At 70.4% G+C, this 107575-nt stretch carries 123 protein-coding genes (1 of these 123 cut by a window edge); 62 read left to right on the top strand and 61 right to left on the bottom strand.

All coding sequences use genetic code 11. The features are described 5' to 3' along the window. A protein-coding gene (locus tag NKG98_RS16260) for an Lrp/AsnC family transcriptional regulator (RefSeq protein ID WP_254767176.1) crosses the window boundary here: on the bottom strand, positions 1-149 show its start. It extends 265 nt beyond the left edge of the window; only the first 149 of its 414 coding nucleotides appear in the window; its start codon is at positions 147-149; its stop codon lies beyond the left edge, outside the window. Between the two features lie 102 nt (positions 150-251). On the opposite strand from NKG98_RS16260, the gene carA reads away from it, so the two are divergent. Further along, positions 252-1328, top strand: coding sequence for a glutamine-hydrolyzing carbamoyl-phosphate synthase small subunit (gene carA / locus NKG98_RS16265; protein WP_254767177.1), 1077 nt, complete (start codon positions 252-254; stop codon positions 1326-1328). A gap of 281 nt (positions 1329-1609) precedes the next feature. Here the strand turns inward: carA and NKG98_RS16270 are convergent, their stop codons facing one another. After that, complete coding sequence (locus NKG98_RS16270) at positions 1610-3328, bottom strand: formyltransferase family protein (protein WP_254767179.1); 1719 nt, start codon at positions 3326-3328, stop codon at positions 1610-1612. Between the two features lie 168 nt (positions 3329-3496). On the opposite strand from NKG98_RS16270, the gene purB reads away from it, so the two are divergent. Next, complete coding sequence (purB, locus tag NKG98_RS16275; RefSeq protein ID WP_254767180.1) at positions 3497-4882, top strand: adenylosuccinate lyase; 1386 nt, start codon at positions 3497-3499, stop codon at positions 4880-4882. 48 nt (positions 4883-4930) lie between these two features. After that, complete coding sequence (locus tag NKG98_RS16280) at positions 4931-5158, top strand: zinc ribbon domain-containing protein (protein WP_254767181.1); 228 nt, start codon at positions 4931-4933, stop codon at positions 5156-5158. Between the two features lie 18 nt (positions 5159-5176). Here NKG98_RS16280 and NKG98_RS16285 read toward each other — a convergent pair whose 3' ends face one another. From NKG98_RS16285 to dapA, 6 genes are read right to left on the bottom strand one after another with little or no spacing between them, the layout of a single operon-like run. Further along, entirely contained in the window at positions 5177-6307 is a 1131-nt protein-coding gene (locus tag NKG98_RS16285) for a M20/M25/M40 family metallo-hydrolase (protein ID WP_254767182.1), read from the bottom strand. Continuing rightward, positions 6304-7173, bottom strand: a complete 870-nt coding sequence (dapF, locus tag NKG98_RS16290; RefSeq protein ID WP_254767183.1) for a diaminopimelate epimerase — start codon at positions 7171-7173, stop codon at positions 6304-6306. Before dapF ends, NKG98_RS16285 begins: the two co-directional genes overlap by 4 nt. Further along, entirely contained in the window at positions 7170-8465 is a 1296-nt protein-coding gene (gene lysA / locus NKG98_RS16295) for a diaminopimelate decarboxylase (protein WP_254767185.1), read from the bottom strand. Before lysA ends, dapF begins: the two co-directional genes overlap by 4 nt. Further along, a complete protein-coding gene (locus tag NKG98_RS16300) occupies positions 8462-9298 on the bottom strand; it encodes a 2,3,4,5-tetrahydropyridine-2,6-dicarboxylate N-succinyltransferase (RefSeq protein ID WP_254767187.1) in 837 nt (278 codons plus the stop codon). The genes lysA and NKG98_RS16300 overlap by 4 nt, the downstream gene beginning before the upstream one ends. Next, a complete protein-coding gene (dapB, locus tag NKG98_RS16305; RefSeq protein WP_254767188.1) occupies positions 9295-10059 on the bottom strand; it encodes a 4-hydroxy-tetrahydrodipicolinate reductase in 765 nt (254 codons plus the stop codon). Before dapB ends, NKG98_RS16300 begins: the two co-directional genes overlap by 4 nt. Next, positions 10056-10973 (bottom strand): 4-hydroxy-tetrahydrodipicolinate synthase, encoded by a 918-nt coding sequence (dapA, locus tag NKG98_RS16310; protein WP_254767189.1) that lies wholly within the window; start codon positions 10971-10973, stop codon positions 10056-10058. The genes dapB and dapA overlap by 4 nt, the downstream gene beginning before the upstream one ends. Positions 10974-11286: 313 nt before the next feature. On the opposite strand from dapA, the gene NKG98_RS16315 reads away from it, so the two are divergent. After that, positions 11287-12111: a M48 family metallopeptidase gene (locus NKG98_RS16315; RefSeq protein ID WP_254767190.1), complete on the top strand. Its 825-nt coding sequence runs from the start codon at positions 11287-11289 to the stop codon at positions 12109-12111. A gap of 58 nt (positions 12112-12169) precedes the next feature. After that, positions 12170-12667 (top strand): LabA-like NYN domain-containing protein, encoded by a 498-nt coding sequence (locus tag NKG98_RS16320; protein WP_254767191.1) that lies wholly within the window; start codon positions 12170-12172, stop codon positions 12665-12667. On the opposite strand, the gene NKG98_RS16325 is transcribed toward NKG98_RS16320, so the two are convergent. After that, on the bottom strand, positions 12664-12843 hold the full coding sequence (locus NKG98_RS16325; RefSeq protein WP_254767192.1) for a hypothetical protein: 180 nt from the start codon (positions 12841-12843) through the stop codon (positions 12664-12666). The two genes, NKG98_RS16320 and NKG98_RS16325, sit on opposite strands and share 4 nt — an antisense overlap. Before the next feature lie 134 nt (positions 12844-12977). On the opposite strand from NKG98_RS16325, the gene NKG98_RS16330 reads away from it, so the two are divergent. The 3 genes from NKG98_RS16330 (at position 12978) to NKG98_RS16340 (ending at position 14657) form a co-directional block, all read left to right on the top strand. Beyond that, positions 12978-13472: a PUA domain-containing protein gene (locus NKG98_RS16330; RefSeq protein ID WP_254767194.1), complete on the top strand. Its 495-nt coding sequence runs from the start codon at positions 12978-12980 to the stop codon at positions 13470-13472. 64 nt (positions 13473-13536) lie between these two features. Beyond that, positions 13537-13917 carry a nascent polypeptide-associated complex protein gene (locus tag NKG98_RS16335; protein ID WP_254767195.1) on the top strand — a complete coding sequence of 127 codons (381 nt, stop codon included), beginning with the start codon at positions 13537-13539 and terminating at the stop codon, positions 13915-13917. A 2-nt stretch (positions 13918-13919) separates the two neighbouring features. Continuing rightward, positions 13920-14657 (top strand): methyltransferase domain-containing protein, encoded by a 738-nt coding sequence (locus NKG98_RS16340; protein ID WP_254769485.1) that lies wholly within the window; start codon positions 13920-13922, stop codon positions 14655-14657. A gap of 62 nt (positions 14658-14719) precedes the next feature. Here the strand turns inward: NKG98_RS16340 and NKG98_RS16345 are convergent, their stop codons facing one another. From NKG98_RS16345 to NKG98_RS16365, 5 genes are all read right to left on the bottom strand, one after another. Next, positions 14720-15493 carry a methyltransferase domain-containing protein gene (locus tag NKG98_RS16345; protein WP_254767196.1) on the bottom strand — a complete coding sequence of 258 codons (774 nt, stop codon included), beginning with the start codon at positions 15491-15493 and terminating at the stop codon, positions 14720-14722. A gap of 6 nt (positions 15494-15499) precedes the next feature. Then, positions 15500-16105, bottom strand: coding sequence for an OsmC family protein (locus tag NKG98_RS16350; protein WP_254767197.1), 606 nt, complete (start codon positions 16103-16105; stop codon positions 15500-15502). A gap of 194 nt (positions 16106-16299) precedes the next feature. Further along, positions 16300-17124 carry a helix-turn-helix transcriptional regulator gene (locus tag NKG98_RS16355; protein ID WP_254767198.1) on the bottom strand — a complete coding sequence of 275 codons (825 nt, stop codon included), beginning with the start codon at positions 17122-17124 and terminating at the stop codon, positions 16300-16302. Positions 17125-17383: 259 nt separating this feature from the next. Further along, complete coding sequence (locus NKG98_RS16360; protein ID WP_254767200.1) at positions 17384-17692, bottom strand: transcription factor S; 309 nt, start codon at positions 17690-17692, stop codon at positions 17384-17386. 73 nt (positions 17693-17765) lie between these two features. After that, positions 17766-18023, bottom strand: a complete 258-nt coding sequence (locus tag NKG98_RS16365) for a DUF5789 family protein (protein WP_254767201.1) — start codon at positions 18021-18023, stop codon at positions 17766-17768. 152 nt (positions 18024-18175) lie between these two features. Between NKG98_RS16365 and NKG98_RS16370 the strand changes: the two genes are divergently transcribed. Then, positions 18176-18679, top strand: coding sequence for a DUF5797 family protein (locus tag NKG98_RS16370; protein WP_254767202.1), 504 nt, complete (start codon positions 18176-18178; stop codon positions 18677-18679). A gap of 4 nt (positions 18680-18683) precedes the next feature. Here NKG98_RS16370 and NKG98_RS16375 read toward each other — a convergent pair whose 3' ends face one another. From NKG98_RS16375 to NKG98_RS16385, 3 genes are all read right to left on the bottom strand, one after another. Then, a complete protein-coding gene (locus NKG98_RS16375; RefSeq protein WP_254767203.1) occupies positions 18684-19730 on the bottom strand; it encodes a DUF5787 family protein in 1047 nt (348 codons plus the stop codon). Between the two features lie 53 nt (positions 19731-19783). Further along, entirely contained in the window at positions 19784-20470 is a 687-nt protein-coding gene (locus NKG98_RS16380; protein ID WP_254767204.1) for a DUF4013 domain-containing protein, read from the bottom strand. 108 nt (positions 20471-20578) lie between these two features. After that, positions 20579-21022 (bottom strand): bis(5'-nucleosyl)-tetraphosphatase, encoded by a 444-nt coding sequence (locus NKG98_RS16385; RefSeq protein WP_254767205.1) that lies wholly within the window; start codon positions 21020-21022, stop codon positions 20579-20581. Positions 21023-21133: 111 nt separating this feature from the next. On the opposite strand from NKG98_RS16385, the gene NKG98_RS16390 reads away from it, so the two are divergent. The 5 genes from NKG98_RS16390 to NKG98_RS16410 all read left to right on the top strand — a co-directional run bounded on the left by NKG98_RS16390 (position 21134) and on the right by NKG98_RS16410 (position 24746). Next, positions 21134-21472 (top strand): uS10/mL48 family ribosomal protein, encoded by a 339-nt coding sequence (locus tag NKG98_RS16390; RefSeq protein ID WP_254767206.1) that lies wholly within the window; start codon positions 21134-21136, stop codon positions 21470-21472. Positions 21473-21514: 42 nt separating this feature from the next. Beyond that, positions 21515-21901 carry a hypothetical protein gene (locus NKG98_RS16395; protein ID WP_254767207.1) on the top strand — a complete coding sequence of 129 codons (387 nt, stop codon included), beginning with the start codon at positions 21515-21517 and terminating at the stop codon, positions 21899-21901. 60 nt (positions 21902-21961) lie between these two features. Then, positions 21962-23236 carry an amidohydrolase gene (locus tag NKG98_RS16400; protein ID WP_254767208.1) on the top strand — a complete coding sequence of 425 codons (1275 nt, stop codon included), beginning with the start codon at positions 21962-21964 and terminating at the stop codon, positions 23234-23236. A gap of 70 nt (positions 23237-23306) precedes the next feature. Next, positions 23307-23966 carry a LemA family protein gene (locus tag NKG98_RS16405; RefSeq protein WP_254767209.1) on the top strand — a complete coding sequence of 220 codons (660 nt, stop codon included), beginning with the start codon at positions 23307-23309 and terminating at the stop codon, positions 23964-23966. Positions 23967-23975: 9 nt separating this feature from the next. Next, positions 23976-24746 carry a hypothetical protein gene (locus NKG98_RS16410; RefSeq protein WP_254767210.1) on the top strand — a complete coding sequence of 257 codons (771 nt, stop codon included), beginning with the start codon at positions 23976-23978 and terminating at the stop codon, positions 24744-24746. A 2-nt stretch (positions 24747-24748) separates the two neighbouring features. On the opposite strand, the gene NKG98_RS16415 is transcribed toward NKG98_RS16410, so the two are convergent. Next, the gene (locus NKG98_RS16415; protein ID WP_254767211.1) at positions 24749-25750 is read right to left on the bottom strand and encodes a hypothetical protein; all 1002 of its coding nucleotides are present in this window, start codon (positions 25748-25750) and stop codon (positions 24749-24751) included. 3 nt (positions 25751-25753) lie between these two features. After that, positions 25754-27160: a geranylgeranyl reductase family protein gene (locus NKG98_RS16420; RefSeq protein ID WP_254767212.1), complete on the bottom strand. Its 1407-nt coding sequence runs from the start codon at positions 27158-27160 to the stop codon at positions 25754-25756. Between the two features lie 110 nt (positions 27161-27270). On the opposite strand from NKG98_RS16420, the gene NKG98_RS16425 reads away from it, so the two are divergent. Continuing rightward, positions 27271-27606 carry a 2Fe-2S iron-sulfur cluster-binding protein gene (locus NKG98_RS16425; protein WP_254767213.1) on the top strand — a complete coding sequence of 112 codons (336 nt, stop codon included), beginning with the start codon at positions 27271-27273 and terminating at the stop codon, positions 27604-27606. 110 nt (positions 27607-27716) lie between these two features. Here NKG98_RS16425 and ftsZ read toward each other — a convergent pair whose 3' ends face one another. The 4 genes from ftsZ to NKG98_RS16445 form a co-directional block, all read right to left on the bottom strand. Further along, positions 27717-28847 carry a cell division protein FtsZ gene (gene ftsZ / locus NKG98_RS16430; protein WP_254767214.1) on the bottom strand — a complete coding sequence of 377 codons (1131 nt, stop codon included), beginning with the start codon at positions 28845-28847 and terminating at the stop codon, positions 27717-27719. Positions 28848-29005: 158 nt separating this feature from the next. Beyond that, a complete protein-coding gene (locus NKG98_RS16435; RefSeq protein WP_254767215.1) occupies positions 29006-30331 on the bottom strand; it encodes a D-aminoacyl-tRNA deacylase in 1326 nt (441 codons plus the stop codon). Further along, on the bottom strand, positions 30332-31669 hold the full coding sequence (locus NKG98_RS16440; protein WP_254767216.1) for a sodium:calcium antiporter: 1338 nt from the start codon (positions 31667-31669) through the stop codon (positions 30332-30334). Between the two features lie 95 nt (positions 31670-31764). Further along, positions 31765-32709, bottom strand: coding sequence for a calcium/sodium antiporter (locus NKG98_RS16445; RefSeq protein ID WP_254767217.1), 945 nt, complete (start codon positions 32707-32709; stop codon positions 31765-31767). 107 nt (positions 32710-32816) lie between these two features. Between NKG98_RS16445 and NKG98_RS16450 the strand changes: the two genes are divergently transcribed. The 5 genes from NKG98_RS16450 (at position 32817) to NKG98_RS16470 (ending at position 37606) form a co-directional block, all read left to right on the top strand. Beyond that, positions 32817-33617, top strand: coding sequence for a shikimate dehydrogenase (locus tag NKG98_RS16450; protein ID WP_254767218.1), 801 nt, complete (start codon positions 32817-32819; stop codon positions 33615-33617). 88 nt (positions 33618-33705) lie between these two features. Then, a complete protein-coding gene (locus NKG98_RS16455; protein ID WP_254767219.1) occupies positions 33706-34506 on the top strand; it encodes a helix-hairpin-helix domain-containing protein in 801 nt (266 codons plus the stop codon). 59 nt (positions 34507-34565) lie between these two features. Further along, a complete protein-coding gene (gene pabB / locus NKG98_RS16460; protein ID WP_254767220.1) occupies positions 34566-36089 on the top strand; it encodes an aminodeoxychorismate synthase, component I in 1524 nt (507 codons plus the stop codon). Then, the gene (locus NKG98_RS16465) at positions 36082-36732 is read left to right on the top strand and encodes an anthranilate synthase component II (protein WP_254767221.1); all 651 of its coding nucleotides are present in this window, start codon (positions 36082-36084) and stop codon (positions 36730-36732) included. The genes pabB and NKG98_RS16465 overlap by 8 nt, the downstream gene beginning before the upstream one ends. Positions 36733-36736: 4 nt before the next feature. Then, a complete protein-coding gene (locus tag NKG98_RS16470) occupies positions 36737-37606 on the top strand; it encodes an aminotransferase class IV (protein ID WP_254767222.1) in 870 nt (289 codons plus the stop codon). 18 nt (positions 37607-37624) lie between these two features. On the opposite strand, the gene NKG98_RS16475 is transcribed toward NKG98_RS16470, so the two are convergent. Then, on the bottom strand, positions 37625-39013 hold the full coding sequence (locus NKG98_RS16475) for a TIGR00341 family protein (RefSeq protein ID WP_254767223.1): 1389 nt from the start codon (positions 39011-39013) through the stop codon (positions 37625-37627). Positions 39014-39124: 111 nt separating this feature from the next. Here NKG98_RS16475 and NKG98_RS16480 point away from each other — a divergent pair, with 111 nt between their 5' ends. Further along, positions 39125-39679 (top strand): DUF2243 domain-containing protein, encoded by a 555-nt coding sequence (locus tag NKG98_RS16480; protein WP_254767224.1) that lies wholly within the window; start codon positions 39125-39127, stop codon positions 39677-39679. A gap of 9 nt (positions 39680-39688) precedes the next feature. Here the strand turns inward: NKG98_RS16480 and NKG98_RS16485 are convergent, their stop codons facing one another. The 3 genes from NKG98_RS16485 to NKG98_RS16495 form a co-directional block, all read right to left on the bottom strand. Then, a complete protein-coding gene (locus tag NKG98_RS16485) occupies positions 39689-40744 on the bottom strand; it encodes a saccharopine dehydrogenase family protein (RefSeq protein WP_254767225.1) in 1056 nt (351 codons plus the stop codon). A gap of 31 nt (positions 40745-40775) precedes the next feature. Next, positions 40776-41141 (bottom strand): DUF7344 domain-containing protein, encoded by a 366-nt coding sequence (locus tag NKG98_RS16490; RefSeq protein WP_254767226.1) that lies wholly within the window; start codon positions 41139-41141, stop codon positions 40776-40778. A 162-nt stretch (positions 41142-41303) separates the two neighbouring features. Further along, complete coding sequence (locus NKG98_RS16495; RefSeq protein WP_254767227.1) at positions 41304-41600, bottom strand: transcriptional regulator; 297 nt, start codon at positions 41598-41600, stop codon at positions 41304-41306. Positions 41601-41697: 97 nt separating this feature from the next. Here NKG98_RS16495 and NKG98_RS16500 point away from each other — a divergent pair, with 97 nt between their 5' ends. Then, positions 41698-42672, top strand: a complete 975-nt coding sequence (locus tag NKG98_RS16500; protein ID WP_254767228.1) for a nucleotidyltransferase family protein — start codon at positions 41698-41700, stop codon at positions 42670-42672. 78 nt (positions 42673-42750) lie between these two features. Then, positions 42751-43440 carry a hypothetical protein gene (locus NKG98_RS16505; RefSeq protein WP_254767229.1) on the top strand — a complete coding sequence of 230 codons (690 nt, stop codon included), beginning with the start codon at positions 42751-42753 and terminating at the stop codon, positions 43438-43440. A gap of 288 nt (positions 43441-43728) precedes the next feature. Here NKG98_RS16505 and NKG98_RS16510 read toward each other — a convergent pair whose 3' ends face one another. The 5 genes from NKG98_RS16510 to NKG98_RS16530 form a co-directional block, all read right to left on the bottom strand. Then, a complete protein-coding gene (locus NKG98_RS16510; protein WP_254767230.1) occupies positions 43729-44457 on the bottom strand; it encodes a diphthine--ammonia ligase in 729 nt (242 codons plus the stop codon). Between the two features lie 30 nt (positions 44458-44487). Further along, the gene (locus NKG98_RS16515) at positions 44488-45735 is read right to left on the bottom strand and encodes a DUF373 family protein (RefSeq protein WP_254767231.1); all 1248 of its coding nucleotides are present in this window, start codon (positions 45733-45735) and stop codon (positions 44488-44490) included. A 91-nt stretch (positions 45736-45826) separates the two neighbouring features. Continuing rightward, positions 45827-46822 carry a signal peptide peptidase SppA gene (gene sppA, locus NKG98_RS16520; protein WP_254767232.1) on the bottom strand — a complete coding sequence of 332 codons (996 nt, stop codon included), beginning with the start codon at positions 46820-46822 and terminating at the stop codon, positions 45827-45829. Positions 46823-46948: 126 nt separating this feature from the next. Further along, positions 46949-47830, bottom strand: coding sequence for a coiled-coil protein (locus NKG98_RS16525; protein ID WP_254767233.1), 882 nt, complete (start codon positions 47828-47830; stop codon positions 46949-46951). A gap of 237 nt (positions 47831-48067) precedes the next feature. Then, on the bottom strand, positions 48068-49885 hold the full coding sequence (locus tag NKG98_RS16530; protein WP_254767234.1) for a glycoside hydrolase family 2 protein: 1818 nt from the start codon (positions 49883-49885) through the stop codon (positions 48068-48070). Positions 49886-50027: 142 nt separating this feature from the next. On the opposite strand from NKG98_RS16530, the gene NKG98_RS16535 reads away from it, so the two are divergent. Beyond that, entirely contained in the window at positions 50028-50180 is a 153-nt protein-coding gene (locus NKG98_RS16535) for a hypothetical protein (RefSeq protein WP_254767235.1), read from the top strand. Here NKG98_RS16535 and NKG98_RS16540 read toward each other — a convergent pair. Further along, complete coding sequence (locus NKG98_RS16540; RefSeq protein ID WP_254767236.1) at positions 50173-51255, bottom strand: tubulin/FtsZ family protein; 1083 nt, start codon at positions 51253-51255, stop codon at positions 50173-50175. The genes NKG98_RS16535 and NKG98_RS16540 overlap by 8 nt on opposite strands. Positions 51256-51621: 366 nt before the next feature. Here NKG98_RS16540 and NKG98_RS16545 point away from each other — a divergent pair, with 366 nt between their 5' ends. The 3 genes from NKG98_RS16545 (at position 51622) to NKG98_RS16555 (ending at position 54291) form a co-directional block, all read left to right on the top strand. Beyond that, the gene (locus NKG98_RS16545; RefSeq protein ID WP_254769486.1) at positions 51622-52047 is read left to right on the top strand and encodes a DUF5791 family protein; all 426 of its coding nucleotides are present in this window, start codon (positions 51622-51624) and stop codon (positions 52045-52047) included. Between the two features lie 76 nt (positions 52048-52123). Then, positions 52124-53023 (top strand): SDR family oxidoreductase, encoded by a 900-nt coding sequence (locus tag NKG98_RS16550; protein ID WP_254767237.1) that lies wholly within the window; start codon positions 52124-52126, stop codon positions 53021-53023. A 92-nt stretch (positions 53024-53115) separates the two neighbouring features. After that, positions 53116-54291 (top strand): DHH family phosphoesterase, encoded by a 1176-nt coding sequence (locus tag NKG98_RS16555; protein WP_254767238.1) that lies wholly within the window; start codon positions 53116-53118, stop codon positions 54289-54291. A 209-nt stretch (positions 54292-54500) separates the two neighbouring features. On the opposite strand, the gene NKG98_RS16560 is transcribed toward NKG98_RS16555, so the two are convergent. After that, positions 54501-54671 carry an HVO_0758 family zinc finger protein gene (locus tag NKG98_RS16560; protein ID WP_254767239.1) on the bottom strand — a complete coding sequence of 57 codons (171 nt, stop codon included), beginning with the start codon at positions 54669-54671 and terminating at the stop codon, positions 54501-54503. Between the two features lie 120 nt (positions 54672-54791). Here NKG98_RS16560 and NKG98_RS16565 point away from each other — a divergent pair, with 120 nt between their 5' ends. The 7 genes from NKG98_RS16565 to NKG98_RS16595 all read left to right on the top strand — a co-directional run bounded on the left by NKG98_RS16565 (position 54792) and on the right by NKG98_RS16595 (position 61255). Then, positions 54792-56006 carry an MFS transporter gene (locus NKG98_RS16565; RefSeq protein ID WP_254767240.1) on the top strand — a complete coding sequence of 405 codons (1215 nt, stop codon included), beginning with the start codon at positions 54792-54794 and terminating at the stop codon, positions 56004-56006. Between the two features lie 97 nt (positions 56007-56103). Continuing rightward, a complete protein-coding gene (locus tag NKG98_RS16570) occupies positions 56104-57225 on the top strand; it encodes a glycosyltransferase family protein (protein WP_254767241.1) in 1122 nt (373 codons plus the stop codon). Between the two features lie 26 nt (positions 57226-57251). Continuing rightward, the gene (locus NKG98_RS16575) at positions 57252-57758 is read left to right on the top strand and encodes a DUF7109 family protein (protein WP_254767242.1); all 507 of its coding nucleotides are present in this window, start codon (positions 57252-57254) and stop codon (positions 57756-57758) included. Between the two features lies 1 nt (position 57759). Continuing rightward, positions 57760-58347 carry an NUDIX hydrolase gene (locus tag NKG98_RS16580; RefSeq protein ID WP_254767243.1) on the top strand — a complete coding sequence of 196 codons (588 nt, stop codon included), beginning with the start codon at positions 57760-57762 and terminating at the stop codon, positions 58345-58347. A gap of 121 nt (positions 58348-58468) precedes the next feature. Further along, positions 58469-59251: a DUF7388 family protein gene (locus NKG98_RS16585; RefSeq protein WP_254767244.1), complete on the top strand. Its 783-nt coding sequence runs from the start codon at positions 58469-58471 to the stop codon at positions 59249-59251. A gap of 49 nt (positions 59252-59300) precedes the next feature. Beyond that, positions 59301-60068 (top strand): creatininase family protein, encoded by a 768-nt coding sequence (locus NKG98_RS16590; RefSeq protein ID WP_254767245.1) that lies wholly within the window; start codon positions 59301-59303, stop codon positions 60066-60068. Beyond that, positions 60065-61255, top strand: coding sequence for an NAD(P)/FAD-dependent oxidoreductase (locus tag NKG98_RS16595; RefSeq protein ID WP_254767246.1), 1191 nt, complete (start codon positions 60065-60067; stop codon positions 61253-61255). Before NKG98_RS16590 ends, NKG98_RS16595 begins: the two co-directional genes overlap by 4 nt. Here the strand turns inward: NKG98_RS16595 and NKG98_RS16600 are convergent, their stop codons facing one another. Together NKG98_RS16600 and NKG98_RS16605 are read right to left on the bottom strand one after the other, a co-directional pair. Continuing rightward, positions 61256-61675, bottom strand: a complete 420-nt coding sequence (locus tag NKG98_RS16600) for an Hsp20/alpha crystallin family protein (protein ID WP_254767247.1) — start codon at positions 61673-61675, stop codon at positions 61256-61258. It abuts the gene before it with no gap. Positions 61676-61847: 172 nt separating this feature from the next. Beyond that, complete coding sequence (locus tag NKG98_RS16605; protein WP_254767248.1) at positions 61848-62006, bottom strand: DUF7559 family protein; 159 nt, start codon at positions 62004-62006, stop codon at positions 61848-61850. A gap of 130 nt (positions 62007-62136) precedes the next feature. Here NKG98_RS16605 and NKG98_RS16610 point away from each other — a divergent pair, with 130 nt between their 5' ends. The 3 genes from NKG98_RS16610 (at position 62137) to NKG98_RS16620 (ending at position 64980) form a co-directional block, all read left to right on the top strand. Continuing rightward, entirely contained in the window at positions 62137-63864 is a 1728-nt protein-coding gene (locus NKG98_RS16610; protein WP_254767249.1) for a radical SAM protein, read from the top strand. Between the two features lie 90 nt (positions 63865-63954). Continuing rightward, on the top strand, positions 63955-64362 hold the full coding sequence (locus NKG98_RS16615; protein WP_254767250.1) for a TRAM domain-containing protein: 408 nt from the start codon (positions 63955-63957) through the stop codon (positions 64360-64362). A 213-nt stretch (positions 64363-64575) separates the two neighbouring features. Continuing rightward, positions 64576-64980, top strand: coding sequence for an SPW repeat domain-containing protein (locus NKG98_RS16620; protein ID WP_254767251.1), 405 nt, complete (start codon positions 64576-64578; stop codon positions 64978-64980). Between the two features lie 8 nt (positions 64981-64988). Here the strand turns inward: NKG98_RS16620 and NKG98_RS16625 are convergent, their stop codons facing one another. From NKG98_RS16625 to NKG98_RS16635, 3 genes are read right to left on the bottom strand one after another with little or no spacing between them, the layout of a single operon-like run. Then, positions 64989-65711, bottom strand: a complete 723-nt coding sequence (locus tag NKG98_RS16625) for a YkgJ family cysteine cluster protein (RefSeq protein WP_254767252.1) — start codon at positions 65709-65711, stop codon at positions 64989-64991. A 29-nt stretch (positions 65712-65740) separates the two neighbouring features. Beyond that, on the bottom strand, positions 65741-66535 hold the full coding sequence (locus NKG98_RS16630; RefSeq protein ID WP_254767253.1) for an MBL fold metallo-hydrolase: 795 nt from the start codon (positions 66533-66535) through the stop codon (positions 65741-65743). Between the two features lie 59 nt (positions 66536-66594). Continuing rightward, positions 66595-66876, bottom strand: a complete 282-nt coding sequence (locus NKG98_RS16635; RefSeq protein ID WP_254767254.1) for a helix-turn-helix domain-containing protein — start codon at positions 66874-66876, stop codon at positions 66595-66597. 134 nt (positions 66877-67010) lie between these two features. On the opposite strand from NKG98_RS16635, the gene NKG98_RS16640 reads away from it, so the two are divergent. Further along, positions 67011-67415 carry a PPOX class F420-dependent oxidoreductase gene (locus tag NKG98_RS16640; RefSeq protein WP_254767255.1) on the top strand — a complete coding sequence of 135 codons (405 nt, stop codon included), beginning with the start codon at positions 67011-67013 and terminating at the stop codon, positions 67413-67415. A gap of 2 nt (positions 67416-67417) precedes the next feature. On the opposite strand, the gene NKG98_RS16645 is transcribed toward NKG98_RS16640, so the two are convergent. Next, a complete protein-coding gene (locus tag NKG98_RS16645) occupies positions 67418-67555 on the bottom strand; it encodes a hypothetical protein (protein WP_254767256.1) in 138 nt (45 codons plus the stop codon). A 140-nt stretch (positions 67556-67695) separates the two neighbouring features. Between NKG98_RS16645 and NKG98_RS16650 the strand changes: the two genes are divergently transcribed. The 3 genes from NKG98_RS16650 (at position 67696) to NKG98_RS16660 (ending at position 69584) form a co-directional block, all read left to right on the top strand. After that, entirely contained in the window at positions 67696-68403 is a 708-nt protein-coding gene (locus NKG98_RS16650) for a class I SAM-dependent methyltransferase (RefSeq protein WP_254767257.1), read from the top strand. A gap of 78 nt (positions 68404-68481) precedes the next feature. Next, positions 68482-69375 (top strand): glycosyltransferase family 2 protein, encoded by an 894-nt coding sequence (locus tag NKG98_RS16655; protein ID WP_254767258.1) that lies wholly within the window; start codon positions 68482-68484, stop codon positions 69373-69375. A 56-nt stretch (positions 69376-69431) separates the two neighbouring features. Further along, entirely contained in the window at positions 69432-69584 is a 153-nt protein-coding gene (locus NKG98_RS16660; protein ID WP_254767259.1) for a hypothetical protein, read from the top strand. 1 nt (position 69585) lies between these two features. Here NKG98_RS16660 and NKG98_RS16665 read toward each other — a convergent pair whose 3' ends face one another. Further along, entirely contained in the window at positions 69586-70407 is an 822-nt protein-coding gene (locus NKG98_RS16665; RefSeq protein WP_254769487.1) for an amidohydrolase family protein, read from the bottom strand. A gap of 184 nt (positions 70408-70591) precedes the next feature. Here NKG98_RS16665 and thsA point away from each other — a divergent pair, with 184 nt between their 5' ends. The 3 genes from thsA to NKG98_RS16680 all read left to right on the top strand — a co-directional run bounded on the left by thsA (position 70592) and on the right by NKG98_RS16680 (position 73139). Continuing rightward, positions 70592-72151: a thermosome subunit alpha gene (gene thsA / locus NKG98_RS16670; protein ID WP_254769488.1), complete on the top strand. Its 1560-nt coding sequence runs from the start codon at positions 70592-70594 to the stop codon at positions 72149-72151. A 148-nt stretch (positions 72152-72299) separates the two neighbouring features. Further along, positions 72300-72575, top strand: a complete 276-nt coding sequence (locus NKG98_RS16675) for a hypothetical protein (protein WP_425504355.1) — start codon at positions 72300-72302, stop codon at positions 72573-72575. 132 nt (positions 72576-72707) lie between these two features. Next, entirely contained in the window at positions 72708-73139 is a 432-nt protein-coding gene (locus tag NKG98_RS16680; protein WP_254767260.1) for an HIT family protein, read from the top strand. Between the two features lie 116 nt (positions 73140-73255). On the opposite strand, the gene NKG98_RS16685 is transcribed toward NKG98_RS16680, so the two are convergent. Further along, positions 73256-74032, bottom strand: a complete 777-nt coding sequence (locus tag NKG98_RS16685) for a PHP domain-containing protein (protein WP_425504356.1) — start codon at positions 74030-74032, stop codon at positions 73256-73258. Positions 74033-74351: 319 nt separating this feature from the next. Here NKG98_RS16685 and NKG98_RS16690 point away from each other — a divergent pair, with 319 nt between their 5' ends. Continuing rightward, positions 74352-74822, top strand: a complete 471-nt coding sequence (locus NKG98_RS16690) for a hypothetical protein (protein WP_254767262.1) — start codon at positions 74352-74354, stop codon at positions 74820-74822. Positions 74823-75127: 305 nt separating this feature from the next. On the opposite strand, the gene NKG98_RS16695 is transcribed toward NKG98_RS16690, so the two are convergent. Then, positions 75128-75430: a DUF8011 family protein gene (locus NKG98_RS16695; RefSeq protein WP_254767263.1), complete on the bottom strand. Its 303-nt coding sequence runs from the start codon at positions 75428-75430 to the stop codon at positions 75128-75130. A 301-nt stretch (positions 75431-75731) separates the two neighbouring features. Continuing rightward, positions 75732-76502: a hypothetical protein gene (locus NKG98_RS16700; RefSeq protein ID WP_254767264.1), complete on the bottom strand. Its 771-nt coding sequence runs from the start codon at positions 76500-76502 to the stop codon at positions 75732-75734. 97 nt (positions 76503-76599) lie between these two features. Here NKG98_RS16700 and NKG98_RS16705 point away from each other — a divergent pair, with 97 nt between their 5' ends. Further along, entirely contained in the window at positions 76600-77067 is a 468-nt protein-coding gene (locus NKG98_RS16705; protein ID WP_254767265.1) for a hypothetical protein, read from the top strand. 33 nt (positions 77068-77100) lie between these two features. On the opposite strand, the gene NKG98_RS16710 is transcribed toward NKG98_RS16705, so the two are convergent. Together NKG98_RS16710 and NKG98_RS16715 are read right to left on the bottom strand one after the other, a co-directional pair. Next, on the bottom strand, positions 77101-77856 hold the full coding sequence (locus tag NKG98_RS16710; RefSeq protein WP_254767266.1) for an SAM hydrolase/SAM-dependent halogenase family protein: 756 nt from the start codon (positions 77854-77856) through the stop codon (positions 77101-77103). A gap of 55 nt (positions 77857-77911) precedes the next feature. Further along, positions 77912-78430 (bottom strand): nicotinamide-nucleotide adenylyltransferase, encoded by a 519-nt coding sequence (locus tag NKG98_RS16715; RefSeq protein WP_254767267.1) that lies wholly within the window; start codon positions 78428-78430, stop codon positions 77912-77914. Between the two features lie 162 nt (positions 78431-78592). Between NKG98_RS16715 and lonB the strand changes: the two genes are divergently transcribed. The 3 genes from lonB to NKG98_RS16730 are packed head-to-tail and all read left to right on the top strand — an operon-like array spanning position 78593 to position 82039. Next, the gene (gene lonB / locus NKG98_RS16720; RefSeq protein WP_254767268.1) at positions 78593-80755 is read left to right on the top strand and encodes an ATP-dependent protease LonB; all 2163 of its coding nucleotides are present in this window, start codon (positions 78593-78595) and stop codon (positions 80753-80755) included. Positions 80756-80760: 5 nt separating this feature from the next. Next, entirely contained in the window at positions 80761-81660 is a 900-nt protein-coding gene (locus NKG98_RS16725) for a CPBP family intramembrane glutamic endopeptidase (RefSeq protein ID WP_254767269.1), read from the top strand. A 25-nt stretch (positions 81661-81685) separates the two neighbouring features. Next, positions 81686-82039 carry a hypothetical protein gene (locus NKG98_RS16730; RefSeq protein WP_254767270.1) on the top strand — a complete coding sequence of 118 codons (354 nt, stop codon included), beginning with the start codon at positions 81686-81688 and terminating at the stop codon, positions 82037-82039. On the opposite strand, the gene NKG98_RS16735 is transcribed toward NKG98_RS16730, so the two are convergent. Continuing rightward, a complete protein-coding gene (locus NKG98_RS16735) occupies positions 82040-82516 on the bottom strand; it encodes an MGMT family protein (RefSeq protein ID WP_254767271.1) in 477 nt (158 codons plus the stop codon). Between the two features lie 94 nt (positions 82517-82610). Here NKG98_RS16735 and trpC point away from each other — a divergent pair, with 94 nt between their 5' ends. Genes trpC through NKG98_RS16755 form a run of 4 tightly spaced genes read left to right on the top strand, consistent with a single transcriptional unit; the run spans position 82611 to position 86354 of the window. Further along, positions 82611-83384, top strand: a complete 774-nt coding sequence (gene trpC / locus NKG98_RS16740) for an indole-3-glycerol phosphate synthase (RefSeq protein ID WP_254767272.1) — start codon at positions 82611-82613, stop codon at positions 83382-83384. Between the two features lie 50 nt (positions 83385-83434). Then, positions 83435-84628 (top strand): tryptophan synthase subunit beta, encoded by a 1194-nt coding sequence (trpB, locus tag NKG98_RS16745; protein WP_254769489.1) that lies wholly within the window; start codon positions 83435-83437, stop codon positions 84626-84628. Continuing rightward, complete coding sequence (gene trpA, locus NKG98_RS16750) at positions 84625-85527, top strand: tryptophan synthase subunit alpha (RefSeq protein WP_254767273.1); 903 nt, start codon at positions 84625-84627, stop codon at positions 85525-85527. The genes trpB and trpA overlap by 4 nt, the downstream gene beginning before the upstream one ends. Positions 85528-85553: 26 nt before the next feature. Then, a complete protein-coding gene (locus NKG98_RS16755; protein ID WP_254767274.1) occupies positions 85554-86354 on the top strand; it encodes a 2-amino-3,7-dideoxy-D-threo-hept-6-ulosonate synthase in 801 nt (266 codons plus the stop codon). 1 nt (position 86355) lies between these two features. On the opposite strand, the gene NKG98_RS16760 is transcribed toward NKG98_RS16755, so the two are convergent. After that, positions 86356-86550 (bottom strand): phage terminase large subunit family protein, encoded by a 195-nt coding sequence (locus NKG98_RS16760; RefSeq protein ID WP_254767275.1) that lies wholly within the window; start codon positions 86548-86550, stop codon positions 86356-86358. A 104-nt stretch (positions 86551-86654) separates the two neighbouring features. Between NKG98_RS16760 and NKG98_RS16765 the strand changes: the two genes are divergently transcribed. Then, the gene (locus NKG98_RS16765; RefSeq protein ID WP_254767276.1) at positions 86655-87227 is read left to right on the top strand and encodes a SprT-like domain-containing protein; all 573 of its coding nucleotides are present in this window, start codon (positions 86655-86657) and stop codon (positions 87225-87227) included. A 54-nt stretch (positions 87228-87281) separates the two neighbouring features. Next, entirely contained in the window at positions 87282-87929 is a 648-nt protein-coding gene (locus NKG98_RS16770) for a hypothetical protein (protein WP_254767277.1), read from the top strand. Positions 87930-87932: 3 nt separating this feature from the next. Here NKG98_RS16770 and NKG98_RS16775 read toward each other — a convergent pair whose 3' ends face one another. Continuing rightward, positions 87933-88601, bottom strand: a complete 669-nt coding sequence (locus NKG98_RS16775) for an HAD family hydrolase (RefSeq protein WP_254767278.1) — start codon at positions 88599-88601, stop codon at positions 87933-87935. A 106-nt stretch (positions 88602-88707) separates the two neighbouring features. Here NKG98_RS16775 and NKG98_RS16780 point away from each other — a divergent pair, with 106 nt between their 5' ends. After that, a complete protein-coding gene (locus NKG98_RS16780; RefSeq protein ID WP_254767279.1) occupies positions 88708-89502 on the top strand; it encodes an HFX_2341 family transcriptional regulator domain-containing protein in 795 nt (264 codons plus the stop codon). 90 nt (positions 89503-89592) lie between these two features. Here NKG98_RS16780 and NKG98_RS16785 read toward each other — a convergent pair whose 3' ends face one another. Further along, positions 89593-90141 carry a hypothetical protein gene (locus NKG98_RS16785; protein ID WP_254767280.1) on the bottom strand — a complete coding sequence of 183 codons (549 nt, stop codon included), beginning with the start codon at positions 90139-90141 and terminating at the stop codon, positions 89593-89595. Between the two features lie 160 nt (positions 90142-90301). Here NKG98_RS16785 and NKG98_RS16790 point away from each other — a divergent pair, with 160 nt between their 5' ends. Both NKG98_RS16790 and NKG98_RS16795 read left to right on the top strand, forming a co-directional pair. Further along, positions 90302-91477, top strand: coding sequence for a 3-dehydroquinate synthase II (locus tag NKG98_RS16790; RefSeq protein WP_254767281.1), 1176 nt, complete (start codon positions 90302-90304; stop codon positions 91475-91477). Between the two features lie 179 nt (positions 91478-91656). Beyond that, entirely contained in the window at positions 91657-93522 is a 1866-nt protein-coding gene (locus NKG98_RS16795; RefSeq protein ID WP_254767282.1) for a multicopper oxidase family protein, read from the top strand. A gap of 84 nt (positions 93523-93606) precedes the next feature. Here the strand turns inward: NKG98_RS16795 and NKG98_RS16800 are convergent, their stop codons facing one another. The 3 genes from NKG98_RS16800 to NKG98_RS16810 are packed head-to-tail and all read right to left on the bottom strand — an operon-like array spanning position 93607 to position 95816. After that, a complete protein-coding gene (locus tag NKG98_RS16800) occupies positions 93607-94017 on the bottom strand; it encodes a zinc ribbon domain-containing protein (RefSeq protein WP_254767283.1) in 411 nt (136 codons plus the stop codon). A 32-nt stretch (positions 94018-94049) separates the two neighbouring features. Next, the gene (locus NKG98_RS16805; RefSeq protein WP_254767284.1) at positions 94050-94787 is read right to left on the bottom strand and encodes a type I 3-dehydroquinate dehydratase; all 738 of its coding nucleotides are present in this window, start codon (positions 94785-94787) and stop codon (positions 94050-94052) included. 54 nt (positions 94788-94841) lie between these two features. Continuing rightward, complete coding sequence (locus NKG98_RS16810; RefSeq protein WP_254767285.1) at positions 94842-95816, bottom strand: transcription initiation factor IIB; 975 nt, start codon at positions 95814-95816, stop codon at positions 94842-94844. Between the two features lie 225 nt (positions 95817-96041). On the opposite strand from NKG98_RS16810, the gene yjjX reads away from it, so the two are divergent. Together yjjX and NKG98_RS16820 are read left to right on the top strand one after the other, a co-directional pair. Beyond that, on the top strand, positions 96042-96557 hold the full coding sequence (yjjX, locus tag NKG98_RS16815; protein WP_254767286.1) for an inosine/xanthosine triphosphatase: 516 nt from the start codon (positions 96042-96044) through the stop codon (positions 96555-96557). A 260-nt stretch (positions 96558-96817) separates the two neighbouring features. Continuing rightward, positions 96818-97051: a DUF7123 family protein gene (locus tag NKG98_RS16820; protein WP_254767287.1), complete on the top strand. Its 234-nt coding sequence runs from the start codon at positions 96818-96820 to the stop codon at positions 97049-97051. Positions 97052-97112: 61 nt separating this feature from the next. Here NKG98_RS16820 and NKG98_RS16825 read toward each other — a convergent pair whose 3' ends face one another. The 5 genes from NKG98_RS16825 to pyk all read right to left on the bottom strand — a co-directional run bounded on the left by NKG98_RS16825 (position 97113) and on the right by pyk (position 101804). Beyond that, positions 97113-97730: a winged helix-turn-helix transcriptional regulator gene (locus tag NKG98_RS16825; protein ID WP_254767288.1), complete on the bottom strand. Its 618-nt coding sequence runs from the start codon at positions 97728-97730 to the stop codon at positions 97113-97115. Between the two features lie 67 nt (positions 97731-97797). After that, on the bottom strand, positions 97798-98949 hold the full coding sequence (locus tag NKG98_RS16830) for an SPFH domain-containing protein (protein ID WP_254767289.1): 1152 nt from the start codon (positions 98947-98949) through the stop codon (positions 97798-97800). 66 nt (positions 98950-99015) lie between these two features. Next, the gene (locus NKG98_RS16835; protein WP_254767290.1) at positions 99016-99627 is read right to left on the bottom strand and encodes an NfeD family protein; all 612 of its coding nucleotides are present in this window, start codon (positions 99625-99627) and stop codon (positions 99016-99018) included. A gap of 58 nt (positions 99628-99685) precedes the next feature. Beyond that, positions 99686-99994 (bottom strand): DUF7312 domain-containing protein, encoded by a 309-nt coding sequence (locus NKG98_RS16840; RefSeq protein ID WP_254767291.1) that lies wholly within the window; start codon positions 99992-99994, stop codon positions 99686-99688. A gap of 52 nt (positions 99995-100046) precedes the next feature. After that, the gene (gene pyk / locus NKG98_RS16845; protein ID WP_254767292.1) at positions 100047-101804 is read right to left on the bottom strand and encodes a pyruvate kinase; all 1758 of its coding nucleotides are present in this window, start codon (positions 101802-101804) and stop codon (positions 100047-100049) included. A gap of 142 nt (positions 101805-101946) precedes the next feature. Between pyk and NKG98_RS16850 the strand changes: the two genes are divergently transcribed. Then, complete coding sequence (locus NKG98_RS16850; RefSeq protein ID WP_254767293.1) at positions 101947-102234, top strand: GYD domain-containing protein; 288 nt, start codon at positions 101947-101949, stop codon at positions 102232-102234. A 2-nt stretch (positions 102235-102236) separates the two neighbouring features. On the opposite strand, the gene metG is transcribed toward NKG98_RS16850, so the two are convergent. Further along, positions 102237-104318, bottom strand: a complete 2082-nt coding sequence (gene metG / locus NKG98_RS16855) for a methionine--tRNA ligase (RefSeq protein WP_254767294.1) — start codon at positions 104316-104318, stop codon at positions 102237-102239. 401 nt (positions 104319-104719) lie between these two features. Here metG and NKG98_RS16860 point away from each other — a divergent pair, with 401 nt between their 5' ends. Then, positions 104720-106087, top strand: a complete 1368-nt coding sequence (locus NKG98_RS16860) for a sodium-dependent transporter (RefSeq protein WP_254767295.1) — start codon at positions 104720-104722, stop codon at positions 106085-106087. Between the two features lie 8 nt (positions 106088-106095). Here NKG98_RS16860 and NKG98_RS16865 read toward each other — a convergent pair whose 3' ends face one another. Next, complete coding sequence (locus tag NKG98_RS16865; protein ID WP_254767296.1) at positions 106096-106311, bottom strand: YgaP-like transmembrane domain; 216 nt, start codon at positions 106309-106311, stop codon at positions 106096-106098. 48 nt (positions 106312-106359) lie between these two features. Continuing rightward, entirely contained in the window at positions 106360-107445 is a 1086-nt protein-coding gene (gene mfnA, locus NKG98_RS16870) for a tyrosine decarboxylase MfnA (protein WP_254767297.1), read from the bottom strand. Positions 107446-107575: the final 130 nt, after the last annotated feature.

Raw genomic sequence — 107575 nt, forward strand, 5'->3', positions numbered from 1 at the left:
AACCGCTCGATGACCCCGTCGTCGATCATCCGCTCGACGCGGTTGCGGACGGTCCCCTCGCTGGTCTCGACTTCGTCCGCGATCTCGGTGTACGGCGTGCGGGCGTCTCGTCGGAGGACGCTGAGGATCTGTCGGTCCAGTTCGTCCATAGAGAGTCGACCGTTCGGGCGACGCGCACTTGACGATTACGAATTTCGTAACTCAGCTTCGAAGGCAACACTTATGACGGTGGGTGCGATACGCATCTCGTAATGAACCCGGCCTACGTAGCGCTGGAGAGCGGCCACGTGATCGAGGGGCGTGGTCGCGCTCCGGGCACGGCTCGTGGGGAACTGGTTTTCACGACGGCGTACACGGGCTACGAGGAGAGCCTGACCGACCCCTCCTACGAGGAGCAGGTGCTGACGTTCTCGTACCCGCTGATCGGCAACTACGGCGTCCGCGAGGAGCGCTTCGAGTCCGATCGCGTCCACCCCCGAGCCGTGCTGGCCCGCGAGCTGACCGACGAGGTCGCCGACTGGCTCGCGAGCGAGGGCGTTCCGGCCGTCGACCACCTCGACACCCGCGAGGTCGTCACCGACGTCCGCGAGGGCGGCGCGATGAAGTGCGGCGTCGCCGTCGGCGCGAACGCGACGCCCGACGACGCCGTCGCCGAACTGGAGCGCTGCGAGGCGATGAGCGACCACACCGAGATCGGCGCGCAGGTCAGCGTCGACGACCCGGTCGTCCGCGGCGCCGGCAACGACGGTCCCGAGGTCGCGCTGGTCGACTGCGGCGCGAAGGGCTCGATCGTCGACTCCCTGCTCGCCCGCGAGGCGACCGTCCACGTCCTCCCGCACGACGCCGCCCCCGGCGACGTCGCGGCCGTCGACCCCGACCTCCTGTTCGTCTCGAACGGCCCCGGCGACCCGGCCAACTACGAGGCGGCGATCGACCTCGTCCGGGAGTTCGTCGCGGACACGCCCGTCGCCGGCATCTGTCTGGGCCAGCAGATCGTCGCCGAGGCACTCGGCGGCACCACCGAGAAGATGACCTTCGGCCACCGCGGCGTCAACCAGCCCGTCCTCGACCTCGACTCGGGTCAGGTCGTCATGACCACCCAGAACCACGGCTACACCGTCGCCGACCCCGGCGACCACCTCGAAGTGACGCAGGTCAACGTCAACGACGACACTCCCGAGGGCCTCGACGGCATCGAGTACGACGTCATCACCCGCCAGTACCACCCCGAAGCCAACCCCGGCCCGGAGGACACCCTCGACTTCTTCGACGACGTGCTCGCGATGTCCAGCGCCGACGCCCCGCGAGCCGTCGTCGCCGACGACTGAGCGGCCGACCCGCGCCGACTCAGCCGGCGACTTCGTAGACGACGGTGACCGTCGCCGTCACGCTCACCGGGCCGGAGTCGACGTCGGTGCCCGAATCCGCCGCGTCGATGACCTCGCCGACGCGGTCGATGTCGTCGATTTCGACCTCGAAGGTGTGCGTTCGGTGGGTTGCCCGACAAACATCACTATTCCAAGGTAAAACGCCTCTTTGAGTTTCGGCCGGATCGGACGCCGCTCCCGCGAAGATCGAACGAAACAGCCGCTCGTGCCCCGGTTTCGGCTCAGTCGTGCCGGAACGACCGCTGGCCGGTAAACGCCATCGCCACGTCGTGTTCGTCCGCGGCCGCGATCACGTCCTCGTCGTTGACCGAGCCGCCGGGCTGGACGACCGCCTCGATGCCCGCCTTCGCGGCCTCCTCGATGCCGTCGGGGAACGGGAAGAACGCGTCCGAGGCCATCACGGCCCCCTCGGCGTCCTTGCCTTCCGCGTGCTCGTCGGCTTTCATCGCCGCCAGCCGGACGGCGTCGACGCGGGAGACCTGTCCCATGCCGATGCCGACCGTCTCGGTTCCCGTCGCGAAGAGGATGCCGTTCGACTTGACGTGCTTGAGCGTCTGCCACGCGAAGACCATCGTCTCCAGTTGCTCGTCGGTGGGTTCGCGCTCGGTGACGACTTCCAGGTCCTCGACCGAGAGCGACTGCAGGTCGCGCTCCTGGACGAGGCGGCCGCCGACGATCGGCTTCTCGGTGAATCGCTCCGTCGGTTCGCCGAGTGCTCGCGGCTGGTCGCCGTCGTCTCGCGGCTCCGCCGCTCGACTGTCCGCGGAACTCCGTTCCGCGCTACTCGCGTCCGAGGCGCTACGCGCCTCGCGACCGACGTCGAGTACCCGCAGGTTCTCCTTCTCGCACAGCACGTCCAGCGCCTCGTCGGTGTAGCCGGGCGCGACGACGACCTCCTTGAACGAGTCGGTGATCTGTGCGGCCGTCTCGGCGTCGCACTCGCGGTTCAGCGCGACGATGCCGCCGAAGGCGCTCATCGGGTCCGTCGAGAGCGCCCTCTCGTAGGCCTCGGCGACGGTGTCGGCGGTCGCACAGCCCGCGGGGTTGGTGTGCTTGATCACCGCGGCCGCGGGGTCGTCGAACTCCTTGACGAGGTTCAAGGCGCCGTCGGCGTCGTTGTAGTTGTTGTACGACAGGGCCTTCGCCCCCTCGTTCAACTGGTCGGCGTGGACGACCGAGGCCTCCTCGCAGGTGTAGTCGGCGTAGACGGCGGCGTTCTGGTGGGGGTTCTCGCCGTAGCGGAGGGCATCGAGGCGGTCGCTGGAGACCAGCCGGCGTGCAGGGAGGCCGTCGTCGGCCGCGGCGTCGGCGTCGACGGTCACCTCGCCCGCGTCCAAATCGACGTCGACGGCGCCCTCGGCGAACCACGTCACCGCACGCGGGTACGCGCGGAACTCGCCCTCGTAGAGGACCCGCTCTTTCAGCGTCTCCGTATCGTCGCCCTCGTAGACGGGCACCGGCTCCTGGGTGACGATCGGACCGGCGTCGACCTCCTCCTCGATCACGGTCCCGTCGTCGTCGGTCGCGTCCGTGACGACGTGGACCGTACAGCCGGTGACGGAGACGCCGGCCGCCAGCGCGTCGCCCCACGCGTCCGTCCCGGGGAACGCGGGCAGCAGCGACGGGTGGACGTTCAGCGTCGTCGGCGCGGCGTCGAGGAAGGTATCCGAGAGGATGCGCATGTAGCCGTCGAGGCAGACGAGGTCGAACTCGTACCCGTCGAGGGCCGCGAGCACGCGCTCCTCGTGCTCGCGGCGGTCCGCCCCGTCGCCGAGGGGGACGACCTCGGTCGGAATCCCGCGGTCGGCGGCGGCTTCGAGGACGGGGGCGTCCTCGCGGTTGGTCAGCACGACCGCGAGTTCCGCCCCGCCCGGCGCGCGGTCGGCGATGTTCAGCAGGTTGCGCCCTCGGTTGCCGGCCAGCCCGGCGATTCTCGTCATGGATGAGAGCGCGCCCGCGAGGGGCAAAGGAGTTGCGGTCTCCCGCGCCGAATTATACACGTACGTGGGTCATAATCGGCCACATTCGCCGCGATTCCGCGACGATTATGCACACACGTGGCGTCCGGATCCGACACGCTTTTGGACGGCCCCGGAGCAGGGTCGACCATGACCGACGCCGACGCGCTGTACGCCGTCTCGCCGCTCGACGGCCGGTACGGGAGCCGAACCGCGCCGCTGTCGCCGTACGCGAGCGAGGCGGCGCTGATGCGCGCCCGCGTTCGCGTCGAGGTCGAGTACCTGATCGCGCTCGCCGACCTCGAGGCGACGCCGCTCGAACTCGACCTCGAGGAGCGCGAGCGCCTGCGCGACTGCTACCGGGCGTTCGCCGAGGAGGACGCCGAACTGATCAAGAAACTCGAAACCGAGGGCCACGGGGAGTTCGAGGCGACGAATCACGACGTGAAGGCCGTCGAGTACTTCGTCCGCCACCGTCTGCCCGAGGACGGCGACGCCTCGCCGTGGATCCACTTCGGGCTGACGAGCGAGGACGTCAACAACCTCGCCCACCGACTGCTCGTCCGCGGCGCCGTCGAGGAGGTGCTCCTGCCGGCGCTGTACGAGGTGCGCGACGCGCTCGCCGACATGGCCCGCGAGCACCGCGACGTGGCGATGCTCGCGCGCACCCACGGCCAGCCCGCGACCCCGACGACGTTCGGCAAGGAGATGGCGGTCTACGCCGCCCGCCTCGGCCGCGCGACGGGCCGGATCCGCGAGGCGACCGACGGCCTGCGGGGGAAACTCGGCGGCGCCTCCGGCACCTACGCGGCCCACGTCGCGGCCTACCCCGAGGTCGACTGGCCGGCGTTCGCCCGCGAGTTCGTGGCAGGGCTGGGGCTGGGGTTCGAACCCCTCACCACGCAGGTAAACCCCTGCGACGACCTCGCGGTGCTGTTCGACGCGTTCCGCGGCGCCAACGACGTCCTGCTGGACCTCGACCGCGACGTCTGGCTCTACGTCTCCGACCGCTACCTCGGCCAGGAGGCCGTCGAGGGCGAGACGGGGTCGTCGACGATGCCCCACAAGGTCAACCCGATCGACTTCGAGAACAGCGAGGGCAACCTCTCGAAGGCCAACTCCGATCTGACCTTCCTCGCCGACTACGTCACCACCTCGCGGCTCCAGCGCGACCTCTCCGACTCGACGGTCAAACGGAACGTCGGGGCGGCGTTCGCTCACTGCCTGATCGGCTACACGAAGACCGCCGCGGGTCTCGAGACGGTCGTCCCGAACGAGGCCGTCATGCGCGACGACCTCGAGAACACCCCCGAGATCATCGGCGAGGCCGTCCAGACGATCCTTCGCCGCGAGGGCCACGAGGACGCCTACGAGCGCGTGAAGGCGCTGAGCCGCGGTCGGGACGTCACCCTCGCGGACTTCCGCGACCTGTTCGACGACCTCGACGTCCCCGAGGACGTACGCGAGGAACTGCGCGCGCTCGCCCCCGGGACGTACACCGGCGTCGCCGGCGCGCTGGTCGACGAACTGGAGTGAGCCCGCGACCACCGACACTTATTATCGTTCGCTGAAGAGTTACCGGCGATGAGCCCTGACGAGTCCCTCCACGACGAGCACGGCTGCCCGAAGTGCGGCCACGAGGAGACCGAGACCGACAGCATCGCCACCTCCGGCACCGGTCTGACGAAGTTCATGGACGTCCAGAACCGGAAGTTCACGGTCGTCACCTGCACCAACTGCGGCTACTCGGAGCTGTACCGCGAGACCGGGTCGGCCGCGAGCGACGTCGCGGACTTCTTCCTCGGCGGCTGATCGGGGTCGCCGCCGGACTCACTCCCGACCGACGAGCGCCGACAGCGACTCCGCCAGCGCCGCGGCCGCCCGTTCGACGTCCCCGGTCCGGACGTACTCCCGCGGCGCGTGGGCCACGGCGCCCTCCTCGTCGGCCAGCACGCCGGGCCCGAAGACGACCGTCGGCGCGTGTGCCGCGAAGTACGACGCCTCCGTCGCCGCGGCGAACGGCCGGATCTCGCCGCTCGACGCCGCGGCGAGGGTCCGCGCCAGCGGGTCGTCGGCGTCGGTTTCCCACGCTTCGAGGAACGGCGTCGGCCGCTCGGCGAACGAGAACGCGACGTCGACGTCCCCGGGGACCGCCTCGCGGAGGTGCTCGCGCAGCGACGCGCGGAAGCCGTCGGCGGTCTCCGGCGGGACGCTCCGGCGGTCGATCGTCAGCCGACAGTCGGCGGGCACCTGGTTCGTCGCCGTCCCGCCCTCGACGACCGTCGGCGTGAGCGTCGCCGCGCCGAGGTCGGAGTGGGCGGGCGGCGCGTCGGGGCGGTCATCGAACGTCTTCAACGCGGCGAGGACGTCCCCGAGCGCCGCGACCGCGTTCGTCCCCGACGCCGGCGCCGCGGCGTGGGCGTTCGCCCCGGTGAGGGTGATCGTCCCCTCGAACCGCCCCTTCGCGGCCGCGCAGACGTCGAGGCCGGTCGGCTCGCCGACGATCACGCCGTCGGCGTCCCGCACGGGCGAGTCGGGGTCCGAGACGAGCGCGTGGGCGCCGGTCGAGAGTAACTCCTCGTCGGGGGTGACCGCGAGCGTCAGCCGTCCCGCGCCGGGATCGACCGCGAGAAACGCCGCGAGCAACGCGGCCAGCGGCCCCTTCGCGTCGCAGGCGCCCCGGCCGCGGATCACGTCGCCGTCGCGCTCGAACGGGACGTGCGGGGAGACGGTGTCGACGTGGGTGTTCAACACGACGTGACCTCCCTCGGGATCGGCGGCGCCGCGGCTCGCGAGGACGTTCCCCGCCTCGTCCACGCGGGCCGCGACGCCGCGGGCTTCGAGCGTTTCGCGAAGGTACGCCCGCATCGGCTCGACCTCCTCGTTCGAGGCGCGGCGGACGGCCTCTTCGAGGAACGCGATCGGATCGAAGCCGTCCGGGGAGCGGGACGCACCCGTCACGGCTCCCTCGTCCCCGACCCCGCACTCGCGGGCGCCAGTTCGCCGTCGAACTCGCGCTCGACGGCGCCCGACAGCCACACCTCGCCGTCGCCCTCGCCCTCGCGCCCGCCGTCGACGAACCGGATCGCGAGGTCGCCGCCGGGCGGCCGGACCGAAATCGCGTCGGCGTCGGTCAGCCCCAGACGGCGCGCGACGGCGGCGACGGCGACCGCGCCGGTGCCGCAGGCATCGGTCTCGCCCTCGACGCCGCGCTCGAACGTCCGCTGGCGGAAGCCGTCGCCGTCGGGACTCGCGAGCGTCACGTTCGTCCCCCGCGGGAAGGCGTCGGCGCGACGCACCGGCGGCGCGACGGCTCCGAGGGCGACCGCGTCCACGTCCTCGACGAACGCGACCGCGTGCGGGACGCCCGTGTTCAGGGCCGTGACCTCCAGCCCCGCTATCTCCCGCTCGACCACCGGTTCGGCGGCGTCGACTGGCACCTCCCGCGGAGCGAACGTCGGTGCGCCCATCTCGACGGCGACCCCCTCGTCCGTCCGGCGCGCGCGTCGCGCACCGGCCTCGGTGTCGACGACGACCTCGTCGCCCCCCGTCCGCTCCATCGCCCACGCGGCGGCACAGCGCGCGCCGTTGCCGCACATCGGCGCCGTCCCGCCGTCGGGCTGGACGAGGGTCATTCCGACACGCGGCGTTCCGTCGCCCGCCGGGTCGAGGTCGAGAAACAGGATCCCGTCGGCGCCGACGCCCGACTCCGGGTCGCACTCGCGGACCGCGAGCGCCGACCGGTCGCCGACGGCCGCCGCGGCGTCGACGAGCAGGAAGTCGTTGCCGGTCCCGTGGTACTTCTCGAAGGGGACGGTCGCGGTCATCGGGGCACCTCCCCGTACGGGTCGGCCGGGTCGGCGTCGGCCTCCCGCTCGACGCGTGTCACGTCCGCGACCGTCTCGCGGCGCCGCGAGAGCCGCGCCTCGCCGCCGTCGACGACCGCTGACGCCGGCCGCGGCCGGGAGTTGTACCGGCTGGCCATCTCGTAGCCGTAGGCCCCGGCGTTGCCCAGCGCGAGGACGTCCCCGCGCTCGCTCGCCGGAAGGTCGCGGTCCTCGCAGAAGACGTCCGAACTCTCGCAGATGGGGCCCGCGACGGTCTGGGCGCGCTCGGCGCGGCCGTCGGCGTCGGCCGCGAGATTTCGAATCGGATGGTAGGCGTCGTACATCGCCGGCCGGAGCAGGGTCGTCATCCCCGCGTCGACGCCGACGACGGTCGTTCCGGACGCTTCCTTGACGGTGTTGACCCGGGTGAGGAGGACCCCCGCGTCGGCGACGAGGTAGCGGCCGGGTTCGATCGTCAGGCGGGCGTCGACCTCGCCCAGCGCCTCCCGGGTCGCCGCCCCGACCGCCGCGAGGTCGAGCGGCGCCTCGTCCTCGCGGTAGGGGACGCCGAAGCCGCCGCCGACGTCGACGAACTCGAGGGGGCCGACGGCCGCCGTCGCGCGTCCGGCGAGGTCGCCCATCCGCGCGAGGAACTCGCGGTGGGCGTCGAGGTCGTCGGCCGAGACGCCGGAGCCGACGTGGGCGTGGATCCCGACGATGTCGAAGCCACGGTCGGCGGCGGCTTCCAGGGTCGCGACGGCCCGCTCGGCGGGGACGCCGAACTTCGCGTCGGCGCCCGTGCGGACCTTCTCGTGGTGGCCCGCGCCGACGCCGGGGTTCACCCGCAGGCAGAGTCGGCCGTCGTAGCCGCGGGCCGCGAGGCGGTCGACCGTGTCGGCCGACCCCGCGGTGACGGTCAGCCCGGGGTGGTCGGCCCACGCCTCGACGATCCAGTCGAGGTCCGCCGCGGGCGGGTTGACCGGCGTGTACTGCACCCGGTCGCCGCCGGCACCGGCCGCGAGCGCGCGGCCGACCTCGCCGGCGGCGGCGCACTCGATCCCCGCGCCCTCGTCGAGCAGCGTTTCGAGGACGTCCCCCAGCGCGTTCGCCTTCGCGGCGTACGCGATTTCTGCGTCGGGGAAGGCGGCGGCGAGGCGGCGGTAGTTCTCGCGGACGCGGTCGAGGTCGAGGACGTACAGCGGCGTCCCGTACTCGGCCGCGAGGTCGCGGAGCGCGGCCGCGTCCCAGTCGGCGAGGCGGCGGACGGGCGAGTTCCCCGGGTCGACGCTCACTCCCTGAGCACCTCCTCGCGCTCGGTCGCGTCGAGGGTGCGGTCCTCGAGGGCGGTGGCGACGACGGCGGGCTTGTACGCGCCGCCGTCGAAGAGGTCGTGGTCGCCGACCGAGGACTCGACGAACCGGGTGAACGCCCGCCGCTCCGGCGGCAGGCGGCCGTAGCGCACCTCCTCGTCGACGAGGTCGTAGACGGGGATGCGCGGGGTCAGCAGGGTGTTCTCGCCGACGACGCTGTCCTCGCCGACGACGAACCCCGAGGTGACGCGACAGCCCGCGCCGAGCGAGACGCCGTCCTCGATCACGACCGGGGCGTCCTCGACGGGTTCGAGCACGCCGCCGATCAGCGTGTTGGCCCCCAGTTTGACGTTCTCGCCGATCTGGGCACAGGAGCCGACGGTGTCACAGGAGTCGACGAGCGTCCCGTCGCCGACGTGGGCGCCGACGTTGACGAACGCGGGGCTCATCAGGATGCAGTTCGCGCCGACGTGTGCGCCGCGGCGGACGACGGTGCCGTCGGGCGTGTTCCGCGTGCCGCGTTCGCCCCAGTCGCCCGTCGCCGCCAGCGGGAGCACGTCGTTGTACGCGACGCCGCCGTACTCGCGGGTCTCGGCCCGCCGGAGGCCGAAGTTCAGGAGGATGCCCCGCTTGACCCACTCGTTTGCGACCCACTCGCCGCCCTCGCGCTCGGCCGCACGGACCGCGCCGGCTTCGAGCGCGTCGAGGAACGCGTCGAGGGTCGCGCGCTCGGCCTCGCCGGCCGAGTCGGCGTCGACCTCGTCGTTCTCGTAGCGACGCCACAGTTCCGTCACGTCCCGTTCGAGCGCGGTCACGCGATCACCTCCGCGAAGTCGTACCGGCCGGGCGTCCGTCCCGCGATCCAGACCGCCGCGTCGACCGCGCCGGCGGCGAAGACGCCGCGGTCCTCGGCGCGGTGGGCGAGTCGCACCTCCTCGTGGTTGCCCGCGATGCGCACCTCGTGTTCGCCGGTGACGTCGCCCGCGCGCAGCGCGTGGACGCCGATCTCGCCGGCCTCGCGGGGCCGGTCGCCCTCGCGGCCGTGGGTCCGGCCCGCGAACTCCCCGCTGGCCTCGATCTCTTCCAGCAGGCGGTTCGCCGTCCCGCTCGGGGCGTCGCGCTTCCGGGCGTGGTGGGCCTCGACGAGTTCGACGTCGTAGCCCGGTAGCTGTCGAACCGCGTCGCCGACGACGTTCACGAGCGCCTGCACTCCGCGAGCGAAGTTCGGCGCGTGCAACACCGGCACCCGCTCGCTCGCCTCGCGGAGTCGGGCCCGCTCGTCCTCGTCGAAGCCGGTCGTCCCGGTGACGAACGCGACGCCCGCGTTCGCGCAGGCGTCGGCGTACTCGACGGCCGAGGACGGCCCCGTGAAGTCGATCACGGCGTCCGGGTCGCGCTCGTCGAGCAGCGGGCCGAACTCGGGGGCGGACTCGATCGCGACGCCCGCGACCGCCTCCTCGTCGGGGTCGCGGTTTACCGCGACGACGACCTCACAGTCCGCTCGCTCGCGTGCGGTCGCGAGGACGTCCCGGCCCATCCGGCCGGTCGCGCCGGTGACGCCGAGGCGGACCGTCATCGGTCCACCTCCGCTCCGGGTACCGAGTCGGCGTCGAGGGCGGCCAGCACCGCTTCGAGGTCCTCGCGGTAGTCCTCGGAGAGGCGGGTCAGCGGCGGGCGGAGCCGCGCCGGGCCGTAGCCGCGGATCGCCATCGCCTCCTTGACCGGGATCGGGTTGGTCTCGACGAACAGCGCCCGGAAGAGGGGGCCGAGTTCGCGGTGGATCGCGCGGGCGCGCTCGTAGTCGCCTTCGAGGGCCGCGCCGACCATGGCGACGGTGCGCTCGGGTTCGACGTTGGCGGCGACGCTGATCGTCCCCGTCCCGCCGACGGCGAGGACCGGGAGGGTGAGCGCGTCGTCGCCCGAGAGCACCGCGAACTCGCGGTCGGCGGTGCGCTCGACGATCTCGCCGATGGCGCCGAGGTCGCCCTCGGCGGCCTTGTAGCCGGCGACGTTGGGGTGGGCGGCGAGTTCGACGGCGGTGTCGGGGTCGATCGACCGGCCGGTGCGGGACGGGACGTTGTAGACGATCTGGGGCAGGTCGACGGCGTCCGCGATCGTCCGGTAGTGTTCGAGCAGGCCCCGCTGTTCGGGCTTGTTGTAGTACGGCGAGATGAGCAGCAGGCCGTCGGCGCCGGCGTCGGCCGCGCGCTCGGAGAGTTCGAGCGCCTCGCGGGTGTTGTTCGAGCCGGTGCCGGCGATCACGGGGACGTCGGAGACGGCGTCGACGACCGTCTCGACGACGCGAACGTGTTCGTCGTGGGTGAGCGTCGCGGACTCGCCGGTGGAGCCGACGGGGACGAGGCCGTCGACGCCCGCGGCTTCGAGGCGGCGGGCGTCGGCGCGGAGCGTTTCGAAGTCGATGCGTTCGTCGGCGTCGAACGGCGTACAGATCGCCGGGAAGACGCCGGTCAGGTCGATCGCTGGTGTCATGTCGTGTGGTGGGGTGGAGCCGTCGCCGGGGTCTCGGCCGGCGACTCGTCGGTAGTCGGCGCGCGTGCGGTCCGGACCGCGCCCGCGACGGGGGTGCCACTCCCGCCGCGAGCGCTCTCACGCGCGTTTTTTGGGAAAACGAGGGGTCGCGTCGCTCCCGGCGGCCCGAACCCGGACGGGAGCGACGCGGCGCATACGGTGGACACCGACCCGGGCCGACTTAGCGGTTGCGTCCGCCGCCATTCCTGCCGGTCGGTCGCCTCGCGGTACACTCCGGGCGTTTTATACTTCTCTATCGCCACCCGGCGGATACATGGCAGACCTCGGACTGCGACTCCGGATGCTGGTCGTCGGATCGATCCTGGCGGCGTTTTACCTGTTCGTCGGGATCGTCGGCCTGACGATCCTCGGCCCCGGTTCCTGGCCGCTGGTGGTGGTGCTCATGCTCACCTTCCCGGTGGTACAGTACAAGATCGGCACGTGGAGCGCCACCCGGGGGGCCGAGGAGATGCCGGAGACCGGACCGTACGGCGAGATCCACCGCGCGACCGAGTCCCTGAGCCGCGACATGGGAATCGAGAAACCCCGGCTGCTGGTCACGCGGATGGGCGTGCCGAACGCGTTCGCGACCGGCCGCCGCGGCGACGGCGTCGTCGTCGTCTCCGAGGAACTCGTCGCCCTCCTCGACCGCGACGAACTGGAGGGGGTCGTCGCCCACGAACTCGCACACATCAAGAACCGCGACGTCCTGCTGATGACCCTCGGGAGTTCCATCGGGATGATGGTCGGCTGGGCGGTCTACTTCGTGTACGCGTTCGCCGGCGACGAGAACCCCGGCGGCTTCCTCGCCGGCTACGCGCTCTCGGTCGTCGCGCAACTGCTCGTGACGGTCTTCGTGATGGCCATCTCGCGGTACCGCGAGTACGTCGCCGACGCCGACGCCCGGCGGGCGATCGGGGGCGGCGAGCCGCTGGCGCGGGCGCTCGAAAAGATCGCCCGCGGCGCCGAGGGCCGCGAGTCCCGCGTCGACGACAGCGTGAGCGCGCTCTGTATCTTCAACGCCGACCGGGGACTGTTGCAGACGCTGTTCGCGACCCACCCGCCGACCGAGAAGCGAATCGAGCGCCTGCGTCGCTGATCGGTGCGGCGAGCGCGGGAGGGAAGCGGTTTTGCCCCTCGCCCGCACACCGTTTCCTATGACGAACGTCCACCCGGGTCAGCGCGTCGCGATGCTCGTCGACGCGCAGAACCTCTATCACACCGCGCAGAGCATCTACACTCGTAACATCGACTACTCCTCGCTGCTCGAGGAGGGCGTCGGCGACCGCCAGCTAACCCGGGCGATCGCCTACGTCATCCGCGCGGACTCCCCCGAGGAGGAGAGCTTCTTCGACGCGCTGGTCGACATCGGCTTCGAGACCAAGATCAAGGACATCAAGCGCTTCTCGGACGGGACGAAGAAGGCAGACTGGGACGTCGGGATGAGCCTCGACGCGGTCACGCTCGCGAACCACGTCGACACGATCATCCTCTGCACGGGCGACGGCGACTTCTCGCGGCTGTGCTCGCACCTGCGCCACGAGGGCGTCCGCGTGGAGGTGATGGCGTTCGGGTCGTCGACCGCGGAGGAACTGATCGAGGCGGCCGACGACTTCGTCGACCTCGCCGACCGCCACGAGACGTTCCTGCTCTAGCCGGCGAGCGCCCGGTTCCGGGCGACCCCGACGAACAGCGCCGCGCCGGCGACGGCGACCGCCGCGAGCGCGAACAGCGAGACCGAGAGTGTCGAGTCGAGGACCGACGGGCTGACGAACGTCACCGCGCCGACCGCGACCAGCGCCAGCCCGAGCGAGACCTGCGTGACGTCCATACTGAGACTCACTAGCGAAGGGGATCGTATAGCTTTCCCTATTCACGCGCCGATGACACGTGGTGGCGTGTCACTATCGGCGGGCGCGAACGCCGGTCGAAGGGCTTTCGATCCGCCGCCGCCAACGCCGGCCAATGAGCGAGTCAGCCGACGGGAGCGCGGACCTCCCGACCATGCGGACCATCGCGGACTACCAGTTCGGCGCGGGCGCCGGCGCGGCGCTGTTTCCCCCCGACGAGCGCGCGGCGATCACGATCAAGCGGACGACGTCGGGCCGGCCCCAGCAGGTCCACGCCGACGACGGCCGGATCGTCTCGTTCGGCACCGACGGCCGGTTCACCCTCGGGCTGGAGGGCGGCCGGCGGCTGGCGGCGGCGCTCGACCCGCCGGCGTACCGCGTGGTCGTCGACGACGAGAGCGAACCGTTCGTCCGCGACGGCAAGAACGTCTTCGCGAAGTTCGTCCGCGGGGTCGACCCCGCGGTGCGGCCGGGCGACGAGGTGCTCGTCGTCCACGAGCGCGGCGACCTGCTCGCGGTCGGCCGCGCGGAACTCGACGCGGGCGCGATCGAGGACTTCGAGACGGGGATGGCGGTGTCGGTCCGGGAGGCCGCGCCCGCCGACGACTGACCGCCGTTACCGGATCGCGCGCGAGACCGCAGGGTAAAAGGTCGCGCGTGGCGACGTACCGGGTATGTTCGGAGGAGGCGGCGGACTCAACCCGCGCAAGATGGAACAGATGATGAAGCAGATGGGGATCGACGTCGACGAGATCGACGCCGAGGAGGTCGTCATCCGCACCGACGAGCACGACCTCGTCTTCACCGACCCCGACGTGACGAAGATGGACGCCCGGGGTCAGGAGACCTACCAGATCATCGGCACGCCCGAGGAGCGCGAACGCGGTGCCGCGAGCGCAGACGAGGGCGCGGCCGACGCCGACGCGGGCGCCGGGGTCGACGAGGGCGACGTCGAACTCGTCGCGACCCGCACCGGCGCGAGCGAGGCGGAGGCCCGCGAGGCCCTCGAACGACACGACGGCGACCTCGCGGCGGCCGTCGCGGACCTCGAGTGAGCGTGCACGCGCCGGTCTTGCTGGTCCGCGACGACCGGGAGTACCTCGTCCGGCCGGGCGAGGAACTGGGCACCGACCTCGGGGTACTCGAGGTGCCCGCGGACGTCGAACCCGGCGACGAACTCGAGACCCACCTCGGCAACGAGTTCCGCGTCCGCCGACTCCGCGGCCCGGACCTCTTTCATCACTTCGAGCGGACGGGCGCGCCGATGGTGCCCCGCGACGTCGGCCTCGTGATCGGCGAGACCGGCGTCGGCGTCGGCGACCGCGTCCTCGACGCCGGCACGGGAACGGGCGTACTCGCCGCCTCGATGGCCCGCGCCGGCGCGTCGGTCGTCACCTACGAGCGCGACCCCGAGTTCGCCGACGTCGCCCGCGAGAACATGGCGCTCGGCGGCGTCGCCGAGGACGTCGACGTCCGGACGGGCGACCTGACCGAGGAACTCGACTCGCTCGCCGCCGGCGACCCGTTCGACGTGCTCACCCTCGACACCGGCGACGCGCCGGCGGCCGTCGCCCGCGCTTCCGACCTGCTCGTCGACGGCGGCTTCGTCGCCGTCTACAGCCCGTTCGTGGAGACGAGCCGCGAGGTCGTCGAGGCCGCCCGCGAGGCCGACCTCGCGGACGTGCGCACGCGCGAGACGATCCAACGCGAGATGGACTTCGACGACCGCGGTTCCCGCCCGTCGACGGCGCCCGTCGGTCACACGGGCTACCTGACGGTCGCGCGCAACGAGTGAGCGGGTCGCGGCGATCGGTCGATTCTCGCTGGCTCCGCCGCGACCGCGCTCGCGTTCCGTTCTCAGTCGCGTTTCCGGGCGCCAAGCGAGAGGCTCTGCACGCCGTACCGCTGGCAGGCGTTCGCCGCTCGCTCGGAGACGAACTCGTAGTCGTCGTTCTCCGCGACCGCGCCCACGTCGAAGCCCGCCGCCTCGATCAGGTCGGTGTAGCTGTCCACCTGCTCGGCGCCGCCGATGCAGGCCGCCCACAGGTCCGCGTCGTTCTTGATGCGTTCCGGTAGCCGTTCGTCGCTGACGATATCCGAGAGGGCGAGTCGCCCCCCGGGCCGCAGCACCCGCGCGGCCTCCTCGAAGACCCGATCCTTCTCGGCGGAGAGGTTGATCACGCCGTTGGAGATCACCGCGTCGAACGACTCGTCCTCGAACGGGAGGTCCTCGACGTACCCCCGACGGAACTCGACGTTGTGGAAGCCGTTCTCCGCGGCGAGGTCGCGGGCCTTCTCGACTTGCGCCGCGGTCATGTCCACGCCGGCTACCGTCCCGGTCTCGGTCACGTGCAACCCCGCGACGAACGCGTCCGTCCCCGACCCGCTCCCGAGGTCGAGGACCGCCTCGCCCGGTTCGAGAGCCGCCACGTCGAAGTGATAGCCGACGCCCGCGAACGAGTCGACCGCTTCGTCCGGGACGGCGTCCAGATCGGCGGGGTCGTAGCCGAGGCGCTCGGCGAGTTCCCGGCCGGTCTCGAAGTGAAAGTCGGCGTCGGCCGACGTCGCGACGTCGCGGTAGATCGAGGTGACCTCGCGTTCGAGTTCGTCCGTGTCGAGTGATTCGTTCATCGGTGCTCAGTCGTCGCCCGCCACCTGTGCGGGCGTGTTGATGCTCATATCGACGTCCTGACCGAGCGAGACGAGCGTGTAGACCGGCGCTCGTCGGGCCCACTCGTCGATCAGTTCCTCGTCGAGGTCCGGTCCTTCGATCTCGATCTCGGCGGTCAGGTTCTCGAAGACCGAGTCGGCCTCCGCGAGTTCTGCGAGGCTAAAGAGGACCGCCGGGTCGAAATCGGTCCGCACGCGCGTCTGGAGCCGTTCGATCTCGACCCCGTTGGCGGCGGCGTTGATCGTGATGCCGACGTTGATGCAGGCGGCGAGCGCCGACAGCGCGGCTTCGACCGGCTCTATCCGGTCGGTCGCGCCGATCCACCCGCCGGCCTCCATCACCTCCTTCCAGCCGCCGTAGGGGATAGTGTACTCGCGGGTCTCGCGGGCGATCGTCTCGCCGCCGAGCTGGTAGCTGTCGATCTTCGCCAGGCTGTGTGCGGCCGTCCCCTCGTAGGTCGCGGACGCCCCGAGGCCGAGTCGGACCGCGTCGGGGTCCTCGGCCGCGTGTTCGGCAAACCCCGCGAGCGTTTCGCGGTCGATACCGTGTACGATTTGCTGGTCGTCGGTCATTGTCTGTTACCTCCCGGCCGGAGACGCTACGGAGGCGCCGATATTGTAGCTATTTTGTGACGTCTCGGCGGTTGCTGGCGCTCCTGCACTCGGTGCAAACGACGCACCGACTGCCGTCCCGCTTCCCGGTCGACGCCCCACATCACGGAGAACGCGACGGAGGCCCGCCGGCCGGCGTCTCGTCCCCGGGACCGTCACTCGGGGATCTGCCCCGGTTCGACCGGTCGAGCCTCGGGCGTGTAGCGGTCGTAGACCGACTGCGCCCACTCGCGGACCGCCGGGACGTCGGTATCGATCAGCGCCTGAACCGTTCCGCTGTCCTGCTCGTAACAGCTGATGGTGACGCGCTCGTCGAGGAGCCCGATTCCGTGTGGCGGGAGGTCCTCGTGTTCCAGCACCGTGAAGTTCTCCCGCTGGAGCATCTCCGAACTGCGCTCCGGGTACGTAGAGAAGAAGTACGTGTGGCAGTTCGGCCGGTCGATCAGCGTGACGTCTACGCCGTCGTCGACCACCCGATACAGGGCGTCGAGACAGGGCTCCATCAGCGCGACCTCGGGGCGAAGGAACCGTAACGTAGTCGTCTCCCGCAGGAGCGACTCGAATCGGTTTACCGGACGGTACGGAACGTCGGGTTCGGCGACGGTGACGGTGAGATCCGCCCACGTCTCGATCGGGAACGCGCCGACCTCGTCGGGGAGCCAGTGCCAGACGTCGCGCAACTTTCGCTCGGTTTCGACCCGTTCGAGCAGCTCCTCTACCCCGGCTGCGATCGCCTCGCCCAGCCGGGTTGCCAGGTACTGGTATCCGTCTTTGCGGATCCAGATCCGGTCTTCGAACTCGTCCAGCGTCCGTCGCATCGTGGACGGGGAGACGCCGGTCAACTCGCAGAGTTCGGGGCGGCTTCGCGGACGCTCGGTCAGTGCGACGAGTGTCGGGATTCGGTGTCTGGACCGCGCGAGATACGCGATATCACCGGTTGGCGAGTCGTCGGGGTAGTGTTCTATGTCATCCGTCCCCATGGTGGGCGTACACAAAGTAGCACGAAAACTGTGGGCCCCTCTCATGCGACGACCGAACGTTACGAGTACCCGAGACTTTCGACCCCGGTGTCTCACGACGGGGTCGCCACAGCGTTCCCGCCGAGATCGAAGCGGACTCGGCACGACCGAACTCCGAGGACTCGAAACCGGGGACGACCACGCTCACCCGGCCTCTCGACCGAGCCGTCGATCACGCCGACGGTCGCGTCGGGGCCCTAGGTGCGCGGGCGGGGACGGCTCAGTTGTCGTCCTCGCGCCACTTGTGTTCGCACTCGGTACAGATGAAAAACCGTGTCTCGGACTCGTCGGCCGAGCGGATCTGTTGCATGTACCAGTAGGCGCGGTCGTTGCCACACTCCGGGCAGTGGGCGTCGGTCTCGGGCAGCGAGGTCTCGTTCGAGGACTCGATGACCTCGCTGGTCTCCTGACCCTCGGTGACGATGTACTGGGCCGCGTCGCCTTTCGGCTTGCTGGACCCGCAACTCCCACAGACCCACTGGCCGTCGTCCGCCTTCATCATCGAACCGCATTCGTCGCAGAACTCCATCGTTGTCCGGGCTACGCCGTCCGAGCGACTTAAACGGCCCGCTTACCGCGCGCCAGGGGCGGCCCCGTCACGACTATCCCTCGCCCTCCGACTGGTAGGGCTCGCCGACGGCCTCCCGTGGCAACGCGTTGTTGAGTTCCGACTCGAGGTCCGCGGCGCTGTCGAACGCCTCGGCCGGCGTCCCCGCGACGACGTCGCCGAGGTTCACCTCGCCGTCGGCCAGCAGAACCGCGACGTCGTCGAGTTCGTCGGCGGCCGCCGCCCGCGAGAGCGGGTAGTCGAGTTCCGAGAGGACGGTTTCGACCCGGCTGAGTTTGACTTCTCGCGCCATACCGGCCGTTCGCGCGGCGGCGGCTTGAACTTCTGTCACGATCGACGCGAGTGTCCGTCGGCGGGACACGTCGACTCAGGTGCGGTCGGTTGAGACGCTTGCCGGGACCGGGGACGCAACGCAAAAGTACCGCATCCTCGAACCCTTCGACGATGACGCTCTCCGAGGAGGCCCGCGACCGACTCGCGGACGTGGTGGAGCTACAGCCGACGAAGAACGCCGAGTTGCAGGAACGCTGGGGGCTGGAGAGTGGCAGCGAGGTCCACCGCTACCTCGAAAACGAACTCGGGGAGTACTACTTCCGCGACGACAACAGTCTGATCCGCGCGACGGCGGAGGCGGCCGACCTCGTCGACGTCGAACCCGGCGTCGTCGACGACGGGGGCGGCGGCGGGCCGCCCTCCCGGATCCGGGTCCCGGAACTCCACGCGCAGGTAGTCGAGGTGCTCGCCGGCCCGGACGAGCGCTCCCAGAGCGTCGTCTCCGTGCTCCACGACCTCCGGGAGGCGTTCGACGTCGACCCCGACACCGAGGCGGTCCGGTCGGCGCTGCAGAGCCTGCGCCGCAAGGACGTCGTCGAGGTCGAGTACCGCACCGTGCCGACGTTCCGACTGGCCGTCGACCGCGCCGACATCGAGGTCGACGTCTCCGACTGATCCCTCACGGTCCCGGCCGCCGTCGCCGCCGTCGCCCGGCGAGCAACCGCTTGTACCGCTTTCCGGGCCCGCCCTCGATCGGCCAGCCGCGGGTGCGCCACGCGGGCGGTTCGGGCTCGAACTCCGGACAGGAGCCGGCACACTCTGCGGCCGTCTGGGCCCGCCCCTTCGCCGCGCAGCGGGGTAGCAACTGCTCTCGCGCGTGGAGTTCGAAGTGACGGCAGTCGGGGCGCATCGTGTCGACGAACGACCGCCAGCCCCGCTCGTAGGCGCGTTCCGCGATTTCGCGGCGGGTTGCCGCCTTCTCGGCGGGGTCGACGTACTCGAAGCGGGCCGCGGAGGCGTCGCGCTCGCCGCCCGCGGGGCGGTCGAGGATGCGGGTTCCGGGCTCGTCGACCGCGAGGCTCCGGGGGTACCACGTGACCTCGCCGTCGAGGGACTCGGGGTCGAGCGCGAGGATGCCGGCCTCGACCGGCAGGTCCTCGAACAGCGCGGGTTCGACGCGCTCGCCGGTCGCCCGGGTGGCGACCCAGACCTCGTCCGCCAGCGCCATCGCCACGTCGTGTTCCAGTTGCGAGCCGAGGGCGCGGGCGGCGCTCGCGTCGAGGTCGGGCTTGTTCTCGATGGCGACGATCCGGCGGAGCCAGTCGGGGTAGGGCCACTTCCGGCGGATCTCGATGCGGTTGCCGCGCCTGCGCCGTTCCAGGACGCCCCGGTCGGCGGCGTCGTGGATCGCCTCGCGGACGTACCGCCACGGGTAGCCGGGGTCGGGGAGCGCCTCGCGGTAGTAGGCCCACTCGGCGGGGGCGTGTCGGAGGACGTACAGCAGGTCGCCGTTCAGGCGCTCCTCGCCGAAGCGCGCCCGCTCGCGGAGGCCGTCGGGGTCGCACTCGACGACGAGGGTGTCCCACCGGCGGCGTCTCGTGCCGAGTTGTCGGGCGACGAGGACGGCCGCGTCGTCGCGGGTGGCCCTCGCGACGGGCCACTCGCGTTCGGCCCACCGGCACGTCCGCAGTTCGAAGCCGAACTCGGTTTCGGCGTCCGCGGTCACGGTCGATCGGTGGCGGTCGACGGGGAAAACGTTGGTTCTTCGGCTTTCGGGGCTCAGGCGGGGGCCGCCCGCGGCGACCGCGAGGCGTCGCTCCCGCTCGCCTCGGCGAACGCGGCGCCGAACATCCGGAAGATGACGACGTTCGCGTAGAAGCCGACGAACGGGACGAGTACGATGCCGACGATGGTCATGGACAGGATCGTGGTGGCGATCCCGACGAGGAAGACGACCGCGAGCGGGAGGATCGCCGCCATCAGGTACTCGCCGCTCACCAGGACGGGCCTGAGCGTGCCGAGGTCGAACGCCGCGCCGATCGAGTCCTCGTGGGCGTAGTTTGCGAGCGCCGCGGGGACGACGTAGTAGATCAGCAGCCCCAGCGGGACGAACGCGAGCATCGTCAGGACGCCGATGCCGGCGAGGAGACCGCCGCTCTTGCCGCCGATACCGGCGCCGACGCCGAACAGGCCGCCGACGACGAACAGGTACGCGACCGTCGGGACGACGGCGTACGCGGCGGCGACGACGGTCCCGACGAGCCCCGTCACGAGGAGGTCGCCCCAGTCGTCGAACTCCGGGGGGTCGTCGTCGCCACCCGCCGTCCGTTCGAGCACGCGCACGTAGTAGCCCGTCAGGACGAACGCGGGCAACACGACCGGCGAGAACAGTCCGAGCACGCCGCCGAGGAGTATCCGTCGGAGCCAGTCGCCGCGGGTCGGGTACGACAGCCCATCCTCTAGCATGGTGAGCGTTCAGAGAAAGTGATCGGTCATAGCCGTTACGACTTCGCAACGCCGGCGGCGCCGCTCGCGGGGTCGGGGTTCGCGCCGGCCTCCCCGAAATCGCCTCCGCTACAGTTCGTCGTCCTCCTCCGCTTCGAGTTCGTCGAGGAAATCGTGGGCCTCCTCGAGGATCTCACGCGGGCCGTCCTGCGTGACGGTGTTGACCGCCTGTTCGTAGTCGCGCCACTGGAGGTCGCGGTGCTCGCGCGACAGTTCCGCACTCGCCTCGTAGGACTTCGCGATGAACAGGTGGACGGTCTTGTGGATCGTCTTCCCGTTCGCCTCGAAGACGTAGTCGTAGTCCTCTCGAAAGCCGTCGATGAGGCGGAAATCCTCGATACCTGCCTCTTCCTTTACCTCGCGAATCGCCGTCTGCTGTAGCTCTTCGTCCCCTTCGACGCCGCCCTTCGGAAACTCCCAGTCACCCGGGCGGCTCTTGAGTAGAAGATACTCGCGCCGGCCCCGCGTATCGCGGAAGAGGATCGCGCCTGCGCTCGTAGCTTCGACTGCCATTAGCATGAGTAGCGGACGGGCGGTAAAGAGAATATCGGACTGTTCGTATTCCGTGGCGGTATCTCAGCAGGTTTTTAGGCCGCGGCCGCTGACGACTGGTACGACCCGACCATGACCTTCGTCACCCGTCTCACGCTCCAGAGCGGCGATCGAGCCGCGCTCGACGGCATCGTCGACGACATCAAGCACACGGCCGAGCGCAAGGGGGCCGCGCTGAAAGGCCCGCACTCGCACCCGCCGGAGAAACTCAGCGTCCCCCAGCACCGCCGACTCCACGCCGACGACGAGCGGATGTTCCCCTCGTGGGAGTACACCGTCTTCACGCGCGAACTCGAGATCCACGGCCACGACGAGTTCGCTCGTAGGGTCGCCGCCCGCGACTTCCCCGACTCGCTGCACGTCGAGGTCGAGGTCGAACAGATCCACGGGATGGGGCGTGGCCGGAACTGACGGGTCGAAACGGTCTTGTCAGTTCGGCGTACTTGTCGGGGTATGGTCGACGCAGACACCTCGCTCGTGCTCTCGCTGCTCGCCGTCGCGGCGCTCGCGTACTTTCTCGCCTCGCTCGTCCCGCGGGTCGACGCGATGGAGCGCAGTTACCGGAAGTTCGTCGCGCTGACGACCCTCGGCATCTCCTATCTCGTGTTGCTCGCGGTGTTGCTCACCATCCTCGGCGAGACGTCGGGCGGTGACCCGATCGGCGCCGCCCTCGCCATCGCGGTCGCCGCGTTCGCCCTGTTCGGCCTGTCGCTGCTCTACGACGTCTTCGACGACTGGGTCCGGCTGTTCGCCGACCCCGAGTACAACACGTGGGTGGAGGCCTCGCTGGTGTTCGCGGTGCTCGTCTTCCTCGTCGCCGTCTTCCTGCTCGTGCCCTGACCCGGGCCGCCGCCTCGCACGGTTCGGCAATTCTTTTAGGCCCGTGGCCGGAGGTCGGGTATGGACGACCGACTCGTCGCGCTGCGGCGGGACCTCCACCGCAGACCGGAACCCGCCTGGCGCGAGTTCTACACCACCGCGCGGATCGTCGCGGAACTCGACTCCCTCGGGATCGAGGACCTGCAACTGCACGTCGGCCCGGACGCCCTCGCCGGCGACCACCGACTCGGCGTCCCCGAGGAGGCCGAACTCGCGCCGTGGTACGAGCGGGCCCGCGAGTACGACGTCGACGACGAGGTCCTCGACGCGCTGGCGGGGGGGTACACCGGTTCCGTGGCGGTCCTCGACCGCGGCGAGGGGCCGACGGTCGGCCTCCGGGTCGACATCGACGCCCTGCCGCGCGAGGAGGCAGACGACCCCGAGCACGTCCCCGCCGCGGAGGGCTTTCGCTCCGAACACGAGGGTACGATGCACGCCTGCGGCCACGACGCCCACGCGACGATCGGGGTCGGGGTCCTCCGGCGGATCGCCGAGAGCGACTTCGAGGGCACGCTGAAGGTGTTCTTCCAGCCCGCCGAGGAGGTCGTCGGCGGCGGCAAGCCGATGGCCGAGAGCGAACACGTCGCCGACGTCGACTACCTGCTCGCGCTCCACGTCGGCCTCGACCACCCGACCGGCGAGGTCGTCGCGGGAATCGGCGGCTTCCTCGCCGTCTCTCACCTCCGGGCGACGTTCCACGGGGAGTCCGCCCACGCGGGCGGCCGCCCCGAGGAGGGACGGAACGCGATCCAGGCGCTCGCGACCGCGGTGCAGAACTGCTACGCGATCCCGCGCCACTCCGACGGCGCGACGCGGATCAACGTCGGCGTCGTCGAGGGCGGCGTCGCCCCCAACATCGTCGCCGAGGAGGCCACCCTCGTCGCCGAGGTCCGCGGCGAGACGACCGACCTCATGGAGTACATGGACGAGCGCGTCCGCCGAACCCTCCGGACGGCCGCGGAGATGCACGACTGCGAGGTCGAGATCGAGACCGGCGCGGAGGCGCCGAGCGCGACGAGCGACGCGGAACTCGCCGGGATCGTCGCCGACGTCGCGGGCGAGGTCGACGGGATCGAGACGGTCCTCGACCGCGACGACCTCGGCGGCAGCGAGGACGCCACCTACCTGATGCGGGCGGTCCAGGAGAACGGGGGCCGCGCCTGCTACGTCGGCGTCGGCACCGACCACCCCGGCGGCCACCACACCGCCACGTTCGACGTCGACGAGGCGACCATCGGGCACGGGGTCGCGGTGCTCTCCGGGGCGATCGAACGGATCGCGGCGGAGCGGCCCTGACTCGGCTCCGGCGGCGACGCCCCGTGGGACGTCTCAACATTCAAGTATCGGAGAACGAATGCGTTCGAAAATGGTCGACTACGCGACGGTGGTGCTTGGGTTCGCGACGGCCGTCGGGGGCTACAGCGCCGCGCGGTATCTCGGGCGAGTCGAGACGACGCTGCTCGAAGCCAGCGAGCGTTGCGACCGCGCCTGGGCGAACGTCGAGGTACTGCTCGAACGCCGCCACGACGAGGTCGGGTCGCTGATCGACCTCGCGGTCGAACACGTCGAGCACGAGCGGGAGGTCGTCCGGGACCTCCTCGAAGCCCGCGAGCGGGCCATCGAGGCCCAGCACCCGCCGGAGGCCGCGGCGGCGAGCGTCGAGGTGCGGGAGGCGCTGTCGGACCTCTACGCGCTCGCCGACGAGGTGCCGGAACTGCACTCGACCGACCGGTTCGACGACGTACGCGACGCCATCCGGGAGACCGAGCAGCGACTGGAGAACCGCCGCGAGTACTACAACGAGGCCGTCGCGGCGTACAACGTGCGGCTCCGGCGGTTCCCCGAGCGGCTGTTCGCCCGTCGGCACGGCCTCGAACCCCGCGAGCCGTTCCGGGCGTCGGCGGCCGCCCGCGAGGGGGTCGACGTCCGCGAGCGGTTCGCGCGGCTCGATTCCGCCGCGGTTGGGCGAGCGGACGGCGACCGAAACGACGACGCCGACGTCGGCGCCGGCCCCGCCTCGGACTGAGCCGGACCCATGGTACTCGCGCCGTTTTTCTACCTCGTCATGTTGCTCGCCTCCGTCGCCGGGGTGTTCGTGGGCCTCGACGCCGTCGCCGACGGCTTCGCCCGGTACCGACAGGCGGTGACCATCGCCGACACGCCGCTGTCGACGCTCGACGCCGTCGCGGTCGGCCCGGCGGCGGTCTCCGGAACCGTCTCGGCCGACGGCTCGCCGCTCTCGCTGCCGGCCGACGGCCGGGAGTGCGTCGCCTACGACCTGACGGTCGCCGACGACGGCTACGGTTCGACCCGGACCCCGCTGGAGGAGCGGCGGGCGACGGCGTTCACCCTCGAAACCGACCTCGGACGGGTCGGCGTCTCGCCGGCGGCCGTCGAGGGAGCCGAGTTCGACTTCACCGACGACCGCCGGGCGGAACGGACCGTCGCGAGCTACGAGGAGCCGTCCGAGCGCGTCGCCGACTTCGAGCGCTCCCGGGACCTGCCCGACCGCGGGATGCGCTACGACCGGACGTTCGAACTGGCGTGGATCGAACCGGGCGACGAGTGCTACGCGTTCGGGCGGATCGACGCCGACGCGGAGTTCGACTCGGGCGACCGCAAGGGGGCCGTCCTCCGCGACGGCGACGTCACGCCGTTCCTCTCGGACAAGCCGCCGGCGCGGCTCCTGCGCGAGCGCCGGTTCGCGCTCGGGCGGTCCGTCGGCAAGGGACTCGTCCTCGCGACCGTCTCGCTCGCCGCCTTCCTGTGGCTCTCCGGGATCGCGCAGCTGTTTCTGGGCGCCTGACGTTACGGCTCGTACGCGAACACGCGGTACGCGCCGACGACGAGGCCCCGGGCCCACCGCTGTCCGAGGTAGCCCGAGCCGAGCGCGACGACGAGCATGCCCCAGAAGAGCCGTACCCCGGGTTCGGAGCCGGCGAGTCGCTCGTAGAGCGATAGCTCGGCGAGCACGGCGAGGAGCGCGAACAGGAAGAACAGGGCGACGGCCGTCCAGAACCGGAGGTAGCGGTAGCTACCGTGGATCAGCCGGCGGACCCCCGCCGGGAGCGTCGACTCCCACGCCGACAGCCGCGCTACCCCCCGCGCCAGCGCGACCAGCGGGAGGACGGCGACGCCGACGGCCAGAAGGGGGAGCGTCCGGAGCGAGAGGTCGAGGTCGTCGTCGCTCGCGCCCCCGTTCCCGTCCGCGTCGGCGTCCGCAACCGTCGGCGAGTCCCGGACGATCCACTCCGGCGGCCGCGGGGCGGTCTCCGGGTCGACCAGCCGCTCCCGACAGTCGGTACAGAAGTCGGCCGCGCTCTCGTCGAGGCGGTGGAGAAACGGCGCCTCCTCCAGGACACAGCCCTCGTGGGTGCTCTCGAGGCCGAACAGCCGACCGAGCTGTTTGCGCACCTGCTTTGCGACGCGCTCGTCGAAGCGCTCGTCCTCGCCCTCGTCGAACCGGTAGGTCGAGACGACCGCGACGTCCCCGCCGACGTATCCCAGACCGAACAGGCTCGTCAGGTCGCGGTGTCGCACGGGGACGTCGGTCAGCCCCACCGCGAGGTCGGCCTCGCTCGCGTCCGCGACCGCTTCGAGGAGGGACCCGGCGTCGTACTGGTCGTCGGCGGCGAACTCGGCCGGCGTCGGCTCCGCTACCTCCGCCGGCGGCGGGCCGCGTCGCGTCCCGGCGACGGTGCCGACCGTCTCCTCGACCGTCGTGCGGGCGGTCGCGACCGCCCGCGAGGGGACGTCCCCGAGGGCGACGACGTCGACCGTCGGTCGGCGCTCGGGTGGGAACAGCGCCATCGCCTAGTACTTCGGCTCGGCTCCGGTCGTCTCGTAGACCCGCTCCATCAGGTCGTCGCGCTCGCGCCGCCAGGCGGCGAGGCCGTCGGGGCTCGACGGATACGCCTCGTAGTGGGCGAGGATCTCGTCGGCGCGGCGCTTCGTCCGGTAGAGGGTCCAGATCGTCCCCCAGTGGCCGCGGCTCTTCAGCAGCGACTCCAGCTTGAGCTTCCAGCCGACGTCGGTGCTGCCGGAGTACAGCGCCTCGGCGAGTTTGTCGCCGGGCAGCGCCGCCAGCAGCCCCATCAGGTCGTCGACGTCGACCGCCGTCGAGAGGACGTTGTAGACGTCGAGGGCGGCGTAGCGCGCGCCGAAGTGGTCCATCACGCGCTCGTTGTACCGCCAGAGGGTCTCCTCGCTCGGGTCGCCCGTCTCCAGGGCCTCGACGGCCTGTTCGGCGGCGTACTTCCCGGCGTAGGCGGCGCCCGCGATGCCGCCGCCCGTGGTCGGGTTGACGTGGCCGGCGGCGTCGCCGACGGCGACGAACCCGGGGTGGACCGCCGAGTCGTACGGCCGGCGCGTCGGGAGCGCCGCGCCGAGTTTGTCCTCGACGCGCGCGCCGCGGAACTCCTCGCGCTCGCGGAGGTCGCGTTTGAGGTCCTCGACGAGTTTCATCGGCTCCTCGGTCATCTGGAAGCCCAGACCGGCGTTGATCTCGGTCTCGGTGCGCGGGAAGTACCAGAGGTAGCCCGCCGCGCGCTCGGTCGGCTTGAACACGAGCGCGTCGTGCCAGTCGACCGGCTCCTCGACGTGAACGATCTCGCGGTAGGCCGAGCAGAACTGCGAGTAGTCGACGTTCGTGTCGAACGTCGACGAGGAGAAGTCGACCTTGTCCTGCAGCAGCGAGAGCGACCCGGCGGCGTCGACCACGAGGTCGGCCTCGTACTCGCGGGGCTCGCCGTTCCGGGTCGCGCGCACGCCGGTGACGCGGCCGCCGTCGCCCTGGAGTACGTCCTGGACGACGGTGTCGTAGTGGAACTCGGCGCCGGCGGCTCCGGCCCCCTCGATGATCCGCCGGCCGTACTCCCAGCGGTCGATCACTGCGAGTTCGCCCGGCACCGGAATTTCGAGGACGGTGTCCTCCTGTGGGATCTCGAAGCGGCCGTGATCGACGTCCGTGTTCGTGAACGCGGGTTCGATCTGTGACTTCGGGATCGCGTCGGGGAAGGCGTCCGCGCCCTTTAGCGCGTCGCCGCAGGCGATGTGCCCGGCTTCCTCCTCGGTCTTTCGTTCGAGGACGACCACGTCGTACCCCTCGCGGGCGACCGTCGCGGCCGCGTAACAACCTGCCGTCCCTGCGCCGACGACGACCACGTCGGGCGATCGCGTCTCGCCCGCCGCGGCGCCGGCCGACCGTTCCTGGACGCTCATGACCCGACTGTGTTGGCCGGAGTGAGAAAACGTTTTTCTTGCAATCTGTCGTCTTGCCGGGGCCAAAACGTGGATAAAAAGTAAAGTCGGGGTTGCGCGTAACGACTGCCATGACGGAGTACACGGTCGAGTTCGTCGGCACCGGGGAGAGCATCACGTGCTCGGACAAGGAGACGATCCTCAGTCGCTGCCTCGAGGAGGGGATCGCACAGGAGTACTCCTGCCGCGTCGGGATGTGTCTGGCGTGTTCGGCGGAGATCGTCGAGGGCGAGGTCACCCAGCCGGCCGCCCGCGGGCTCACCGCGGCGGAAGCCGAGAACTACGCTCTCACGTGCATGGCCCGCCCACGGTCGGACCTCAAACTCGAACGCGGGAAGTACCCACCGAGCATCGAGGCCGACCTCGAGGCCGCGGCCGACGGTGAACCGGCCGCCGCGGACGACTGAGCCGGCGGGACGCTCTCGGCTCGTTTTCGCGCCGCCGACCGTCGCGAGCGGCGCCGACGCTGGACGGCGGTGACGGACTCCGGTCGCGACCGCGAGCGGGGCCGGGAGGATCAGTTGACGAAGTCGATGTCGCTTCCCTGTGGCTGGACGGCCTCCCCCTCCGGGCGGCCGTAGATCTGGGGCGACTCGACGCCGGTGACGACGATCATCGTGCGCATGCTCCCTTCGAGGTTCTCGTTGATCGAGGTCCCCCAGATGATACGCGCGTCGGGGTCGATCCGGTCGTAGATCTCCTCGACGACGCCCTCGGCCTCCTCGATGGACATGTCGTTGCCGCCGGTGACGTTGACCAGCGCGGAGTTGGCGCCGGAGATGTCGACGTCGAGCAGCGGCGAGCGAAGCGCCGTCTTGACCGAGTCCTCGGCTTTCGCCTCGGAGTCGGACTCGCCGAGGCCGATCATGGCGACGCCGCCCCGTTCCATGACCGTGCGGACGTCGGCGAAGTCGAGGTTGACGAGGCCGGGTTTCGTGATCAGTTCCGTGATGCCTTTCACCGAGCGCATCAGCACCTCGTCGCTGACCTTGAACGCCTGCCGGACGGGGAGTTTGCCGACGGAGTCGAGCAGGCGGTCGTTCGGGACGACGATCACCGTGTCGGAGACGTCACGCAGCCGTTCGAGGCCGGCCTCGGCGTTCGTCCGGCGGACCTCGCCCTCCGCGGTAAAGGGCGTCGTGACGATCGAAATCGTCAGCGCGCCGGACTCGCGGGCGGCCTTGGCGACGACGGGCGCGGAGCCGGTGCCGGTGCCGCCGCCCAGCCCGGCGGTGACGAACACCATGTCCGAGCCCTCGATGGCGTCGTAGATGTCCTGCTGGCTCTCGAGGGCGGCCTCCTCGCCGACCTGCGGGAGCGAGCCGGCCCCCCGGCCGCCGGTCTTTTGCTCGCCCATCAGGATCTTCGTGTCGGCGTCGATCTCGACGAGGTGCTGGACGTCCGTGTTGGCGGCGACGAGTTTCGCGCCGTGGATGCCCTCCTCCTGCATCCGGTCGACGGTGTTGCCGCCGGCGCCCCCGCAGCCGACGACCGTGATGTCGGTCTGTAGCTCGTCGAGCACGTCGAGCAGTTCGTCGTCGGTCATCGTCCCCGACGGGCCGTCTCCCGCCGGTTCTCCGCCGGCGGGGAACTCCTCGGCCTCCGCGGCCTCGGCCTCGTCGATGGCGTCTTCGACAATGGAGTCCATTCTTGGCCACAGTTAGAAGATGCAGTGTAATTACCTTTCCCCCACACGTCAGACGACTGTCTGACGAGAGACGCCTTCGTTGCGCGTCGAAACCGACGAAACCGGGCGTCGTCGGGGGTCGACGGCTCCGTTACGATCGCTGTCGTGACGGCGACCGATCAGGTCGGGAACCGCCGCGTCCGCTCGACGGTCACGTCCTCGGGGCGGACGGTGTCGCCGTCGACCGTGACGGCGTCGCCCTCCGCGAGCGCGCCGAACTTCGGCCCGTGCGGGACGCCCGCCTCGCGCGCGAGGTCCGGGTCGAACGCCGTCTCCTCGGCGACCACGGCGTCGTCCTCGACCCGGACGGCGTCGTACTTCCCGTCGAGGACCGCCGCCAGCGCCTCGACGACGTCGTCCAGCGCCCCGCGGTCGGGGAGGGCCGCGCGGTCGCCGACGCGACTCGCCCCGTTGCGCGTCTCGAAGGCGATCGCGTGCGAGGCGACCGCCGCCCACGTCGCCTCGGCGTCGATCCCCTCGGCGGTCGCGACCAGTTCCTCGGGGAGGTCGACGACCGCGAACGCGTCCGCGTCCGCGCGGGCCTCGCCGAACCGCACGCCGTCGACGACGGCGCCGAGGTCGGCCTCGACGGCCGCGACGAGGTCGAGCGGCCGGTCGCCGACCTCGCGGAGCCACGTCTCGCTTGCGACCCGGTAGCCGAGGTCCTCGACGACGGCCTCGATGTCGGGGTAGTCGCCGTCGACCACCGCGAGGTCGGCCCCGCTGGCCTCGAAGGCGTACGCGACGACGTCCCGGTTCACCGCGGGGTCGCCCATCGCGTCGAGCGCCCAGTCGGCCGCGACGTGGCCGACGGTCCACGGCGTCTCGCGGACGATCCGCCCGAACCGCGGGACGTAGTGGTTGCCGCCGAAGCCGACGATCGTTCGCTCGCGGTGGGTCTCGACGCCGCGCAGGTCGAGGATCGCCCGGGCGACGGCCTCGGCGCCCGCGGGGTCGTCCCAGTGTTCGTCGTCGCTGCCGAGTTCGGCGAACAGCGACGGACAGCCGACGTCGGTGGGGCCGTGGTGGGTACACTCCATCCCCACGTCGTAGCCCGGCGGCGCGTACTCGTCGAACGCCTCGACCAGCCGGGCCAGCGCGTTCGGGGCCGGTTCGGCCAACGCGGCGTCCTCGCCGCCGAACTCCGCGGGGCCGAAGTTGCCCGTGAAGTGGCCCGTGAGCAGGGCGCCGGTGTCGCCGGCGTGCCGGGAGGCGAACACCAGCAGGTCGGGGTCGGCGTCGAACGCTTCCGCGGGCCGTTCGAGGTAGATGTGGCGCGCGTCGAACGAGCGGAGTTCGAAGCCGTCGGTGCGGTAGTAGGTGCCGCCGCCGTCGCCGTCCGGCCGGGAGGGGTCCTCGCGGCGCTCCCAGTCGGCGAGGTCGCGGAGGGACTCGCAGATGTGGCCCGACACGCGGTCGGCACGGCTTTCGACGATCGCGATCATTCAATCGGCCTCCGGCGTCGGCGCGCGGCCGATCGCCTGTTGGGCAGTTGCGCCCGCAACCGTCATCAGTTCGGCGATAGCGCGGCGGCGGTGGACGAACAGGGCCGTCCCGAGCAGGACGTACACGGCCGTGAACGCGAGCAGCGACTGGTGGCTCAGGACCTCCGGGTTCGCCACGGGCAACACGCGCAACAACAGGAACTCGATGGTGACCTGCGAGCTAAAGAGCGCGAGCAACGCGACCGCCTCGCGGCCGGAGATTTCGAAGTTGACGAGGATCGCCAGCGCGAAGAACGACTGGGCGGCGGTCAGCCAGATTTCGAGTGCCTGTTTGTACTCGAACTCGAGGACGCCGTACTGGCCGAGGCCGAGCGAGTAGACGACCGCGAGCGTCCCGATCAGCAGCGTCCACTGGTTGAGTTTCGAGGAGATGAGGGCGTTGAACCCCGCGGTCGACCGCGACTTCAGCACGAGCACCGCGACGACGATGAGTTCGGGCGACTCGCTGGCCAGCGGCGCGACCCACTGGATCATGAAGAACTTCGGGATGCCGTAGTCGACGCCGAGTCCTTCGAGGCCGTGGGCGAACGCCTCGACGGCGAGCAGCAACATCACACCGGAGTAGGCGAACAGCCCGATCACGGTCGCGACGCGCTTTGGCCGCGCGTACGTCTGGAGGTACGCCGGCACGCCGATGTGCTCCTCTTCGACCTCGACGCCCGCCTTGAGGATAATTGCGATGTAGAGGACGTAGAGGCCGACGAGGACGATCGTGTCCAGAATGTCGATCCCGCCCATCAGCGGGATGAAGAAGGCCCAGACCGTCGCCATCCCCAGAAAGAGGATCTCGATCGCGATGCCCCGGTCGAGCACCACCGAGTCGGCGAGGACGCCGTCGCGGTGGCGGACCGAGACGTCCGCGACCTTCAGCGAACGCCGGAGGGTAAAGAGGGCGATCGCCGACCAGCCGAGGCCGATCAGGATGCGGTTCGCTCCGGTCATGTTCGCGATGGCGAGGTTGCCGGCCTCGATCCCGCGCTCGGTGCCGGCCTGGGCCCCGGCGGTCCACGCGTAGAGCGCGTCGACGGCGTACTCGGGGGCGACCGCGAGCACCGCGAGCACCGCGATGGCGAACGACCGCGGGACGTCCTTCTCGGCGGTCTCGGCCGCCCAGGCGAGCAGGAACGCCGCCCCCAGGATCGCGATACCGGTGAGGAGGACGGTCACGCCCGTCGAGAGCGCCTCGGCCGTCCCGGTCGTCCAGAGGGCTAGCCACGGGACCGTCAACGAGACGGCGACGACGACGGCGAACAGCGGGTGGCGAAGGCTGCTGGCCATACGTCCCCTCAGCGCCACGGCCGGCCTATGGCTTTCGCTTGCCGACGGCCGGACTTGGGGGCCGGGTGGGACGCCGAGACCGCCGCACACGCCGGTCAGGGGAACAGCAGGTAGACGAAGACCGCGTAGCCGCCGACGAGGATCGCGCCGTCGCGCCGCGACAGTTCGCGGCCCCATCGCATCATCGCGACGAGGACGAGGGTGAACGCGACCATCGCGGGCAGTTCGAACCGGACGGTGCTCGGCGAGACGGAGATGGGGACGATCAGCGCGACGAGCCCCAGCACCGCGAGGACGTTGTAGATGTTCGAGCCGACGACGTTGCCGACGGCGAACGACGTCTCGCCGCGGAGCGCGCCGACGGCCGAGGCCGCGAGTTCGGGCAGCGAGGTGCCGAGCGCGAGGACGGTGAGGCCGACGAACAGTTCGGAGAAGCCCATCCCGAGCAACAGCCCCGTCCCCCCGCGGACGAGCCACCGGGAGCCGATCACGAGCGCGACCAGCCCCGCGAGCACGAGCGCCACGTCCCGGGCGGAGGCGCCGTCGCCCGCCTCGGGGTGGTCCGGGAGCGGTGCGGGGTTCGCGTTGAGCGAGTAGACGAGGTAGGCGGTGAACGCCGAGAGGACGAGCAGGAACACGGCCCCTTCGAGGCGGCCGATCCGGCCGTCCACGGCGAACCCGAGCAACAGCAGCGCCGCGAGCACCATGAACGGGACGTGCCGGCGCATGGCGGCGTCGCTGATCGACAGCGGCCGGATCAGCGCGGAGAGGCCGAGGACGAGCCCCACGTTCGCGACGTTCGAGCCGACGATCGCGCCGAGGCCGACGTCGGTCGAGACGTCGAGCGCGCCGATCGTCGCGACGAACAGTTCGGGGGCGGTCGTCGCGAACGCGATGACGGTCACGCCCACGGTCGCGGCCCGCAGGCCGATGCCGATCGCGAGGCGACCCGCACCGGCGACGAGCAACTCGGCGCCGCCGTAGAGCGCGACGACGCCCCCGGCCAGCAACAGGAGGTGCAGGGCGACGTCGGGGAGCATGCTGGGGGATACTCACGACCGGGGCATAAGGCGTGCGAAACGTCCGGGCGGGTGCGAAACCCTGCCGCGGTCACACTGGTTATGGTCGCGCCCTCCCGAGTGCGGGTATGCAGGTCTACGGACTCGTCGGCAACCCGGTCGGCCACTCGCTGTCGCCGCCGATGCACGAGGCGGCGTACGACGAACTGGGCCTCGACGCCCGCTACGTCACCTTCGAACCCGACCCCGACGCCCTCGCTGCCGCCCTCCGCGGCGCCGACGCGCTCGGGATTCGAGGGCTGAACGTCACCATCCCGTTCAAGCGCGACGCCCTCGAACTGGTGGAACCGGACGCCCTCGCCGCCCGCATCGGCGCGGTGAACACGGTCGACCTCTCGGGGGCCGAGGCGACCGGCCACAACACCGACGCCGCCGGCGCGATCCGCGCGCTGCGGGACCACGACGTCGCGCTCGACGGCGCGGACGCGGTCGTCGTCGGCGCCGGCGGCGCCGGGCGGGCCGTCGCGTTCGGCCTGTCCGACGCCGGGGCCTCGGTCTCGGTCGCCAACCGGACCGTCGTGACGGCCCGCGACCTCGCCGACGAGGTGCCGGGCGCGGCGGGCCACGACCTCGTGGCGCTGCCGGACCTGCTCGCGGACGCCGACGTGCTGGTCAACGCGACCAGCGTCGGGATGGAGGAGGACGCCTCGCCGGTGCCCGCCGAGGCGCTACACGGCGACCTCGCGGTGCTGGACGCGGTCTACCGGCCGCTGGAGACGCGGCTGCTCCGGGACGCCCGCGAGGCGGGCGCGCGGACGGTCGACGGCGCGTGGATGCTGCTCTACCAGGGCGTCGAGGCGTTCGAGCGGTGGACGGGCGAGCGAGCGCCGGTCGACGTGATGAACGAGACGCTCCGTTCGCGGCTGTGAGGGCCTAACACGGCCGCGAGCGTGCTCGCGGTGGGGTCTTATCCGGTATCGGACGACTTTAAGTGTAGGTGGGATCAATGATTGACCAATGGCGATCATCCAGAAACTGAAGTCGATGCTCGGACTAGACGACTCGGGTGCGAATCGCGACCGACCGCGCGACGTTGGCGTGACGGTCGAGCGAGAGCGCGAGCAGAGCCCCGACTCGTCGAACGGCGCGAGCGGCGAGACGGTCGTTCCGAGCAGCGTCACGGAAGCCGAGAGCGAGCAAGCGGACGAGACGGAAACCGAGACCGAGGAGGAGGCCGAACCCGAGACCGAGGAGGAGGCCGAACCCGAGACCGAGGAGGAGGCCGAACCCGAGACCGAGGAGGAGACGGAAACCGAGACCGAGGAGGAGGCCGAACCCGAGGTCGAGGAAGAAGCCGAAGCCGAGACGGAACCTGAGGTCGAGGAAGAGACCGAACCCGAAGTCGAGGAGGAGGCCGAACCCGAGGTCGAGGAGGAGACGGAACCTGAGGTCGAGGAAGAAGCCGAGGCCGAGGTCGAGGAGGAGACGGAAACCGAGACCGAACCCGAAGTCGAGGAAGAGACCGAACCCGAAGTCGAGGAGGAGACGGAAGCCGACGCGTCCGCGGAAGACGCGGCGGCCGACGAGGAGGCCGACGAATCCGCGACGGCCGACGACGCGGAACCCGAGGACGAACCCGAACCCGTCCCCGTCGACGAACTCAAGGGGATCGGGCCGGCCTACGCCGACCGGCTGACCGACGCCGGCATCGAGACGGTGAGCGACCTCGCGGCGGCCGACGCGGACGAACTCGCCGGGGACACGGACATCTCCGAGAAGCGCGTCCAGGGCTGGATCGACCGCGCGAAGTCCCAGTAAGCGGCCGCGCTTCTCCGGGAACCGCAAGAGCGTTAGCCCGCCGTATCTTCCGTCGCGACATGACCGACCCGCGCGTCGTCACGACCCCGTCCGCGTTCCGCCGCGTCGCCGCCGACGCCGCGGACGGCGCACGCGTCCCCGTCGAGGTTCGGGTTACCGTCCCCGACCCCTTCCTCGCCTACCGCCGGGCCCGCGACGGCCCCGGCGGCGCCTTCCTCGAGACGACCGGCGGCCAGTCGGGGTGGGGCTACTTCGGCGTCGACCCCGTCGACCGGCTGACGGTCGGCCCCGACGCGGTCGCCCGCGGCGACGAGGCGTCGCCGACGCTCGCCGCGCTGGAGGGGTTGCTCGCGGGCGAACCCCTCGCCCGCGGCGACTGCGACGTCCCCTGTCCCTGCGGCGCCGTCGGCTGGCTCTCCTACGATATCGCCCGCGAACTCGAGACCCTGCCCGGCGACGCCGCGGACGACCGCGGCCTGCCCCGTCTGGAGGTCCGCGTCTACGACCGCCTCGCGGCGTGGGAGGCGCCGGCCGACGGCGACGTCACGCTCCGGATCGCCGCGTGTCCGCGCGTCCCCGCCGACGCCGACCTCGATTCGATCTACGAGCGCGGCCGCGAGCGGGCGCTCGCGCTCGCACGGGCGGCCCTGACCGGCGACCCCGCCGTCGGCGACCCACCCGTCGCGGCGACCGAGGCGACCTTCCGGAGCGAGTGCGGCCGGGCGGCGTTCGCCGACCGCGTCCGCCGGGTCAAAGAGTACGTCCGCGCTGGCGACACCTTCCAGACGAACGTCTCCCAGCGACTGGTCGCGCCCGCGGCGGTCCACCCGGTCGACGCCTACGACGCCCTCCGGCGGGTGAACCCGGCGCCGTACTCCTGTCTGCTCGAGTTCCGCGCGGCCGACATCGTGAGCGCGAGCCCCGAACTGCTGCTCGAACGCGACGGCGCGTTCGTCCGCACCGAACCCATCGCCGGCACCCGCCCCCGCGGCGAGACGCCCGAGGAGGACGCGGATCTGGAGGCCGACCTGCGTTCCGACGGGAAGGAGCGCGCCGAGCACGCGATGCTGGTCGACCTCGAACGCAACGACCTCGGGAAGGTCTGCGAGTTCGGCTCCGTCGAGGTCGCGGAGTACCGGCGGGTCGACCGCTACTCGGCGGTGATGCACCTCGTCTCGGAGGTGACCGGCCGCCTGCGCGCGGACGCGACGCTCGCAGACGCCATCGCGGCGGTCTTCCCCGGCGGGACGATCACCGGCGCGCCCAAACCGCGGACGATGGAGATCGTCGACGAACTCGAAGCGACCCGTCGGGGGCCGTACACCGGCAGCGTCGGCCTCTTCGGCTTCGACGGCCGGGCGACGCTGAACATCGTCATCCGGACGCTCGTGCGCCACGCCGCGGAGTACCACCTCCGGGTCGGCGCGGGAATCGTCCACGACTCCGACCCCGACCGCGAGTACGACGAGACGCTCGCGAAGGGCCGCGCGCTGCTCGACGCCGTCGACGCGGCCCTCGGCGAGCGGGCGGCGATGGCGCTGGCGGCCGACGGCGGCGAGTCGGGAGGTGTCGCGGATGAGTGAGACGCGGATCCTCGTCGTGGACAACTACGACTCGTTCGCGTACAACCTCGTCCAGTACGTGGGCGAGGTCGCCGACGAGGTGGTCGTCCGACGCAACGACGAGGTCGACGTCGCGGACGTGCGCGCCCTCGACCCGACCGGCGTCGTCGTCTCGCCGGGCCCCGGCACCCCCGAGGAGGCGGGGGTCTCGATCCCGCTGTTCGCCGAGACCGCGTATCCGATCCTCGGGGTCTGCCTCGGCCACCAGGCGCTCTGTGCGGCCGCGGGCGCGTCGGTCGTCCGCGCCCCGGAGGTCGTCCACGGCAAGCCCTCGACCGTCGTCCACGACGGTGAGGGGATCTTCGCGGGGCTGCCGGAGCGCTTCCGGGTGGGCCGGTACCACTCGCTCGCGGTCGCGCGGGAAACCCTCCCCGACGTCCTGTGCGAGACCGCCAGCACGGCCGACGGGCGCGGCGTCCCGATGGCGGTCCGCCACCGCGAGAAGCCCCACGTCGGCGTGCAGTTCCACCCGGAGAGCATCCTGACGCGGGAGGCCGCGGAACCGAACCGGGGCGAGAGCATCTCGCTCGACGTCGGAAAGACGATGATCCGGAACTTCTGTTCGTTCGCGGCGCGTCCGGCCGCGATCGAGGGCGGGGGGTGATCCGGTGGCCGACGACCGCCTGTACCACGTCGACGGCGACCTCGTCCCGGCGAGCGAGGCGACGGTGCGCGTCGACGACCGCGGCTTCCGGTACGGCGACGCCGCCTTCGAGACCCTGCGGGCCTACGGCGGCGAGGTCTTCGCGTGGGAGGCCCACGCCGACCGCCTCGACCGGACCTGCGAGGCGCTCTCGCTCGACCACGGCCTCTCGCGGGCGGACCTCCGCGACCGCATCGACGAGACGCTGGCGGCCAACGACCTCCGGGACGCCTACGTCAGGCTGTCGATCACCCGCGGCGTCCAGCCCGGCAAACTCGCCCCCCGGCCCGAGGTCGACCCGACGGTCGTCGTCTACACGAACCCGCTCCCGCGCGGCGGCCGCGCGGGCGAGGCCGTCTGGGACGGGCCGGCGACCCTCGAAACCGTCGAGACGCGCCGAATTCCCGACGCCGCGGTCCCGTCGGCGGCGAAGACGCACAACTACCTCAACGGCATCCTCGCACGGGCGGAACTCGGGGACGCCGACGAGGCGCTGCTGTGTGACCTCGACGGCTCCGTCGCGGAGGGGGCGACGAGCAACGTCTTCTTCGTCCGCGAGGACGGCCTGCACACGCCGACGACCGACGGCCCGGTCCTCCCGGGGATCACGCGCGACATCGTCCTCGAACTGGCGGCCGAGGCGGACGTGCCGACCCACGAAGGGCGGTACGACCCCGCGGACGTCCGCGGGGCCGAGGAGGTCTTCCTGACGAACACCACCTGGGAGGTCCGACCCGTCGCGGCCGTCGACGGGGTCGCCGTCGAGCGTGGCCCCGTGACGGACCTGCTGGCGCGGCTGTACGACGAGCGCGTCGAGGCGGCGTGTTATCGGTAGTCAGGACCCCCGGCGGCGCTACGGTTCACGTCGGTCGGCGGCTGCGGACGACGGCCCCCGATCGATCGGGCCCCCGCCTGCGCCGTCGACGACGAGCGGTTCGCCGGCGTCGCCGCTCCGGCGCTCGACGACGACGTACTGCACCTCGACGTCGATCGGTTCGTCGACGTCGGCGGCGATCTCCCGGTGGAGGCGGTCGGCGAGTCCGGGCTCCGGGCCGGGTTCGGGCGCGGCGACGGTGACGACGACGCGGTCGACCGACCGCAGGGGGTAGTCGTCGTCGAGTTCCACCGCCACGAGTTCGAGGGTGACCCCCTCGTAACGGGGTTCCTCGAGGACCGCGGCGGCGTCCTCCTCGGCGGTCGACTCGATCCCGGTCGTCTGGAAGTCGAGCAGGGTGACGCCGGCCAGCGGCGCCGCGAGCGCGAGCAACGCGACGCCGAAGACCGCGGCGTACGCGTACGTCGGCCGGCGGGTCGGCGACACCTCGAACAGCCCCTGCGGGCGGTAGCCGGCGATCCACAGCGTCGCCAGCGCGGTGAAGTTGATCGACAGCAGGTTCACGACCACGAGGATGGCGGCGCCGACCGCCGCGCCGTACATCCCCCACGCGACCGTGATCCCGACCGCGGCCGAGGGCGGGATGAGCGCGGCGGCGATCATCACGCCGACGATGGCCTCCGAGAAGCCCCGCGTGAGGCTGAGGATGCCGGCGATCCCGGCGCCCAGCGCGACCGCGAGCGAGAACAGGTTCGGCGAGACCCGCTCCTCGAGTTCGGTGGCGACGACGATGTCGACGCCCCCGGGTTCGAGGCCGGCGAACCGGGCGAGAGTGGCGAGGCCGACCGAGGCGACGATGACGGTCGCGACCCCGACGATCTGGTAGGCGAAGCCGGTCGTCCTGAGGGCGGCGTCGCCGGTGACGATGCCGACGCTGGCGGCCAGCGCCGGCCCGAGCAGCGGCGCGATCACCATCGCGCCGATCACGACCGCCGGCGAGTCCGCGAGCAGTCCCGCGGTGGCGACGACGGCGCTGATGAGCAACATCACCGCGAAGATGGGGAACGCGGGCGTGAGTTCGTCGGCCTTGGTGCGGAGCACCTGCCGCGAGGTGCGTACGCCTCGCCGGCCGCCGAGAGTGTACCGGTCCCGGAGCGCGGAGAACCGGTCGGAGATGACCGTCTCGGCGTCGATCACGATCACGCTGGCCTCGTCGCTTATGCCGGCCTGCCGGAGCCGATCGAGCACCGGTTCGACCGCCCGCGCCGGGAGGGGAAACCGGACGACTGCGGTGTACCCCCGGTCGCTTGTCACGTCGCTGACGACGTACTCGACGCCCTCGTCCTCGAGGACGTCGAGGACGACCCGTCGCTTCCCCTCGGGAACCATGATTTCGAGGTAGCGCATCGGCGAACGGTCCACCCCGCGGCGGATACGTCTGGGGCAGTCGCTCGCGTGTCGGCGGGCGCTTGCGACGGACGGCAGAACGGTCTTTCCCGCCCTCTGCCCAGCCCGCGTATGGCCGACAGCGACGGCGACGACACGTGGCTGGGCGTCCGCGAGCGCGCGCGGCCGCTCGTCCGGGCGGGAGTCGTCCTCGGGATCGGACTCGGCGGCTTCGTCGACGGCATCGTCCTCCACCAGATCCTCCAGTGGCACCACATGCTCTCGGCGTGGACCGATCCGACGGTCCTCGGCGACCTCCGGCTGAACGTGCTGGCCGACGGTCTCTTCCACGCCGCGACGTACCTCTTCACCGTCGCCGGCGTCGTCCTGCTCTGGCGGGCGTGGCGCCGCCCCGACGTCCCACCCTCGGGGCGGATACTGCTGGGATCGACGGTCGCCGGCTGGGGCGTCTTCAACCTCGTCGAGGGAGTCGTGAACCACCACCTGCTGGGCGTCCACCACGTCTGGCCCGCGGGGCCGGGCAGCGTCTTCCTCTGGGACGTCGGGTTCCTGCTCTCGGGCGTCGCCTTCCTCCTCGGCGGGTACGCCGTCGTCAGGAGCGACGACGCGGCCGCGCCGGCCCGCGGCGACCCCGCCCGCGCGTCGGGGGCGAACGTCGACGAGTGACCGCCCCGCTCAGGCGGTCCCGACCGGGTCGAGGAGTTCGCGCTCGACGCCGTCGAGTTCGAGGGCGAACTCGGGGCCGAACGCGGTCGACGGCGTCCGAAAGCCGGCGTCGACGTCGTCGTCCAGCACGCGCCACGCGGCCGACACCGCCGCGTCCGCGGTGAGCGCGTACGGGTCGGGCGTGTGCAACCGCGCGGCGACCCGTCTGTCGCCGTCGGTGACCGCGCCCCAGACGACGGCCGATCCGCGCTCGCGTTCCTCCTCGTCCGGCCCGTCGACGCGGGCCTCGACGAGCCGTTCGAGGGCGCGTTTCACCGGCGTCGAGCCGAGCAGCCAGCCGAGGGCGTCGGCGGCGGACAGCGCGCGGATCGCCCGCCGGGAGGCGGCGGCGTAGACGGCGACGTTCTCGATCCCCGTGCTGTGGTACGCGGTGACGACGTCGCCCCACGGGATCGTGACCGCCGGCGTCGGGCCGCGTCCGAAGTCGATCTCGCGGACGTCGTAGGCCGCCGGCACGCGGACGAGTCGGCCGTTTCGCCGGACCACCCCGCCGGTCCCGAGGTGTTCGACCGCCGTGAGCGCCGTTCCCCGCGAGAGCGAGCCCGAACCGGCGATTCCCAGCGCGAGGTCGTCCGCCGTCGGCAGCCGCTCGGCGAGGAAGGCGGCCAGACAGTCCGAGGGGACGACGTCGAAGCCGACGCCGGGCAGCAGCGTCACGCCGGCCTCCCGGGCGTCCGCGTCGCGGTCCGCGAGCCGATCGAACACCCGGAACTCGCCGGTGAGGTCGAGGTAGTCGGTGCCCGTTTCGAGGCAGGCGTCGACCATCGGGTCGCTGGTGTCGACGAACGGCCCCGCACAGTGGACGACGGCGTCGAACTCGCCGACGTGTTCGGCGGCCGCGTCGAGGTCGAACGCCCGCCCCTCGACGCCGAGGGCGTCGGCCTGCGCGGCGACGCGGTTCCGGTCCCGGCCGGCGACGACCGGCGAGCCGCCCCGCGAAACGGCCTCGCGGGCGATCAGTCGGCCGGTGTAGCCGTACGACCCGTAGACGAGGAGGGTGTCCATGGTCGTCGTTGGGGTCGCCGACGGGTTAATCTTACAGCGCCGCCGGCGCGACGAGGTCGCGTTCCTGATCGTACTCGAGGAGGCCGGCACGGGTCAGCCGCGGCAGGTGGTCGTGGTACAGCGAGATGTAGACGTCGGCGACGCGCTCGGCGGATATCTCCGCGACCCGCCGGTCGGTCTCCAGTCGGGCGACCTCCTCGGCGGCGTCCGGCAGCGTCAGTTCCTGGTCGTACTGGTACATCACCGCGAGCAGGTGTCGGCGCCGGTGGTGGCCCAGCAGCCGGAACGTCCGATCGATCGTCTCGGCACCCTCCTCGCGGCGGTCGAGCCAGTCGAGGACCGTCCTGACGAAGTCGGCGGCGTCGAACTCGGCGTCGGAGTCGGGCGTGGCAGTCATCGTGTGTGGGACGTTGGCTCGCGGACGCGAAGCCGCTCTCGTCCTCCGCGCCCGTTCGAGCGCTCCTACGGGGTACTCGTCTCGGCGGTAAATATTCGTATCGAATCCGTTTCAGGTCGTCCACCGCGGCGTGACCGTCGCGTTCGCCGACCGGTCGCTGGCTCACCCGCTCTCGACCGTGAACGTCGGCTCCGAGACGGCCTCGCTCTTGCAGGCGGGACAGCGCGACGGCAGGTTCAGCAGGTCGTCGAACTCGTCGAAGCCGCAGTCGCGACAGGTCGGCGGCGCGACGAGCAGTCGCTCGCCGTTGCCTTCGACCGAGCGGGCGACGTGTTCGACGTGGCGGACGACCGCGTTCGGCGTCAGGTCGAACCGATCGGCGAGCGCGCTGGGCGTCGCGGGTGCCTCGCGGAGGGCGTCGGCGAGTCGCTTGCGGGTCGTCGCGTCGGCTTCGCGCATGCCCGAGCGAACGGCCGCCGGGCGTTTATACTGTCCGGGGGCGACCGCGACCCCCGAAAGGGCAAGAGACTTACAGCCCGCAGGAGAACTCCGCCCCATGAAGGCCGTGGTTCTCGCCGGCGGATACGCGACCCGGTTGTGGCCCATCACCAAACACCGGCCCAAGATGTTCCTTCCCATCGGAAACTCGACGGTCGTCGACCGCATCTTCGCCGAACTCGAGGCCGACGAGCGAATCGACGAGGTGTTCGTCAGCACGAACGAGCGGTTCGCGCCGGAGTTCGAGGCCCACCTCGCAGAGAACGCGTTCGAGAAGCCGACGCTGTCGGTCGAGGAGACGACCGCCGAAGACGAGAAGTTCGGCGTCGTCGGCGCGCTCGCCCAGCTAGTCGAGCGCGAGGGGGTCGACGACGACCTGCTCGTGATCGCCGGCGACAACCTCATGAGCTTCGCCGTGTCGGACTTCCTCGACTACTTCGAGGCGACGGGAACGCCGACGCTCGCCGCGTACGACGTCGGCTCGCGGGAGAAGGCCAAATCGTACGGGCTGGTCGAACTCGACGGGAATCGCGTCGTCGACTTCCAGGAGAAACCCGACGACCCCAAGAGCACGCTCGTCTCGATCGCCTGCTACGCGTTCCCGAGCGAGCACCTCTCGTTGCTCCCGACGTACCTCGAAGACGGCAACAACCCGGACGAACCCGGTTGGTTCGTCCAGTGGCTCCAGGACCGCGAGCCGACCCACGCCTACACGTTCGAGGGCGCCTGGTTCGACATCGGCACCCCCGAGAGCTACCTCGACGCCGTCGGCTGGCACTTAGACGGCGACTCGCTCGTCGCCGAGAGCGCCACCCTCGACGGCGCGTCCATCGGCGAGAACGTCCACGTCATGGAGGGGGCGACCATCGAGGAGAGCAACCTCGATCACGCCGTCATCTTCCCCGACGCCACCGTCCGGAACGGCGACATCCGCCGGTCGATCATCGACGAGGGGACCCACCTCGAGAACCTCGACCTCGCGGGCGCGCTCATCGGCGCGCACACGACGATCAGAAACGGCACGCCCGAGTGATCGTGACCGTCGTCGCTCGTGACACCGCTGTATAAACAACTCTATCAGTCCGCGGTGTGACGTGTGGCGACGACGGATATGCCAAGCGCACAGGAGGTCCTCGATAGATACGCCGACGGGACGCCGTACGAGTCGCTCGCGGCCGCGTTCCGCGAGTTCGAGCGCCCGCCCGGCGACGACCCCGTGTTGCTCGTCGCGGAGGCGGCGGCGGCGACCACCGGCCAGAACTACGTCACCGGCGTCCGCCCGACCGTCGAGCGGTTCCGCGAGGCGTTCGTCGAGACCGGCCGCGCGACGACCCTCGAAGCGCTCGCCGCCCTCTCGGTCGAGGACGAGACACTGGTCGAGGCGTTCGGGGCCCAGCGCAAGCGCCGCGTCCTGCTCGAAGTCGCCCGCGCGCTCGCGGCCCGGTCCGAGACGGGCCTCGACGCGCTGCGGGCGTGGGCCGTCGGGGCCGACCCCTACCGGTACGAGGCAGACCCCATCGGCTCCATCTCGGGCGTCGGCCCCTCGACGTTCCAGTTCCTGCGCCAGCAGGCGGGCGTCGACGCGGCGACGCCGGACCCGACGCTCACGTCGCTCGTCGAGCGCGTCGACGACGAGGTAGAGGGTCTCGACCTCGATACGAGCGAGAGCCTGCGGACGATCGCCTCCTGTGAACTGCTGTCGCTGGTCACGAGCTACCGGATCCTCGAAATCGACCGGATCGCGTGGTGGACGTTCACCGACGAGGACGAGCGCGAGGCGGAGATGGCGCTTGGGCGCTGACTCGCGGCGCGGATCGGCCGACGCCCGGCCCGTCGGGACCGGAGACGCCCTCGAAGGTCGGTCTGGCGAGCGCGCGGAAACGTTCCTTCCGACGGCCCGGGACCGGATGGACGCGAACTCGTGGATCGGCAACGAGACCGTGATCGTCTTCTTCGTCGTGCTGGCGCTCACCGACCTGCTGAGGAGCGTTCCGCTCTCACGCGGACCGGACTGGGCCCCGGGGACACCAGCCCGGTTTCCGTTCGAAGCCGCTCGATCGCCCCGGTCGCCGTCGTCGCGCCCGGTCGCTCACGCCAGCCGAGCGTCCGTGATCCGCAGTCGTCCCCTCGTGCCGTCCCACTCGGTCTCGTACTCCAGATCGATCCGCCGGTCCATCTGCGGGCCGTCGACCACCAGCGTCTCGAACTCCCCGCCCTCCCCCAGCAGGTGGACGCCGTACTCCTCGTGCAGGTCTTCGAGGTCGGCCAGCGCCGCCTCGTCGATCGTCCGGCCGAGCCACGACTCGTCGAGGCCGTAGGCGGCGACCTGCACGATCACGATCTCGAAACCGGCCTCTAGCATCGCCGTCGCGAGTTCCCGGGGGTCCTCCCGCCAGAGCGGCGCGAACAGGTCACAGCCGAGACGCTCGCACATCCCCTCGATGCGGCCCGTCTGGTACTCGCTCTCGACGGCCCCCGCGATGACGCCGGCGACCCCGCCGTCGAGTTCGGCGTCGAGGTCCCGAAGCGCGGCCTCAAGCGGTTCGAGTTCGGCGTCGCCCTGTGCGCCCGAGTCGGTCGCGGCGTCGGCGTCGAAGTCCTCGGGTTCGACGTCGACGAGCGGGATGCCGACGCTCTCGGCCGCCAGCGCCGTCAGGTCGGTCGCCGGGACGTGGTACATGTAGGAGTCACCCGCCGGGTGGACGGTGACGAGTCGGCGGACGTCGAGGCCACGCTCTACGGCGCGGTAGAGCGCCCACGCGGAGTCCTTGCCGCCGGAGAACAGCGAGACCCACGCGCCGTCGTCGCTCGCGGTCATGCTCGACCCTTCGGAGCCGCGGGTAAATCGTTACTGGTCGCGGCCGGACTGCGGGTCGTCGCCGTCGCCGGTTCGCGGCCCGCCGTCGGTGCGCTCGGGGTCGGCCCGCCGCTCGCGGTCGCGCCGGGCGCGCTCGCTCCCCTCGAACTCGGGTTCGTCGAGGCTCGCGCCGCTGAACGAGGCGGCGATCCGGACGCCGACGACGCTCAGGAAGATCGCCCCGAGGACGTACATCGCGAGGCGCTCGCCCGGGTTCAGGGTGAACGCGTCGAACGAGCGCCAGCCGAAGTTGAGCCCCGGGACGATCAGCGGCCCGATGACGTCCTGCGTCTCGAGGAAGTACGCCGAGAACCCCCGGACGACGAGGCCGACCGAGACGACGACGAACGGGAGGTTGAGGTACGAACTCCGGATCTCCTCCTCGCGGATGAGTTCGTCGAGGAGGCGGCCGGCGCTGGCGGTGAGCGCGGCGGTCGTCAGCCACGGGATCCCCTCGAAGGCGAACTGCATCGCCGGGACGACCACCCCCTGCGGGTCGTCGAGGCTCGACGCGCCGAGCGCGCCGAAGAACAGTCCGACGAGGGTCAGCCCCACGGCGACGACGTAGGTGACGACCGACACCTGACCGGTGTAGAGCGACTCGCGGGCCCGCCGGGCGAGCGCGGTGACCACGTCGTCGACGTTGAACCCCTTGTAGAGCAGGAAGACGCCGATGACGGTCGTGATCGCGGCGGCGCCTTCCGCGGCGCCAAACCGCATCGCGAGCATCGGGAAGACCAGCAGCGCGAGGCCGATGGGGACGAGTACGGTCTGGCGGAGTTCCTCGTCGGCGAGGAACTGCTTGAGCAGGTAGTACGTCGACTCGATGTCCCGGGCCTGCCGGACGACGACGCGGTCGACGGCGTCGACGCGGACGCGGCTCTCGACGATGGGGACCAGCCGCTCGTCCTCGGCGCTGTCGATGACGACCACGGCCGAGTCGGGGTCGTACTCGGCGATCAGTTCGTCGAGCTGGTGGGCGACGGCGCGGTCCGCCGAGACCATCGAGTCCCGGTCGCCGGAGACGACCGCGACGACGGTCTCCTCGTCGTCGTCGCGCAGGCTCTGGGCGACTCGCAGCGATTCGAGCAGCGAGTTCACCCCCGAGTCCTCGGGGTCGGCGAGGCCGACGTCGGTCACGAGCGCGCGGACTGCCTCCCAGCCGACGATCGGCGAGCGCAGGCCGGTCTTGCGGCCCACGTCGTCGGTCCGGTCGAGGCAGACGACCAGCGTTGTCACGGTGTCCGATGCATTCCGCGCGACGATAAAACCACTTACTCGTTCAGGGCGACCCGCGTCGCCCGCAAGCGACGCCTTCGGCCGGTCGCCGTCAGGTCCGCAGTCGGAGCCCCCGCTCGTGTGCGAGGCCGGCCAGCCCGGCCCCGAAGGCGTAGGCCACCCGCCGGGCGGCGACGCCCACGCGCGCCATCAGCGGCCGCTCGGGCTCGAACTCCTCGACGGTCACCTCGTCGACGCCGAGGCGGTCGGCGACCGCCGCCTCGACGTCCTCGCGCGTGCCGAGTTCGTCGACCAGCCCGAGGTCGTGGGCCTCCTCGCCGAGGTAGACCCGCGCCTCGGTGTCGCGGACGAACGCGGGGTCCAGGTCGCGGCCCTCGCTGACCCGGTCGACGAAGGCGTCGTACCAGTCGTCGACCAGTCCCTGCAGGTAGGCGCGCTCGTCCTCGTCCATCTCCTTCAGCGGGAGGCCGGCGTCCTTGTACTCGCCGGCGGTGAACCCCTCGTAGGAGAGACCGATCCTCTCGGCGAGGTCGCTCGCGTTCACCCGCGAGGCGATGACGCCGATCGAGCCGACGACGCTCGCGTCCCGCGCCCAGAGTTCGTCACAGCCGCTCGCGATCCAGTAGCCGCCGCTGGCACAGCGGTCCGTCGCGTACGCGACCGTCGGTCCCTCGAACCGCTCGGCCGCGAGTTTGATGTCGTCGCTGGGGACGACCTCGCCGCCGGGCGTGTTGAGTTTGACGAGCAGGGCGTCGACGCTGTCGTCCTCGTTCGCCCGGTCGATCTGTTCGACGATGTCGTCGGCGGGGGTCCCCCGGGGGCTGGAGGGCAGCGGCCCGCCCCCGCCGTCGCGGGTGATCGGCCCCTCGACGGCCACCTCGGCGACGTCGTAGTCGGGAAAGAGCGACTCGGCGACGCCGCCGGACAGCCGGACCCCGAGCAGGACGACCCCGAGCGCGACGAGGACGCCGAGGAGGTCCGCGAGCGTCTCCACGTAGACGACGAACAGCGCGACGGCGGCGGCGGCAAACAGCGCGGTCCCGACCGCGACGACCGCGAGGCGGCCGAGACTGCGGCTATCGACCATCGGTGACACCTCGGTGCATGGCTCTTCGTGCGCGCGCTCGCCTGTTAATAGCTCCGGCGTCGGCCAGCGGGGGCTACTCGCGTAAAACGAGAGAATCGCGACCGCGGTCGCGGTAGACGAATCGACTCAGAGCAGGCCGGTCTTCTGGAGCTTCATCAGGTCCTCGGTGTCGAGGGTCTCGCCTTCCTTGAACTTCTGGTAGATCTCCTCGGCCTCGGCCTTGGCCTCCTCTTTCTTCTTGTCGCGGGCGGACTTGCGCTGCTTTTCCTCCTGCTTGTCCATCTCGCGCAGGCGCTTCTGGACGCGGACGAAGTCCTCGTGGTGGCGGTCCGCGGCCTCCTGGGCCTCGACGAACTTCTCGTGCATCTCGTCGGCCTCGTCGCGGATGTCGTCGGCCTCGCGATAGGCCTCGATCATCTTGTTGTGGTGCTCCTGGGCCTCGTCGGCCAGCGTCGTCACCTTCTGGTGGTGTGTCGACGCCTCGGCGCGGACCTCCTCGGCCTCCTCGACGAGCTCTTCGAGGTCGTCGTTTTGCTCGAGTTTCTCCTTTCGGTCGGCGTACTCCTCGCGTTTGGCCTCGATCTTCTCGATGAGTTCGCGCTCCTCCTCGCTCGAGAGGACCTCCGTCTGCTGTTTGAACTCGAGCTGTTCGATCTCCTCTTCGAGCTCTTCGAGGTCCTTGCCCTCGTCGAGCTCCATGTCCGACTTGAGCTGCTCGACCTTGTCGAACAGCTCGTTGGCCTCCGCGTTGAGCTCGTTGCGCTTCTGTTTGTGCTCCTGGACCTGCTCGTTGAGCTCGTCGCGCTTCTCGCGGTGCTCCTGGGCCTCGTCGACCTTCTCGCGCGTCTTCGCGTTGAGTTCGTCGCGCTTCGACGCGCGTTCAGAAGCCATCTGGTTCAGCTCGTTGCGTCGGTCTCGCAGTTGACCGGCCTTCTTGATGAGCTGTCCCTTGGATTTGTTCTCGAGTTCGTCGTCCGTGAGTTCGATGTTCTTCGATTCGTCTACCATGTGTTACTCAAACCTCTGTGCCATACCGCACCGCAGAGCGTCCGCTCGCGACCTGCGAAACCTCGGTGAATAAGATTCCCTGTCATCGATCGTCGAGCGATACGCGCCCCGGTGGCGTTCTGGTACCGGCTACTACTGCCGCCCACAATTTAAATGTACCGGTGTTCGTAATCGTGGAAACCGTTAGCAGGCGCCTCCGTCGCTCGTGTGAGGGAGTCACACGAGTCCGCCGCGGAGTTATAAACGATACCGGTTACGGACCGTCCGATCGCCGACGTCGACCGTCACCTCGACCCGGTCTGCGTCCCGCGGAATCTCGACCGCGCCGGCGCTTGCGCGCCCGTGGACGTCGACCGCGACGGTCTCGGCGCCCTCGTTCCCGCCGGCCCGCCAGTCCACCGTCGCCTCGACCTCCCGCGGCCCGTCGTTGAGGAGGGTGAGCCCGACGGTTCCGGGCGCGGGCGGCGCGTCCAGCACCGCCTGCACCGGCTCGTAGGCGGCCGCGACCGCCGCGGCCGACGGCTTCTCGGAGCCGTCGGCCGCGAGGACGCCCGGGCCACCGTCGGGCGACCCGTCCCGCAGCGCCGGCCCGACGACGGCCCCGCTCCCGTGCCGGCGCAGCCCCTCGACGACGGTCTTCAGCGTCGACGCCTGGTAGCGCCGGGAGGCCGCCGCGTCGCCGGCCCGCCGTTCGAACACCGCCGGATCGACGCCCGGCACGGCCCCGGGGTCGGCGTCGTCGTGCGACAGCGACGGCGCCTCGAGGCCGCCGACGACCGTCCCCAGCGCGGGATAGCGTTCGAGCAGCCAGTCGACGTCGGCGGCGTCGAGGTAGCGCCAGCCCAGCGACAGGTGGGTCGCGTCGGCGCCGGTCCCCGGCGGGCCGGCGACCGGCACCGCGGCGATGCCGTCGGGGACGCGCGCCGCGATCGCGTCGGCGTCGCCCCGCTCGTCCTCGGCGCGCCACGCCCGGTACCGGAACTTGAGCTTCGAGAGGAGACCACCCCCGAGCGGCGTCTCGAAGGGGTCGACGAGGTCGCTGGCGACGCCGACCGCCGCCAGACTCGGGTGTGACCGGTACTCGTCGACGAGCGCGTCGACCAGTTCGCGGCCGCGGTCGGCGTCGCGGCCACCGCCGGCGGGCAGGTCCTGCCAGACGAGCACGCCGGCCTCGTCGCAGGCCGCGTACAGTTCGCGGGACGGGACGTGACCGCGGACGCGAAGGAGGGTCGCGTTCGCCTCGACGGCGCGGCGGACGTCCTCGCGGGGGTCGCCGCCCGGAAGCCGGGCGAACCCGCGCGCGCGGATCCGGCGGCCGTTGACGCGGAAGCCGTCCGCGTCGCGCTCGATCGTCCGCAACCCGACGATCCGCTCGATCGCCTCCTCGCCGAGTTTCGCCCGGATCGCGTACCGGTGTTGCGGGCCGTACCCTCGCGGCCACCACAGCGACGGGTCTCGCACGTCGAGGCGCTTCGAGACCGTCGTCCGCTCGCCGGCGGCCGCCGACACGGGGATCCGGTCCATCGACGCGCCGCCGCGGAACCCCTCGGGGCGCATCGACAGCGTCACCGTGTCGTCGATCCCCTCGCCCGCGTCGACGGTGACGTCGACGTCGACGACCGCGCCGTCGTCGGTCAGCCGCGGGGTCGCCGCGAGGGATTCGAGGAACGTCGGCGGCCGAACGTCGAGGTCGACCTCCCAGCGGGCGCCGGGGTCGGCGGCGGCCCCGTCGTCTTCGGGTGCGACGACCAGTTCGTTCCCCCCCGCCGGGTCGAACTCGAACCGCGCGGGGACGAACCCCGGGTCGTGCTCGCCGCGATCGACCCCGTTGATCCAGACTCGTGCGCGCCCGTACCCGCCGCGAAGCCGGATGAACGCCCGTTCGTCGGCGCGCGCACGCGGATCGCCGAACGTCACCCGGTACGCGATCGGATCGTCGGCCGCCGCGAACTCCGACGCTCGACCGGGAGCGGACACCGGAACCCACTCCTCGACCGTCGGCGGGTCGTCGTCGCCGCTCGCCGCGACGACGCCGCCGGTCCACTTGCCAGCCATTACCGCGGAAGAGCGAACCCCGGGCTGATAGGTGTTCCGACGTTCGTGAATCTTTCGGCCGTCGTCACGTCGCCCGTCGCTACTTTCACTTTCACTCTCCTGTTGGCGTAGCTTGAGGGGCGTCCCCGTCGAATCCGAAGCCGTGCTCGACCAGTTATCGTCCACCTGCGAGGTCTGCGACGCGGCGCTCGGCGAGGAGCGACTGATCCTCTCGATGACGACCGACGCCGGCACCCGGCGCGCCTACGAGTGTTCCTGCGGGGCCGTCGTCGTCACCGTCGTCGGCCCTAGATGAGGTCTTCGAGGCGGTCGTCTACTAGCTGTTCGGCCGGGTCCTCCTGTGGCTCGTCCGCGCTCTCGCGGGCCTCGCGGGCCCGTTGCATGAACTCCTCGATCCGCTCGGAGCGCTCGGCGCCGCCGAGCAGGACGAGCGCGGCAAGCCGGTCGCTCTCGAGCGGGAAGTCGCCGCCACGGACCTGCATGCTCTCGGTCTCGTCTTCGAGCCAGCGTCGCGCGCGCTCGACGCCCTTGCGCGGGATCACCTCGGGGTCGCCGGCGATCACGAGCAGGGCGGCCTCGGCCGTCGTCGCCTCGGGGAGACTCGTCCCGGTGAACAGCGCGTTCCGCGCGACGGTCGTCGTCGTCCGGATGTTCTCGCCGCCGTCCTCGCTCGCGACCGCGCTGGCGTAGCCGAGGGCCGCGACGCCGCCGCCCCGGAGGGTGTTGATCACCTCGCTGGAGTCGACCACGCTCTCGGCGACGCCCTCGACGGCCTCGCCGGCGGCGAACAGCAGGCCGACCCGGCGGGCGATCTTCTCGTTGATCCGCTCGAAGGCGCCCTCGACGCTCTCGCCCTGTTCGTGCCACGCGTCGTTGTCGATCAACAGCGTCGCGTCGGCCTCCCGGACGACCGTCTTCAGCGAGCGGCCGGCGTTGGCCTGATAGAGCGCGCCCTCGTTCCGTCCCGGCAGGATGCCGAGCGCGTAGACCGGCACGTCGTACACCCGCTGGAGGTTGTGGACCACCACCGGCGCGCCGCCGCTGCCGGTCCCGCCGCCGAGACCCGCGACGACGAATATCGCCTCCGCGCGGGAGGTGACGTGCCCGTCGAGCGCGTCGAGTATCTCGTCGATGTCGGCCTGTGCGACCTCGGTCCCCAGTTCGTTGTCCGCGCCGACGCCGTGACCGTTCACCCGATCCTGCCCGATCAGGAGGGTGTCGACGAACTCGATCGAGCGGAGGTCGGCCTCGGCGGAGTTGATCGCGAGCGCGCCCTGTACCGCGTCGAAGCCCATCTCCGCGTCGAAGCGAGCGAGTCGTTCGGTTACTTTGCCGCCGGCCTGTCCCACACCGATCAGGGCGACCTTCATACGCCCCCTCTCTCCCGGGGTTGTGTTGAATCTTGTGAACGTCAGTTTAAGTTGGATAACGCGGCCAGACCGTCCGTGCGAACGCCAGTCGAACGGCGCTCGTCCGGCGAGACCGAGACGCCGTGTTCGTGTACCGCATCGTTCGCGGGCGAGACGCTCGTCCTCGACGCCGCCGACTGCGACGGGACCCTCGCGTCGGCGCCCGACTGCCGCGAGACGGTCGTGGCGCGACTCGCCGCCCGCGCCGGACCGGTCGCGGCCGTCGCCGCCGAATCCGGGCTGGCGGTCGTCGCCGAGGCGGTCGACGGCTACGGCGCGCTCGCCCCGAAGGCAACCCCTTTCAGGCCGACGCCCGTCCCCCCGGGTATGTTCTACGAGCAGCGAACGACGGCGCCCGACTCGCCGGCGGACCTCCGCGCGGAGTACGAGACGGACCTCGCGGGCGTTCTCGACCGGGTCGACCTCTCGGAGGCGGTCGCGACGACCGGGATCGAGCGCGAGCGCCTCGAAGCGCTCCGCGACGGCGACTCGCCGTCCCTCTCGCTGGCGGAGGCCGCCGCGATCCTGGCGCTCGACGAGGGCGAACCCGACGCCGAGACGATCGAGACGATGGCGACCGAGCACCTGCTGCTCGGGATGTCGACCGCGGTGCTCGACGTCGAGACCGTCGAGAGCGAACTCGACATCGACCTCGACGCCAAGGAGGTCCAGCAGAAGATCGAACGCCGCGCCCCGATGTCGTTCGCGGAGTTCGTCCACGTCCAGTACGTGATCGCCGACCGGATGTCCTAGGGGCGGAACGCCGGCCGTCCGCTCGCCCGACACCGGACGGCGGTGCGATTATGTCCCCGGCGTCCCGAGGTGGCGTATGCGCGTCGCGATCCTCGGCTGTGGCTACGTCGGCCTCGAACTCGGCCGGCAACTCGCGGAGCGAGGCCACGAGGCGATCGGCGTCCGCCGATCGGACGAGGGCATCGAGCGAATCGACGCGGCCGGCTTCGCGGCCGTGCGCGCGGACGTAACCGCCCCGGAGGACCTGACGGCGGTCCCCGACGTCGACGCGGTGGTCTTCGCCGCGAGCAGCGGCGGCCGGGGCGCGGCGGCCGCCCGCGAGGTGTACGTCGAGGGGCTCGACGCCGCCGTCGAGGCGTTCGGCGAGCGCGAGACGCCCCCGGATCGGCTCGTCTACACCTCCTCGACGGGCGTCCACGGCGACCACGGCGGCGACTGGGTCGACGAGGGGACGCCGATCGAACCGACCACGGAGAAGACCGAGGTCCTCGCGGCGGCCGAGCGGCTCGCCCTCGATCGTCCGCCCGAGTACGGCTTCGAGGGGACGGTCGCCCGCTACGCCGGGCTGTACGGCCCCGACCGGTACCGCCTCGACCGCTACCTCGACGGGCCGGTGACGGAGGGCTACCTCAACATGGTCCACCGCGACGACGCCGCCGGCGCGGTCCGGTTCCTGCTGGAGGAGGACCTCGCCCGCGGCGAGGTCGTGCAGGTGGTCGACGACGAACCCGTCTCGAAGTGGGCGTTCGCCGACTGGCTCGCCGACGAGTGCGGCGTCGAGCGCCCGCCCAAGCGGACGAAGGCGGAGCGACTGGCGGCGGGCGACCTCTCGGCGGCCGCGCGGCGGCGGCTCCTGACGAGCAAGCGCTGTTCGAACGGGAAACTCCGCTCGCTGGGCTACGAGTTCGCCCATCCCACGTTCCGGGAGGGGTACCGCGCCGCGGTCGAGACGTACCGGCGAGGCGAGACGCCCTAGACCGGCGTCTCGCTCGCTGTCGCCGCTATCGACGACCCGCGGCTGGTGACAATCATGAGAAGGTTCATGGTCGTTCGATTTGAGTGTCGCGTATGAGCTACCGGGGCGACGGGGCGGCCGGCGAACCGGTCGTCGCTGCGGTCGCCGACTCGCTGGAGGCCGTCGACCCGCTGGTCCTCTCGCTGCTCGTCCTCGGCGTCGTCGCGCTCGTCGTCGGCGGCTGGTGGGTCGTCCGCTGGTTCCGGCGGCCGCCGGGGGTGCGACTCCAGCGGGTCCTCGCGAAACAGGAGGCGGTGACGGTGCTGATGCACCCGAACCCCGACCCCGACGCGATGGCGTGTGCGATGGGAGTCGCCGCGATCGCCGACGCCGTCGACACGGAGACGACGCTCCAGTACCCCGGCGAGATCCGCCACCAGGAGAACCGCGCGTTCCGGACGGTCCTCGACCTCGACCTCGAGCACATCGAGTCGGCGGGCGACCTCGCCTCCGAGACCGTCGTCCTCGTCGATCACAACACTCCGCGGGGGTTCACCGGCGGCCAGACGATCGAGCCGCTGGCCGTCGTCGACCACCACCCCGGCAACGGCGCCGGCACGGCGTTCACCGACGTCCGCACCGACTACGGCGCGGCCTCGACGGTCGTCGTCGAGTACCTCGAGGAGATCGGGGCGACGGTGGCCCCCGAGGAGGAGGGCGACGACGAGTTCGTCGTCTCGCCGGAACTCGCGACCGGTCTCCTCTACGGGATCCAGTCCGATACGAACCACCTGACGAAGGGCTGTTCGGCCGCCGACTTCGACGCCTGCGCGTACCTCTTCCCCGGGATCGACGAGGACCTCCTCGACCGGATCGCCAACCCGCAGGTCAGCGACGACGTCCTGCAGGTGAAAGCGGACGCGATCACCGACAAGCGCGTCGAGGGCTCGTTCGCCATCTGCGACGTCGGCGAGGTCGAGAACGTCGACGCCATCCCGCAGGCGGCGGACGAACTCATGCACCTCGAGGGGGTGACGGCGGTCGTCGTCTACGGCGAGAACGACGGGACGATGCACCTCTCGGGACGGTCCCGGGACGACCGCGTCCACATGGGCGAGGCGCTCAGCCACGCCGTCGGCGACATCCCGATGGCGAACGCCGGCGGCCACGCCCGGATGGGCGGCGGTCAGCTCTCGGTCGACCACATGAACGGCATCGGCCCCTCCGACGGGATCAGCAAGGCCGAGTTCGAGGAACGGATCTTCTCCGCGATGGCCGGCGAACGCTAGCGACGGTCGCGGCCGCGGACGAACGCGGCGAGGGCCGCCGCGTTGGCCGTCTCGCCGCGGTCGTCGAGTCGCGCGAGGAGGGCGCCGTAGCTCACACGCACGTTCCCACGGGCGACGGCAAAACGGTTGTCGACGCGCCACAGGGATCCCCGGTCGGCGGTCGGGACGCTGGGCCGGCTGGAGCCGGGAAAAGGAGGCGTTTCGGTCGGCTACCGGATCTCCTTCCACTCCCGACCGCAGTCGGGGCAGGTCCGGATCGTCGCGATGGAGTCGGGATCGTTCGTCGTCTTCAGCGGCTTCTCGCACTCGGCGCAGGTTACCCGTTCGTAGGTGTCCTTCTCGAGTTCGCCTTCGCGAAGCGCCTTCCGGATGGAGTTCATGTTCGCCCTTTACGGAGGTGGAGGTGAAAAAGACAGGGGGCCGTTCTCGATGTCGTGTCGGCGAGCGGACAATGCTTCGATTCGAAAGGGTTGAAACGACGGTGACCCTACCACCCGAGGATGACGCAGCGAGCCGACGACGGCGGGCTACCGGGGCGCGCGGAGGTGTTCGGCTCGCTGTGCGTGCTGGTCTTTCTGGTCAACCTCGGCCGGGTGATCTACGCGCCGCTGCTGGAGCCGTTCCGGACGACGTTCGGCGCGACGCCGGGTCAACTCGGGCTGCTGGCGACGCTCGCGTGGGTCGGGAGCGCGGCGCCGCGGTTCCCCACGGGCTACCTCCTGACGAAGGTTCCGCGCCACTGGGTCGTCCTCTCGACGGGGCTCGTACTCGCCGGCGGGTCGGCCTTCGCGGCGGCCGCGAACTCGCTGTCGACGCTGTACGTCGGCGCGGTGCTCATGGGGCTGGCCAGCGGCGTCTACTACGTCGCCGCGAGCCCGCTGATCAGCGAACTCTACCCCCGGCGGGTCGGCTGGGCGATCGGCGTCAACGGCACCGCGAGTCAGGTGGCGGCGGTCGCCGCCCCCGTACTCGTCGGCCTCGTGCTCGCGGTCCCCTACTGGCCGATCGCCGCGTGGCGCGTGATCTTCCTGCTGATCGGCGTCGCGGCGTTCGGTTCGGCGCTGCTCTTTGCGGCCGCGGCGCGGCGGGCGACGCTCCCGTCGGCGGGGACGGCCGACCGCAACCTGCTCGTGGCGCTTCGCGCCCAGTGGCGGCTCATCCTGACCGGCATCGCCATCGTCGGACTGACCGGCATGGTCTGGAACGGCGTGTTCAACCTCTTTGGCACCTACCTCGTCGAGACGAAGGGCTTCTCCGAGGCCACCTCGCGTGACCTGCTGACGGTCACGTTCGCGACGGGCGTTCCCGCGTTCTGGCTCTCGGGTCGGCTGGCCGACCGCGTCCCGTTCGTTCCGCTGCTGTTTGCCATCCTCGCGGGCTTCGTCGTCACGCTCGTCGCGCTGGTGTTCGCGCAGGGGTTCGTCGCCGTCGCGGCCGTCGCCGCTGTCATGGGCTACGTGATCCACAGCCTCTTTCCGGTCACCGATACCTTCCTGCTCGCGTCGTTTCCCGACGAACACCGCGGGAGCGCCTACGCGCTGTTCAGCGGCACGATGATGCCGATTCAGGCCGCCGGGAGCGTCCTCGTCGGCGTCCTCGTCGACGTCGGCTTCGCGTTCGACGCCGTCTTCCTCGGGCTGGCGGTCGCCAACGGCGCGCTGGTCGCCGGGCTGGCGCTGCTCTACGTCGGCGGTCGGCTCCCGGACGGCCGCTGATGCCGATTCCGCGACGCCGCCGGCTCCGGCGCGGGGGTGCGGGGCGCGTCTCGCCGGAGCCGTGGCCGTTTTGACGGTTCGGCCGAACACACCACCGATGGAGTACACCCAGGAGCGGATCGCGACGCTCCACGACTTCGGCGGCGACCCCGGCCGTCTCGACCGGCTGGCGGCGCCGCTGCGCGAGACCGCGGTCGTCGTCCCGATGACCGCTCGCGAGCACGACAGCCCCGCCGCCGCGGGCGTCCTCGCGGAACTCGAACGGCTCGACGTCGCCGCCGTCGTCGTCCCCGTCCGCGCCGCCCCCGACCGGATCGGGCCGGTCCGGGAGTGGCTCGCGTCGTTCGACCTCCCGCTGTCGGTCCTGTGGTGTAACGCGCCCGCCGTCGAGGCCCGCTTCCGCGAAGCGGGGCTGCCGAACGGCGCCGGCAAGGGACGGGACGTCTGGCTCGCGCTCGGCCCCGCCGCCGACGCCGCCGAGTACGTCGTCGTCCACGACGCCGACGCGAAGGGGTACGAGGCCGAGGCCGTCGCCCGCCTGCTGGCCCCGCTCGCGGCCGGCTACGCGTTCTCGAAGGGCTACTACGCCCGCGTCGAGGACGGCCGCCTCTACGGTCGCCTGTTCCGACTGCTGTACGCGCCGCTGCTGGAGGCGCTCGCGGACGCCCACGACGCGCCGGTCGTCGACTACCTCGGGGCGTTCCGCTACGCGCTGGCCGGCGAGTTCGGGGTGACCGCCCCCCTCGCGCGACGCCTCCGTCCGCCGCCGGCGTGGGGCATCGAGGTCGGCACCCTCGGCGACGCCTTCGACCACGCCGGCTTCGAGGGGACCGCGCAGGTCGACCTCGGCCGCCACGAGCACGACCACCGCGCGGTCGCGGGCGAGTCGGGGCTGGAGGGGATGAGCCGCGAGGTCGCCGCCGAACTCCTGCGGGTCCTCGAAGAGCGCGGGGTCGCCCCCGACTACGGGACGCTCCCCGACCGGTACCGCGGGGCCGGCGAGGCGCTCGTCGACCGGTACGCGGCCGACGCCGCGTTCAACGGCCTCGCGTACGACCCCGCGGGCGAGCGCGAGCAGGTCGCCCGCTACGCGGCGTCGATCCGCCCGCCGGGCGAGGACTCCCGGCTGCCGCGGTGGGTCGACGCGCCGGTCGCACCCGGCGAGGTCCTCGACGCGGCCAGACCGTGGCGCCGCGCCGGGACGGGCGCACAAGACTAATCTAGACACCGACCGTTGTCGACCGTATGGACGCGACCGCGGACGAACTCGCCGGCGTGGTCGACCTCTTCGGCGGCCTCACGCCGACGGAACTCGAGCGCGCGCTCTCGGAGGTGGCGTTTCGCGCCGACGGGCAGTCGGTCGACGCCGAGGCCGCGACGGCGGCGGTCGAGGCCGCCCTCGACTCGTTCGCGCTCGTCAGGTACGAGACCGAGGCCGTCGCGGCGGACGAACCGCTGCTTGTCGCCGGACCGACGGCGTTCCCGTCGATCCCCGAGCACGCCGAGGACCTGCCGCACATCCTCGACGTCGACCGGCGGCGCCTCGACCGCGAGGCCCTCGGCGAGGCCGCCCGCGAGCGGTTCGTCGACGCCGTCGAGGCGGCCCTCGACGCGGGCGACGTGGACCGCGCGCGGACGCTGCTGGACGCGAGCTACGACCTCGAGGCGTGGGCGCCGCTGGACCTCGCCGCGGAGCGCGAACGGCTGGAACGCGGGCTGGGCGCCGACGACGGCGCGGAGGGCGTCGCGTGACATGGCACGGCTGAACCTCGATCCGGTGGCGGCGCACGTCCCCGCCGAGATCGACGATCAGGAGTACGACGCGGCCGTGATCGCCCCGGTCATCGACCGCGACGGCGAGGACTACCTGCTGTTTACCCGCCGGGCCGACCACCTCGGCGAGCATCCCGGCCAGATGAGCTTTCCGGGCGGCGGCGCCGAGCGACGGGACGAGACCATCCTCGATACGGCGCTTCGCGAGGCCCACGAGGAGATCGGACTGGCGGCCCACGAGGCCGAAGTGGTGGGCCGACTCGACGACATCCGGACGGTCACGGAGTACGCCGTCACGCCGTTCGTCGCGCGGGTGCCCGACCGCGAGTACGAACCCGACGAGCGCGAGGTCGCCGAGATCGTCCCCCTGCCGCTGTCGGGGCTGCTCGACCCCGCCAACTACGAGTACGACGAGCGCGACCACCCCTACTACGGCGAGGTCGTCATCCACTACTTCCGCGTCGACGGCTACACCGTCTGGGGGGCGACCGGCCGGATCCTCGTCCAGTTGCTCGAACTCGCCACCGACTTCGAGGCGCCCGCCCGGATCGATCGCTCGCGCTACTAGTTGCACCGAACGTCACCTTTTTACTCGCGCTCGCCGGAGGGGGGAGTACATGGTCGCGCAGACGATGGATCGAGTTCCGCACCGTTTCTAGAGCACTCTTCGTCGCGCGAGGTGGGATCAGATGCTGACCGGCGAGAGCGCGGTCTGCCGCGCCGGCCTCGACGCCGTCGCCGTCAAACCCGCCGAGTGTGACGTCTCGAACGCGTCGAACGTCCCCGTCGACACGGTCGCCGTCGACTACGAGGGACGCGAACACCTCCCCGACCGCCGGACCCTCGCCGCGCTCGCCCGCGACTCCGAGGTACTGGTGACGACGCCCGTCCGCGCGGACGGCTTCGACCCCCTCGGGGACGACTCGCTGCTGGCCACCCTCCCCGAGGGGGTCGGCCGCGTGCTGGTGGCGGGCCACCCCGCCTACCTCACCGAGGCCGAGCGCGAGCGCGCCGTGGCGCCACGCCTCGGCGCCGCCCTCGAAACGGCTCCCGAAGCGTGGGTCGGCACCGAGAGCGTCGAGCGGATCGCGATGGCGACCGGCGCGACGCAGTACGACCTGCTCTCGCGCTCGACCGAGCGCGAACTCCGGGCGATCCGCGCCGCTGGCTTCGACGGCGACGTCGCCGTCTACGCCCCCACCGTCCTCACCGACGACGAGGACACGGTGCTGGATGCCGTCGGCGCCTACGTCGCCCGGCGTCGCCCGGTCGCCGACGCGTTGCCCGACGGCGCGCCGACCGATTCGAGCGCGGCGGGCCGTGCCCGCGAGGTGCTGCTGGCGGCCGCGAGCGACTACGCGCTCGTCGGCACCGCCCGCGAGGTCCGCGAGCGCGTCGACGTGCTCCGGGCGGCCGGCGCGACGACGGTCGTCGGCTACCCCGCCCGCGGCCTCGGGTCGTTTCTCGACTAACCGAACGGAACCACCCAACGGTAAGTGCCCTCCGCGACGAGGGGACCCCATGCCACCGCTCGCCGAGCACACCACCGAGACGGCCGCCGACGCCCTCGAAGCGGCCGAGGTGGCGGTGTTGCCGACCGGAAGCACCGAACAGCACGGGCCGGCGCTCGCGCTGGGGATGGACCACCTCGCCGCGCGGGCGTTCGCCCGGACGGCCGCCGACCGCGAGGACGCGGTCGTCCTCCCGACGGTCCCCGTCGGCGTCAGCGCCCACCACCGCCAGTTCGACGGGACGCTGTACGTCGCCGAGGAGACGTTCGAGCGCTACGTCCGCGAGACGCTCGCGAGCCTCGCCGAGCACGGCGTCCGGAAGGCCGTCGTCGTCAACGGCCACGGCGGCAACTCGGGCGCGCTGCGCCGGGCCGCCCGTCGGCTGCGCGCGGAGCGGACCGCGTTCGCGCCGCCGTGGAACTGGTGGGAGAGCGTCGACGACCTCGCCGACGAACTGTTCGACGAGAACGGCGGCCACGCCGACGCGATGGAGTCGAGTCTCCTCTGGCACCTCCGCGAGGACCTCGTCCGGGCCGACCGCCTCGAGGCCGCCGCGGCCGGCGCGGGCGACGGCTGGGGCGAGTCCGTCCACGGCGCGCCGGTCGGCTTCGACACCATCGACTTCTCCGAGTCGGGCGCGGTCGGAAAACCCACGCAGGCCGACCCCGAGAAAGGCGAGCGGCTGTTCGAGGCCGCCAGCGAGGAACTGCACGCGCTGCTCGACTGGCTCGCCGAGCGGCCGCTGTCGGAGTGCTGGCCGCGGGAGGGGCGCCGATGACGGGCGGGGAAGGCGACGCCGAACCCGAACTCGCCGTCGGCGCCGACGCCTTCGTCGACCGCGGCGCGGGTCTGGAGGTGGCCGTCGTCGGGGCGGGCGCCGTCGGCGCGACGGCGGCCTACGACCTCGCCCGGCAGGGCGCCGACGTGACGCTGTACGACCGCGGCGGCGTCGCCAGCGGCGCGAGCGGCCGCGCGGCCGGGGTCTGCTACGCCGCCTTCGCCGAGCGGCCCGACGCCGACCTCGCGGCCGACGCCATCGAACGCTTCCGGGCGTTCTCCGGGGACGACACCTTCCCGTTCGTCGAGTGCCCGTACGTCTGGCTGGCCCGCGAGGGCGACGACGAGCGCGCGGCCGCGATCCGCGAGGGGATCGAGGGGATGCAAGCGCGCGGCGTGATCGCGGTCGAGGCCGACGGCGACGCGCTCGCCGAGCGCTTCCCGGCGCTGCGGACGGACGACGTCGCCGTCGCCGGGATCGCCGGCGCGGCCGGCTACACCGACCCCGGGCGGTACGTCGCCTGCCTCGCCGCGGCCGCGGACGGCGCGGGCGCGACGGTCGAGACGGAGACGCCCGTCGCGGTGCGGACGGACCCGCCGCGGGTGGTGCCGGCGGGCGGCGCGGAGCGCGAGGTCGACGCCGTCGTCGTCGCCGCGGGCGCACACACCGGGCGCGTGCTCGCCGACGCCGACGTGCCGATCCCCGTGAAACCCTACCGGGTGCAGGCGCTGGTCGCCGACGCGGACCTCGACGAGCCGACGTGTTACGACGCCACCGGCGGCTTCTACGTCCGGCCTCACCCCGAGGGCGTCCTCGCTGGCGACGGCACCGAGGAGGTCGAATCTGACCCGGACGAGTACGACCGCGACGCCGACCCCGGCTTCGCCGCGGACCTGCGCGAGCGCGTCGAGGCCCGATTCCCGGACCTCGACCTCGACGTGAACCGCGCGTGGGCGGGGCTCTGTACGGCGACGCCGGACCGGGACCCGCTGGTCGGCGCGGTGCGGGAGGGAGTGTACGTGGCGACGGGGTTCCAGGGCCACGGCTTCATGCGCGCGCCGGCGATCGGCGAGCGGGTCGCCGACGAGGTACTCGGCGGGGAGGGGATCGACGCGTTCGACCCGACGCGCTTTACGGGCGACGAGGAGTTCGAGATCGTAGAGGGGATGGCGGTCGACCGCGACTGATCAGTCCTCGACGGTCACTTCCTCGCGCTCGGCGCCGTCGCCGGACCCCTCTTTCGGGATCTCGATCCGGAGCGCGCCGGTCTCGGTGAGACGGGCCGTGCCGGCGTCAGCGTCGACGATCGCGTCGGCCGGCAACTCGGCCTCGCCGTCGAGTGACATCGAGCGGCCGGGAAAGCGCATCGCGTACCCCTCCCGGAACTCGCGGAAGCGGTCGATGCGGACCTTGACGGTGCCGTCGACGTACCGGACCTGGAGGTCGTCGGTTTCGGCGCCCGGCGCGTCGAAGACGACGAGGTAGGAATCCTCGCCTTCGAGGACGTCGACGGGCAGCGATCGCTGGCGCTGTACCTGACTGCTGGCGCGGCCGATCTGTCGGTACAGGGTGTTTCCGACGGAGTCGGTCAGCCGACCGAGGTTCACGGGGAGCCACCTCCGGCGTGGACGGTCGGGAGGGCGGGCCGAGAGCGAACGATGGACATGCCGTGAACGTGGCTACGACGCGCCGCTTCATATTGTTTTTGACTAAAAGAAAATAAACGTCGGACGACAGACGCCGCCCTCGCCCGCATCGCCGGCCACCGTCGCGCCCGCCTCAGAGTTCGATCGGTTCGAGGCAGTCGGTGCCGCCACAGACCGGACACGAGAGGTCCGAGACGTCGTGGTCCTCGGGGACGTCGTAGGTGTAGTGGTTCTCGAACATGTCGAGGTAGCAGTCGTCGGCGGTGCACTTGACCTCCTTCGTCGGTGGCATGGTCGCCCGTAACGCGACGAGGACTATCAACGCACGGGTTCCGGCGGCCCTCGTGTCGGACCGAACCGACCGGCACGGACGGCGCGGGCGGGTAGTCACCGTTTTACGCCTCCGGGGGTTACCTCGGCCCATGACCGACCCCGAGACGCTGTCCGTGACGCTCGTCGACGGCTACGTCGACGAGCCAGCCCACTTCGGGGTCCCGCCGTACGTCTCGACGTACCCCCGCTACACCGCCGGCGCGCTCGTCGACGCGGGGGTCCCCCGCGAGCGGATCACCTACCACACCATCGACGCCCTGCGGGACGACCCCGACCGCTGGCGCGACGTCGAGGAGGCCGACCTCGTGGTCTATCTCGGGGGGATGACCGTCCCCGGCAAGTACGTCGGCGGGACGCCGGCCGAACCCGACGAGGTCCGCAAACTCGCCTGGACCGCCCGCGGGACGAGCCTGATGGGCGGCCCCGTCAAGTTCGGCGTCGGCGAGGAGAACGCCGGCGCCGTCGAGACCGAGCGACAGGACCTCGACTTCGACTTCGTCGCCAAGGGCGACGTCGAGGCCGCCGCCTTCGACCTCGTCGAGAGCGGTCTCGAAGGGTTCAACGACCGGATGCGCGACGTCCCCGAGGTGACCCGGTGGGCCCGGCAGGGCGCGTTCGTCGTCGAGCAACACCCCAACCACCCCGACTACCTCATCTGCGAACTGGAGACCTCGCGGGGCTGTGCCTACCGGTGTTCGTTCTGCACGGAACCGCTGTACGGCAACCCGTCGTTTCGCCCGCCCGAGAGCGTCGTCGACGAGGTCGACGCCCTCTCCGATCACGGCGTCGAGCACTTCCGGATCGGCCGGCAGGCCGACATCCTCGCGTACGGCGGCGACGGCGAGGCGCCCAACCCCGACGCCCTCCGGGAACTGTACGGCGGCATCCGCGAGGTGGCGCCGGACCTCCGGACGCTCCACCTCGACAACGTGAACCCGATCACGGTGGTGAACTGGCCCGAGAAAGCGCGGGACGGAATCCGGATCATCGCCGAGCACAACACGCCCGGCGACACCGCCGCCTTCGGCCTCGAATCCGCCGACCCCGTCGTTCAGGAGGCGAACAACCTCAACGTCTCCGCCGAGGAGTGCTTCGAGGCCGTCCGGATCGTCAACGAGGAGGCCGGCTGGCGCCCCGGCGGCGACCCGGAGACGGCCCCGAACTTCGGCGAGGACGCCCCGAACCGCCTCCCCAAACTCCTGCCCGGCATCAACCTGCTGCACGGGCTGAAAGACGAGCGCGAGGAGACCTACGAGCGCAACCTCGACTTCCTCCGGCGGGTCTACGACGAGGGGTACATGCTCCGGCGGGTCAACATTCGGCAGGTGATGGCGTTCGCCGGCACGGAGATGTCAGACACCGGCGCGCGGATCGCCCGCGAGCACAAGAAACTGTTCAAACGGTACAAGAAGCGGGTCCGCGAGGAGATCGACAACCCGATGCTCGAACGCGTCGCCCCGCCGGGGACCGTCCTGCCGGAGGTCCACCTCGAGTACCACGAGGACGGCCGAACGTTCGGCCGCCAGCTCGGCACCTACCCGCTGCTGGTGGCGATCCCCGGCGAGCACCCCCTCGGCGAGACGCTGGACGTGGCCGTCGTCGACCACGGCTACCGCTCGGTCACGGGCGTCCCCTACCCGCTCGACCTCAACGCCGCCTCGATGGACGAACTCACCGCCGTCCCGGGGATCGGCAGGCGTCGCGCGGGCGACGTCGTCGTCAACCGCCCACACGAGTCGGTCGCCGACGTCGGCGTCGACGCCGAGATCGACCTCTCCCGGGTCGCGACCGTCCGCCCGCCCGCGCCGGCGGAGTGACGGCGACGGCCGCGCCGAACGCCGCAAGTGCTGGTTACGGTCGGTAGTTCTATTATGGATGGGACGCAGATGCTACCTGAGGGTCTACCTGTGGAAATCTCTGAAAAACTCCTGTGTCTGTTCAGCACGGACGTATCGGAAGAGGACGGACGGTACGTGATCGAGATCCCGCGCCGGGAAGTCGAGACCGGCGACATCGATCCCGGCGAGGTCTACCGCGTCGCGCTCATCTCCCGCGATCGGTCGGAGGACGGGTCCGACTCGGCCGGATCGCGCCGTTCGGGTCCGCCGTCCGAACCCCAACCGCCGGTCGACGTCGGCGAGACGCGCTACGTCGAGATCGAGGACATCGGCAAGCAGGGCGACGGCATCGCTCGCGTCGAACGCGGCTACGTCATCATCGTCCCCGGCGCCGAGGTCGGCGAACGCGTCAAGATCGAGGTCACCGAGGTCAAGTCGAACTTCGCCGTCGGCGAGATCATCGAAGAGACCTTCTGACCACCATTTCGACGCGGGGCCGACGACACCGGTCCCGCACGCGACACTCCCGAACCGCCGATCGCGCGTTCGTGACGGCGGGCGAGCGCGCCGTAATGTCGAATCGCCGACGTCCCGGGATCGTCTCGCAGGCCGCTGGTCTCTTCGCTGCTGGAGCCCCACCGTCCGGGAACGAGCGACACACAGAAGGGACGGGAGATCAGAGTTTTCTACATGAGCGAGCGTGAATCCACTACCGAGTCGTTCGTCGTAACCGCGCGGTCGGCGGGGCTGGCCGCCGGGATCGGTGCGATCGTGCTGGCCTCGACGGCCGTGTTCACGATCACCGGCGGGATGGGGCTGCACAACGTCCTCGTGGGGTCCGTGATCGCCACCGTCGCCTCGGTGCTCGCGTTCCGGACCGATCAGGGTTCGCCGAGCATCGCCCTCGCGGCGGTGCTGGTCGTGGTCGGGCTGTGGACGGCCGCCTCGCCGTTCGTCTTCGGGATCACCCGCGAACTGGTGCTCTGGCTCAACGGGGCCGCCGGCGGGCTGGTGGCGCTGCTGGCCGTCGCGAGCATCTACGGCATCCTGCGGCCGTCGACGGAGACGCGCTCGTCGGGCGCGACGGGAGCGTAACCCGACAGCTACTCGCGGTTCTCGACCGGCGTCCCGTCCGGCCGTTTGGCCCCCTCGGAGTCGTGGACGACGACCTCGCCCGGGCCCGGTTCGGCGGGCCGGTAGTTGTCCCGGACGCCGATCGCCTCTTCGAGTTCGCGGATCGCCCGCCGTTTTAGCGTCCGCGCCAGTTCTTCCGCGTCCGCACGCGAGATGTCCCGGCCGAGGCCCTCACACTCGTGGGCGCGGACGACGCCCTCCTCGTCGCCGGCTTCGCCGGCTTCCCGTTGCGCCGGGAGCACAACGCTGTCGACGGCCTCGCCCATCGGCTGGCTCGTCCCCTCCAGGACGACGCTGAACGGGTACGTCCGGCAGATCAGCGGCCGGTCTTCGTGGGCGACGCAGGCGCCGGTGCCGTTCTCCTCCTCGTAGAAGACGCAGTCGCCGCAGGCGTCGGTCCGGAGGGCCCACTCGAACGTCTCGCCCTCGGGGTCGCCGTCGTCGGTCTCCCGGAGGCCGTACGGCATCGGCCGGGCGACGTCGCGCCAGTCGTACTTTCCGTCGCCACCCTCGCTCCCGCCCAGTTCGCGCACCTCGTCCGGGAAGACGGTCGCGGTGTGCTCGTCCTCGCCGTGGCCCGTACAGCAGGCGCCACAGCGCGTGCACTCGAAGCCGATCGACTCGATCGCGTCGGCGAGGTCGGCCACCGAGAGGTCGCGGGCGCGTTCGAGGTCGGTTTCGAGGGAGTTCACGTCCTCACGTTCGTGCGGAGGGGGAAAAGTCAGTCGCCGGCGGGCCGCGCCCGCTCTCGTTTGCCGTCCCACGCGAGTCGGCCCTCGACGGCGAGCTTTTCGAGGTGCGCGACGACCGTCGCCCGGGCGAGGTCCGCGACGCCGGTCAGGTCCTTCCCGTAGGCCGCGTCGAGCACCTCGTCGAGGTGTCGGGCGCCGGCGTCGACGGCCGCGAGCACCCGGCGCTCCCGTTCGAGGCGGTGTGCGATCAGGCGTTCGAGCGTCGCCCGGGGGTCGTCGACCACGGGGCCGTGGCCGGGGAGCAGCCGCGGCGGGTCCCTCGCGTGCAGCCGTCGGAGGGTGCTCAGGTACGCGCGCATATCGCCCTCGGGGGCGCCGACGACGACGCTCCCCTCGCGGACGGCGCAGTCGCCACAGCAGACGGGGCCGTCGTCGCCGGCGACGACCGCGACGTGGTCGGGGGCGTGGCCGGGCGCGTCGACGACGCGTGCGTCGCCGTCGCCGAGGGGGATGGTCGTCCCCGGCAGGAACGTCCGGTCGGGGTCGGCGCCGGTCGCCTCGCGGAAGCGGTCGGTCCGGCCGTAGCGCGCCCAGACGGTCGCGTCCGTCCCGTCGGCGTAGGCGGCGACCGCGTCGACGTGGTCCGGGTGGGCGTGGGTGACGAGGACGTGTTCGACGCCGCGGTCTGCGACCAGCCGGTCGAGGGCGTCGGTTCGGCCCGCGGGGTCGACCAGCAGCGCGGGGTCGCGCCCGAGGACGTAGGCGTTCGTCCGGCCGCCGGGCGCGCGGGTGGCCGTCGGAACCGGGCGGCGGGTGACCTCCATGGGGTCGGCGTCGACGTCGGGGGAGAAGTGTGCGTCGGTCCGCGCCGGGGCGAGGAGCGTCAGATCTTGAGGTAGTAGACCTGCTTGCGGGCGTCGCGGAAGCTGTACCGGGAGTCGACGAGGTCGACGTCCTCGAGGCGGTTCAGGGCGTAGCGGACGGTCCGGTCGGGCAGCAGCGACTCCTCGGCGAGTTGGCCCTGCGAGAGCGGCGAGTCCGATTCGAGGACCTTGGCGACGAGCTTCGCGCTGGGCGGCAGTTCGCGGAGGCGGTCGCGGTACTCGGTCTCGGACAGGGTCTCCTCGCTGGCTCCGGCGCGGTCGTCAGCGGTACTCATGCTCATGCCGAACTCACGGCAACGGGCAGTGGTAAAGCTTCCCTATATGTAGATACGAACAATCCATTTTGTATAATGTGTATAAGGGGCACGATCGCCGGTTCCCGAGTCCCTTTGTCCGCCGGCGGTAACCGCGTTCCATGGAGGAGATTCCCGCCGCGTTCGACGACCTGTTCGAGCGAGAGACGTTCGCACACTTCGCGACGGTCATGCCCGACGGCACGCCGCAGGTGACGCCGGTCTGGATCGACGCCGACGAGGAGGGGAACGTCCTCGTCAACACCGCGCGCAACCGCCGGAAGGAGAAGAACGTCCGCGAGAACCCGAAGGTGGGGCTCTCGATCACCGACCCCGACGACCCCTACCGGTACGTCTCGATCCGCGGGGCCGTCGTCGAGGTGACGACCGACGGCGCGGTCGAGCACATCGACCGGTTGGCCCGGCGGTACATGGGCGTCGACGAGTATCCCCACCACGGGACGGAGGCGGGAGAGCGGGTGATCGTCCGGATCAGGCCCGACCGGGTCGTCACGAGTTCGGGCTGACGTCAGTACCGACCCGGCTCCCGGTACGTGCCCATCAGCCCGTGACACTCCGGGCAGTGGACCAAGAGGAGGTCGGCCGACTCGTGGCGGACCAGTTCGTCCGTCGCGAGGGTCGTTCCGCACCGTTTACAGGTCGGCATACCCTGTCCTACGTTAGCGCGGCACAAAAGGCGTTCTCCCGGCCCCGCACGCCGGCCCCGGCGAAACCGTGACCCGGGGTCGATCCGTCATCGCGTTTCCAGTATCGTTTTATCCCACCGCGCGAGTAGTTGCGCTCAGTGTGAAAGGACAGGAGTGGTACCAGGCCGACGACGTCGCCGCAGCGTACGACGACAAGCGCTTCTCGAAGGGCGGTCAGTTGATCGACCGCCGCGAGAAGGGAGCCGTCCTCGACGCGATCACGCCGGTGGAGGGCCGGAACGTCCTCGAAATCGCCTGTGGCACCGGGCGGTTCACCGTCATGCTCGCCGACCGCGGGGCGGACGTCGTCGGACTCGACATCTCGGCCGCGATGTTACAGCAGGGACGCGAGAAGGCGCGGGCGGCCGGCGTCTCAGACCACCTCGAGTTCCTCCGGGGCGACGCCGGCCGGCTTCCGTTCCCCGACGATCACTTCGACACGGTCGTCGCGATGCGCTTTTTCCACCTCGCGGACGACCCGGAGGCGTTCCTGCGCGAGATGCGCCGCGTCGCCCGCGAGCAGATCGTCTTCGACACCTTCAACCGGTTCTCGGCGCGCAGCGTCTACAACTGGGCGCTCCCGATGGGCTCGCGGCTCTACTCGAAGAGCGAAGTCGCCGTTTTGCTGGCGAAGACGGACCTGACGCTGGTCGACGTCGAGGACGACTTTCTCGTCCCCTACGGCCTCTACCGGTCGATCCCGAACGCGCTCGCGTCGCCGATCCGGGCCGTCGACGAGGCCGTCGGGAGCCTCCCGGTGGCCGACCACTTCGCGTCGGTCTCGTACTGGAACGCGCGCGTACGGTGAGTGATACGTGTCCCCGACGTCTCCCGCTCGGCGAGAATCCGACCGAATTTTATCCGTCGGGTTGCTCTCCCTACCAGTATGAAGCTCTCGGTAGTCGTCTCGACGTTGAACGACCGAGAGCGCCTGCTGCCGTGTCTGGACGCCCTCGCCGCCCGGACGCCCGGTGACGTCGAGGTCGTCGTCGTCAACGGTCCCTCCTCCGACGGGACCACGGGCGCGGTCCGGAACCGCGACGACGTCGACGTCCTCGTCGAGATCTCCGAGCGCAACCCGGCGGTCTCGCGCAACGCCGGCATCGAGGTCGCCGACGGCGACGTCGTCGCCTTCCTCGGCGACGAGCGGGCCGTCTCCGACTCGTGGTACGAGGGCCTGCGGGCCGCCTTCGAGGGCGGCGCCGACGTCGTCACGGGTCCGGTCTCCGGCGGCGCAGGCGCCGTCGGCAAGGCCGCCAGCCGGGTCGCCCGGCGGTCGGTGACGTACTTCGACGGCGCCAACGTCGCGTTCGACCGCACCGTCCTCGAGGCGCTCGACGGCTTCGACGAGTACCTCCGCGCGGAGAGCGCGCGCGACTGCGCCGACCGCGTCGCCGCCCTCGGCTTCCGGGTGACCTGGAGCGCCGAGATGGCCGTCAGGAGCGACGTCGGCACCGACGGCGGGCGGAGCGGCGACTGGGGGGACCGCTACCGGTCGCTCGCCTACCGCCTCGGGAAGAACTACGGCCCGCGGCCGTCGGTGGCCGGCCGGATCGTCGCGAGCGCGGTCCGGGACGGGCTTGCCGGCGCGCGCGGGGTCGCCGTCGGCGAGGCGACGCCGACCGACTGGTTCGGCGACGGCGTCACGGTCGTCCGAAACGCCGCTCGCGGCCTGCGCGACGGCGTCCTCGCGCGCTACGACGACCGCTCGGGCAGGCGCAACCCCTACGGCATCTCGACGCGCCACGACCGGGCCGTCCGGGTGTACGACCGTCGCTGACCGGTTGGCGACGAACATCGACGCGTTCACGACCCCCGGTCCCGATCCGTCCGACGATGGAGGAGCCACACCTGCTCGCGGGGCTGACGGCGGGCTACGCGCTCTCGCTTGCCGTCGTCTACCGCTTCGACGAGCCGCTCCTGTGGCTCGGGTGGGCGGTCGCGGCCGTCGTCGCCAGCGGCGCGGCGCTCGCGTGGCTGAACCGGTAAGTCAGCCGGCGTCGGGGGCGAGCGCCTCGATCACGCGGCAGGCGTTCTTCGAGAACGCGCGGCGGAGTTTGTCCTCGGAGACTTCGAGCGTGAGAAGTTCCATGACCCCGACGTTCGGGTGTGTGGCGGGCGCGCCGCTGCCGAAGAGGACGCGGTCGGGGTGTTCGAGCAGCGCCCGTTCGAGCAGGTCGCGGTAGCGGACGAAACTGGTGTCGAGGTAACAGTCGTCGTGTGCTTCGAGGAGGTCGATCATCTCGCCCATCAGCGGGCGGTTCAGCGGGTGGCCGCCGAAGTGGGCGACCACGACGGGGAACGAGCGGCCGAGGAGGGTCTCCGCGAGGGTCTCGGGCGGGGCGTCGACGCCGCCGTGGACGATCACGGGCAGGCCGACGTCCTCGAGGCGTTCGAGCACGTCCTCGTCGGGGTAGCCGTCGACGCCGGGGTCGATGACGAAGCCGTGAAAGCGGTCGTCGTAGGCGTACTGCTCGACGTCGTCGGGGGTCGTGTGGTATTCCTTGCGGCGGCGGACGGCGTTCCGGAGGCGGCCCGCGGGGTCGGTGCCGGCCGCCCGCGAGCCGTTGATGCGCGCGAACGCGACGAACGGCCGGTCGACGCTGAGACGGGCGACGCCGTTGTTGGCGGCGACGTAGCTCGTCTCGGGTGCGGGTTCCGGGAAGACGACCGCCCTGACGATGCCCGCCTGCTGCAGTTCGCGCTCGAGGCGGTCGGCCGAAATCGCCCGGCCGTGGACCCCCACCCGCTCGTCGGGCGTCAGCCGGGCGTGGACGTCGACGACGCGAAACCCGTGTTCCAGCACCAGCATCCACGGGCCAGTTTCTTGCGAATCCATATTTCTGTACCGGCTCTCGACCGGCGCGAGCGCGCGCCTCGCGTGGCGACGGTTCACACGACCAATCGCCAGAGGGAGCCGAGGTACACCAGTAACTTTTATATAGAAGTGCTGGTGATACCTGTAATGAGGATCGACTATGGCACAACAGCGACGCATGGGCGGACAGCCCCTATTCATCCTGAGCGAGGACAGCCAGCGAACGCAGGGCCGCGACGCACAGTCGTCGAACATCATGGCCGGCAAGGCGGTCGCCGAGGCCGTACGCACGACGCTCGGCCCGCGTGGCATGGACAAGATGCTCGTCGGCTCCGGCGGCGACGTCGTCATCACCAACGACGGCGCCACCATCCTCGACGAGATGGACATCGAGCACCCGGCCGCGCAGATGATCGTCGAGGTCGCCGAGTCCCAGGAGGACGAGGTCGGCGACGGCACGACCACCGCGGCCGTGATCGCGGGTAACCTGCTGGCGGAAGCCGAGGACCTCCTCGAACAGGACGTCCACGCGACGACGATCGTCGAGGGCTACCACGAGGCCGCCCGCATCGCGCTGGAGGCCGTCGAGGAGCAGGTACTCGACGTCGACGTCGACGACGACCTCCTCGAACAGGTCGCCGCCTCGAGCATGACCGGCAAGGGCACCGGCGGACTCACCCCCGAGCGGCTGGCCGAGACGGTCGTCGAGGCGATCCGGCACGTCGAGACCGACGACGACGTCGAGCGCGAGAACGTCGCCGTCCACACGCAGGTCGGCGCCTCCTCGTCGGCGACCGAACTCGTCCCGGGCATCGTCCTCGACGAGGAGCCCGCACACGACGAGATGCCGAGCGAGGTCGAGGACGCCGACATCGCCGTCCTCGACGTCGAACTCGGCGTCCGCACCGGCGAGGTCGACGCCGAGTACTCGATCGACTCGATCGACCAGCTCAACGCCGCCCTCGACGCCGAGGAACAGGAACTGCGCGGCTACGCCGAGACGATCGCCGACTCCGGCGTCGACGTCCTCTTTACGACCGACGACGTCGACGACCGCGTCGCCTCCTTCCTCGCCAAGGAGGGCATCCTCACGTTCGAGGACCTCGGCAACACGGACGCCCGCAAGATCGCCTCCGCGACGGGCGCGAGGCGCGTCGGCGCGCTCGACGACCTCGCAGAGGACGACTTCGGCCACGCCGACCGTATCCGCACCGAGCGCTTCGGCGACGACGAACTCGCGTTCGTCGAGGGCGGCGCGGCCGCCGAGGCCGTCACCGTCTTCGTCCGCGGCGGCACCGACCACGTCGTCGACGAACTCGAACGCGCGATCGAGGACGCGCTCCACGTCGTCGCGACCGCGCTCGACTCCGGCGAGGTCGTCCCCGGCGCCGGCGCGACCGAGATCGGCATCGCCGACAAGGTCCGCTCGGAGGCCGCCGGCATCGAGGGCCGCAAGCAACTCGCGGTCAACGCCTTCGCGGACGCGCTCGACGTCGTCCCGCGCACGCTGGCCGCCAACACCGGTCAGGACCCGATCGACGCCCTCGTGGACCTCCGTGCCGACCACGAGTCCGGCGGTCGCGCCGGACTGGTCACCGACGGCGAGGAGGTCACGATCGGCGACCCCGTCGAGTACGGCGTCGTCGACCCCGCGGACGTCAAACGCGAGGCGGTCGAGAGCGCCACCGAGGCCGCGACGATGATCGTCCGCATCGACGACGTCATCGCCGCCGAGTAACCCCGTCGAACCCGCCCGTTTTTTCGAGCGCCACACGCCGACAGCGGCGGCGCTCGCGCCCGCGCGTCTCACGGCGTGAGACGCCGGTCACCGCCTACCGGACGTCTCCACGGGTGACTATAGCACCCGCGGCGACCGCCGGACGGGTATGGAACCAGCCGACAGCCCCGCCGCGACGGCGGCCGACCTCGACGCGAACGCGCTCGCCCGATTCCGCGGCGACGTACTGCGCCCCGGCGACGACGGCCACGACGAGGCGCGAGCGATCTGGAACGGCATGATCGACCACCGCCCGGCCGTGATCCTCCGGGCGACCGGCACCGCCGACGTCTTTGCCGACCTGGGGCGGCCGCGACGCCCATCGCGGACTTCAGCGGCGCGCGCTGCTTCGTCGCCATACCGGAGCCGTCCACACGTGACATAAAAGCGGTTTTTCTCCCTACAGAAAGCACTTACATTCCGACACGACATAAACAGAGCCGTTGTACGCTGTACGAACGAAATGCGTTGTACCGACAACCGTGGAATTATCCGTGGTGTGGTGAACTGACCAATTATGACAGATTGCGTATTTTGCTCAATCGTCGCTGAGGATTCGCCTGCATATCGACTGTACGAGGACGAGCATTCGCTTGCCTTCCTCGATATTGAACCTGCGACTCGGGGGCATACGCTCGTTGTTCCCAAGACCCACTACGAAACCACAACCGACATGCCGGAATCTCTCGCCGGACGGGTATTCGAAACCGTTCACCACGTTTCAGATGCGCTCGAATCGGCCTACCAACTCGATGGCTTCGCGCTCGTTCAGGAGAACGGCGTCACGGCGAATCAAGACGTACCCGTACCCCATGCCCACATTCACATTATTCCTCGATATGGAGACGATGATGCTCTTGACCTGGGATGGAGTGGCGAACACGTTGAAGAGACGACCCAACAGGAGGTTGCCGCCACGGTTCGGGATGAATTGGCTTCGGATGCGTGACCGATTCGCGCTGTGTATGCAGCACGAGTGCCGAACCATATCACATAGTGAGGGTTTCAACGAGGCCATCCGGACGCATTCGTAGACAGGGGGTGTGAACGCACGAGTAGCGCTGTTTATACTGAAAGTTCGGTGGGTTCGATTCCCCTCTCCTCGAACCAACCGGCAACATGGGGAATGCGGTCGATGAGTGCCTCCGGCGTGTGCGAATCGGTTCCAACGGTAACGGAGACGTTGTACTCTTGGAGGATGTCCAGAAACGATGGGGATGGGTGGTACTCCCCGTAGTCGTCGAGGATTCGCCCGGCGTTCAGTTCGGTGATCGTCCGCGACCGTTCGAGGGCCTCGGCGACCTGCCGGTAGTGCGACTCGGTTGCGAACCCTTGGAGTGCGGGGTTGCGCTCGATAAGGTCGAGATGGGCCGCGATCTCGAACAACTCGGAATCGACCAATCCGACGACTTTCTCGAAGTACTCATCGACCAGTGCGGCGCGTTCTGTTTCGGGTTTTTCGGCGAAGTAGGACTCGTAGTGGACGTTGACGTTTTCGAGGTTGTGGACGCTCCCGATGGCGTACTGGAAGTTCGCCTCGCCGAGAAAGGCGTCGATGGCGTCCTCGTCGCGGGGGTCATAGTCGATCTCGACGGCGTCGTAGATTTCGATATCGTACGTCTCGCGCAACCGTTCGATTGCCGACCGACGTCGTTCGTAGGTCAAATCGAAGGTGAACCCGATGTCGTTGCGAACCTCGATCATCGCGTCGCGCTCGGAAATGATGCAGTGGTCCGAGATACCGATTCCCGAGAGGCCAGCCTCGCTGGCCGCCTCCACCATCTGACGGAGTAAGCGACCGTCAGAGTACATCGAATGGGCATGATAGTCGTGATCGATCACGGACGTATCGGAGTTTAGCACATCCTGTTAACTAGTTGTTCCCTCACCTGTACTTACCGATTACTAACCCTCGCAGGTCGCCTCACAGTCTGTGCCACATTCACGCTTTCTATTCAGCAGATCTCGACCGAACTACCGAACTGTTGGCAGGAGGGGTATGCTGAATACAGAGGGTTGATGCAGCGAGATACCTCTATTTATTCCACGCCATCCGTGTAGAATCATCCGAACAGTCGATAGGCCGCCACACTGTGTTCTTCGTTCGGCCTCTCCCCTTCAAAAGGCTTATACTCAACCAGAATACGTCTCGTACATATCGATGGAGTCACTGACTCGACGCCGCCTTCTTGCTGGCGGGACGCTTTCCATCCTGCCGATCTCGGGGTGTTCTACCGCTGGAACGGAACCCGAGGGCAGCCAGACGAACCAGGCGCCACCTCTTGAGCGAATCCTGCTCCGATCGGACACGACCGAACCGGAGCAAGTCCATCTTACGCTCGTCTACTTCCCTGCCGACGAACCAAAGCGGCGACCGGTGTGGACATCATACACGCTCCCCGCTTCGGGAGACGTTATCGAGATCACTGATGTGGACGGACGTCCGGGCATCTATAGTCTCACTGCTCACGCCAGAAACCACGGGAACTACGAGGTCGTCTCGTTCGACTCGTACAGCGACGCTATCGGTGATGAGCCGGTCCAGCTCGAAGTGGTCGTGAAAGCGTCCGGCGATGTCTGGGCCAATGTCAACCGAGCAGGCCAGGAGATCGCATTATCGGACTCCTCGTAGCACGGTACTAAAGACCATGACGGAAAAAGGACGGTATTTCGCCGCCCGGTACTGAACGATTCGATTCGTCGCTAGCTGACGGGCCTCAGTACTCGAGACGCACCCTGTAAGCAGCACTGGTGCCCTCGACCTATCCAAGGGCTGTCAGAAACGCCCTGCTGAATACAGAGGATAAATGCAGCACGAGGATTGTTCGGGTCAAGCACTCAGAAGAAAACGGGCGGCGAGTAACACTGCAAATTGACCCTGGAATAATCGATTGTCCCGCCGAAGGAGAGTGGTACGGAGAACGACGACGCCGACGGTTACCCCCCAATAATAAACTCAAGATCAACGAAGGGTGCAGCGACCAGAATTAGTAATACGAGAATCCCCGCGAAGCGGAGTACGCCCGCCGACTGTCGCCGGCTCTCGGGGAGGGACTCGGCGATTCCGGACAGCGCAGTTCCGACGACGATAAATAGTAACCACCGGGTTGCGCCAGCGTCACCGACGCTCCAGGCATACACGAACATGCACAAGAGGGTGAGCGACACGCCGAATTGAAAGAGTGCGAGGGGGCGACCTTGTGGCTCGTTGAACAGCACTTCGGTGATATAGGAGAGCATAAGCGATGCGTTCCTGCTCAAGATACAAAATGATGTCTCGACGCACTCCTGGTAGAACGTCTGTCTCCCGGGCTTCGCGACTCGTCCGCCGGAGACTGGACATGACACCATGCCACATTCGCGCTTTGTATGCAGCACGAGTGCTGAAACATATCACCAGAAGAGGGTTTCAACGGAGCGGCCTGTTCCTATGGCCCGCGCCAGGTCTTCGACGCCGGCCGATAGCCGCGGGACGCTCGATCCGCGGGCGACCGCGCGACGCCGGGCCCGGACGAACGCGACCGAACCGCTCGGCCGGCCCTCAGGCGTTCTCCCAGATCCAGCGGACGGTGCCGTTCGAGACGGCCGCGGCGTCCCGGATGCGATCCCGCTGGGCGGCCACCGTCTCGTCGTCGTACTCGCTGGGGTCCTCGACGTCGTGCCACCGATCCTCGATCGCTTCGCGGGTCCGGTCGGCCAGCGTCCGGGTCAGATTTCGGACGTCGTCCTCGCTCCCGACGTCCTCGCTTGCGCCCGTATCGGCCGCGTCCGCGAAGTTCTCGTTCCACGTCTCGTCGAGCCACCGCTCGTACTCGGTGCGGACGTCGTAGTCGACGGCCTGTTCGACCTCCCGGCCCGCGTTGACGAGCGTCCCCGCGTCCTGCACGAAGTGCAGCGCCCGGCCGGTCTCGATGGCGGCTTCGACGTAGTCGCCGTCGTCGACCCGGCGTTTCGCCGCCGCCGCCTCGGTGGCCGCCTTCTCGTCGACGGTCCCGCCGTGTTCCCGCAGTCGGACGACCGCGTCGAGGACCTCGCAGACTCGATCCGGATACCAGCCGGGACAGTGGTACGGGTCGTCGTCGGGGTCGTCGGCGTACTCCTCGACCGTGTCGAGGTAGTCACACAGGCCGTTGTCCAGTTCGCCGCAGGCGTTCTCGGCGGCGAGTCTCGCCATCCGCCGGTGGGCCGAGGGGTCGGCCGCGGCGACGGGGGCGGGCGCCGTCGCGACGGCGACCCCGGCGAGGGCGCCGCCGGCCGCTCTGAGCACGCTGCGTCGGTTCGGTCGCGTCGCGGGGTCGTTCGAGTCGCCCATCTCCTTTCGACGCTGACGTTCGGTGTTACTGATATATTAGTCCTCGCATCTTCGGTTCGATGACAAAAATTATGCCACGCGTCCGCCTAGCGCGACCATGGCTACCGCTCGTCCCCGATTCGCTTCCGGAATCCCGCCGTCGGTGACGTGGTCGCTGTCCGCGGGCGTCTACGCGTTCGTCTGTGCCACCGCACTGCTAGCGTTTCTGCTCTCCCCCGTAAGCCGCGCGCTGGGGCCGGGGCCGGCCGGCTACCGCGCGGCCGCGATGGCCGCTCCGGTCGCGGTCGTCGGCGCCGTCGTCTGGTGGGCGGTCGTCGAACGACGGGGCGGGCGCGCGTACCCGCTCGGCGCGGCCTCCGGGCTGGCGACGGCGTTTCTCACGGTACTCTTCTGGGTCCTCGTGTACGCGGCCGTCTGGGGAGCGGGGTCGGTCCCGCGGACGGTCGACGTGGTCTCGCTGGCCGGATCGCTGATCGCGTTCGTCCTCGCGGTGACCCTCCCGGCGGGAGTCGTCGCGGGGGTGGCGTTGCTGTACGCCCGGCGACGGCTGGGCGGCGAGTCGTGAGGATCGCTGCCCCGCCTCGCCGACCGATTCGAGTCACCACGCCAGTTCGACCCGGTCGCCGACGTCGACGCCGAACGCCTCGTCGCCGCGACCCCGGTTGACCGCGAGTTCGACGTTGCCGTGGCTGCCGACGGTCACCAGCCGCGTTCCCGGCCGGACGCGGGCGTAGGCCGGTTCGACCGGCGCCCGCTCGCCGTTCACCTCGACCTCGTCCAGTCCCTCCAGCGTCTCGCCGGGGACGTTGGTGACGGTGTTGCCGAAGCCGTCGACGACCAGTACCTCGCCCTCGGCGCCGCCCGCTCGACTCCTCGACTCCGGAAACTGGAGGTCGTCGTACTCCTCGGCGGGAGTCGCGCGGTCGAGCGCTTCGAACCCGTCGACGCCGGCCTCGTGGACGGCCGCGGCGGCGGGCGCGAAGACGTCCCTGCCGTGGAAGGTGGCGCTGTCGGGGTCCTCGTAGGCCCACTCGTAGACCTCGATGTCCGCGTCCCCGGCGAGTTCGCGGGCCGCGGGCAGGAGGACGCCGTTGTCCGGGCCGACGAGCAGGTGCTCGCCCGCGCGGACGACGAGCGCGTTCCGGTCGGTGCCGACGCCGGGGTCGACGACGACGAGGTGGACCGCCGGCGGGAAGTACGGCAGTACCTCCCGGAGCCAGAACGCCGCCGCACGGACGTCCTGCCGGGGGAAGTCGTGGGCGACGTCGACGAGGCGGGCGTCGGTTCGGCCGAGGATCACTCCCTTCATCGCCGCGGGGTACGGCGAGCCGAAGTCCGACGAGAGCGTGATCATAGACGAGAGGAGACGCCAGACCCTCAAAGGCGGTGCGGATCGCGACCCGGGTCCGTCACGCCCCGTTCGAGTCCGAGTCGCTGACCATCTGGATGCGTTCGATGCCGCCGATCTCCTCGACGACCTCGACGACCGCGTCCGGGACGAGGCTCCGCCAGTCGCCGTTGTCGATCATCCGCTCGCGCACCTCGGTTCCCTCCAGTACCTCCCGGTTGAACATCGGGGATTGGCGGATCTCGACGCCGGCCTCGTGGAAGAGCTGGATGACCAGCGGGTTGTTCGAGTAGGCGACGTCGAAGTCGGGGCTCATGCTCTGGACGTGGCTCACCCAGACGGAGTTGCGTTCGAGGTCCTCGATGGGGACGGCGTAGGTGACGAGGTCGTAGTCGACCAGCGACTTCGTGATCATCATGATGCGCTCGCCCGCGGTAAACGGGTTGCGGACGGTGTGTGAGTCGCCGGCGCTGCCGATCCCGAGGACGAGTTCGTCGACGTCCTCGGCGATGCGCTCGACCATGTTGTGGTGGCCGTTGTGGTAGGGCTGGAACCGGCCGATGTAGAACCCCCGGGTCATACTCGAAGCGTCGGGGTTCCCCGCCTTAAGCGTGGCGAGGTCGCCCGGACGGAACCGGCGAAATCTGCGGTTTCGCGCCCCCTGTGCGCCGTACAGCCACCGCGTGAAGGGAGAAAGTATATCAGTGGCAGTCCCTTCGGAACAGGTACCGAACGGAGTTCTATGAGCAACGATACGAACGCTGACGACCCTCCCGAGGACGTCACCACGGAGGGGGATCCCGAGGAGGAACCCTCGGCGGGTGACCCTTCCGACGGGCAGGGCACGCACTGGTCCGCGATCGAGGACGACGCCGAGAGCGACGGCGTCGAGGACCTCGGCCGTGACGCCGGTGACGACGAGTCGGCCGACGACGGGATCGGCGACACCGTCGAGGACCTCGGCAGCAACGTCGAGGTCGACCCGGGCGTCGAAATCGACGAGGAAGCCGAGGACGACCTCCTCGGCGGCTTGCAGATCGACTCGACCGCCGACATCGAAGTCCCCGACCGGCTCGTCGATCAGGTGATCGGCCAGGACGAGGCCCGCGACATCATCATCAAGGCGGCCAAGCAGCGCCGACACGTGATGATGATCGGCTCGCCCGGGACGGGCAAGTCGATGCTGGCGAAGGCGATGAGCCAGCTCCTCCCGAAAGAGGACCTCCAGGACGTCCTCGTCTACCACAACCCGGACGACGGCAACGAGCCGAAGGTCCGAACCGTCCCCGCGGGGAAAGGCGAACAGATCATCGAGGCCCACAAGGAGGAGGCCCGAAAGCGCAACCAGATGCGGTCGATCCTGATGTGGATCATCATCGCGATCGTCATCGGGTACGCCATCATCAGCTCCGCCAACATCCTCCTCGGCATCCTCGCGGCCGGGATCATCTGGCTGATCTTCCGCTACACGAGCCGCGGGTCGGACGCGATGGTGCCGAACATGATCGTCAACAACGGCGATCAGCGCACGGCGCCGTTCGAGGACGCCACCGGCGCCCACGCCGGCGCGCTGCTGGGCGACGTCCGCCACGACCCCTTCCAGTCCGGCGGGATGGAGACGCCCAGCCACGACCGCGTCGAGCCCGGTTCGATCCACAAGGCCAACAAGGGCGTGTTGTTCATCGACGAGATGAACACGCTCGACATCCGCACCCAGCAGAAGCTGATGACGGCCATTCAGGAGGGCGAGTTCGCCATCACGGGTCAGTCCGAGCGCTCCTCGGGCGCGATGGTCCAGACCGAGCCCGTCCCCTGTGACTTCATCATGATCGCGGCGGGCAACCTCGACGCGATGGAGAACATGCACCCCGCGCTGCGCTCGCGGATCAAGGGCTACGGCTACGAGGTGTACATGGACGACACCATCGAGGACACCCCCGAGATGCGCCGGAAGTACGCCCGCTTCGTGGCCCAGGAGGTCGAACGCGACGGCCGCCTGCCCCACTTCACCCGCGACGCCGTCGAGGAGGTCATCCTCGAGGCGAAACGCCGCGCGGGACGGAAAGAGCACCTCACGCTCCTGTTCCGGAACCTCGGCGGGCTGGTCCGCGTCGCGGGCGACATCGCCCGCGCCGAGGACGCCGAGTTCACGACCCGCGACCACGTCCTGCAGGCGAAAGATCGCTCGCGCTCGATCGAGCAACAGCTCGCCGACGACTACATCGAGCGCCGCAAGGACTACGAGCTGCAGGTCAACAAGGGCGGCGTCGAGGGCCGGGTCAACGGCCTCGCGGTCATGGGCGAGGACTCGGGGATCATGCTCCCCGTGATGGCCGAAATCGCGCCCGCACAGGGTCAGGGTCAGGTGATCGCCACCGGCCAGCTCAAGGAGATGGCCGAGGAGTCGGTCCAGAACGTCTCGGCGATCATCAAGAAGTTCTCCGACGTGAACCTCTCGGAGAAGGACATCCACATCCAGTTCGTCCAGACCGGCCAGCAGGGCGTCGACGGCGACTCCGCCTCCATCACGGTGGCGACGGCCGTCATCTCGGCGCTGGAGGACATCCCGGTCGACCAGTCGGTCGCGATGACCGGGTCGCTCTCCGTGCGCGGGGACGTCCTCCCGGTCGGCGGCGTCACGCACAAGATCGAGGCCGCCGCGAAGGCCGGCTGTGACAGGGTCATCATCCCGAAGGCCAACGAACAGGACGTGATGATCGAGGACGAGTACGAGGAGATGGTCGAGATCATCCCGTGTTCGAACATCAGCGAGGTGCTCGACGTCGCGCTGATGGGCGAACCCCAGAAGGACTCGCTGGTCGACCGCCTCAAACAGATCACCGGCTCCGCGTTCGACAGTCAGGGGCAGGTCACCCGCGGCGGTTCGAGCCCGAGCCCGCAGTAGCGTCGATGACCCAGTGGACGACGTTCGCCGGTCTGACGGGCGTCGTCCTCGCGTTGCTTCTCGCGCTCTCCGTTCTCACCCAGCGGGAGTTCGCGGCGTCCGAATCGTCCGGTCGAGAGCCATCGCCGACCGACCGCGTCTCGACCGGGTCCGTCCCCGGCCCCGCCGCCCCGGACCGGCCGGCAGACGCGCGGGCCGCGACGGGCCCGGACGCGGTTTCGGAGCGCGCCGAGGACGTCGGCGGACCGGGGAGCCGAGCCGACGGGGCCGCCGGGCCGTCGGCGACGGACCCCCGAAACCTCTCGACGGGGGCGCTGCTGGCGAACGTCGCGCTCTCGCAGGGGGTGTTCGCGGCGGTGTTGTTCGGGGCCGCGGTCTACACCGGCGTGCCGGCGGCGGCGCTCGGCATCTCCTTCGACGCGGCGTCTCTCGCGAACGACGTGGTCGTCGGGGTCGGCCTCGGCGCCGGGCTCTACGTGGCGAACGAACTCGGCGCGGCGGCGGCGAAGCGCCTCGGCGTCGACCACGACGAGGAACTCCGCGAGCTACTGGCGCCGGACTCCGCGGGCGGCTGGCTCGTCCTGTTGCTGGTCGTCCTGCCGGTCATCGCGGCCTTCGAGGAGTTCCTCTTCCGGGCGGCGCTGATCGGCGCGTTCTCGGCGGGCTTTGGCCTCTCGCCGTGGCTGCTGGTCGTCGGCTCGTCGGTCGCGTTCGCGGCGGGCCACGGGATGCAGGGGACCGCGGGCGTCGCCGTCACGGGGCTGCTCGGCCTCGTGCTGGGCGCGGCGTTCGTCCTCACCGGTAGCCTGCTGGTCGTGGTCGTCGCCCACTACCTCGTCAACGCCGTCGAGTTCGTCGTCCACGAGGGGCTCGGGATCGAGTGGGCCGCGACCACCGAAAGCTAAGGTCTCCGCCTCCGTTCGCCCGGGCATGTCGACGAACTCGTTCGAGGACGTTCCGCCGTGGGTGCGGCGGGCGGTGCTCGTCACGATCGTTGCCTACTTCGCGCTGGTGATCTACGCGACCGCCACGGGCGACCCGGTGGCGAACCTGACGGCGGACGCGCTGTTCGGCGTCGTCGCGATCGGTATCGGCGGGATGCTCTTCCTGCGCGCGGCGGATCGGACGTCGCCGCTCGCGGCGGCGGGGTTCAGCCTGATCACCGGCGGCATCGCGCAGTTCGCGTGGGTCGTCTCGCGCGAACCGGCGTTCGAACTGCTCTCGACGATCGCCGTCCTCTTCGGGATCGGCCTCTACGCGTACGTGATCTGGGCCGCGAGCTGATCAGAGTTCCTCGAGCGACCGCAGTTTCTGTTCGACGGCCGGCGGGGCGGCGCTGGGGCCGTCCCGGACGCGGTGGTCGGGGATCAAAATCGGCGCGGGGTTGCCGTCGAGGGCGGTGCGCACGAGGATGACGTCGTCGTCGTCCTCGGGGTCGAGGTCGGGGGTCATTCGGGCGAGCGCCTTCACGTCGACCTGCTCGCCGTAGGGGATGGTCCGGACGGTTTCGAGCACCCGGCGCTGGTCGGTCGGGACGGTGAGCGCGACCTGGACGTCGTCGAACGCCACCTCGTGGACGCCGTCGAGGTACTCGAAGATCCGTTCGAGTATCGGGTGGTCCGTCCCGGTGTCGGCGTCGTCGTCGGGATTCTCCGGGAACGAGACGCGCAGCACCCGTCCGCTCGCGACGCCGACCTGCACGAACCGTTCGAGGTACGGCGACTGCCGGGCGTAGATGCCCGCCTCCGATACGTCCTCCATGTGGCTCCCCATGGCCGGGTCCGACTTGAATAGTTCGCCGCGGGACCGCCGCGTCGCAAGGCTTTTGTACACATGAGTACGTTGATGTACAACAATGAACTCCGAAACGGAGCTGGCACCGGCGGTGCGATCCATCATCGCGGCCGCCCGGGACCGAACGGGGGGCGAGCGCGTCGCCGTCGACGCGCGGCCGCTGGCCCCGGCGCTCGCGGCGGCGGCCGCCGACGGCCGCGCGCCGGTGATCGCCGAGGTGAAGCCGACGAGTCCGACCGCGGCGGGAACGCGTGCGGACGACCCCGTCGAACTGGCCGCGGCGATGGTCGAGGGCGGCGCGGCCGCCCTCTCGGTGCTCACCGAACCGACGCACTTCGGCGGCTCGCCCGAGGCGCTGGCCCGGGTGCGCGAGGCCGTCGACGTCCCCGTGTTGCGAAAGGACTTCGTGCTGCGCGAGGAGCACCTCGACGTCGTCGCGGCGGACCTGATCCTGCTGATCGCCCGCTTCGTCGAGGACGACCTCGACTCGCTGCTCTCGGCCGCCCGCGAGCGCGGCTTCGAGGTCCTCGTCGAGGTCCACGACCGCGCGGAACTCCGGGCGGCGCTCGACGCGGGCGCGGATATCGTCGGCGTGAACAACCGCGACCTCGCCCGCCTCGACGTGGATCTGGAGACGTTCGAGCGGGTGGCGCCCCACGTTCCCGACGACGTCACCCTGCTCGCCGAGAGCGGTATCGCGACGCCCGCGGACGTCCGGCGGATGCGCGCGGCGGGCGCCGACGGCCTGCTGGTCGGGAGCGCGATCATGGACCACGGCGCCGAGGGGAGCGACGTCCGCGAGAACACCCGGCGGCTGACGGAGGGGTCGGCGTGAGCGGACGCACGTTCGGCGACTACGGCGGCCAGTACGTCCCCGAGGCGCTGATGCCGGCGCTTTCGGAACTCGAGGACGCCTACGAACGGTACGTCCTCGAAAACGAGGACGGCTTCGTAGACGAGTTCCGCGAGCGTCTGCGGGACTTCGGCGGCCGGCCGACGCCGCTGCAGCGCGCCGACGGGCTGAGCGAGCGCTACGGCCGGGAGGTCTACCTCAAGCGCGAGGACCTCGTCCACGGCGGCGCGCACAAACTGAACAACGCGCTCGGCCAGGTGCTGCTGGCGACGTACATGGGCAAAGAGCGGATCATCGCCGAGACCGGCGCCGGCCAGCACGGCACCGCGACGGCGATGGCCTGCGCGCACCTCGATATGCCCTGCGAGGTCTACATGGGCCGGACGGACGTCAACCGCCAGCGGCCCAACGTCTTCCGGATGCGGATCAACGGCGCCGAGGTGAACCCCGTCGACGTCGGCCGCGGCACCCTGAAGGAGGCCATCTCGGAGACGATGCGCGACTGGTCCCGGACCGTCGAACGCACCCACTACGTGATCGGCTCCGTCGTCGGGCCGCACCCGTTCCCGGCGATGGTCCGGGACTTCCAGGCGGTCATCTCCGAGGAGGCCCGCGAGCAGGTGATCGAGAAGACCGGCGGGCTCCCCGACGCCGTCGTCGCCTGCGCCGGCGGCGGCTCGAACACGATGGGGTCGTTCGCCGAGTTCGTCCCCGACGAGGACGTCGCCCTCCACGCCGTCGAGGCCGGCGGGTCGAGCCTCGACGTCGACGAGGAGGCCGGCGTCGCGCCCAACTCCGCGTCGCTGTCGACCGGCGCCGAGGGTGTCCTCCACGGCGCGCGGACGAAACTCCTCCAGGATTCCCACGGGCAGATCATGGAGTCTCACAGCGTCTCCGCCGGCCTCGACTACGCCGGCGTCGGCCCGGAACTCGCCCACCTCGTCGAGACCGGCCGGGTGACGCCCGCGACCGTCGACGACGAGGCGGCCCTCGAAGCGTTCCACCGGCTCTCGACCGCGGAGGGGATCATCCCCGCACTGGAGTCGGCCCACGCGCTGGCGTACCTCGAAGCGGCCGACGAGCGGGGCGTCGACCTCGGCGAGACCGTCGTCGTCACCGTCTCCGGCCGGGGCGACAAGGACCTCGAAACCGTGATCGAGGAGACCGAGAAGCGGGGGCTGGAGTCGGCGCCGGACATGCGCGTCTTCGAGGGGGGCCTGCGATGAGCGAGCGCATCGACGCCGCCTTCGCGGACGGGCCGGCGTTCGTCCCCTACCTCGCGGCGGGCGACCCCGACTACGAGGCGTCGCTCGCGTACGTCGAGGCGCTCGACCGCGGCGGCGCGGACGTGATCGAACTCGGCCTGCCGTTCTCCGAACCGATCGCCGAGGGCCCGACCATCCAGGGTGCCGTCGTCCGCGCGCTCGACGCCGGGATGACCCCCGAGCGCTTCTTCGAGTTCGTCGCCGACCTCGACGTCGAGGCGCCGCTGGTCTGTATGACCTACTACAACCTCATCTACCAGTACTGGGGGAGCGCGGATCGGAGCGAAGCGAGAGCCGCGAACGCGAGCGGTGAAACCGCGAGCGAGGAGGGCCCGCGCCCGTTCGTCGAGCGCGCGGCCGAGGTCGGACTGGAGGGGTTCGTCGTCCCCGACCTCCCGGCCGAGGAGGCCGCCCCCCTCCGCGAGGCCTGCGACGAGTTCGGCCTCGACCTGATCTTCATCGTCGCGCCGACGACCCGCGGCGAGCGCCTGCAACGGATCATGGACCGGGTGTCTGGCTACGTCTACGTGCAGGCCCGCCTCGGCACGACGGGCGCGCGCGACGACGTCTCCGACCAGACGGGGGCGAGTCTGGAGCGCCTGCGCGAGTGGGACGTCCCCAAGGCCGTCGGCTTCGGGATCAAGACCGGCGAGCACGCCGAGCGAATCGTCGCCGCGGGCGCCGACGGGATCATCGTCGGCAGCGCCCTCGTGGATATCGTCGCCGAGGGTCACGAGGAGGGTCGTCCGGTCGAGGAGACCGCGACCCGTCTGGAGGCCCTCGCGCGGGAACTCGCCGCGGGCGCCGAGCGGGGCGCCCGCCGGCGAGGGGAAGATGCACCGGAACCAGAACAGCCATAACCCACAGTTTGCTACTCTCTGGCACGATGAACGCGAGCACCGGCATCGACGCGCGACTCGAACGGATCAGCACCGACGGCGCGTACCTGATCGTCCCGATGGACCACGGGATCACGATGGGCGCCGTCACGGGGCTGAAGGACATCGAATCGACGATCGACGGGGTGACACGGGGCGGGGCCGACGCGGTCCTCACACAGAAGGGGATCGCCCCGCGGGTACACCCGAACAAGAACGGCGCCGGCTACATCGTCCACCTCAACGCCTCGACGACGATCGGTCCCGACGAGAACGACAAACGCCCGACCGGCACCGTCGAGGAAGCCCTCCGCGCGGGCGCCGACGCCGTCTCCTTTCACATCAACGTCGGCTCCACGTACGAACCCGGACAGATCGAAGCCCTCTCGGAACTCACCGGCGAGGCCGCCCGCTTTGGCGTCCCGGTGCTCGCGATGGCCTACGCGCGCGGTCCGGGCGTCGACTCCACCGACCCCGAGGCGCTCGGCCACGCCGTCCGCCTCGCCGAGGAGGTCGGCGCCGACGTCGTGAAGACGGGCTACAGCGGCGACGCGGAGAGCTTCGAGCACGTCGTCGAGTCGACGCGCCTGCCGGTCGTCATCGCCGGCGGCTCGCGCGGCACCGACCGCGAGACGATCGAGATGGTCCGCGGCGCGGTGGACGCCGGCGGCGCGGGCGTCTCGATGGGCCGGTCGATCTTCCAGCACGAGGAACCCGAGAAGATCGCCCGCGCGGTCTCGGCCGTCGTCCACGACGACCTCGACGCCGAGGCGGCGCTGACGGAAGCGGGATTGGCGCTCGAAGCCTGACCTAGCGGCCGACCGCGAACGACCGCGGGCGAACCGTCACCGACTCGCCGCAGTCGGGACACTCGTAGACGGTCCGATCGGGCTCCTCGCGGACGTCCCAGTCGCCGTCGGACTCGCTCTCGTGACCGCAGGAGGGACAGAACAGCGTTCGCTTTCGGTGCGAGCGGCCGCTGGAGGGCGGGAGGTCGGGAGTCATAGCAACGGCGGTACGCGACGGGGAGTGAAAAGTACTGTCCGGCACGATCGATCGGGAGGGTTCCGATCGAAACCTTGTCGTCGGCCCGCTCCGTGGTCGCGGCCGTGACCGACGGCGACGCACCGACGCTCGACGACGAGATCGTCGCCCGCGCCCGCATCCACGCCCGCGAGGTGCTCGCGGCCCACGACCTCGCCGTCGACCGCGACCGCCTCGAGTGGGCCGTCTCCGCCCGCGCGCGCCGCCGCGCCGGGGCCTGCCGGTGGGACGCCGACCGCGAGGTGGCGACGGTCGTCCTCTCGCGGGCCGCCTACGAGGCCTACGAGTGGCCGGCGTTCGCGGCCGTCGTCCGCCACGAACTCGTCCACGCGTGGGAGTTCCAGCGCTTCGGCGAGTCGGACCACGGCGAGCGCTTTCTCGACGCGGCGGCCGAACTCGACGCGCCGCGACGCTGCGCGCCGTTCGCCGCGCCGCGGTACGTCCTGCGGTGTCTCGACGCCGACTGCGACTGGCGGGCGCGGCGCCACCGGGCGTCGGCGCCCGTGAAGTCCCCGGGTCGGTACCGCTGTGGCGACTGCGGCGGGCGACTGGAGGTCGAGCACGTCGACAGCGGGCGGACGTGGACGTCCGCGGGCGGCTACGGCGGGGCGAAGTCCGCCCTCGGCGAGGAGTGGTGACGGCCCGGCGGCCGCGACGATGGCTTTATTCGGCCGCCCTCGCCAGAGTCGGGCATGGGAGTACTGGAGTTGCTGTTCGGTCGGACCGGCGACGACCGGGACGACCGCTGTCGGATCCCCAGCGAGCACGACGAGGTGACCTACGTCGTCACGCGGGAGAGCCACGACGTCGCGTACGCGGTCGTCGTCCGCGAGGCCGAACTCGAGGCGCTTTCGTCGCTGCTCCGTGCCGACCGCGAGACGCCGTACGTCGAGGGCGACGGCGACGGTGCCGACGGCGCCGACGATGCGGCCCTCGCGTCGGCGCTCGAAGCCGCCTTCGACGACCCGTCCGTCGACGTCGGGGCGTTCCGCGAGCGTCTGGAGCGACCGCGGCGGGCCGCCGCGGCCGTCCTCGAGGCGTGGCGCGACCTCGGTATCGACGAGGTCGGCGTCGGCTACCTGCCGATCGGCGCCCACGCCGACCTCGCGGCGTTCGTCCAGGGCTGTCGGCGCCGCCACGAGCGCGAGGACGACCCGTTCACACTCCCCGAGGACGTCGAGCGGGTGGCCGCGCTGCTCGCGCGGATCAAGCGGGCGAGCGAGCGCCCCGAAAATCGCGTCGTCGTCAACCGGGAGCGCCTGCCGGTTCTCGACGGCGAGGAGGGGAGCGAGGACGAGGACGACGAGGACGTGCCGGGCGAGGACGCCGACGCCGAGTGACGCTCAGACGATCGTCTCGAACTCCGCGAGCGACGTCAGTTCGTAGGTGGGTTCGTGGTCGCTTCGCGGGCCGTGGCCGCGGTCGATCCACGCCGAGTGCATCCCCATCGCGTTCGCGCCGGCGACGTCGGCGTGCAGCGAGTCGCCGACGTGGACCGTCCGCGTGGGGTCGACGCCCAGCCCCGACAGCGCGCGTTCGAACGGCGCCGGATCGGGCTTCGGGTGGACGCCGTCGGCGGGGTCGGTGAAGACGGTCACGTCGAAGGCGTCGGCGATGTCGAGCGTCTCGAGTTTCTTCGTCTGGGTCTCCCGGCCGCCGTTGGTGATGAGGCCGACGGGCCCGACCTCGCGGGCGCGGTCGAGGGCCGCCCGCGCGCCGTCGCAAAAGCGGACCGCGGTCGGGTCGACGGTTTCGAGGTAGGCGTCGGCGAGGGCCGGGGCGACGGCGGCGTCGGCGCCGGCCCGGTCGGCCGCCGCCTCGAAGAGGTACGTGTAGAACTCGCGGTCGGAGCCCGCGGTCGGCAACTGGGGGACGAGGTTCCGGAAGTCGGCGGGGCCACAGAAGGGGTCGACGCCGGCACGGGAGAACGCCCGGTCGAGCACCTCGCCGCGGGAGCGGGTCGGCTCACAGAGGGTGTGGTCGAGATCGAAACAGATCGCGCGCGGGGACACGGTTGCACTCTAGTACCGGCGGCAGGGCCCTGAACGTTTCGTCTCGACGGCTCGTTCGATCCTCTCGAATCGGTGCAATTAATCCGACCGGCGGATCTCTGGAGGTATGGACGTCGTTCGACGGGTACACGTCGTCCCTCTCGGCTGCGAGTACGACCGGATCCTCGAACCGGTCAGGGACCAGCGCGCCGACCTCGTCTACCTCCTCGAGGACGAGGCGGGCGAGACGCCGACCTACCGCGAGGACCTCCGCGCGGACCTGGAGTCGGTCGTCCCCGAGGTCCGGACGCGCCGGTGTGACCTCGGTGACGTCTACGCGGTGCTCGGCGAGGTGACGACCCTCGCCGCGCGCCACGCCGACGACCGGGTCTACGTCAACGTCTCCGGCGCCGGGACGATCCCCGCCATCGGCGCGACGATCGCCTGTATGGACGTCTCGACCGACGCCACCGCCTACTACGTCGAGCCGGAGGGGTACGCCCACGACGGGACGGCCGAACCCGCCACCAGCGGCGCCGCCGACGTCGCGGAACTGCCCAGCTACCCGATCGACTCGCCGACGGCCGATCAGGTCGCGATCATGGGCTTTCTCGCGGAGCCGGCGGCGTGGGACGGCTTCGCCGACGGACGGACGGCGCCGCCGAAGAAGTCGGACCTCATCGAGTTCGCCCGGGACGAGGAACTGTCGTTCGTCGCCGACCGGACGCCGCCGGCGGACCGGCCCAGCGGCGAGGACAAGGGCGCGTTTCGCGTCCTCGACGCGCACGTTCTCGACCCGCTGACGGAGGACGGCTACGTCACCGTCGAGTCGATCGGTCGTCGCCGCGTCGTCGAACTGACCGAGCGGGGCGAGAACGCCTACCGGGCGTTCAGGCACAAACTGGAGTACGGCGAGACGTGAGGAGGGTCGGAGGGGGCGTCAGCGGGGGCGGCCCGAAGCGATTCGACGCGTCGCGACGAGTTCTGCGGTCGGCGGACGCGGACGGGCGGGTCAGCCGTGGACCAGCGCGTAGAGCCGGACGCCAAGCCGCGCCATCTCGAGGTCGCCCTCCAGACGCCGGAGGTGCGCCCGGAGTTCGTCGCCGTCGACCGTCTCGAGGGGCCGGCCAGCGAGGGCGGGCGCGGCGTCGGCGAGGACGCCGGGCGGCAGCCGCGGGGCGTTCGTCCGGCCGCGCTCCTTCGCGAGCAGGACCTCGCGGACGGCGTTGACGCCGCGGCGCAGCCGCGAGACCGCCTCGGGGCCGGCCGGCGGGCTCAGTTCCGCCCGGAGCAGTTCCTCCGCGCGGAGGGCGTCGCCGGGGTGGACGCCGAACGCCTCGCAGGCGTCCTCGAGGTCGAGGTCGACCCGTCCGCCCCGGCGGGCGGCCAGCCGCAGCGCGGCGACCACGGCCGCGCCGCGACCGCAGCGGCGCAACGCCGGCCCGCCGGCGCCGTCGAGCGCCGCGCGGGCGACGTCGCTCACGCCGTCGACGTCGAGCAGGCGCGCGGCCCGCTCGACGCCCCGTCCGTCCGCGTCCGTCGCGGCTTCGCTTCGAGCCATACTGTTGCGGTGGGGCGGGGACATCTTGTTATCTTCTCTGAAAGTTTTGGTACTATCGTTACTATCGATACAGTCGTTACTATCGGCCGTCGTCGCGCCGTTCCCGCCGCCGACTGCGCGATCCGCCACGTTCAAGCCGCTTCCCTCCGAGGATCGAGCCATGACGAGAGCTGTCTGGATCAAAGCCGACGGGGACGTCGGCGACTGGGACGCCCGGCGGGCGCGGATCACGGCCGCGCTCGAAGCGGGCGCCGACTGGGTGCTGGTCGACGAGACGGACGTCGAGCGCGTCCGCGAACTGGGCGAGATCGGCGTCGCCGCGTTCCGGACCGACGGCGACGTGACGCTGATCGACGACGCGGAGGGCGAGGTCGGTCCGCGGCCGGACGCCGTCGTCGTCGGCAAGGGCGGCGAGGGCGACGGCACGATCGACCTCCCCGACGACTACTCGGGGTCGGCCGACCTCTCGGCGCTGCGCCGGGACGACGACGTCGACCGCGGCGTGTACGTCCGCATCCTCGGAACGGAGTACGAGGCGTTCGCCGAGGCCGCCGCGGCCGAGGCCGACCACACCATCGTCGTCGGCGAGGACTGGACGATCATCCCGCTGGAGAACCTCATCGCTCGCATCGGCGAGGAGACCGACCTCGTCGCGGGCGTCACGAGCGCCGAGGAGGCGAAGACGGCGTTCGAGACGCTCGAGATCGGCGCCGACGCCGTCCTGCTCGATTCGGACGACCCCGACGAGATCCGCCGCACCGTCGAGGTCCGCGACGAGGTCGCCCGCGAGACGCTCGACCTCGAGTACGCGGAGGTGCTGGACGTCGAACGCGTCGGCTCCGCCGACCGCGTCTGCGTCGACACCGCCAACCTGATGGAACACGACGAGGGGATGCTCGTCGGCTCGATGGCCCGCGGACTGGTGTTCGTCCACGCCGAGACCGCCGAGTCGCCGTACGTCGCCTCCCGCCCGTTCCGGGTCAACGCCGGGGCCGTCCACGCCTACGTCCGCACGCCCGACGGCGGCACGAAGTACCTCTCGGAACTCCAGAGCGGCGACGAGGTGCAGGTCGTCGACCTCGACGGGAACACCCGGGAGGCCATCGTCGGCCGCGTGAAGATCGAGAAGCGGCCGATGTTCCGGATCGCCCTCGAAACGCGCGACGGCGACCACGTCGAGACCCTCCTCCAGAACGCCGAGACGATCAAGGTCGCCACGGGCGACGGACGGACGGCGGTGACCGACCTCGAGGCGGGCGACGAACTCCTGCTCTACTACGAGGACACCGCGCGACACTTCGGCGAGGCCGTCGAGGAGAGCATCATCGAGAAGTGACCGCGCCGACGGCACCCGCGATATACAGCGTCTTTATAATGTCGGTCAGACTGACAAAATGTTTAATTAATCTACTATGCGAAACTGATATTCATGTCACAGTGTAAGTGTGTGTCGACGACAGGTAGTCCGAGTGAGAAGTTGCCGGGTCGGTTCGAGACGGACGGAGGGAGTCGCTGATGTTCGACCTGTCGAGGCGTCGGCTGTTGCAGACCGGTGTGGCGGTGGGCGCCGGCGGGCTGCTCTCGTCGAGTGTGGCGGCTGACGGGGAGCACTCGGACGGGGACATGGACATGGACATGCCCTCCTACGAGGAGCACTCCTCGCCGGAACTCGACAAGTACGAACACGAGGTGCCGATTCCGGCGGAGCGAACCCCCGACGGGAAGCGCCGCGGCGCCACCTACCACGAGATTCCGGTCGAGGAGACGACACACAGCTTCCACCCGGACCTCCCGGACACGACGATCTGGGGCTACGACGGCCAGTTCCCGGGTCCGGTCCTCTCGGCGCGCAAGGGCGAGCGCCTCGCCGTCGAGTTCGACAACAGCGGCCTGCCCGACGAGCACCTGTTCAAGGTGGACACGAGCATCCACGGGACCACGTCCGAGAACTACGTCGACTACGACGGGCCCGTCCCGGAAGTCCGGCGTGTCACCCACTTCCACGGGCTCAAGGTCGACCCGGCGAACGACGGGCAGGCCGACATGTGGAGTTCCCCCGACGGGGTCACCGGGCCGCGACATGCCGGCCCCGTGCAGGAACTCCCGAACCGTCAGGACCGGCTGACGACGATGTACCACGACCACGCCCGCGGCATCTCCCGGCTCAACAACTACGCCGGGCTGGTCGGCCCCTACCGGATCAAGAGCGGACGGGAGCAGATGCTGAACCTGCCCGACGGCGAGTACGACGTCCCGCTCGTCCTCGCGGACCGCTCGTTCCTGGACGACGGGGAGCTCTACTACCCCGGCATGTTCATGGCGAACGTCGCCGGCGACGTCGCCACCGTCAACGGCGCCGCGTGGCCGTACATGGAGGTCGAACCGCGCACGTACCGGTTCCACATCGTCAACGTCTCGAACGGCCGGACCTACGACCTCTCGCTCGTCGAGGGCGAACCGGAGGACGACGGCGACCACCACGGCGGCCACCACGGCGACTTGCCGGCGCTCCACCAGATCTCGGCCGGCCACGGGTTCCTGGAGGACGTCGTGACCATCAGCCCGCACGGGGACATGGACTCGCTGGTGCTTGCGCCGTTCGAGCGCGCCGAGGTCGTCGTCGACTTCTCCGAGTACGCCGGCGAGACTTTCACCGTGACCAACGACGCCACGTTCCCCTACGAGGGCGGCACCGGTCACGACGACCACGACGACGACGGTGGCATGGACCACGGGGACGACGACGGTGGCATGCACATGGACATGGACCATCCCGAGATCGGCGAGATCATGCAGTTCCGGGTCGTCGACGAGGTCAGCGAGCCCGACACCAGCGCGGACCCGTCGGAACTGCGGCTCCCGAACCGCGGCGGGCCCGACCCCGACGCCGCCGTCGAGACCCGACAGGTCACCATGCACATGGGCATGGACGACAACATGAACATGATCCACACGCTCGACGAGGAGCGCTGGGGTGACCCGATCGAGTTCAAGCCGCAACTCGGCTCGACGGAGATCTGGGAACTCAAAAACGACGACGACCACACCCACCCGATCCACCTGCACCTCGTCGAGTTCGAGGTCATCGAACGCGAGATGCACGCCGCGGACCACGAACCCGAGGGACCGCTGCCGAACGAGCGCGGCGGCGTGGACATCGTCAGGGTCAATCCCGGCGAGACCGTCCGCATCGCCGTGAAGTTCGACGGGTACACCGGCAAGTTCCCGTACCACTGTCACATCCTCGAACACGAGGAACACGAGATGATGCGTCCCTTCGAGGTCGTCGCGGGTCCCGACGACTCGGACGACGACGGCCATCCGGGTCGCGGACGCGGTCAGATCCCCGGCCTACCCCTGGACCTGCCGTGGGGTAACTGAGCCGCCGGCGCCAGCGCCGTTTTCTCCGCGCCGTCGCTCGTTCCTTCCGATCTCCGTACGAGTCCGCGAGTCACGACCCGACAGTCAGCCGATCGTCTCCTCCTCGACGGGTTCCAGCCGGGTCGTACACCAGTGACAGAAGTCGAGTTCCTCGTCGACCTCGCGGCCGCAGTTGGGACAGGTCGGCCCGTCGGTCGAGCGCCGCGTGCCGGGGGTCAGTTCGAGCGCCCGGAAGGAGGCGTCGATCGCGGCGAAGAGGACGAGAAACGAGAGCGCGAACCGGTCGATCGACGTGGTCTCCTCGGAGACGACGTCCATCGCCGCCGCCATCGAGTCGGCGGCGGCGATCCCCTCGGTCGGCAGGAAGACGGCGACCGCGGAGACGTACAGTCCGGCGAACAGCAGGGCGCGCACCCAGTCGCGCAGCAGGGCGTGTCCCGCGCCGGGGACGAGCACCGACAGCCCGCCGGCGGCGAGCGCGCGAATCCACCTCATTGTCAGTGTCTGGTACTCTCCACTCCGGCCGGTTAATACTCTCGCTTTGCCGGCGAGAGGCGATCGATCAGCGTCGACAGCGTCTCGAGGTCGTACTGGCCCGGCGCGGTCGCCTCGGCGGGATCGACGGGCGCGTAGCCGAGCTTCGAGCCGTAGACGGGCGCCACCGCGCGCGTGTGCCGGCCGACCTCGCCCATCGCCATCGTCGCCACCGTCTCGCCGTGGGCCGTCAGTTGCTCGGTCGCCGACAGCAACGCGAGCGTCTCCGCCCGCGTCTCCGCGGTGACGGCCAGTTTCGCCACGTCCGCGTGCGTTCCCGCCTCCGTCAGCGTTCGCACGAGTTCCGGACGGGGCGGCGTCCCCTCGAAGTCGTGGACCGACGCGACGACCGCCACGTCCCGGTCGCGGGCCGCGGCGAGGGCCTCGTCGGCGTCGCCGTCGCGGATCGAGGCGAGTTCGACGTCGATCGCCTCGACGGCGTCGAGGCGGGTCGCCTCGGCGAGCGTCGCGAGCCGATCCTCGTCGTCGGCCGCGCCGTCTCGCGGCCGTCGGCCGCTCGAATCGTCCGCGACGCTCCGTCCCGCGCCCCCTTCCCACGCCGCGCGGTTCGTCGCGAGGATCGGCAACGCGCCGTCGTACGCGTCGAGCGCCGCGAGCGGGTCGTCAGCGAGGTCCATCCGGAACTCGACGCAGTCGGCGTGCTCGCGGGCGCGCGGTTCGTCCGCGAGGTCGGCCGTCGACGCGGCGAGGCGAAACGAGTCGAACTCCATGGCTGTGCGCTCGCGGAGGGGACGGCGGGAGGAAAAACGGTCGTTTCCGGCGAGTTACGCCAGGCCGAGGTTCTCCTCGGCTTCGAGCAGTTCGTGGTAGCGGTTGCGGATGGTGACCTCGGAGATGTCGGCGACCTCGCTGACGGCGGCCTGCGTGGTCTTCTCGTTGGTCAGCAGGGCGGCGGCGTAGACGGCCGCGGCCGCCAGCCCGACCGGCGACTTCCCCGAGTGGACGCCCTTCTCCTTGGCGTTGCGCAGCAGCGAGCGCGCGCGGTGTTCGGCCTCGTCGGAGAGTTCGAGCCCCGAGGCAAAGCGGGGGACGTAGCTCTCGGGGTCGGCTGGCTGGACTTCCAGACCTAGCTCTCGCACCACGTACCGGTAGGTACGCGCGATCTCGTTTTTCTCGACGCGGCTCACGTCCGCGATCTCGTCGAGGCTACGCGGGACGCCGGCCTGGCGGGCGGCGGCGTAGACACAGGAGGTGGAGACGCCCTCGATCGACCGCCCCGGCAGGAGGTCCTCGTTGAGCGCCCGGCGGTAGATGACGCTGGCGGTCTCGCGGACGTTGTTCGGCAGGCCGAGCGCGCTGGCCATGCGGTCGATCTCGCCCAGCGCCTGCTTGAGGTTGCGCTCCTTGCTGTCGCGGGTGCGGAAGCGCTCGTTCCACTTGCGCAGGCGCTGCATCTTCTCGCGCTGGCGGGATCCGAGGGAGTTGCCGTAGGCGTCCTTGTTGCGCCAGTCGATGTTGGTCGACAGCCCCTTGTCGTGCATCGTGTTCGTCGTCGGGGCGCCGACGCGGGACTTCTTGTTCTTCTCGGCGGCGTCGAACGCGCGCCACTCCGGCCCGCGGTCGACGGACTTCTCGTCGACGACCAGTCCGCAGTCGTCACAGACGGTCTCGCCGTGTTCGTCGTCGGAGACCAGATGGCCCCCACACTCCGGGCAGGCGAGGTCGCTCCCCTCGTCCTCCTCGGTTTTCTCGTTCGCTCGTTCGTTACGTCGTACTCTGGTGGATGGTGCGTTCGTCATGCGATGGCGGATGCTCCCGGGCGGAACCGTCGCAAAAGCCCGGAGGGATTCGTTGTCTACCCGGTTCAAAGGGCCAATATATAAAAATTTCGGAAACCGTTGGAGAGGGCGGCTACAAACTGTATTTTCGTCCGTAATGGTATGAGGGATCACAACATTCAAGTGGGGAACTCGTGCCGGCGCCGAACCGCACGGATCAAGCCCTCCCCGTCCGAACGCGGCCGCATGGACGTCGCAGTCGGGAGCGAGAACCCGGTCAAGGTGGCGGCGGTCGAACGGGCGTTCGAGCGGTTCGATCCGGCGGTGACGGCCGTCGGCGTCGACTCGGGCGTCCCCGAACAGCCGCGGTCGGTCGCCGAGACGGTCGCCGGCGCGGAGACCCGCGCGGCCCGCGCGCTGGCGGCGGCGGAGGCGGACCTCGGCGTCGGCCTCGAGGGCGGCGTCGCCCGGTTCGAGGGCGCGCCCGGCCTCCACCTGATCATGTGGGCCGCCGTCACCGACGGCGAGCGCGTCGGCCGCGGCGGCGGGCCGAGTCTCCGCCTGCCCGACCGGGTCGCCGCGCGGATCGAGGCCGGCGAGGAACTCGGCCCCGTGATGGACGACCTGCTCGGGACCGAGGACGTCGCCCGGAACGAGGGCGCCGCCGGCGCGCTCACCGCCGGCCTGACCGACCGCGAGGCCGCGCTCCGGGAGGCCGTCGCCTGCGCGCTCGGCCCCTTCGTGACGAACCACTACGGGTAGCCGCGGCCGTCGATCCATCGCCGCCCGTTCGGACGCCACCGCGGCTGAGTAATCAGCACTTACCGTTTCGTCTCCGCCGGACGCGGCGGAAACGTTCGTCGACTCCTGACAGTCATCCGATCGAGCCGGTTAACCGGCCGTACCAACAGTCCGTTTCGAACCGGTTAGTACTCTCTTACCCAATCCCGAAACCGGGGGAAGGCGCCGCATTAACCGTGCGTACCAAACCCCCTAAGTCTCGCGTCGTCGTCCGTACGACTATGAGTTCCGCAATGGCCCCCGACCTCACGAGCAAACAGCGCCGGATCCTCCAGTACCTCCGGGAGAACGCCGCGACGAAGACCTACTTCAAGTCGCGGCTCATCGCCGAGGAACTGGGAATGACGGCCAAGGAGGTCGGCTCGAACATCGCCGCCCTGCAACAGGGCGACGTCGACGTCGAGATCGAGAAGTGGGGCTACTCGTCGAGTACGACCTGGAAGGTCAGCGTCTGAGCGGCCGCCGCCGCTCGCGGAACGCCGGGACGATTTTTTCTGCCGTCGTCCGCGCCGAGACTCAGTTCTCGTAGCTGAGCAGCGCGTCGGCGTTTCGGGCGAGTTCCGTCGCCCGGTCGTCGAACGAGTCGGCGTACCGGACGAGCAACAGGAGGACGGTCTCTGGACGCTCGACCGCGTAGCCGTCCTCGCGGGCGAGCAGGCCGGCGGCTTCGAGTTCGCCGGCGTACTTGCTCACCGTCGGCGCGGAGACGTCGAGGGACTCGGCGAGGTCGCTGGCGGTCGCGTCCGGGTTCGCGAGCAGTTCGATCAGCATCCCGCGGGGCGTAGCCCGGCGGAGGTACCCCAGCGCGTGCTTCTCGAAGTCGTCGAACCGGCCGGCGGGGACGAACCGCTTGTAGTCGCCGTCGCGGTAGCGCTCGACGACCCCGAGTTCCTCGAGGCGGCGAAGGTGGTGTTGGGTCTCGCCGGTGCCGAGCTGGAGGTCGTCTCGAATCTTCGAAAAGTGGGCGCCGGGCGTTGCCGAGAGGTAGCCGGCGATGGCGTCGCGGGCTTCGCTCCCGCCGGCGTCGGCGGCGGCGGGCTCGGAGAGGCCCGCAAGCGGTGCGGCCGCGCCGAGGGCGGCGAATCGGCGCAGAGTCGCTCGTTTCTTCTCGTCGACCCCCTCGGAGGGTTCCATACTGGGCTCGTGTCGAGAGTAGGGGCCGACCCTAAAACGAGTTTCGCTCCGATTCGTTCGGCGATCCCTAGGCGTCCTCGGCGTCGACGCCGCCGTCGGTCTCGCCGGGCAGTTCCTCCTCGACCTCGACGTTCTCGCCGGCCTCGGCGATCTCGGTGGCGTCTTTGCCCTCCTTGATCGCCTGGGCCTGCTGTTCCATCGCTTCGAGGTCCATCTCGGCCTCCTCGTCGATCTCGCCGATGATCTCGGCGATGTCGTCGAGGCCGATCAGTTCGCGGGTCTCCGCGTCGAACTCGAGACTGTCGAGTTCGGTGCCGTCCTCCTTGACGTCGCTGCCGGTGAGGTGCTTGCCGTAGCGGCCGACCAGCGACGACAGTTCCTGCGGGAGGACGAACGTCGTCGACTCGCTCTGGCCGATCTCCGCGAGGGTGTCCATTCCCCGGTCGATGACGGCGCGCTCGCCCATCGACTCGGCCGACCGCGCCCGGAGGACCGTCGAGATGGCGTCACCCTGCGCTTCGAGGATCTGGCTCTGCTTTTCACCCTGCGCGCGGATGATGTTCGACTGCTTGTCACCCTGGGCCTTCTCGACGGCGCTGCGGCGTTCGCCCTGCGCTTCGAGGATCATCGCGCGGCGCTTCCGTTCGGCGGAGGTCTGTTGCTCCATCGCGCGCTGGACGTCCTTCGAGGGGTTGACCTCGCGGACCTCGACGGACTCGACGCGGATCCCCCACTCGTCGGTGGGTTCGTCGAGTTCCGTGCGGATGCGCGCGTTGATCTCCTGACGCTTGTTCAGCGTGTCGTCGAGTTCCATGTCGCCGAGCACCGCCCGCAGCGTCGTCTGCGCGAGGTTCGAGACGGCGGTCTTGTAGTCGTCGACTTCGAGGAACGCCTTCTTGGCGTCCATCACGCGGATGTAAACGACGGCGTCGGCCGTGACCGGCGAGTTGTCGCGCGTGATCGCCTCCTGTCGGGGGACGTCGATCGTCTGCGTCCGCATGTCGAACGTGTAGGTCTTCGAGACGAACGGGGGCACGGCGTTGATCCCCGGTTCGAGCAGTTTGCGGTACTCCCCGAACACCGTCAGCGCACGCTTCTCGTACGCGTTGACGATCTCGATGGCGCTCAGCAACGCGAGGATCACGACGCCGAGTACGAGCGCGCCGATCACCAGGCCTAACTGGGCGGCTGCCTGCAGGAGTATGGGTTCCGGGACCATGTACCGGTCTTGCGGTGGTGAACGTAAAAGCGTTCCCTTACTTCATCGACACATTCGCCGGCGGCGTCACCCGGACTTCTCGGTCTCGGTCTCGGTCTCGGTCACCGACTCGCCGGCGTCGCCGCCGTCGCTCTCGCGGTCCTCTTCGGCCCGTTTGGCGGCCTCGCGGGCGAGCGCGCGGTCGATCTCGTCCTCTTCGAGCGTCTCCATCGAGGCGACCGTGAGGACGTTCCCTCCGCCGGGGTCGAGGACGATGATCTCCTCGCCCTCTTCGATGGTGCCGTTCGTCGTCCGCGCGCTGTAGTAGGGGGCGAAGCCGCCGCTGTCGAGTTTGACCTCGCCGCTGCGGGCGGTGATGGTCTCGGTGGCGTACCCCGTCGAACCCGCGAGGGAGGCGGAGTCTCTCGTCTGTGCGGTTCCCTTTCCGCCGTAGATGTCGAACTCGCGGTAGACCCAGGTCGCCGCGCCGCCGACGACGAGGGTTACCACGGCGAGCGCCAAGACTAACGAGAGGCCGCCCAGCACGGGACCCAACAGGAGACCGAACAGTCCCGCGCCGACCAGCGCGACGCCGATGACGACGAAGTGCGCCCCCGGTGAGAGCGCCTCCAGCGCCATCAGCACGAGTCCAGCCGCCAGCAGCAACAGCGGCAGGTTGTCGAAGAGGACCTCGACCATGGGCGACGCTAAGGTCTCGCCCTGATTAAAGCTACCGCGGTGGTATCACGACGCCCGCTCATCCGCCGACGGCCCCCGCCAGCCGTAACAGGACGAGGACCGTCCCGAACACCCCGAGCAGCACGAAGATGGCGTTCTCGAGGGTCGGCTCTTCCGGTTCGACCGGCGCCGAACTCGGCTCCGGCGCGTACGGGTCGGGCCCCTCGCCCCACTCGTCGTCCTCGTTCGGGTCGTCCGTCGAGTCGGTCCGGTCGCGTCCTCGCTCGTCGGTCGCCGGCCACCGGGAGTCGTCCGGCGTCGCCTCCGACTCCGTCGTCGGATCGACGCGGTGGTCGTCGGCTCCCGACCCGGACTCGTCTCCAGCCATGTCAGTGGGTACTGGCGCCGTCGACAAAAACCCGCGGTCCGTTCCCGGGTCGTCAGTCGCGGGCCGCCGGATCGTCGATGTTCCCGCCGTAGACGACGCCGCGCTCGCCGTCGATCGTGACGGTCGTCCCGACCGACACCTCCGTGAGGTCGGCGTCGCCGACCATCGGGACGTCCATCTCGCGGGCGACCAGCGCCGGGTAGCCGGTCATCCCCGGACGGGCGTCGACGATGCCGGCGATCTTCGTCAGGTCGCCGTCGAACTCGGCGTCGAACTCGGCGTCGAGGACGACGATCGCGCCGTCGGGCACCGCCGAGAGGTCGCCGTCGGTCGGCTTCGCGACCGGGCCGGCGGCCCGGCCGTCGACGACGACCCGGCCCGTCGCCAGCGCCTCGGCGGCGACGTGGACTTTCATCATGTTCGTCGTGTTCGCCCCCTCGAGTTCGGTCATCATCCCGCAGAGGACGACCACCGTGTCGCCGCTGTCGGCGACGCCGGCGTCGAGCGCCGACTGGACCGCCTTCTCGACGACCTCGCCGGCGCCCTGGTCCGAAACTTCGGCGTACAGCGGCGTCACTCCCCACGAGAGCGCGAGTCGCCGGCGCACCTCGTGGCTCGGCGTCGAGGCGACCACCGGGACGCCGGACCGGTACTTCGCGACTTTCAGGGCGGTGTAGCCGGACTCGGTCGCCGCCACGACCGCGTCGGCGTCGATGTCCCGCGCGAGGTACCGCGCCGACCGCGCGAGGGCGTCGGTGCGGGCCTCGCCCGCGAGCGGCACCCGCTGTTCGAGCACCTCCGCGTACTCCCCGGAGGACTCGACCTCGCGGACGATGCTGTCCATCGTCTCGACGACCCTGACCGGGTGGTCGCCGACGGCCGTCTCCGCCGACAGCATCACCCCGTCGGTGCCGTCGAGCACCGCGTTCGCCACGTCGGAGGCCTCCGCGCGGGTGGGCCGGCGGGCGTGGACCATCGAGTCGAGCATCTCCGTCGCCGTGATGACGGGGACGCCCGCGTTCCGGCAGGTCCGGATGATCCGCTTCTGGATCATCGGCACGTCCTCCATCGGACACTCGACGCCGAGGTCGCCGCGGGCGACCATCACGCCGTAGGCGGCCTCGACGATCTCCTCCAGGTTCTCGACCGCGCCGGCGCGTTCGATCTTCGCGACGATCGGAATCTCGGCGCCGAACTCCTCTAGCACCTCGCCGACCGCGTAGACGTCGTCGGCGTCGCGGACGAAACTCGCCGCGACGAAGTCGACTTCCTTCTCCGCCGCGAGTTTCAGGTCCTCGCGGTCGGCCTCGGTGACGACGTCGAGGTCGAGGTCGACCCCGGGGACGTTGACGCCCTTCCGGCCGCCGAGTTCGCCGCCCGTGTCGACGCGGGCGCGGACGTCCCCGTCCGCGACGTCCAGCACCGTCGTCTCGATCAGTCCGTCGGCGAGCAGGACGCGGTCGCCCGGTTCGACCTGGTCGATCGACAGCGAGAGGCCGACCTCCTCGGGGGTGGCCTCCTCGCCCTCGACGAAGGTGATCTCCGATCCCGTCTCGAGGTGTACCGTCTCGCCGTCGGGCAGCGGCGCGGTCCGGATCTCCGGCCCCTTCGTGTCGAGCATGACCGCGATCGGCCGCCCGGTCGCCTCGTCGACGCCTCGGACCCGGTCGACGAGTTCGGCCCGGTCCTCGCGTGTCCCGTGGCTCGCGTTCAACCGGGCGACGGACATCCCCGCCTCCGCCAGCCCACGGATCGTCGACCGGTCGTTCGACGCCGGCCCCAGCGTACAGACGATCTTCGCGTTTCTCATATCGGAGGCTACAGACAGGAGCGGCAAAAAGGTACTCGACTTACTCGTCTCCGAGTTCCTCTTTGGACGAAGTGGCTCGCCCCGCGGACGGCGGGGAGACGCCGGCCCAAACGTTTTGCGCGGGCCCGGGTTACCCCCGGCCATGCCCGCGTACGTCTCGCTCGTCGACACCGCCGACCGCGACGTCCAGAACGCCCAGGAACTCGCGTCGATCTGGGGCGAGATCCGGACGGAGTTCGAGGAGCACGAGGCCGAACTGGTCGACTCCTACGCGATCCTCGGCGAGCACGACTTCCTCGTGATCTTCGAGGCGCCCGACCGCGAGGCGGCGTTCAGGTCGGCGCTGACGCTGCGCCGGCACGACCTCTCGGCCCAGACGATGGCGATCGTCGACACGGCCGACTTCGCCCACTACGTCGACGATATCTGAGCCTACCGGACCCGCTCGCCCGGAACGGCGTCGCCGTGGGTCGTCAGCAGGTCGGCCTCCTCGCCGGCCGCGAGGACCATTCCGTTGGACTCGTAGCCGAACAGTTCGGCGGGTTCGAGGTTCGCGACCACGACGCACTTCTTTCCGGCCAGTTCGTCGAGGTCGTGTAGTTGCTTGATGCCCGCGACGATCTGGCGGGTCTCGAAGCCGACGTCGACCTCGAGGCGCGCGAGTTCGTCCGCGTCCTCGATGCCCTCGGCTACTTCGATGCGGCCGACGCGGAGGTCGACGTCCTGGAAGTGTTCGAAGTCGATCCGGTCGTCGGTCAGCGGTTCGAGTTCGTCGGTCACGCCCTCGTCTTCGTCCGCCGTGGCGTCGTGGCTTTCGGTTTCCGTCTCGTCCGCGCTCGCCTCCTCGACGCGCGCTTCGAGTTTCGCCTCGAGTTCGGCGACGCGGTCGTCCTCGATCTTCTCGAAGAGTTCGTCCGGTTCGTCGAACGTCCGCGGCGGGGCCGCGAGGGCGGCTTCGAGGCCCGCGTCGGCGACGTCGCCCTCCTCGCCGAGTTGCTCCCACAGCGCCCGCGCCTTGCCGGGCGCGATCGGTTCGAGCAGGACGGCGACGGCCTTGGCGATCTGGACGCAGTCGCGGATGACCCGCGCGGCCGTCTCGGGGTCGTCGTCGACTAACTTCCAGGGCTCGTTGCGCTGGATGTACTCGTTGCCGAACCCCGCGAGGCGCGCGGCGGCCCCCCCGACGCCGCGCAGCGAGTAGTCGTTGACCGCCTCGCGGAACTCGCCGACGGCGCCCTCGATGCGCTCGCGGACCTCCTCGGAGACCGCGGCGTCCGGCGTGCCGTCGTAGTTGCGGTGGGCGAACAGCAGCGACCGGTACCAGAAGTTTCCGATCGTGCCCACCAGTTCGCCGTTGACCTTCTCCCGGAACGCCGACCACGAGAAGTCGACGTCCTGCTGGAGGCCGCCCGTGGTCGTCAGGTAGTACCGCAGGAGGTCGGGGTGAAAGCCCTCGTCGAGGTACTCTTTCGCCCAGATGGCGCGGTTGCGACTCGTGGAGAGGCCCTTGCCGTTGATCGTGATGAAGCCGGTCGCGGCGATTCCCCGGGGTGCGTTGTAGCCGGCCCCTTCGAGCATCGCCGGCCAGAAGATGGTGTGGTGCTGGATGATGTCCCGGCCGATGACGTGGACGATCTCGCCCTCGTCCGTCCAGACCTCCTCCCAGTCGTACTCGTCTTCGCCGACGCGCTCGCTGTACTGTCTGGTCGAGGAGATGTACTCGATCGGGGCGTCGACCCAGACGTACAGCACGAGGTCGTCGCCGTCCTCGCCGGGGTAGTCGATCCCCCAGTCCATGTCGCGGGTGATACACCAGTCCTGGAGGCCGTCCTCGATCCACTGGCGGGGCTGGTTGCGCGCGTTCGACGTCCCTTCGAGGTCGTCCAAGAACTCGGTGAGGTACTCCTCGAACTCGGAGACGCGGAAGAACTTGTGGGCGCGCTCGCGGTACTCCGCGGGGTTGCCGGTGATCGAACTCCGCGGGTCCTCGACCTCGCCGGGTTCGAGGTGGCGCTGACAGCCCTCGTCGCACTCGTCGCCGCGGGCCTTCGCGCCGCAGTAGGGACAGGTCCCCTCGACGTAGCGGTCGGGGAGGTACTGGTCGGCCTCGGGATCGTAGGCGACCTGGATCTCCTTCTCGTAGACGTAGCCCTCCTCGTCCAGCGTGCGGACGATCTCCGTCGTGAGTTCGGTGTTGGTCTCGTCGTGGGTGTGGCCGTAGTTGTCGAACTCGACGTCGAACTGCGGGAACGTCTCCCGGTACTGTTCGTGCCAGCGCAGCGCGAACTCCTCGGGGTCGATCCCCTCCTGTTCGGCGTTGACGGCCACGGGCGTGCCGTGCATGTCCGACCCGCAGACGTAGATCGACTGCTGGCCCAGCGTGTTCAGGGCGCGGTTGAACGCGTCCGCGCCGATGTACCCGCGGAGGTGACCGATGTGCAGGTCGCCGTTGGCGTAGGGCAACCCGCAGGTCACGACCGCGGGGCGGTCCGTCGGAAACTCGTCGGTGCTCATATGCGTGTGCTGTCGGTGGCGGGCGTAAAAGCCGCCGGTTTCGTTCGGGGTGCAATACCTGCCGCTTTCGGCGTTCGGCTCCGGTCGCGCCGGGTTTCGCCGCCGCGCGAGGACCGTATGACCGGCCGCGGTCGCGGCGCTCCTCCCGGTGACGGCGCTATCGCTGCATGCGCATAGAACGAGCGGGAGCGGGAGTACGCGCCGTCGTCACGGGCGGGGATAGCGCGGCCGTCGACAAAAGCGTTGCCGAACGCGCCGACTCACAGTCGTTCGGAAATCGGTATATTTTCGGGCTGGAAGTTGACACGTCCGGTCGAGTGCGGACGGATATGTGACGAACGTTCGTTGCACAGTCGAGAAACCAGAGGGCTTTTGCTAGTCGATCCCCCCCGGCACGGATAATGAGTAGCGAAGTCACGCGGGAGACGTGGGCGTCCCGGGCGGGGTTCATCCTCGCCGCCGTCGGGAGCGCCGTCGGCCTCGGGAACGTCTGGCGGTTCCCGTTTCAGGTGGCCCAGGAGGGCGGCGGCGCGTTCCTCGCGATCTACCTGCTGTTCGTCCTCACCGTCGGCTTCCCCGCGATCCTCGCCGAGTTCGTCGTCGGTCGACACACGAAGCGCAACCCGGTCAGCGCCGTCGCCGAACTGGGCGGCGGCGCGTGGCGGTACGTCGGCTGGATCTTCGTCGTGACCGGCGTCATCATCCTCTCGTACTACAGCGTCGTCGCCAGCTGGACGCTCCGGTACGTCCTGTTCGGCCTCGGCGACGGCTACGTCAGCGACGTGGCCGCCGCGGGCGCGCAGTTCGACGCGGTCGCCACCGGCCTCGACGCCGTCGGCTTCCACGCGCTGTTCATGCTCGCGGCGATCACCGTCGTCGCCGCGGGCATCGAGCGCGGGATCGAACTCACGGTGAAGGTGATGGTCCCCGCGATCGTCGTCGTCGCCGTGGGGATGGCGGTCTACGCGTTCACCCTCGACGGCGCCGGCGCCGCCTACGCCTACTACCTCGCGCCGGACGTCGAGGTCATCGCCGCCGACTGGCGCAGCATCCTCCCCGCCGCGGCCGGACAGGCCTTCTTCACCCTCTCGCTGGGGATGGGGACGATGGTCACCTACGCCTCCTACCTCGGGGAGGACCGCAACCTCGCGGCCGACGGCGCCGTCATCGTCGGCCTCGACACGCTGATCGCGCTCGTCGTCGGCCTGATCGTCTTCCCCGTCTTCTTCACCGCCGGCGTCGACCCCGCAGACCCCGGCCCCGGCGCGATCTTCGTCGGCCTCACGTCCGCGTTCGCCGACGTGCCGTTCGGCCGCCTCGTCGGACTGGCCTTCTTCGTCACCGTCGCCGTCGCGGCGCTGTCGAGTGCGATCAGCATCCTTGAGGTCGCCGTCTCCTTCCTCGTCGACGAGCGGGGGATCGACCGGAAAGTCGCCACGCTCGGCGTCGGCGGCGGCGTCTTCCTGCTCGGAGTCCCCAGCGCGCTCGACCTCGTCCTGCTCGACCTCTTCGACACGTTCGCCGACCGGGTCCTGCTGGTCGCCGGCGCCTTGCTGCTCGTCGTCCTCGTCGGCTGGCTCGCCGCCGACGTCGCCCGCGAGGAACTCGAAAAGGGCATCGGCGACCTCGGTCCCTACGGCGACGCCTGGATCTGGCTCGTCCGACTCCCCGTCGCGATCACGCTGGTCGTCGCGCTCGTGCTCGGGGTCTCCGAGTACGTCGAGTTCCTCACCGGCGACTTCGCCGACTGGCTCGCGGCGTTGCGCTGACGCGGCCGTCAGCGGCTACACGTGTCGACGCCGACGATCTGGTACAGCAGACACGACCGGGTCGCGCCGGTCGCGACGAGGACGACCCCGACGACCAGCGCGACGGCGCCGACCGCCGTCCCGACGGCGAGGGCGTCGGCGAGGGCGGCGACGCCGACGAGGAGGAGGAGCGTTCCGATCGCGAATCGTGCGAGACGGTCGAATTCACCGACGTTTGTTTCCATACGGGCAACAGTCGGAACCGCTATCGTAAATGATTTTTCCCGGCCCGCTCAGTCGTCGCCCGAGACCGCCGCCCGGGGGCGAGCGGCGAGGCGGTCGACGTCGGCGACGAACGCCTCCAGCATCTCGCGGGTGACGTGGGGCATGCAGACGACGCGCAGTTCGCCCGATCCGGTCCGCGAGATGCGCCACCCCTCGGCCCGCAGCGCCTCGAACGTCTCCGTCGGCAGGTCGGCGGCGACCAGCGGCAGCGTCGGCTCGACGACGTCGTACCCGCGGTCGGCGAGGGCGGCGGCGAGCCACTCGGCGTTGGCCCGCGCGCGCTCGTAGCCGGCGGCGTACCCGTCGGGCCACAGCGCCTCGATCGCCGCGACGGCGCTGGCGACGCCCGCGCCCGAGCGGGTGCCGGTCAGCGTCGCCTGCGAGGTCGATTCGAGGTAGGGCGTGTCGACCGCGAGTTCGTCCAGCAGCGACTCCTCGCGGACGAGCAGGCCGCCGGCGGGGATGGCGGCCTGCCCCATCTTGTGGGGGTCGATCGTCATCGTGTCGACGGGGGCGTGCTCGAAGTTCCACTCGTAGTCGGTAAAGGGGAGGACGAACCCGCCCCACGCGGCGTCGACGTGCAAGAGCGCGCCGACCTCGCGGGCGATCGCGCCCAGTTCGGGGATCGGGTCGACGCGGCCGTACTCCGTGGAGCCGGCGACGCCGATCACGGCCGCGGTGTCCTCGTCGACGGACGCGCGGACGGCCTCGACGTCGGCGCGTCGGTCGTCGTCGGTCGGGACGATCCGCAACTCGACGCCCAGCACGTCCGCGGCCTTGTGGAAGCTGAAGTGGCCGGATTCGGGCATGACGACGTTCGGCGTCGCGCCGTCGGCGCGCTCGCGGGCGATCCGCGCCGCCTGGAGGTTCGCCTCCGTGCCGCCGCTGGCGACGTAGCCCGCCGGTTCCCCGAGGCTGGCGATCTCGCCGAGGAGGGCGACGGCCTCCTCTTCGAGCGCCGCGACCCGCGGGTAGGTGCCGGGGTCGCCGGGATTCGTCGCGAGAAACCGTTCGGCCGCCTCGCGCGCCGCCGGGTGTGGTTCGGTACACATCGAGGAGAGCACCCGGTCGAACGCCTGCGGCTCGGCCTGCATACGAACGACGAGTACGGTCCGACGTTTATTCGTTGCGTTTGACGTGCGGAGAAACCGGCCGCGCGTGGATCGGAGCGGTCGACTCGACGGGAGCGGCCGGCGACTCGCGGCGGAGGCTCGATTACAAAAA

Source organism: Salinilacihabitans rarus (genome assembly GCF_024296665.1).
GTDB classification, from domain to species: domain Archaea; phylum Halobacteriota; class Halobacteria; order Halobacteriales; family Natrialbaceae; genus Salinilacihabitans; species Salinilacihabitans rarus.

Excerpts from the sequence above, each read along its gene's own strand:
- carA (WP_254767177.1), top strand. The coding sequence starts at position 252 with ATGAACCCGGCCTACGTAGCGCTGGAGAGCGGCCACGTGATCGAGGGG.
- NKG98_RS16270 (WP_254767179.1), bottom strand. The coding sequence starts at position 3,328 with ATGACGAGAATCGCCGGGCTGGCCGGCAACCGAGGGCGCAACCTGCTG.
- purB (WP_254767180.1), top strand. The coding sequence starts at position 3,497 with ATGACCGACGCCGACGCGCTGTACGCCGTCTCGCCGCTCGACGGCCGG.
- NKG98_RS16280 (WP_254767181.1), top strand. The coding sequence starts at position 4,931 with ATGAGCCCTGACGAGTCCCTCCACGACGAGCACGGCTGCCCGAAGTGC.
- dapF (WP_254767183.1), bottom strand. The coding sequence starts at position 7,173 with ATGACCGCGACCGTCCCCTTCGAGAAGTACCACGGGACCGGCAACGAC.
- dapB (WP_254767188.1), bottom strand. The coding sequence starts at position 10,059 with ATGACGGTCCGCCTCGGCGTCACCGGCGCGACCGGCCGGATGGGCCGG.
- dapA (WP_254767189.1), bottom strand. The coding sequence starts at position 10,973 with ATGACACCAGCGATCGACCTGACCGGCGTCTTCCCGGCGATCTGTACG.
- NKG98_RS16315 (WP_254767190.1), top strand. The coding sequence starts at position 11,287 with ATGGCAGACCTCGGACTGCGACTCCGGATGCTGGTCGTCGGATCGATC.
- NKG98_RS16320 (WP_254767191.1), top strand. The coding sequence starts at position 12,170 with ATGACGAACGTCCACCCGGGTCAGCGCGTCGCGATGCTCGTCGACGCG.
- NKG98_RS16325 (WP_254767192.1), bottom strand. The coding sequence starts at position 12,843 with ATGGACGTCACGCAGGTCTCGCTCGGGCTGGCGCTGGTCGCGGTCGGC.
- NKG98_RS16330 (WP_254767194.1), top strand. The coding sequence starts at position 12,978 with ATGAGCGAGTCAGCCGACGGGAGCGCGGACCTCCCGACCATGCGGACC.
- NKG98_RS16335 (WP_254767195.1), top strand. The coding sequence starts at position 13,537 with ATGTTCGGAGGAGGCGGCGGACTCAACCCGCGCAAGATGGAACAGATG.
- NKG98_RS16345 (WP_254767196.1), bottom strand. The coding sequence starts at position 15,493 with ATGAACGAATCACTCGACACGGACGAACTCGAACGCGAGGTCACCTCG.
- NKG98_RS16350 (WP_254767197.1), bottom strand. The coding sequence starts at position 16,105 with ATGACCGACGACCAGCAAATCGTACACGGTATCGACCGCGAAACGCTC.
- NKG98_RS16355 (WP_254767198.1), bottom strand. The coding sequence starts at position 17,124 with ATGGGGACGGATGACATAGAACACTACCCCGACGACTCGCCAACCGGT.
- NKG98_RS16360 (WP_254767200.1), bottom strand. The coding sequence starts at position 17,692 with ATGGAGTTCTGCGACGAATGCGGTTCGATGATGAAGGCGGACGACGGC.
- NKG98_RS16365 (WP_254767201.1), bottom strand. The coding sequence starts at position 18,023 with ATGGCGCGAGAAGTCAAACTCAGCCGGGTCGAAACCGTCCTCTCGGAA.
- NKG98_RS16370 (WP_254767202.1), top strand. The coding sequence starts at position 18,176 with ATGACGCTCTCCGAGGAGGCCCGCGACCGACTCGCGGACGTGGTGGAG.
- NKG98_RS16380 (WP_254767204.1), bottom strand. The coding sequence starts at position 20,470 with ATGCTAGAGGATGGGCTGTCGTACCCGACCCGCGGCGACTGGCTCCGA.
- NKG98_RS16385 (WP_254767205.1), bottom strand. The coding sequence starts at position 21,022 with ATGGCAGTCGAAGCTACGAGCGCAGGCGCGATCCTCTTCCGCGATACG.
- NKG98_RS16390 (WP_254767206.1), top strand. The coding sequence starts at position 21,134 with ATGACCTTCGTCACCCGTCTCACGCTCCAGAGCGGCGATCGAGCCGCG.
- NKG98_RS16395 (WP_254767207.1), top strand. The coding sequence starts at position 21,515 with ATGGTCGACGCAGACACCTCGCTCGTGCTCTCGCTGCTCGCCGTCGCG.
- NKG98_RS16400 (WP_254767208.1), top strand. The coding sequence starts at position 21,962 with ATGGACGACCGACTCGTCGCGCTGCGGCGGGACCTCCACCGCAGACCG.
- NKG98_RS16405 (WP_254767209.1), top strand. The coding sequence starts at position 23,307 with ATGGTCGACTACGCGACGGTGGTGCTTGGGTTCGCGACGGCCGTCGGG.
- NKG98_RS16410 (WP_254767210.1), top strand. The coding sequence starts at position 23,976 with ATGGTACTCGCGCCGTTTTTCTACCTCGTCATGTTGCTCGCCTCCGTC.
- NKG98_RS16415 (WP_254767211.1), bottom strand. The coding sequence starts at position 25,750 with ATGGCGCTGTTCCCACCCGAGCGCCGACCGACGGTCGACGTCGTCGCC.
- NKG98_RS16420 (WP_254767212.1), bottom strand. The coding sequence starts at position 27,160 with ATGAGCGTCCAGGAACGGTCGGCCGGCGCCGCGGCGGGCGAGACGCGA.
- NKG98_RS16425 (WP_254767213.1), top strand. The coding sequence starts at position 27,271 with ATGACGGAGTACACGGTCGAGTTCGTCGGCACCGGGGAGAGCATCACG.
- ftsZ (WP_254767214.1), bottom strand. The coding sequence starts at position 28,847 with ATGGACTCCATTGTCGAAGACGCCATCGACGAGGCCGAGGCCGCGGAG.
- NKG98_RS16435 (WP_254767215.1), bottom strand. The coding sequence starts at position 30,331 with ATGATCGCGATCGTCGAAAGCCGTGCCGACCGCGTGTCGGGCCACATC.
- NKG98_RS16440 (WP_254767216.1), bottom strand. The coding sequence starts at position 31,669 with ATGGCCAGCAGCCTTCGCCACCCGCTGTTCGCCGTCGTCGTCGCCGTC.
- NKG98_RS16445 (WP_254767217.1), bottom strand. The coding sequence starts at position 32,709 with ATGCTCCCCGACGTCGCCCTGCACCTCCTGTTGCTGGCCGGGGGCGTC.
- NKG98_RS16450 (WP_254767218.1), top strand. The coding sequence starts at position 32,817 with ATGCAGGTCTACGGACTCGTCGGCAACCCGGTCGGCCACTCGCTGTCG.
- NKG98_RS16455 (WP_254767219.1), top strand. The coding sequence starts at position 33,706 with ATGGCGATCATCCAGAAACTGAAGTCGATGCTCGGACTAGACGACTCG.
- pabB (WP_254767220.1), top strand. The coding sequence starts at position 34,566 with ATGACCGACCCGCGCGTCGTCACGACCCCGTCCGCGTTCCGCCGCGTC.
- NKG98_RS16465 (WP_254767221.1), top strand. The coding sequence starts at position 36,082 with ATGAGTGAGACGCGGATCCTCGTCGTGGACAACTACGACTCGTTCGCG.
- NKG98_RS16475 (WP_254767223.1), bottom strand. The coding sequence starts at position 39,013 with ATGCGCTACCTCGAAATCATGGTTCCCGAGGGGAAGCGACGGGTCGTC.
- NKG98_RS16480 (WP_254767224.1), top strand. The coding sequence starts at position 39,125 with ATGGCCGACAGCGACGGCGACGACACGTGGCTGGGCGTCCGCGAGCGC.
- NKG98_RS16485 (WP_254767225.1), bottom strand. The coding sequence starts at position 40,744 with ATGGACACCCTCCTCGTCTACGGGTCGTACGGCTACACCGGCCGACTG.
- NKG98_RS16490 (WP_254767226.1), bottom strand. The coding sequence starts at position 41,141 with ATGACTGCCACGCCCGACTCCGACGCCGAGTTCGACGCCGCCGACTTC.
- NKG98_RS16495 (WP_254767227.1), bottom strand. The coding sequence starts at position 41,600 with ATGCGCGAAGCCGACGCGACGACCCGCAAGCGACTCGCCGACGCCCTC.
- NKG98_RS16500 (WP_254767228.1), top strand. The coding sequence starts at position 41,698 with ATGAAGGCCGTGGTTCTCGCCGGCGGATACGCGACCCGGTTGTGGCCC.
- NKG98_RS16505 (WP_254767229.1), top strand. The coding sequence starts at position 42,751 with ATGCCAAGCGCACAGGAGGTCCTCGATAGATACGCCGACGGGACGCCG.
- NKG98_RS16510 (WP_254767230.1), bottom strand. The coding sequence starts at position 44,457 with ATGACCGCGAGCGACGACGGCGCGTGGGTCTCGCTGTTCTCCGGCGGC.
- sppA (WP_254767232.1), bottom strand. The coding sequence starts at position 46,822 with ATGGTCGATAGCCGCAGTCTCGGCCGCCTCGCGGTCGTCGCGGTCGGG.
- NKG98_RS16525 (WP_254767233.1), bottom strand. The coding sequence starts at position 47,830 with ATGGTAGACGAATCGAAGAACATCGAACTCACGGACGACGAACTCGAG.
- NKG98_RS16530 (WP_254767234.1), bottom strand. The coding sequence starts at position 49,885 with ATGGCTGGCAAGTGGACCGGCGGCGTCGTCGCGGCGAGCGGCGACGAC.
- NKG98_RS16540 (WP_254767236.1), bottom strand. The coding sequence starts at position 51,255 with ATGAAGGTCGCCCTGATCGGTGTGGGACAGGCCGGCGGCAAAGTAACC.
- NKG98_RS16545 (WP_254769486.1), top strand. The coding sequence starts at position 51,622 with ATGTTCTACGAGCAGCGAACGACGGCGCCCGACTCGCCGGCGGACCTC.
- NKG98_RS16550 (WP_254767237.1), top strand. The coding sequence starts at position 52,124 with ATGCGCGTCGCGATCCTCGGCTGTGGCTACGTCGGCCTCGAACTCGGC.
- NKG98_RS16555 (WP_254767238.1), top strand. The coding sequence starts at position 53,116 with ATGAGCTACCGGGGCGACGGGGCGGCCGGCGAACCGGTCGTCGCTGCG.
- NKG98_RS16560 (WP_254767239.1), bottom strand. The coding sequence starts at position 54,671 with ATGAACTCCATCCGGAAGGCGCTTCGCGAAGGCGAACTCGAGAAGGAC.
- NKG98_RS16565 (WP_254767240.1), top strand. The coding sequence starts at position 54,792 with ATGACGCAGCGAGCCGACGACGGCGGGCTACCGGGGCGCGCGGAGGTG.
- NKG98_RS16570 (WP_254767241.1), top strand. The coding sequence starts at position 56,104 with ATGGAGTACACCCAGGAGCGGATCGCGACGCTCCACGACTTCGGCGGC.
- NKG98_RS16575 (WP_254767242.1), top strand. The coding sequence starts at position 57,252 with ATGGACGCGACCGCGGACGAACTCGCCGGCGTGGTCGACCTCTTCGGC.
- NKG98_RS16580 (WP_254767243.1), top strand. The coding sequence starts at position 57,760 with ATGGCACGGCTGAACCTCGATCCGGTGGCGGCGCACGTCCCCGCCGAG.
- NKG98_RS16585 (WP_254767244.1), top strand. The coding sequence starts at position 58,469 with ATGCTGACCGGCGAGAGCGCGGTCTGCCGCGCCGGCCTCGACGCCGTC.
- NKG98_RS16590 (WP_254767245.1), top strand. The coding sequence starts at position 59,301 with ATGCCACCGCTCGCCGAGCACACCACCGAGACGGCCGCCGACGCCCTC.
- NKG98_RS16595 (WP_254767246.1), top strand. The coding sequence starts at position 60,065 with ATGACGGGCGGGGAAGGCGACGCCGAACCCGAACTCGCCGTCGGCGCC.
- NKG98_RS16605 (WP_254767248.1), bottom strand. The coding sequence starts at position 62,006 with ATGCCACCGACGAAGGAGGTCAAGTGCACCGCCGACGACTGCTACCTC.
- NKG98_RS16610 (WP_254767249.1), top strand. The coding sequence starts at position 62,137 with ATGACCGACCCCGAGACGCTGTCCGTGACGCTCGTCGACGGCTACGTC.
- NKG98_RS16620 (WP_254767251.1), top strand. The coding sequence starts at position 64,576 with ATGAGCGAGCGTGAATCCACTACCGAGTCGTTCGTCGTAACCGCGCGG.
- NKG98_RS16630 (WP_254767253.1), bottom strand. The coding sequence starts at position 66,535 with ATGGAGGTCACCCGCCGCCCGGTTCCGACGGCCACCCGCGCGCCCGGC.
- NKG98_RS16635 (WP_254767254.1), bottom strand. The coding sequence starts at position 66,876 with ATGAGCATGAGTACCGCTGACGACCGCGCCGGAGCCAGCGAGGAGACC.
- NKG98_RS16640 (WP_254767255.1), top strand. The coding sequence starts at position 67,011 with ATGGAGGAGATTCCCGCCGCGTTCGACGACCTGTTCGAGCGAGAGACG.
- NKG98_RS16645 (WP_254767256.1), bottom strand. The coding sequence starts at position 67,555 with ATGCCGACCTGTAAACGGTGCGGAACGACCCTCGCGACGGACGAACTG.
- NKG98_RS16655 (WP_254767258.1), top strand. The coding sequence starts at position 68,482 with ATGAAGCTCTCGGTAGTCGTCTCGACGTTGAACGACCGAGAGCGCCTG.
- NKG98_RS16660 (WP_254767259.1), top strand. The coding sequence starts at position 69,432 with ATGGAGGAGCCACACCTGCTCGCGGGGCTGACGGCGGGCTACGCGCTC.
- NKG98_RS16665 (WP_254769487.1), bottom strand. The coding sequence starts at position 70,407 with ATGCTGGTGCTGGAACACGGGTTTCGCGTCGTCGACGTCCACGCCCGG.
- thsA (WP_254769488.1), top strand. The coding sequence starts at position 70,592 with ATGGGCGGACAGCCCCTATTCATCCTGAGCGAGGACAGCCAGCGAACG.
- NKG98_RS16675 (WP_425504355.1), top strand. The coding sequence starts at position 72,300 with ATGGAACCAGCCGACAGCCCCGCCGCGACGGCGGCCGACCTCGACGCG.
- NKG98_RS16680 (WP_254767260.1), top strand. The coding sequence starts at position 72,708 with ATGACAGATTGCGTATTTTGCTCAATCGTCGCTGAGGATTCGCCTGCA.
- NKG98_RS16690 (WP_254767262.1), top strand. The coding sequence starts at position 74,352 with ATGGAGTCACTGACTCGACGCCGCCTTCTTGCTGGCGGGACGCTTTCC.
- NKG98_RS16695 (WP_254767263.1), bottom strand. The coding sequence starts at position 75,430 with ATGCTCTCCTATATCACCGAAGTGCTGTTCAACGAGCCACAAGGTCGC.
- NKG98_RS16700 (WP_254767264.1), bottom strand. The coding sequence starts at position 76,502 with ATGGGCGACTCGAACGACCCCGCGACGCGACCGAACCGACGCAGCGTG.
- NKG98_RS16705 (WP_254767265.1), top strand. The coding sequence starts at position 76,600 with ATGGCTACCGCTCGTCCCCGATTCGCTTCCGGAATCCCGCCGTCGGTG.
- NKG98_RS16710 (WP_254767266.1), bottom strand. The coding sequence starts at position 77,856 with ATGATCACGCTCTCGTCGGACTTCGGCTCGCCGTACCCCGCGGCGATG.
- NKG98_RS16715 (WP_254767267.1), bottom strand. The coding sequence starts at position 78,430 with ATGACCCGGGGGTTCTACATCGGCCGGTTCCAGCCCTACCACAACGGC.
- lonB (WP_254767268.1), top strand. The coding sequence starts at position 78,593 with ATGAGCAACGATACGAACGCTGACGACCCTCCCGAGGACGTCACCACG.
- NKG98_RS16725 (WP_254767269.1), top strand. The coding sequence starts at position 80,761 with ATGACCCAGTGGACGACGTTCGCCGGTCTGACGGGCGTCGTCCTCGCG.
- NKG98_RS16730 (WP_254767270.1), top strand. The coding sequence starts at position 81,686 with ATGTCGACGAACTCGTTCGAGGACGTTCCGCCGTGGGTGCGGCGGGCG.
- NKG98_RS16735 (WP_254767271.1), bottom strand. The coding sequence starts at position 82,516 with ATGGAGGACGTATCGGAGGCGGGCATCTACGCCCGGCAGTCGCCGTAC.
- trpC (WP_254767272.1), top strand. The coding sequence starts at position 82,611 with ATGAACTCCGAAACGGAGCTGGCACCGGCGGTGCGATCCATCATCGCG.
- trpB (WP_254769489.1), top strand. The coding sequence starts at position 83,435 with ATGCCGGCGCTTTCGGAACTCGAGGACGCCTACGAACGGTACGTCCTC.
- trpA (WP_254767273.1), top strand. The coding sequence starts at position 84,625 with ATGAGCGAGCGCATCGACGCCGCCTTCGCGGACGGGCCGGCGTTCGTC.
- NKG98_RS16755 (WP_254767274.1), top strand. The coding sequence starts at position 85,554 with ATGAACGCGAGCACCGGCATCGACGCGCGACTCGAACGGATCAGCACC.
- NKG98_RS16760 (WP_254767275.1), bottom strand. The coding sequence starts at position 86,550 with ATGACTCCCGACCTCCCGCCCTCCAGCGGCCGCTCGCACCGAAAGCGA.
- NKG98_RS16770 (WP_254767277.1), top strand. The coding sequence starts at position 87,282 with ATGGGAGTACTGGAGTTGCTGTTCGGTCGGACCGGCGACGACCGGGAC.
- NKG98_RS16780 (WP_254767279.1), top strand. The coding sequence starts at position 88,708 with ATGGACGTCGTTCGACGGGTACACGTCGTCCCTCTCGGCTGCGAGTAC.
- NKG98_RS16785 (WP_254767280.1), bottom strand. The coding sequence starts at position 90,141 with ATGGCTCGAAGCGAAGCCGCGACGGACGCGGACGGACGGGGCGTCGAG.
- NKG98_RS16790 (WP_254767281.1), top strand. The coding sequence starts at position 90,302 with ATGACGAGAGCTGTCTGGATCAAAGCCGACGGGGACGTCGGCGACTGG.
- NKG98_RS16795 (WP_254767282.1), top strand. The coding sequence starts at position 91,657 with ATGTTCGACCTGTCGAGGCGTCGGCTGTTGCAGACCGGTGTGGCGGTG.
- NKG98_RS16800 (WP_254767283.1), bottom strand. The coding sequence starts at position 94,017 with ATGAGGTGGATTCGCGCGCTCGCCGCCGGCGGGCTGTCGGTGCTCGTC.
- NKG98_RS16805 (WP_254767284.1), bottom strand. The coding sequence starts at position 94,787 with ATGGAGTTCGACTCGTTTCGCCTCGCCGCGTCGACGGCCGACCTCGCG.
- NKG98_RS16810 (WP_254767285.1), bottom strand. The coding sequence starts at position 95,816 with ATGACGAACGCACCATCCACCAGAGTACGACGTAACGAACGAGCGAAC.
- yjjX (WP_254767286.1), top strand. The coding sequence starts at position 96,042 with ATGGACGTCGCAGTCGGGAGCGAGAACCCGGTCAAGGTGGCGGCGGTC.
- NKG98_RS16820 (WP_254767287.1), top strand. The coding sequence starts at position 96,818 with ATGAGTTCCGCAATGGCCCCCGACCTCACGAGCAAACAGCGCCGGATC.
- NKG98_RS16825 (WP_254767288.1), bottom strand. The coding sequence starts at position 97,730 with ATGGAACCCTCCGAGGGGGTCGACGAGAAGAAACGAGCGACTCTGCGC.
- NKG98_RS16830 (WP_254767289.1), bottom strand. The coding sequence starts at position 98,949 with ATGGTCCCGGAACCCATACTCCTGCAGGCAGCCGCCCAGTTAGGCCTG.
- NKG98_RS16835 (WP_254767290.1), bottom strand. The coding sequence starts at position 99,627 with ATGGTCGAGGTCCTCTTCGACAACCTGCCGCTGTTGCTGCTGGCGGCT.
- NKG98_RS16840 (WP_254767291.1), bottom strand. The coding sequence starts at position 99,994 with ATGGCTGGAGACGAGTCCGGGTCGGGAGCCGACGACCACCGCGTCGAT.
- pyk (WP_254767292.1), bottom strand. The coding sequence starts at position 101,804 with ATGAGAAACGCGAAGATCGTCTGTACGCTGGGGCCGGCGTCGAACGAC.
- NKG98_RS16850 (WP_254767293.1), top strand. The coding sequence starts at position 101,947 with ATGCCCGCGTACGTCTCGCTCGTCGACACCGCCGACCGCGACGTCCAG.
- metG (WP_254767294.1), bottom strand. The coding sequence starts at position 104,318 with ATGAGCACCGACGAGTTTCCGACGGACCGCCCCGCGGTCGTGACCTGC.
- NKG98_RS16860 (WP_254767295.1), top strand. The coding sequence starts at position 104,720 with ATGAGTAGCGAAGTCACGCGGGAGACGTGGGCGTCCCGGGCGGGGTTC.
- NKG98_RS16865 (WP_254767296.1), bottom strand. The coding sequence starts at position 106,311 with ATGGAAACAAACGTCGGTGAATTCGACCGTCTCGCACGATTCGCGATC.
- mfnA (WP_254767297.1), bottom strand. The coding sequence starts at position 107,445 with ATGCAGGCCGAGCCGCAGGCGTTCGACCGGGTGCTCTCCTCGATGTGT.